Annotated in this window: 101 protein-coding genes (1 of these 101 only partly in view); 70 read left to right on the top strand and 31 right to left on the bottom strand. The window is 40.1% G+C overall.

The features are described from left to right. On the top strand, positions 1–327 hold the end of the coding sequence (locus tag V7783_RS05785) for a universal stress protein (RefSeq protein ID WP_335677906.1). 525 nt of this gene lie to the left of the window's left edge; the window shows 327 of its 852 coding nt (coding positions 526–852); the start codon falls outside the window, past its left edge; its stop codon occupies positions 325–327. A gap of 36 nt (positions 328–363) precedes the next feature. Here V7783_RS05785 and V7783_RS05780 read toward each other — a convergent pair whose 3' ends face one another. Next, entirely contained in the window at positions 364–1,248 is an 885-nt protein-coding gene (locus tag V7783_RS05780; RefSeq protein WP_335677905.1) for a LysR family transcriptional regulator, read from the bottom strand. A gap of 129 nt (positions 1,249–1,377) precedes the next feature. Here V7783_RS05780 and V7783_RS05775 point away from each other — a divergent pair, with 129 nt between their 5' ends. The 3 genes from V7783_RS05775 to V7783_RS05765 all read left to right on the top strand — a co-directional run bounded on the left by V7783_RS05775 (position 1,378) and on the right by V7783_RS05765 (position 4,063). After that, on the top strand, positions 1,378–2,007 hold the full coding sequence (locus tag V7783_RS05775; RefSeq protein WP_283708933.1) for an NAD(P)-dependent oxidoreductase: 630 nt from the start codon (positions 1,378–1,380) through the stop codon (positions 2,005–2,007). Positions 2,008–2,326: 319 nt separating this feature from the next. Next, positions 2,327–3,334, top strand: a complete 1,008-nt coding sequence (locus V7783_RS05770; RefSeq protein WP_335677904.1) for a GGDEF domain-containing protein — start codon at positions 2,327–2,329, stop codon at positions 3,332–3,334. A gap of 9 nt (positions 3,335–3,343) precedes the next feature. Then, complete coding sequence (locus tag V7783_RS05765; protein ID WP_335677903.1) at positions 3,344–4,063, top strand: SIR2 family NAD-dependent protein deacylase; 720 nt, start codon at positions 3,344–3,346, stop codon at positions 4,061–4,063. Here the strand turns inward: V7783_RS05765 and V7783_RS05760 are convergent, their stop codons facing one another. Further along, complete coding sequence (locus tag V7783_RS05760) at positions 4,064–5,653, bottom strand: carboxylesterase/lipase family protein (RefSeq protein WP_335677902.1); 1,590 nt, start codon at positions 5,651–5,653, stop codon at positions 4,064–4,066. A 477-nt stretch (positions 5,654–6,130) separates the two neighbouring features. Then, positions 6,131–9,070 (bottom strand): TonB-dependent receptor, encoded by a 2,940-nt coding sequence (locus V7783_RS05755; RefSeq protein ID WP_335677901.1) that lies wholly within the window; start codon positions 9,068–9,070, stop codon positions 6,131–6,133. 201 nt (positions 9,071–9,271) lie between these two features. On the opposite strand from V7783_RS05755, the gene V7783_RS05750 reads away from it, so the two are divergent. From V7783_RS05750 to V7783_RS05720, 7 genes are all read left to right on the top strand, one after another. Beyond that, the gene (locus V7783_RS05750; RefSeq protein WP_335677900.1) at positions 9,272–10,519 is read left to right on the top strand and encodes an amino acid deaminase; all 1,248 of its coding nucleotides are present in this window, start codon (positions 9,272–9,274) and stop codon (positions 10,517–10,519) included. A gap of 12 nt (positions 10,520–10,531) precedes the next feature. Beyond that, positions 10,532–11,383: a MurR/RpiR family transcriptional regulator gene (locus V7783_RS05745; RefSeq protein WP_335677899.1), complete on the top strand. Its 852-nt coding sequence runs from the start codon at positions 10,532–10,534 to the stop codon at positions 11,381–11,383. 2 nt (positions 11,384–11,385) lie between these two features. Continuing rightward, the gene (locus V7783_RS05740; protein ID WP_335677898.1) at positions 11,386–12,855 is read left to right on the top strand and encodes an N-acyl-D-amino-acid deacylase family protein; all 1,470 of its coding nucleotides are present in this window, start codon (positions 11,386–11,388) and stop codon (positions 12,853–12,855) included. After that, complete coding sequence (locus V7783_RS05735; protein WP_064664639.1) at positions 12,848–13,231, top strand: RidA family protein; 384 nt, start codon at positions 12,848–12,850, stop codon at positions 13,229–13,231. Before V7783_RS05740 ends, V7783_RS05735 begins: the two co-directional genes overlap by 8 nt. A gap of 165 nt (positions 13,232–13,396) precedes the next feature. Continuing rightward, on the top strand, positions 13,397–14,845 hold the full coding sequence (locus V7783_RS05730; protein WP_335677897.1) for a sodium:solute symporter family protein: 1,449 nt from the start codon (positions 13,397–13,399) through the stop codon (positions 14,843–14,845). Then, positions 14,838–15,791 (top strand): sugar kinase, encoded by a 954-nt coding sequence (locus V7783_RS05725; RefSeq protein WP_335677896.1) that lies wholly within the window; start codon positions 14,838–14,840, stop codon positions 15,789–15,791. Before V7783_RS05730 ends, V7783_RS05725 begins: the two co-directional genes overlap by 8 nt. Beyond that, positions 15,784–18,096 (top strand): family 20 glycosylhydrolase, encoded by a 2,313-nt coding sequence (locus tag V7783_RS05720; protein WP_335677895.1) that lies wholly within the window; start codon positions 15,784–15,786, stop codon positions 18,094–18,096. The genes V7783_RS05725 and V7783_RS05720 overlap by 8 nt, the downstream gene beginning before the upstream one ends. Positions 18,097–18,152: 56 nt before the next feature. Here V7783_RS05720 and V7783_RS05715 read toward each other — a convergent pair whose 3' ends face one another. After that, a complete protein-coding gene (locus V7783_RS05715) occupies positions 18,153–18,833 on the bottom strand; it encodes an SDR family oxidoreductase (protein ID WP_335677894.1) in 681 nt (226 codons plus the stop codon). A 364-nt stretch (positions 18,834–19,197) separates the two neighbouring features. Here V7783_RS05715 and V7783_RS05710 point away from each other — a divergent pair, with 364 nt between their 5' ends. Continuing rightward, positions 19,198–20,052 carry a mechanosensitive ion channel family protein gene (locus tag V7783_RS05710; RefSeq protein WP_335677893.1) on the top strand — a complete coding sequence of 285 codons (855 nt, stop codon included), beginning with the start codon at positions 19,198–19,200 and terminating at the stop codon, positions 20,050–20,052. A gap of 65 nt (positions 20,053–20,117) precedes the next feature. Here the strand turns inward: V7783_RS05710 and V7783_RS05705 are convergent, their stop codons facing one another. After that, positions 20,118–21,113, bottom strand: coding sequence for a DUF4382 domain-containing protein (locus V7783_RS05705; RefSeq protein WP_335677892.1), 996 nt, complete (start codon positions 21,111–21,113; stop codon positions 20,118–20,120). Between the two features lie 263 nt (positions 21,114–21,376). Here V7783_RS05705 and V7783_RS05700 point away from each other — a divergent pair, with 263 nt between their 5' ends. Further along, positions 21,377–21,817 (top strand): hypothetical protein, encoded by a 441-nt coding sequence (locus tag V7783_RS05700; RefSeq protein WP_335677891.1) that lies wholly within the window; start codon positions 21,377–21,379, stop codon positions 21,815–21,817. A gap of 85 nt (positions 21,818–21,902) precedes the next feature. Here the strand turns inward: V7783_RS05700 and astB are convergent, their stop codons facing one another. After that, entirely contained in the window at positions 21,903–23,243 is a 1,341-nt protein-coding gene (gene astB / locus V7783_RS05695) for an N-succinylarginine dihydrolase (RefSeq protein WP_335677890.1), read from the bottom strand. A 62-nt stretch (positions 23,244–23,305) separates the two neighbouring features. Beyond that, positions 23,306–23,536 carry a helix-turn-helix domain-containing protein gene (locus V7783_RS05690; protein WP_335677889.1) on the bottom strand — a complete coding sequence of 77 codons (231 nt, stop codon included), beginning with the start codon at positions 23,534–23,536 and terminating at the stop codon, positions 23,306–23,308. Positions 23,537–24,025: 489 nt separating this feature from the next. Between V7783_RS05690 and V7783_RS05685 the strand changes: the two genes are divergently transcribed. Continuing rightward, positions 24,026–24,691 (top strand): alpha/beta hydrolase, encoded by a 666-nt coding sequence (locus V7783_RS05685; protein ID WP_335677888.1) that lies wholly within the window; start codon positions 24,026–24,028, stop codon positions 24,689–24,691. 41 nt (positions 24,692–24,732) lie between these two features. Continuing rightward, positions 24,733–25,770 carry an acyltransferase family protein gene (locus tag V7783_RS05680; RefSeq protein ID WP_335677887.1) on the top strand — a complete coding sequence of 346 codons (1,038 nt, stop codon included), beginning with the start codon at positions 24,733–24,735 and terminating at the stop codon, positions 25,768–25,770. Between the two features lie 68 nt (positions 25,771–25,838). Here V7783_RS05680 and V7783_RS05675 read toward each other — a convergent pair whose 3' ends face one another. After that, a complete protein-coding gene (locus V7783_RS05675) occupies positions 25,839–26,849 on the bottom strand; it encodes a zinc-binding alcohol dehydrogenase family protein (protein ID WP_335677886.1) in 1,011 nt (336 codons plus the stop codon). A gap of 120 nt (positions 26,850–26,969) precedes the next feature. Beyond that, the gene (locus V7783_RS05670; protein WP_335677885.1) at positions 26,970–27,401 is read right to left on the bottom strand and encodes a MarR family winged helix-turn-helix transcriptional regulator; all 432 of its coding nucleotides are present in this window, start codon (positions 27,399–27,401) and stop codon (positions 26,970–26,972) included. A gap of 124 nt (positions 27,402–27,525) precedes the next feature. Between V7783_RS05670 and V7783_RS05665 the strand changes: the two genes are divergently transcribed. Further along, a complete protein-coding gene (locus tag V7783_RS05665) occupies positions 27,526–27,954 on the top strand; it encodes an organic hydroperoxide resistance protein (RefSeq protein WP_335677884.1) in 429 nt (142 codons plus the stop codon). 177 nt (positions 27,955–28,131) lie between these two features. Then, positions 28,132–30,255, top strand: coding sequence for a methyl-accepting chemotaxis protein (locus tag V7783_RS05660; protein ID WP_335677883.1), 2,124 nt, complete (start codon positions 28,132–28,134; stop codon positions 30,253–30,255). Positions 30,256–30,437: 182 nt separating this feature from the next. Here the strand turns inward: V7783_RS05660 and V7783_RS05655 are convergent, their stop codons facing one another. Both V7783_RS05655 and V7783_RS05650 read right to left on the bottom strand, forming a co-directional pair. Beyond that, on the bottom strand, positions 30,438–30,782 hold the full coding sequence (locus tag V7783_RS05655) for a PEGA domain-containing protein (RefSeq protein ID WP_335677882.1): 345 nt from the start codon (positions 30,780–30,782) through the stop codon (positions 30,438–30,440). Positions 30,783–31,024: 242 nt separating this feature from the next. Then, complete coding sequence (locus V7783_RS05650) at positions 31,025–32,995, bottom strand: serine/threonine protein kinase (RefSeq protein WP_335677881.1); 1,971 nt, start codon at positions 32,993–32,995, stop codon at positions 31,025–31,027. A gap of 417 nt (positions 32,996–33,412) precedes the next feature. Here V7783_RS05650 and tagH point away from each other — a divergent pair, with 417 nt between their 5' ends. From tagH to V7783_RS05480, 34 genes are all read left to right on the top strand, one after another. Continuing rightward, positions 33,413–34,732, top strand: a complete 1,320-nt coding sequence (tagH, locus tag V7783_RS05645) for a type VI secretion system-associated FHA domain protein TagH (RefSeq protein WP_442961344.1) — start codon at positions 33,413–33,415, stop codon at positions 34,730–34,732. A gap of 17 nt (positions 34,733–34,749) precedes the next feature. Beyond that, the gene (gene tssJ / locus V7783_RS05640; RefSeq protein ID WP_335677879.1) at positions 34,750–35,214 is read left to right on the top strand and encodes a type VI secretion system lipoprotein TssJ; all 465 of its coding nucleotides are present in this window, start codon (positions 34,750–34,752) and stop codon (positions 35,212–35,214) included. Between the two features lie 12 nt (positions 35,215–35,226). After that, on the top strand, positions 35,227–36,555 hold the full coding sequence (gene tssK, locus V7783_RS05635) for a type VI secretion system baseplate subunit TssK (protein WP_064664620.1): 1,329 nt from the start codon (positions 35,227–35,229) through the stop codon (positions 36,553–36,555). A gap of 21 nt (positions 36,556–36,576) precedes the next feature. Beyond that, on the top strand, positions 36,577–37,857 hold the full coding sequence (gene tssL / locus V7783_RS05630) for a type VI secretion system protein TssL, long form (protein ID WP_064664619.1): 1,281 nt from the start codon (positions 36,577–36,579) through the stop codon (positions 37,855–37,857). A gap of 10 nt (positions 37,858–37,867) precedes the next feature. Then, positions 37,868–41,368, top strand: a complete 3,501-nt coding sequence (gene tssM / locus V7783_RS05625; RefSeq protein WP_335677878.1) for a type VI secretion system membrane subunit TssM — start codon at positions 37,868–37,870, stop codon at positions 41,366–41,368. Continuing rightward, the gene (tagF, locus tag V7783_RS05620; protein WP_335677877.1) at positions 41,350–42,081 is read left to right on the top strand and encodes a type VI secretion system-associated protein TagF; all 732 of its coding nucleotides are present in this window, start codon (positions 41,350–41,352) and stop codon (positions 42,079–42,081) included. The genes tssM and tagF overlap by 19 nt, the downstream gene beginning before the upstream one ends. Further along, complete coding sequence (locus V7783_RS05615; RefSeq protein ID WP_335677976.1) at positions 42,071–42,868, top strand: PP2C family protein-serine/threonine phosphatase; 798 nt, start codon at positions 42,071–42,073, stop codon at positions 42,866–42,868. Before tagF ends, V7783_RS05615 begins: the two co-directional genes overlap by 11 nt. Before the next feature lie 197 nt (positions 42,869–43,065). Next, complete coding sequence (gene tssA / locus V7783_RS05610) at positions 43,066–44,175, top strand: type VI secretion system protein TssA (RefSeq protein ID WP_335677876.1); 1,110 nt, start codon at positions 43,066–43,068, stop codon at positions 44,173–44,175. A 16-nt stretch (positions 44,176–44,191) separates the two neighbouring features. After that, on the top strand, positions 44,192–44,695 hold the full coding sequence (tssB, locus tag V7783_RS05605) for a type VI secretion system contractile sheath small subunit (RefSeq protein ID WP_335677875.1): 504 nt from the start codon (positions 44,192–44,194) through the stop codon (positions 44,693–44,695). Continuing rightward, positions 44,692–46,182, top strand: a complete 1,491-nt coding sequence (tssC, locus tag V7783_RS05600; RefSeq protein ID WP_335677874.1) for a type VI secretion system contractile sheath large subunit — start codon at positions 44,692–44,694, stop codon at positions 46,180–46,182. The genes tssB and tssC (V7783_RS05600) overlap by 4 nt, the downstream gene beginning before the upstream one ends. A gap of 36 nt (positions 46,183–46,218) precedes the next feature. After that, positions 46,219–47,745 (top strand): type VI secretion system contractile sheath large subunit, encoded by a 1,527-nt coding sequence (gene tssC / locus V7783_RS05595; protein WP_335677873.1) that lies wholly within the window; start codon positions 46,219–46,221, stop codon positions 47,743–47,745. 2 nt (positions 47,746–47,747) lie between these two features. Beyond that, positions 47,748–48,518, top strand: a complete 771-nt coding sequence (locus V7783_RS05590; protein WP_335677872.1) for a type VI secretion system accessory protein TagJ — start codon at positions 47,748–47,750, stop codon at positions 48,516–48,518. Between the two features lie 15 nt (positions 48,519–48,533). Continuing rightward, the gene (gene tssE, locus V7783_RS05585) at positions 48,534–49,019 is read left to right on the top strand and encodes a type VI secretion system baseplate subunit TssE (protein ID WP_064664610.1); all 486 of its coding nucleotides are present in this window, start codon (positions 48,534–48,536) and stop codon (positions 49,017–49,019) included. Beyond that, entirely contained in the window at positions 49,016–50,842 is a 1,827-nt protein-coding gene (tssF, locus tag V7783_RS05580) for a type VI secretion system baseplate subunit TssF (protein ID WP_335677871.1), read from the top strand. The genes tssE and tssF overlap by 4 nt, the downstream gene beginning before the upstream one ends. Beyond that, positions 50,839–51,828, top strand: a complete 990-nt coding sequence (gene tssG, locus V7783_RS05575) for a type VI secretion system baseplate subunit TssG (RefSeq protein WP_335677870.1) — start codon at positions 50,839–50,841, stop codon at positions 51,826–51,828. The genes tssF and tssG overlap by 4 nt, the downstream gene beginning before the upstream one ends. 22 nt (positions 51,829–51,850) lie before the next feature. Then, a complete protein-coding gene (gene tssH / locus V7783_RS05570) occupies positions 51,851–54,457 on the top strand; it encodes a type VI secretion system ATPase TssH (RefSeq protein ID WP_335677869.1) in 2,607 nt (868 codons plus the stop codon). A 237-nt stretch (positions 54,458–54,694) separates the two neighbouring features. Beyond that, entirely contained in the window at positions 54,695–55,174 is a 480-nt protein-coding gene (locus V7783_RS05565) for an Hcp family type VI secretion system effector (RefSeq protein WP_024032870.1), read from the top strand. 73 nt (positions 55,175–55,247) lie between these two features. Beyond that, entirely contained in the window at positions 55,248–57,149 is a 1,902-nt protein-coding gene (locus V7783_RS05560) for a type VI secretion system Vgr family protein (protein ID WP_335677868.1), read from the top strand. A gap of 7 nt (positions 57,150–57,156) precedes the next feature. After that, positions 57,157–57,513, top strand: a complete 357-nt coding sequence (locus tag V7783_RS05555; protein WP_064664605.1) for a hypothetical protein — start codon at positions 57,157–57,159, stop codon at positions 57,511–57,513. A 60-nt stretch (positions 57,514–57,573) separates the two neighbouring features. After that, positions 57,574–57,864, top strand: coding sequence for a PAAR domain-containing protein (locus V7783_RS05550; protein ID WP_064664604.1), 291 nt, complete (start codon positions 57,574–57,576; stop codon positions 57,862–57,864). 2 nt (positions 57,865–57,866) lie between these two features. After that, positions 57,867–58,895, top strand: coding sequence for a hypothetical protein (locus V7783_RS05545; protein ID WP_335677867.1), 1,029 nt, complete (start codon positions 57,867–57,869; stop codon positions 58,893–58,895). Then, positions 58,892–59,752, top strand: a complete 861-nt coding sequence (locus V7783_RS05540; RefSeq protein WP_335677866.1) for a hypothetical protein — start codon at positions 58,892–58,894, stop codon at positions 59,750–59,752. The genes V7783_RS05545 and V7783_RS05540 overlap by 4 nt, the downstream gene beginning before the upstream one ends. Continuing rightward, positions 59,742–64,565 (top strand): RHS repeat-associated core domain-containing protein, encoded by a 4,824-nt coding sequence (locus V7783_RS05535; protein WP_335677865.1) that lies wholly within the window; start codon positions 59,742–59,744, stop codon positions 64,563–64,565. The genes V7783_RS05540 and V7783_RS05535 overlap by 11 nt, the downstream gene beginning before the upstream one ends. Positions 64,566–64,578: 13 nt before the next feature. Further along, positions 64,579–65,049 carry a hypothetical protein gene (locus tag V7783_RS05530; RefSeq protein WP_076918752.1) on the top strand — a complete coding sequence of 157 codons (471 nt, stop codon included), beginning with the start codon at positions 64,579–64,581 and terminating at the stop codon, positions 65,047–65,049. A 204-nt stretch (positions 65,050–65,253) separates the two neighbouring features. Next, complete coding sequence (locus V7783_RS05525) at positions 65,254–66,144, top strand: N-acetylmuramidase domain-containing protein (RefSeq protein ID WP_335677864.1); 891 nt, start codon at positions 65,254–65,256, stop codon at positions 66,142–66,144. Then, on the top strand, positions 66,131–66,565 hold the full coding sequence (locus V7783_RS05520) for a hypothetical protein (protein ID WP_335677863.1): 435 nt from the start codon (positions 66,131–66,133) through the stop codon (positions 66,563–66,565). Before V7783_RS05525 ends, V7783_RS05520 begins: the two co-directional genes overlap by 14 nt. After that, positions 66,552–67,010, top strand: a complete 459-nt coding sequence (locus tag V7783_RS05515) for a hypothetical protein (protein WP_335677862.1) — start codon at positions 66,552–66,554, stop codon at positions 67,008–67,010. The genes V7783_RS05520 and V7783_RS05515 overlap by 14 nt, the downstream gene beginning before the upstream one ends. A gap of 47 nt (positions 67,011–67,057) precedes the next feature. Then, positions 67,058–67,831: a ChaN family lipoprotein gene (locus V7783_RS05510; RefSeq protein WP_335677861.1), complete on the top strand. Its 774-nt coding sequence runs from the start codon at positions 67,058–67,060 to the stop codon at positions 67,829–67,831. Further along, entirely contained in the window at positions 67,825–68,412 is a 588-nt protein-coding gene (locus V7783_RS05505; protein ID WP_335677860.1) for a hypothetical protein, read from the top strand. The genes V7783_RS05510 and V7783_RS05505 overlap by 7 nt, the downstream gene beginning before the upstream one ends. A 38-nt stretch (positions 68,413–68,450) precedes the next feature. Continuing rightward, complete coding sequence (locus V7783_RS05500; protein WP_335677859.1) at positions 68,451–69,071, top strand: hypothetical protein; 621 nt, start codon at positions 68,451–68,453, stop codon at positions 69,069–69,071. Positions 69,072–69,102: 31 nt separating this feature from the next. Then, on the top strand, positions 69,103–69,369 hold the full coding sequence (locus V7783_RS05495) for a hypothetical protein (RefSeq protein ID WP_335677858.1): 267 nt from the start codon (positions 69,103–69,105) through the stop codon (positions 69,367–69,369). A 65-nt stretch (positions 69,370–69,434) separates the two neighbouring features. Continuing rightward, entirely contained in the window at positions 69,435–70,181 is a 747-nt protein-coding gene (locus V7783_RS05490) for a hypothetical protein (protein ID WP_335677857.1), read from the top strand. Positions 70,182–70,368: 187 nt separating this feature from the next. Then, positions 70,369–70,884 carry a DUF6795 domain-containing protein gene (locus V7783_RS05485; RefSeq protein WP_335677856.1) on the top strand — a complete coding sequence of 172 codons (516 nt, stop codon included), beginning with the start codon at positions 70,369–70,371 and terminating at the stop codon, positions 70,882–70,884. A 29-nt stretch (positions 70,885–70,913) separates the two neighbouring features. Then, a complete protein-coding gene (locus V7783_RS05480; RefSeq protein ID WP_301562876.1) occupies positions 70,914–72,080 on the top strand; it encodes a lipase family protein in 1,167 nt (388 codons plus the stop codon). Between the two features lie 96 nt (positions 72,081–72,176). On the opposite strand, the gene V7783_RS05475 is transcribed toward V7783_RS05480, so the two are convergent. Next, entirely contained in the window at positions 72,177–72,704 is a 528-nt protein-coding gene (locus V7783_RS05475; RefSeq protein ID WP_335677855.1) for a hypothetical protein, read from the bottom strand. 51 nt (positions 72,705–72,755) lie between these two features. Between V7783_RS05475 and V7783_RS05470 the strand changes: the two genes are divergently transcribed. Together V7783_RS05470 and V7783_RS05465 are read left to right on the top strand one after the other, a co-directional pair. After that, entirely contained in the window at positions 72,756–73,115 is a 360-nt protein-coding gene (locus tag V7783_RS05470) for a DUF1294 domain-containing protein (RefSeq protein WP_335677854.1), read from the top strand. A gap of 44 nt (positions 73,116–73,159) precedes the next feature. Then, on the top strand, positions 73,160–74,356 hold the full coding sequence (locus V7783_RS05465) for an iron-containing alcohol dehydrogenase (protein ID WP_335677853.1): 1,197 nt from the start codon (positions 73,160–73,162) through the stop codon (positions 74,354–74,356). A 40-nt stretch (positions 74,357–74,396) separates the two neighbouring features. Here the strand turns inward: V7783_RS05465 and V7783_RS05460 are convergent, their stop codons facing one another. From V7783_RS05460 to soxR, 3 genes are all read right to left on the bottom strand, one after another. Beyond that, entirely contained in the window at positions 74,397–75,482 is a 1,086-nt protein-coding gene (locus V7783_RS05460; protein ID WP_335677852.1) for a rhomboid family intramembrane serine protease, read from the bottom strand. After that, on the bottom strand, positions 75,472–76,107 hold the full coding sequence (locus V7783_RS05455) for a hypothetical protein (protein WP_335677851.1): 636 nt from the start codon (positions 76,105–76,107) through the stop codon (positions 75,472–75,474). Before V7783_RS05455 ends, V7783_RS05460 begins: the two co-directional genes overlap by 11 nt. Before the next feature lie 90 nt (positions 76,108–76,197). Beyond that, positions 76,198–76,656 carry a redox-sensitive transcriptional activator SoxR gene (soxR, locus tag V7783_RS05450; protein ID WP_335677850.1) on the bottom strand — a complete coding sequence of 153 codons (459 nt, stop codon included), beginning with the start codon at positions 76,654–76,656 and terminating at the stop codon, positions 76,198–76,200. Positions 76,657–76,753: 97 nt separating this feature from the next. On the opposite strand from soxR, the gene V7783_RS05445 reads away from it, so the two are divergent. Genes V7783_RS05445 through V7783_RS05435 form a run of 3 tightly spaced genes read left to right on the top strand, consistent with a single transcriptional unit; the run spans position 76,754 to position 78,389 of the window. Further along, positions 76,754–77,218, top strand: a complete 465-nt coding sequence (locus V7783_RS05445; protein ID WP_335677849.1) for a flavodoxin family protein — start codon at positions 76,754–76,756, stop codon at positions 77,216–77,218. 47 nt (positions 77,219–77,265) lie between these two features. Continuing rightward, on the top strand, positions 77,266–77,790 hold the full coding sequence (locus V7783_RS05440) for a DsrE family protein (RefSeq protein ID WP_335677848.1): 525 nt from the start codon (positions 77,266–77,268) through the stop codon (positions 77,788–77,790). Beyond that, a complete protein-coding gene (locus V7783_RS05435) occupies positions 77,790–78,389 on the top strand; it encodes an SGNH/GDSL hydrolase family protein (RefSeq protein ID WP_335677847.1) in 600 nt (199 codons plus the stop codon). The genes V7783_RS05440 and V7783_RS05435 overlap by 1 nt, the downstream gene beginning before the upstream one ends. Here the strand turns inward: V7783_RS05435 and V7783_RS05430 are convergent. Together V7783_RS05430 and V7783_RS05425 are read right to left on the bottom strand one after the other, a co-directional pair. Next, on the bottom strand, positions 78,386–79,057 hold the full coding sequence (locus V7783_RS05430) for a LytR/AlgR family response regulator transcription factor (protein ID WP_335677846.1): 672 nt from the start codon (positions 79,055–79,057) through the stop codon (positions 78,386–78,388). The genes V7783_RS05435 and V7783_RS05430 overlap by 4 nt on opposite strands. Positions 79,058–79,059: 2 nt before the next feature. After that, positions 79,060–80,538, bottom strand: a complete 1,479-nt coding sequence (locus tag V7783_RS05425; RefSeq protein ID WP_335677845.1) for a sensor histidine kinase — start codon at positions 80,536–80,538, stop codon at positions 79,060–79,062. Between the two features lie 247 nt (positions 80,539–80,785). Between V7783_RS05425 and V7783_RS05420 the strand changes: the two genes are divergently transcribed. The 3 genes from V7783_RS05420 to V7783_RS05410 all read left to right on the top strand — a co-directional run bounded on the left by V7783_RS05420 (position 80,786) and on the right by V7783_RS05410 (position 86,189). Continuing rightward, entirely contained in the window at positions 80,786–81,658 is an 873-nt protein-coding gene (locus tag V7783_RS05420) for an ABC transporter ATP-binding protein (protein WP_335677844.1), read from the top strand. Next, a complete protein-coding gene (locus V7783_RS05415) occupies positions 81,649–84,807 on the top strand; it encodes a M1 family aminopeptidase (protein ID WP_335677843.1) in 3,159 nt (1,052 codons plus the stop codon). Before V7783_RS05420 ends, V7783_RS05415 begins: the two co-directional genes overlap by 10 nt. Positions 84,808–84,983: 176 nt before the next feature. Continuing rightward, positions 84,984–86,189 carry a sugar efflux transporter gene (locus tag V7783_RS05410; protein ID WP_335677842.1) on the top strand — a complete coding sequence of 402 codons (1,206 nt, stop codon included), beginning with the start codon at positions 84,984–84,986 and terminating at the stop codon, positions 86,187–86,189. Positions 86,190–86,244: 55 nt separating this feature from the next. Here the strand turns inward: V7783_RS05410 and V7783_RS05405 are convergent, their stop codons facing one another. Continuing rightward, positions 86,245–88,512, bottom strand: a complete 2,268-nt coding sequence (locus V7783_RS05405) for a TonB-dependent receptor (protein ID WP_335677841.1) — start codon at positions 88,510–88,512, stop codon at positions 86,245–86,247. A gap of 256 nt (positions 88,513–88,768) precedes the next feature. Here V7783_RS05405 and V7783_RS05400 point away from each other — a divergent pair, with 256 nt between their 5' ends. From V7783_RS05400 to V7783_RS05375, 6 genes are all read left to right on the top strand, one after another. Further along, a complete protein-coding gene (locus tag V7783_RS05400) occupies positions 88,769–89,776 on the top strand; it encodes a substrate-binding domain-containing protein (protein WP_335677840.1) in 1,008 nt (335 codons plus the stop codon). A gap of 111 nt (positions 89,777–89,887) precedes the next feature. Next, a complete protein-coding gene (locus V7783_RS05395) occupies positions 89,888–91,138 on the top strand; it encodes an MFS transporter (protein WP_335677839.1) in 1,251 nt (416 codons plus the stop codon). Next, positions 91,135–92,634 (top strand): trehalase family glycosidase, encoded by a 1,500-nt coding sequence (locus tag V7783_RS05390; protein ID WP_335677838.1) that lies wholly within the window; start codon positions 91,135–91,137, stop codon positions 92,632–92,634. The genes V7783_RS05395 and V7783_RS05390 overlap by 4 nt, the downstream gene beginning before the upstream one ends. 197 nt (positions 92,635–92,831) lie before the next feature. Continuing rightward, positions 92,832–93,524, top strand: coding sequence for a response regulator transcription factor (locus V7783_RS05385; protein ID WP_335677837.1), 693 nt, complete (start codon positions 92,832–92,834; stop codon positions 93,522–93,524). 139 nt (positions 93,525–93,663) lie between these two features. Further along, positions 93,664–94,125 (top strand): HIT family protein, encoded by a 462-nt coding sequence (locus V7783_RS05380; RefSeq protein WP_335677836.1) that lies wholly within the window; start codon positions 93,664–93,666, stop codon positions 94,123–94,125. 44 nt (positions 94,126–94,169) lie between these two features. Next, positions 94,170–94,541 carry a hypothetical protein gene (locus tag V7783_RS05375; protein WP_064664572.1) on the top strand — a complete coding sequence of 124 codons (372 nt, stop codon included), beginning with the start codon at positions 94,170–94,172 and terminating at the stop codon, positions 94,539–94,541. An 18-nt stretch (positions 94,542–94,559) separates the two neighbouring features. On the opposite strand, the gene V7783_RS05370 is transcribed toward V7783_RS05375, so the two are convergent. The 5 genes from V7783_RS05370 to V7783_RS05350 form a co-directional block, all read right to left on the bottom strand. Next, positions 94,560–94,937 carry a DoxX-like family protein gene (locus tag V7783_RS05370; RefSeq protein ID WP_335677835.1) on the bottom strand — a complete coding sequence of 126 codons (378 nt, stop codon included), beginning with the start codon at positions 94,935–94,937 and terminating at the stop codon, positions 94,560–94,562. 137 nt (positions 94,938–95,074) lie between these two features. Further along, complete coding sequence (locus tag V7783_RS05365; protein ID WP_192540370.1) at positions 95,075–95,848, bottom strand: CsgG/HfaB family protein; 774 nt, start codon at positions 95,846–95,848, stop codon at positions 95,075–95,077. Beyond that, positions 95,849–96,289: a curli assembly protein CsgF gene (locus V7783_RS05360; protein ID WP_016707079.1), complete on the bottom strand. Its 441-nt coding sequence runs from the start codon at positions 96,287–96,289 to the stop codon at positions 95,849–95,851. Then, the gene (locus V7783_RS05355; RefSeq protein ID WP_016707078.1) at positions 96,279–96,677 is read right to left on the bottom strand and encodes a curli production assembly/transport protein CsgE; all 399 of its coding nucleotides are present in this window, start codon (positions 96,675–96,677) and stop codon (positions 96,279–96,281) included. The genes V7783_RS05360 and V7783_RS05355 overlap by 11 nt, the downstream gene beginning before the upstream one ends. 39 nt (positions 96,678–96,716) lie before the next feature. Further along, complete coding sequence (locus V7783_RS05350) at positions 96,717–98,231, bottom strand: curlin (RefSeq protein ID WP_335677834.1); 1,515 nt, start codon at positions 98,229–98,231, stop codon at positions 96,717–96,719. A gap of 598 nt (positions 98,232–98,829) precedes the next feature. Here V7783_RS05350 and V7783_RS05345 point away from each other — a divergent pair. Further along, positions 98,830–101,331, top strand: coding sequence for a S8 family serine peptidase (locus V7783_RS05345; protein ID WP_335677833.1), 2,502 nt, complete (start codon positions 98,830–98,832; stop codon positions 101,329–101,331). Positions 101,332–101,384: 53 nt separating this feature from the next. On the opposite strand, the gene puuE is transcribed toward V7783_RS05345, so the two are convergent. The 8 genes from puuE to xdhA are packed head-to-tail and all read right to left on the bottom strand — an operon-like array spanning position 101,385 to position 110,424. Further along, the gene (puuE, locus tag V7783_RS05340) at positions 101,385–102,314 is read right to left on the bottom strand and encodes an allantoinase PuuE (RefSeq protein ID WP_335677832.1); all 930 of its coding nucleotides are present in this window, start codon (positions 102,312–102,314) and stop codon (positions 101,385–101,387) included. Continuing rightward, on the bottom strand, positions 102,298–103,515 hold the full coding sequence (locus V7783_RS05335; RefSeq protein WP_335677831.1) for a urate hydroxylase PuuD: 1,218 nt from the start codon (positions 103,513–103,515) through the stop codon (positions 102,298–102,300). Before V7783_RS05335 ends, puuE begins: the two co-directional genes overlap by 17 nt. A gap of 4 nt (positions 103,516–103,519) precedes the next feature. Then, positions 103,520–104,884, bottom strand: coding sequence for a guanine deaminase (gene guaD / locus V7783_RS05330; protein WP_335677830.1), 1,365 nt, complete (start codon positions 104,882–104,884; stop codon positions 103,520–103,522). Continuing rightward, a complete protein-coding gene (uraH, locus tag V7783_RS05325) occupies positions 104,884–105,222 on the bottom strand; it encodes a hydroxyisourate hydrolase (RefSeq protein WP_335677829.1) in 339 nt (112 codons plus the stop codon). The genes guaD and uraH overlap by 1 nt, the downstream gene beginning before the upstream one ends. After that, positions 105,219–105,719 (bottom strand): 2-oxo-4-hydroxy-4-carboxy-5-ureidoimidazoline decarboxylase, encoded by a 501-nt coding sequence (gene uraD / locus V7783_RS05320; protein WP_335677828.1) that lies wholly within the window; start codon positions 105,717–105,719, stop codon positions 105,219–105,221. Before uraD ends, uraH begins: the two co-directional genes overlap by 4 nt. Continuing rightward, a complete protein-coding gene (xdhC, locus tag V7783_RS05315) occupies positions 105,716–106,606 on the bottom strand; it encodes a xanthine dehydrogenase accessory protein XdhC (protein WP_335677827.1) in 891 nt (296 codons plus the stop codon). Before xdhC ends, uraD begins: the two co-directional genes overlap by 4 nt. After that, positions 106,599–108,938 (bottom strand): xanthine dehydrogenase molybdopterin binding subunit, encoded by a 2,340-nt coding sequence (gene xdhB / locus V7783_RS05310; RefSeq protein WP_335677826.1) that lies wholly within the window; start codon positions 108,936–108,938, stop codon positions 106,599–106,601. The genes xdhC and xdhB overlap by 8 nt, the downstream gene beginning before the upstream one ends. Further along, positions 108,925–110,424, bottom strand: coding sequence for a xanthine dehydrogenase small subunit (gene xdhA, locus V7783_RS05305; RefSeq protein WP_335677825.1), 1,500 nt, complete (start codon positions 110,422–110,424; stop codon positions 108,925–108,927). Before xdhA ends, xdhB begins: the two co-directional genes overlap by 14 nt. A 197-nt stretch (positions 110,425–110,621) precedes the next feature. Here xdhA and V7783_RS05300 point away from each other — a divergent pair, with 197 nt between their 5' ends. The 4 genes from V7783_RS05300 (at position 110,622) to V7783_RS05285 (ending at position 115,331) form a co-directional block, all read left to right on the top strand. Continuing rightward, the gene (locus V7783_RS05300; RefSeq protein ID WP_335677824.1) at positions 110,622–112,160 is read left to right on the top strand and encodes an ABC transporter ATP-binding protein; all 1,539 of its coding nucleotides are present in this window, start codon (positions 110,622–110,624) and stop codon (positions 112,158–112,160) included. After that, on the top strand, positions 112,157–113,260 hold the full coding sequence (locus V7783_RS05295; protein ID WP_335677823.1) for an ABC transporter permease: 1,104 nt from the start codon (positions 112,157–112,159) through the stop codon (positions 113,258–113,260). The genes V7783_RS05300 and V7783_RS05295 overlap by 4 nt, the downstream gene beginning before the upstream one ends. Before the next feature lie 3 nt (positions 113,261–113,263). Next, positions 113,264–114,190 (top strand): ABC transporter permease, encoded by a 927-nt coding sequence (locus tag V7783_RS05290; protein WP_335677822.1) that lies wholly within the window; start codon positions 113,264–113,266, stop codon positions 114,188–114,190. A gap of 73 nt (positions 114,191–114,263) precedes the next feature. Further along, positions 114,264–115,331, top strand: a complete 1,068-nt coding sequence (locus tag V7783_RS05285; protein WP_335677821.1) for a BMP family ABC transporter substrate-binding protein — start codon at positions 114,264–114,266, stop codon at positions 115,329–115,331. Positions 115,332–115,343: the final 12 nt, after the last annotated feature.

The raw sequence follows: 115,343 nt of genomic DNA, 5'->3' as shown, positions 1-115,343 counted from the left end.
GCCGATAAGGCGTTGCAGCGCATCGTTGAAGGGGGCTTATTAAAAGGTTTGAAATGCCATTTAGTGACGGTAAAAAATAACCAGGACGATCAGTACAGCAAGTTTAAAGCCGCAGAAACATTGTTGCTTGAACATGGTTTTGATGTGGAAGCCAGTTATTTAACGGGTGATATATTTGAAATACTGATTACTTATAAACAAAGTTATGCCGTTGATATGGTGGTGATTGGCGCTTTTTCGCACTCTAAATTTAGGCAAGTACTGCTTGGTAGTAATACCATGAAAATGATTGAGAATAGCCAACTTCCGTTACTCGTTTTGCGCTAAGGTTAACCTCTCCAGCAGCTTATGGCTGCTGGAGGTTTATAGTATATCGTGTTGCCAACGCTGGGCTAAAAAATCAATAAACGCTCTGACCAAATTTTGTTGATAGTTACGCGATAAATAAACGGCCCATAAATGGCTACCTGGGGTTGAGTAGTTAGGCAGTACTTTAACCAATTGTTTTGTTGCTAAATATTCTTGTGCTAAATCACAAGGTAAATTGGCAATCCCCATTCCTCTGATTGCAGCCTTGCGTACTACCGACATGTCATTAGCGCTTATATTGCCTTTAACGCTGATTTTTTCATCCGAATTCTCGCCTAAAATATGCCATGTTGCACTCCCTGTGTGTAGCAAACAGTTATGCTGCAATAAATCTTGCGGAGTTGTGATGTCACCTTTGCTATTTAAATACTCAGGGGATGCGCACATAACTGTATTTATAAACAACAATTTACGGGCAATGAGCTGTTCATTGGGTTGATGAGTGTAACGTAAGGCAATGTCTACACGCTCATCGACCAATTGCGACAAGCTATCAGAGAGCACCAGTTGAAACTGCGTACTTGGGTGCATTGCAACAAATTCTTCGATTGCATCAAATAGCATGTTTTGCCCAAGGCCGATAGGCGCTGCCACCCTAATTGTGCCAACGAGCTCGTTATTATGGCTATGGGCTCTACTTTGTAAATCAGATACGCTGCTGAGTATTTGATTACAGTAGGCAAGTGCTTCTTCGCCTTGATTGGTTAAACTCACTTTACGGGTGGTACGGTGAAACAGCCGCAAGCTCAGCCACTGCTCAATGTCTTGTACGTGGCGGGTGACTTGTAAGCGGCTCAGCTCTAAGTTGTCAGCAGCTTTTGTAAAGCTGCCACAGCGGGCAACTTCAACAAAGCTTTGGATTGCAGTTATTTTGTCCATTAGTATCCTAAAGTGAACTAATGTGTATCTATAAGGGTTATTTATCATCAATTAGTAAGCAAGTAAACTGATTATCAACAGCTGAGGTGCTACTCAGTCAGATGATAAATACTTTTTAAGGATACAGATATGAACATTACTATTTTAGGCGCAACTGGTTGGATTGGTGGTCACATTATGACGCAGGCGAAAGCAAACGGTCACAATGTAACGGCGGTTGTTCGAGATGCAGGTAAAGTAACGGATGGTACAGCGATAAAAGAGTTTGATTTGCAATCTGAACATGACATTTTAGAGGTATTAACTGGCGCCGATGTAGTAATTGCCTCTATTGGTGGCCGTGCTGCTGGTGATCATGATCTCGTTGCCCGCACTGCAGAGCGCTTATTAGCGGCACTTTCAGGAAGTAACACGCGACTATTGTGGGTTGGTGGTGCGGGAAGCTTAGAAGTTTCTCCTGGCGTAACTTTAGTATCATCACCCGATTTTCCTGCCGAATATAAAGCTGAAGCATTAGCACAGGGTGAGGCGTTAAAGGTATTCAGATCAACAAGCACATCAACCCAATGGACGTTTGTAAGTCCTGCTGCGGTTATTTACCCTGGCACGAGTGAAGGTGCGTATCGTATTGGTGGCGATGCTTTTTTCACTAATGAGCAAGGTGAAAGTAAAATTTCGGTCACCGATTATGCTATTGCGATGCTGGATGAAGCACAAAATGCTGCGCATATTAATCAGCGCATTAGTGTGGCTTATTAAGCTATTTGTCGGGCTTTTAAAGCATTACTGTCAATCAGACATGACTGGTGGATAATGATTAAAAGCCTAATTTTTGCATCTGTGGTCCGATAAACGTGGGCTAAAATGCCCATTGGCTCAGCTCAGTGATACGAACATATTATTCGTATGTAAGCTAATCTTTAGCAATTATTTCTTCCTTCGCTTTTACAATGCTCTTAAGTTTAGACTATATTTTTACAGGTAACTGATTAATTATTTATAATTTTAGTGCAATCTTATAATCAGTTTATTCATGCAAAGATTGCCTTCACTACTTAAGAAGTGATGCACTGTATTGATGATTAGCTACTCCGATTTGGCCGAACGAAAACTCACCATTAGGTTCTTCTCCGTAATTGGCTCGGTGACAACGCTTTGTATGGCGATAATCGCTTTATATAATAATCAATTTATTTTGGCTTGCTCGTTATTAGGCTCATCGGCTTTATTTGCTTCTCCTTTTTGTCTTGGTGATAGAGTCGCTGTTTCCTCCTTAATCGTTTTATACACCTTATATACCCTAATGATTTATTTAGTGCTTACAGGTGGAAGCCATGGTACAGGGCCTATTTGGATTTTCATTGTATCCCCAGTTACTTTTTTTGTTCGCGGTTTTAGACGTGGCATTATTGATTTAATTATTTTTGTAACTTGTGTTACCGGTGCTTTTTACTTATCGAATTACTTGGAACTTTATAGTGGTTACTCGGTTTATTTTCCAACTCGGATTATTGCTTCTTTTATCATTGTTGCTTTATTGAGTGGCTTTTATGAATATTTTCGGCAAATTTACAGCCAACGTTTGATTGAGCTAATACACAAAAATGAATATTTAGCGACTCGCGACCCTTTAACTAACCTACCTAACCGTCGTTATGCTATGGCGGAACTTGAGCAATTTGCAAAGCAGCAGCAAACGGCGAGTATCATTATTGCGGATGTAGATAATTTTAAAAAGATTAACGATCAATATGGTCACTTAGTTGGCGATGAAGTACTAAAACATCTGGCTGATTTATTTGTTGCTCAGTTAGGTGAAAATGATATGGTGGCGCGCTGGGGAGGAGAAGAGTTTTTATTTTTTCTACGCCATAAAAATAAACAGCAAGCGACACAATTTGCCAATGAGATCCATCTTGCTTTATCACACAATCGTTTAGATATAGGTGCAAACCAACTGGCTGTTACAGTGAGTATGGGTATCAGTACATTAACAACGACTGTGTCTATTGATAAAGCGATGCACAAAGCTGATGAACTGCTTTATCAAGCTAAGGAGCAAGGCAAAAATCAAACGTGTGTTTAAGGGAACGCAATGAATACTTTATATATTACAGGTGCTGGTGTGAGTGCAGCCAGCGGTATACCGACTTTCCGTGGTGAAGATGGTTATTGGACTATCGGTAGTCAAAATTATACGCCGATGGAAATGGCTACACGTGGCATGTATGAAAATAACCCACGAGAATTTTTAGCTTGGTATTATCACCGCTTTGCCACTTATCGACATCATGGCCCTAATGAAGTGCATCATTGGTTGAGTGATAAAAACTTAATCACGCAAAATATTGATGGCTTAGACGGCAAAGCAGGGAATACTAACTACATTGCAATTCACGGCCGTCTTGATCAAATGACCTTGTTTCACCATCAAGGTGATGACGTAATACCACACACCACCCCTTGGGATAACGTAGATGAAAGCCGTTTGCATGATTCGTTACTTGAATTGTTCAATATTGAAAACCAACAACCTGTGCTCAACCAATCGTTAAAGCCCTTTGTACTGTTATTTGATGAATATTACACCGAGCTTTATCGGATCAGTGAAGCGCAACAACGCATGATCGCTGCCGATAAAATCGTATTTATGGGCACTTCGTTTAGTGTAAATATTACCCAAATGGCATTGGAGATAGCCCGCAGTTACGATATTCCAATTGAAGTAATTGATCCTGAGCCTGCGCACATAATGCACCCTAATGTCAGTTATAAAAAAATGACTGCATTAGAGTACATTCAAGCTGAAGGTTAGCTACTGTGCTTTGGTTTGCGTTGCATTAAGTCGCAGACCGAGTGGATCAGTAACAAACTCAGCAACGCCTGAACTATTTAATTCTAAAATTGACTCAGGCGCTTGTTGAAAGCTTTGCCAATTGATTAAACCAGGACCATTTGGATTACCTGATTTTATAAAATTAGTCACATAGCGGTGCATGGTTTTGCCCGCTTGTTTATCTTGCTCAGTAGTAACATGGCCGTATTTGGTTGCCACGGTATTAAAAAAGTAAGGGATTTCGGTTGCGTGTGCAGCTCCTTTCGCATCTAAGGTTTGTGCTACGTAAGCGAATCGATAAAGGTATGCATCTTGACCATTTTTGCTAAAGCGCTGGGCAGTAAAACGAGCAGGTTCTTGCATTAGTTTGTCTTGGCCAACTTGGTAGTTTAATAATGCCAGTGGCTTGTTATTTTCAGGATCATAGGCAAGCTGAGCTTGTATGGCATTATCGCCAAAGCTGTTAAATAAAGCCTGCTTAGAGTCATAATTTGCATAGCCGATATCATGATTAGTGGTACCAACCATCAACGGCACTTTACTAAATTGACCACTAAGTAGGTTTTCGCTGGTGCTGCCAGTTATGAGTGTACCGTCTAAAATTGGCCCGCCAGAGTAAGTGGCAACAGCATTATTCACTTGGCCTAAGTTACTGAGGTTTAAATTATCAACAATAGCTTGGGCGGGGAGTTTACGCAGTGCTGTTAGGCTACTTTTATCACTGCCGGTGATGTGATGTTGGGCGGCAAAGTTAACGCCTACTTGCTCGGCTGATAATGTGCCTGGATCATCACTGTGAAGTGGTAATTGATTAAATAACTCGCGGCCACCGCCAGACATAATAATCGCTTTGTGAAACAACCCTTGCGCACTGGGAGTTTGCAACATGGCATGTACTGACTTACCACCAGCGGATTCACCCATAATGGTTACTTGGCTTGGATCACCACCAAACTCAGAGATGTTATCTTTAACCCACTTTAAAGCAGCGACTTGGTCCATTATTGCGTAATTGCCAAGCGCGTCGTTCTCAAGGGTACTCAGTGCTGGGTGGGCAAAGAAACCAAATCGACCTAAACGATAATTAAAACTAACAAATACCGCACCTTGTTTAGCAAAGCTTGCGCCTGAATAAACTTCAGGAGATGCACCGCCATTTACAAAACCTCCGCCGTAAAACCACACTACCACAGGGTAGCCAGCATCGCTTTGTTTAGCAGGCCTGATGACATTTAAATACAAGCAATCTTCCGCCGGTGGAGTACCTAGTGGTGCGGCATCGCCTGCAAATGGTTTTTGCATGCAGTCAGACGCATAGTGGTCAACACGCTTAACACCTTGCCACTTAGACACAGGTTGTGGCGCTCGCCAACGATAATCACCTACAGGAGGTGCAGCATAAGGAATGCCTTTAAAGGATATTATTTTGCCAGACTCGGTGCCTTGCACTGTCCCGCCAGTTACATCCGCGGTGGTGTTTGATGTGGCTTTTGAGCAGCCTTGTAATGTAATTGCTGTAAGCGTCAAGCAAGTCAAAAAAGCAAGTGTTTGTGGTGAGCGCAATAGCATGGTTAACCTCTATAAAAATCAATGCGTCGAATTTGAAAACTAATATACCCAAACCACCTCAAGATACGAGTTTCAGTTGGAATTAAAAGCGATTTAGGCAAGGCATTGATTGCAAGTAATAGTGGTTCTATTGTTAAAATCAATAACGCAGTATAAACCGCTTTTAAACCAACCCGTTGGGCGTTTCACAGGTACTTACTCCCATCGTTGTTACTTCTTAAAAGGGACGGCCATTGTTGCAAAGTAACGCCTTGATATTAAGCCCCTGTGCAACGCTGAATTCTGCATCTTGAGGTGGCTTGGGTATAGATACTAGCATAAAAAATGATGGGATAGATAAAGGCGTAAATAAACCAAGGTGATTATATAGGGGGTATAACCACCTTGGTTAAGTATTTGGCAAAAGGCTAATTTAAAACCTTTAATCTCCTGGGCAGAAGTGTGCCAAATTTGTTGCTCTAGCAATGATAGAAAAGCTTAAAAACGGGTTCGAATACCAAAGGTAATACGACGCTCAAAGATATTTTGAGTGATCACATGATCTGACCATTGTGCGTAAATATCTTCTTTTTCCTCAGTTAAGTTGCTTACCGAGGTATAAATGCTCATATCTTCGGCAAATTCATAGCCTGCATACATATCAAAGTATAGTGTGCTGTCGGTCCAAAATGGCACTACGCCTTCGCCCATTGGCGAGCTTAAGCTGTCTAAGCGATCGCTACGGTAGTTAGCTGCAAGACGCAGTTGTAATGGGCCTTTTTCGTACCAAAGTACGGCATTGGCTGACTTTTCTGAGTTATCTTGAATTGGTAAGCTTTTGCCATAAACATCAACGTTAGCGCTGTCACTTGGCGCATAGGTAAAGTTAACTGATGTGCCTAAACCATCAAATGGTGCCGGTAAAAAGTCAAACGCTTGTTGATAAACCACTTCAAAACCTTTTATGTCACCACCTTGGCCATTTATTTCTGTGGTTACAGGCACTTCACGACGAATAACGCCATCAATGTCTGGTAAGCCTTGCATGACAATACCGTTTTCAACAAAGGATTCTATGTCCATCAAAAAGGCGGAAATACTTAGTAAGCCGCTGTCATTAAAATACCACTCAGCAGATAAGTTATAGTTAGTAGCGCGCCATGGCTCTAGATCAGGATTACCATTTTGACGACCCTGCACGGCAACTAATAAATCAGGGCTCACACCAAGCTCAGCGGCAAGTACATCACCTGCGCGGGTACGACCAACGCTTACCCCTCCGGCGAGCTTGCCAATATCGAGGGTGGTCATGGTTTTACCGTAACCTGCACGTAAAATAACATTTTCGGTGAGGTTTAAATTAAAGTTCATTGATGGTAAAAAGTCGGAGTAATCGCGATTTAGCCATTTTTCACCGGTTTTTTCACTCGCCGTACATAATGAACAAGGACGCTCTGAACCGAGTTGGTTTTGCAGCATATCGAGTTCGGTTTTAATGTATTGCGCACCAATATTAGCGGTATAACTCAAATCACCTAATTCGCCAGCAAAGTTAGCTTTAAAGTAGGCGGTTTGGGTTTGCTCTTTCACTTGATAAGTACGAGACGGGTTAGCCAAGCGTTTATTACCCGGGTAAATAGCATTTTGGAATGCCATTGGGTCGTCCATCACTTTCGGATCGATTAAGTAAAAACTATGTCCAGCGCCGCCAGGGCCTAAACCATCGACTTGGTTAACCCAACCTGCGGGCATATCACTAAAAAAGTTGGTTTTACCTATGGTTAAATCACCACCTGCTACGCTATTTTCACCGTCGCCATTGGTGTCCCCCAGTGATGCACCAGAATCTTTCCACATTACATCGGCACTAATATCACCGGTGGTAAATGGTGCTACGAGAATATAGGTTTCACGCTCTACGTCACGTTTTGATGCCCGCAGACCAAAATCAAAATTCTGTAGGTGATCTGTCTCAAAGGCGTAATGACCATCAATACGGGCAACATCAAGTGTGGCTTCTTCTTCAAAGTTATTTTCAGAGTAGGTTGATACGAGATTATATTGGCTTATATCATTGCCAAACCCTTCTGCAAAACCAAGGGTGAGGTATTCGCCACTGCGAGAAAAGCTCACATCAACGTCTTCTGGACCGTAACCGTTAGGGTTAACAGGGGTAATGCCATCACCATGATTTTTTAATAAGCCATGTTGTGCACCAGAGGTTAAAAAGCCGTGGGCGACATTTTCAGTATGACTGCGCTCAGCCTCGCCATGAATATATCTAAACTCCCCTGAAAGTGGGCCATCACCTTGGTATTCGAATAAAAAGCTGGCGTTGGTTGATTCGCGATCGTTCGTTAAACTTTCAGAGTAGGCACTAACACGGCGAACTTTTAAATCAGCTTCATTGACTGTGTATATTTGCCCGCCATTTTCATTATCTAAACGGGGAATAAAGTTATCAGAATACGCCCATATAGAACCACGGGCATTATCAACCATCACCCCTTGTTTACGATCGGCGTCATCCATTTTGGTGTAAAACAAGTCACCGGTAAATGTTAGCGAATCAGCAATTTGATATTGAATAGTCGTGTTTAAACCAAGACGATCACGCTCGGTTTCACGGTCCATCACGCCATAAAAGCGTTGGCTATAAAAGCTGTCGTTAAAATCACCGTCACCATTAAAATCGCGGTCGGTTTCATTTTGTATTTCTGAAGAGGTTAAAATTGTGCCATTACGATAGTTTGCTAAGGTACTTTCGTCATAGGCGGCTGTGACAATAATACCAAATTTGTCATTGTTGTAGCCGGCAAACGCCACCAATTTAGGATCTGTTTGCTCAGATAAGCTGCCGCGGGTGGCTTCCCCTGTCAGTGAGAAGGTAGTGCCTTGGTCAAGATCAAAGGGTCTGCGTGTTTTTAAATCGAGAGTACCAGAAATACCACCGGCTAGCGTGTCTGCTTGAGGTGATTTAAGCACATCAATGCCTGAGAGTAATGCGGCAGGCACATCAGTAAAATCTGGTTGTAGAGTTGTAATTGACCCCGCACTTAGAAATTGTTCACCATTTAAAAGAGTGGTTACTTGCGGCATACCCCTTACGTTAATGGTAGAGCCTTCGCCGGCGGAGCGACGGATTTGTATACCAGGGATACGTTGCAGCGTATCAGCAATGGTTACATCAGGGAGTTTACCTATGTCTTCTGCGGTAATAGAGTCCATTACCCCAGTGCTAAAACGTTTATTGTTAATATCTTGTTTGTTACTGGCTGCAATACCACGTACTTCGATGGTTTCTATTTCATCATTTGCAACGGGGGTCTCGTCAGCGGCATAAACCCCTAGACTTGAATAACCACAGATAATAGCAGCCACAGTTTTTGCTATTGCGCTCCTGTTTAGTGTGGCTTGGCGACGGTTTTTAATGTTCATGTTGATGTACCTCATCCTGTATTTTTAGACGTTGATTATTATTTTCTGTTAATTTGTAACACTTGTTGACTATTCTTCTGTTATTAATTAACATCACTTTTAAGCAAAATGCAATAACAATTACATTAACATTTGATAATTTTTTGCTTCTTAATGTAATGTTGCTATCTAAGGTAATGATTTAAAATAAGAGTTTTATTTATGGAAAAGTTAGCCACAACAAGTGCTGAAAATATCGCAAGTGTGAATAAAGGCTTAGGTAATGATGAGGCACTCATACATGAGGATTGCAATGTTGCTTTGCAGCAAGTCAGCTTGCCTTGTGCATGTATTTACCAAACTCGGTTAGATAATAACATTGCGTGGATGGCAAAGTTTGCACAGCAAAGTAAGGTGGAGTTTTCACCCCATGGTAAAACCACTATGGCACCGGGTATTTTTAAAAAGCAGTTAAATGCAGGTGCTTACGCGATCACCATTGCAACGGTACAACAGGCTGTGGTGGCTGCTCGCGCTGGTGCAAAGCGTATTATTATGGCGAATCAATTAGTTGGCAAAGCCAACATGCAGCAGCTTAGCTATTTATTAAAACAGTATAAGATTGATTTTTATTGTTTAGTGGATGATGTTAGTAATGTAACAAGCCTTGGTGAGTTTTTTAGCGAACAAGGTTTACAGCTTAAATTACTGATTGAGTTAGGAGTGCCTGGCGGACGTTGCGGTGTTGTTGATAATCAAACTCTTCAGCAATTGGCTGCGCATATTCAACAGTTTGCTTCATTACAGCTTGCGGGTATTGAAGTGTATGAAGGTGTATTGAGTACACAAAGTGAAGTGACTGCATTTTTAGCAGATGCGGTAGCAAAATGTAAAGCTTTGATAGCTCAACAGTCTTTTGCTACAGAGCAAGTGATCATTACCGCTGGTGGCTCTGCTTGGTATGACTTAGTGTGTGATGCATTTGCCCCGCACAATTTGCTAGACAATATGATTCCCGTGATCCGCCCAGGTTGCTACGTTGCCCATGATCAAGGGATTTATGAGCACGCACAGCAGCAAGTATTAGCGCGCAATCCGCTGGCATGCAATATTGGTAGTGACTTACAGTCGTGCCTAGAGATTTGGGCGTATGTGCAATCATTGCCAGAGCCCGGTCGTGCCATTATAGGTATGGGTAAGCGAGATGTTGCCTTTGATGCCGGTTTACCAATTCCCAATTTACATGTGGATCAATCAGGCACCGTAAAACCTGCGGGGGCAGATTGGAAAGTAGAAAAAATAATGGATCAGCACGCGATGCTGACTTATACCGGCACTGAACAACTAAAAGTGGGCGATATTATAGCATTTGCAACTTCGCACCCGTGCCTTACATTCGATAAATGGCGTTATATTAACGTCATAGATGATGATTATAACGTTATTGAGATCTTTGATACGTATTTTTAGGAGAGTAAATAATTGGATATTGTTTCGCGAATTAAAGAGCGCTTAGGCCATTTACGTCAATCAGAGCAACTCGTTGCACAATTAATTTTAACCGATCTGCAATATGCAGCTTCAGCAAGTATTAGCGACTTAGCTTTGCGCGCTAAAGTGAGTCATGCGTCAATTACGCGCTTAGCTAAAGCATTAGGCTGCGATAATGTACGAGACATGAAACTACAACTTGCGCAATCACTGGCAGTTGGTGAGCGTTTTATTAGTGAAAACGCCTCAGTGCGTGAAGATATTCCGGCAATTTACCAAGCAATTCACGATATTCTCGATATCAATGCTGGGCTTATTGAACAATCTTTAGTAGAAGAAGCGGCACGTTGTATTGCTGGTAGTCGTCATACACTCATTTTTGGTGTCGGTGGGGGCAGCTCAGTAGTCGCCCAAGAGTGTCACAATCGTTTGTTTCGACTCGATGTACTCAGTAATGCCTATAGCGATCCGGTGATGATGCGTATGACCGCAGCCAGTGTTGATGTCAGCGATGTGGTGGTCGTGTTATCGCTAACTGGTTTACCTAGTGATTTAATTGATGCCGCAAGTATTGCCAAAGACTACGGCGCAAAAGTGATTGCCATTTGCCCAGACAGTGCCCTTGCAGATATAGCGACAATTCATTTACCAATCAAAACCAATGAATCCGATTATATTTTCACACCAAGTACCGCTCGTTACGCCATGCTTGCTGCAGTAGATATTTTGGCCAGCGAAGTGGCGATATTAACGCAGAAAAAATCCCGTGAAAAACTGCGACGTATTAAACATGAGTTAGATGAGTACCGTCAAGGACCTGACCGCGCACCGCTTGGAGATTAACAATGCAGTACGATATCTCGCAACCCGTAGATACAATCATCTATCAAGCAAAGGTATTTGATGGCTTAGGTAATGCGCCAGTGCACATGGACGTTGCAATTAAAGGACAGCAGATTGTCGCGCTGGGGGAGTTATCAGCATACCAAGCAACAGAGAAAGTGAATGCCGATGGATTGTGTTTAGCGCCAGGCTTTATTGATGTACATACTCACGATGATTTAGAAGTACTCAGAAACCCTGAAATGGCGGCTAAAATAAGCCAAGGAGTGACTACCGTTATTACAGGAAATTGTGGCATTAGTGCAGCACCTGCCGAGTTAGCCACGGATGCGCCAGATCCAATGAACCTCTTAGGTGAAAAAGCTGAATTTAAGTTTGCCCAGCTGCGCGATTATATCGACGCTTACAATGTGCAAAAAGCGAATGTCAATGTAGCTGCTTTGGTAGGACATACAACACTTAGAAACAATGTAATGGACGATTTATTACGTGCTGCGACAACACCAGAAATAGCTTTAATGCAGCAGCAACTTGACCTTGCACTGAGTCAAGGCGCATTAGGCTTGAGTACTGGCCTTGCCTATAAAAATGCTAATCAGGCGCCATCCTCTGAAGTGCACGCGTTTGGTGAAGTGTTGAAAAAACACGATGCGCTGTATACCACACATTTACGCACCGAGTTTGACGCAGTACTGGATGCGATGGACGAAGCCTTTGCGATGGAGCAAACATTCGATATTAAGGTGATTATTTCGCACCTTAAATGCGCAGGTAAAAATAACTGGGGGCGAGCTCCTGAATTATTGGCCAAATTTTCCGAGCAAGGTGAGCATTCAAAATGCAGTTGTGACGCTTATCCTTATGCCGCAAGTTCTAGCACCTTAGATTTAAACCAAGTGACTGATGACTTTGATATTTTTATAACCTGGTCAGATTCTCATCCTGAAATGGCGGAACAGTTACTGGCCGATATTGCTAAGCAATGGGGTATTAGTTTGCTTGATGCAGCCAAACAACTACAACCCGCAGGGGCGGTTTACCATGGCCTTAATGAAGACGATGTAAAAACCATTCTCGCGTTTGATAAAACCATGATTGGCTCCGACGGCTTACCGTGCGACCCGCATCCTCACCCGCGATTATGGGGCTCATTCCCACGAGTTTTAGGTCATTACAGCCGTGAGCAAGGCATTTTTTCATTGGCAACGGCGATTCATAAAATGACCGGTTTAAGCGCTGCCAATTACCGGTTAGCAAACCGTGGGGTGATCAAGGTGGGTCATTTTGCTGATTTAGTATTATTTGATGCCGATGAAATTATTGATAACGCGACTTTTGTTGAATCTGCCTTACCGGCATCGGGTATTCATCAGGTTTGGACTAATGGCCAAACCACATTTAAAGATAAACGAGTTTTACCCGCGCATTCGGGTAAATTTTTAACATCCTTAGGAGCAAGTAAACATGATTAGACGAATTGGTATTGAGGGCGGTAAAGGCACCGGTGGTCAACACTTACCTTTTGCCCGTGCAGTAGAAGCGGGAGGCTGGTTAATGGTCTCTGGGCAAACCCCAATGAAAGACGGCGAAGTGGTTGAAGGCGGTATTATTGAGCAATCCACATTGGCGATTGAAAACTGCCTCGACATTATGAAAGAAGCCGGTTACGGCCTCGAAGATGTGGTGCATGTGACGGTTATTTTAACTGACTCGCGTTATTTCCAGTCGTTCAATAAGGTATTTAAAGCGTATTTTGGGGCTAATCCACCAGCACGCATTTGTGCGGTCGCGGATTTAGTTGTCGACTGCAAAGTTGAGGTAGATGTTACTTGTTATAAGGCACCTTAACTTTTTCAGCGGTTTAATGACAGCGCTGGCATTTATACCTAAGGGCAAACAAAATAATAACTGCTCTTAGGTCATCAACAGAATAATAATTATCATCAACCGCGTAATTAATAATTATAAGCGCCAAAACAAGGCGCGACGTGGATTGGTGCAGCAGGGTGTCTTATGAAGTGGCAATTATTAATGGCCTTTTTAGGCTACTTAGGATTTATGATTTGGTTTGGCTGGTGGGTGAGCCGCAATGCCAAAGGTGGTGATAATTTTTTACTGGGCGGACGTAACCTGCCTTTTTTACTCACCCTTGGTACAACCGTTGCCACTATGGTGGGCACGGGCTCATCGATGGGGGCGGTTGGTTTTGCCTATTTAAATGGCTGGGCCGGGATGATTTATGGCTTAGGTGGTGCGTGCGGCATTTTACTACTGGCAAAACTGTTTGCGCCCGTGCGTGATCACGAATTTATGACCATGAGTGAAGAGATATCCTACTATGTTGGCGCTCATCCGGTGGTTAAAAACACCATCGCGGTATTTATTTTTGTTGCCAGTATTGGCTGGTTAGGTGCGCACATTCTTGGTGGTGGCATGTACTTAGCGTGGCTGACAGGACTGTCGCCATTTTCAGCAAAGTTACTTATTGCGTTAGGCTTTAGTGTTTATGTGGTGATTGGTGGCTATGTTGCTGTGGTTTGGACCGACTCAATACAAGCATTAGTGTTATTTGTTGGGTTTTTCTTAATGGCAGGTGTCGCCTTGTATGAAGTGGGTGGTATGGCTGAGATTGCCAATGCTCAACCAGCACTTAACCGCAGCTTTTTATCGCTGGATAAAATAGGTGTTGTACATGGTTTATCGCTGTTTTTTGCGGTGTTAATTGGTGTGTTGGTCGCACCTTCGTTTCGCCAGCGCATTTATTCCGGCAAGCATGTTAAAAGTATTCGCCAATCATTTTATCTCTCTGGGGGCTTATATTTAGTGTTTGCCATTGTGCCTGCCATTATCGGGATGGCTGCCTATGCGCTTAATCCTGCCTTAGAAAACAGTGCATTTTCGTTCCCCTATATGGCATTTGAACTCTTGCCGTTTGGCTTAGCCGCGTTGGTGATTATAGCGGGGCTGTCTGCCACTATTTCCAGTGCCAGCTCAGATGCCATCGCTGCGGTAAGCGTGTTAATTCGTGATATCTACAGTTTAGTGTTCAAGCGTATGCCACATGCTAAGGATGTCGTGATCCTCTCGCGTATTGGTTTGGTAATGACCATCGGCATTGCTTTATTACTGGCGCTATTAACTAACGATGTGATTGGGTACATCACTAATATGATTGCCACGTTAATGTCAGGTTTGTGTGTGTGCGTGTTGTTTGGCCATTTTTGGCCGCGCTTTAATTGGCAAGGCGCGATAACCGCGCTGGTGGTGTCTTTATTAGTTTCATTGGCGATTATTGTCACCCCAAATTGGTTAGCATTTTGGAGTAACCCAATTATGCCCGCGACCTTAGCTTCTGCATTATGCGCTGCAATCGTGACTTTAATTACGCCAATGCAAAAGCACACATCAACACAGGCTTTAGCTATTTTACAAGCCCAGCGTGAGGAGATGCAGCATGATTAAAGTGGCATTTTTTGGCGAAGCGATGCATGAGTTGTCGCTAAACAATGAGCTGTGTTTTGGTGGCGATATTTATAACAGCGCTGTGTATCTTAAGCGGTTATTAATGAATAACGCTGAGGTTTATTTTGTATCGGCAATCGGCAGTGATGAATTAAGCACACAGGCTTACACTCGCTTTAAAAAACAAGAGCTTAATTTACAGTATTTATTACGCAGTAAAGGTCGAACGTTAGGCGCTTATGGCATTGTTGTTGATGACACAGGCGAGCGTACTTTTCATTATGACCGTAGAGATAGCGCCGCCAGAGCATATTTTAAATTGGCGCCACAACAGCATTTTTTAGCAGCCCTTGAGCGCAAGCAATTTGATTACTTATATTTTTCGGCTATTAGTCTCGCTATTTTAGATGAGCAAAGCAGGGAGTTATTTATGGCTGCGGTTGCTGCTTATAAAGGCGCTGGTGGCAAGGTTATTTTTGATAGCAACTATCGCGCGGTACTTTGGCAAAATAAAGCCACTGCGCAAAAGTGTTATAAGCAAGCTTACGCCTTCGCGGATATTCTATTGGTCACCGATGATGATCACTTTGGTGTTTTTGGGTCTGCGTCGCCGCAATTAGTGAGTTTTTACCAAGCATACGCGCACAGTTTAGTGATCATCAAACAAGGCGTTAACGACACCTTAGTGTTGCAACAGCAGCTTTTAAACCGTTACCCAGTCGAGCCTGCAAAGCGTGTTGTTGATACTACTGGCGCAGGAGATGCATTTGCTGCCGGCTTTTTGGCTGAATATTTAATAACGCAACAGTGCGAGCAGGCAGTTAATACCGCGCAACAACTTGCCGCACAGGTTATTGCTGCAACCGGCGCCATTGTTGCCACAACACTTACAATAACGACGAGCAATCAATTAAGCCCAAGCGAACAGGACACTGACTATGAATAAGTTTATTTATTTGATTTGCATGATTGTGGCTATTGGTACATTACCCAGTACCGCAGGTGCTCAACCTGCACTTATGCCAATGCCTGCAAAGATACAAATGCTCAAAGGTAAAACCCAATTAACTACTGAGCTGGGGGTGCATATGAGTCAACAGCAGCAAGCGTTATTAATGCCATTACTTTTAAATTCAACGTTTGCCCAACAGTTTACAGGGCTTGATTTACGTGAGGCAAAAAATGCACAGTTACAAATCAGCATCAATCAAAGTGCTACAACTTTGCCTTTTTTAGGGATGGATGAAAGCTATGAAATTGTGATTGCTGATGACACCATTAAACTCAGCAGCAGTAATCAATATGGCATGTTACGCGGTCTTGCGAGTTTATCGCAGTTATTATTTAGTGCCGAGCAGCCTCGCGAACTGGCGAACCTAACAATAACTGATGAGCCTACTTACCCGTGGCGAGGGCTATTGTTTGATGGTGTGCGCCACTTTTTACCCATTACCGATGTAAAACGTACGCTACGTGGTTTAGCGTCAGCTAAGTTTAATGTGTTTCACTGGCATCTAACCGACGATCAGGGCTGGCGAATTGAATTACAGAGCTACCCTAAATTACATCAACAGGCCTCTGATGGTTTGTATTACACCCAAGCAGAAATTAAAGAGGTGGTTAGCTATGCCGCTAAATTAGGTATTCGTGTGGTGCCTGAATTTGATGTACCAGGCCATGCAAGTGCTATTGTACTTGCTTATCCTGAGCTAGGTAGTGGTACAACGCGCACAGAAATTGAAAGGCGTTGGGGGGTGTTCGAACCGTTACTTGACCCAAGTAACCCGAAGGTTTATCAGTTCATTGATGAGGTGGTTGCTGAGCTTTCGGGGTTATTTCCTGATCCGTACTTACACATTGGCGGCGATGAAGTCGATGATAGCGATTGGCAAAAAAATACTAAAATACAGGCCTATATGGCCGATAAAAAATTAGCTGATAGCCATGCTTTACATGCCTATTTTAATCAACGGGTCGCTAAAATTTTAGCAAAATACAATAAGCAAATGATTGGCTGGGATGAAGTGCTGCACCCTAGTTTACCAAAAAATACCTTAGTACAGTCATGGCGCGGCCATCACTCGCTGAGTGACATTACCAGTGCTGGTCATGATGGATTACTCTCAAGTGGTTTTTATATTGATCAACCACAATGGACTAGCTATCACTACCGTAATCATCCTATTCAACCCACACCAGCCGCTGTAAGGGCAAAAAATATTTTAGGCACGGTGGAATTTACCCTGACTCGCTTAAAAGGTAGCGCTGTCGTTGGCAAGGCCACTATCTTTACCAATCAGCAGGATAAGCTATATGGCAAAGTAAGTATTAAAGGCAAAGGCAGTTTTATTACAGCAAATGTGGATAAGCTCGCTGAACATTACCAGTTGCAGATTGATACTTGGATGGGGCCAACAAAACTGGCTGTGAGTGTTGATAAAGCATCAAATGAAGCGGCGTTGGTCGGTAATACACCTTATAAATTTACAGCGGCGGTTATTACTAGCCCCTCAGTTAAACAATTAAACCAAGCGTTAACGCAGCAACAACAACGTAAAAAAACAGGCAATGTGCTTGGCGGAGAAGCCACCGCTTGGGCAGAACTAATCACCAGTGATAACTTAGACTCGCGTATTTGGCCAAGGCTTTATGCGATAGGGGAACGTTTTTGGTCGTCTGCAAGTGTAACCGACGAGCGAGATATGTATAAACGCCTAGCAGTAATGGACAACTTTGCAGATCAACAACTTGGTTTATTACACCAACAACAGTTTATTAAACGACTAAAACAGCAACCAGCAGTAACAAACGCCGATGTGAATGCTTTACTTACTTTTAGTCAGTTAATTGAGCCTGTGCATTATTATACTTTGCACCATTTAGCGTTTTTACGGGGTGACTACCATCAACAAGCGCCACTAAACAAATTAGTGGATGTATTACCGGTAGAGAGTTTAGCTCTTAAACAGTTTGATTATGCGGTTGCTGATTACCAACAGCAGTGCGACAGTCAACAGCTTGCAACACTGCAAAAGCAATTACTTAGATGGCAGCAAGTACTTACCGATAATCGCCAGTTGTTTTTAACAATTAATGAATGGCAAGCCAGTTATTTGGCAATCATGACTGCGCTGAAAAATAAGGATCAGCTAAATAAACCACAGAGCATAGAAATAAATAATGGCATCATTGCGCAAGTTATCCAATCAATTAACCGTATAAAGCAAGCGCAGCTAAGTTGCAGTCACTAACTGATTATTGATGCTCAAATTAAATGCCCTATTTAGGGCATTTAAAAGACTTATTTTTACTTACTTGGCATTAAAAAGAGCTCTCGAACATTACAGCGTTTGTCTGCTTCGATTGCGAATAGCACGGCATCAGCTACATCTGTTGGATCGAGTTTGTCGGGTTTGGCTTGATCAAAAAATGGCGTATTGACCATGCCTGGGGCAATTGTAGTACAGCGGCCTTGCCACTCTTTCATTTCTTCTGCGAGGTTTTGTCCAAAGCCGTAAGCAAACCATTTTGTTGCACCATACACAGAGCCTTTTAGCGCTATACGCCCTGCGGCGGAGCTGGTTAAAATAAAGTGCCCAGTGGTTTTTCTAAGGTGTGGTAGAGTAAGTTTTGCAGTGTAAAGCAGTGCGTTGATGTTGATATCAATCATTGTTTGCCATTGCTTTGGCTCGCCTTCTTCAACTCCTGGGGTTTGTACACCCATACCGGCATTGGCAAATGCTACATCTAGTCGGCCAAAGTGTATTACACCTGCATTAACTACTTTTTCAAGCGATGAAAAATCAGTGGCATCTGCGCAAACGGCTAATGCATTATCAGCCCCTAATTCTTCAACCAGCGCATTGAGTTTATCTTCACTGCGCGCGGTCAAAATTACTTTATGACCGTTGTTTACTAAGGTTTTTGCTGTTGCTTCACCAATACCACTGGAAGCACCTGTAATTAGTACGACTTTTTCTTTGCTCATGACTTTCTCCTAGATTAGAGAGCGGATAATGAGTTTGATCACCTCTGGTTATGACTCTAACAGGTGCGGATTAACCTCTATTGAATGTATGTTATATAAACATATTTCAATTGTTTTTTACTTTGTTATTAACTTAAATTACTGATTTTTAATTGTTTTTAAATAATAAAATAAAAAGTTAGGTTTATATTTATTATGCTATATAATCGCGCGGTTTCGCTTTGAGGCAGGCTTATTTTTTAGCAGGCTACAAATCGCAACGGGTTATATCGGCTCAAACCTTTTGGCTTATAACAGTGGTTATATCTTGTGTAAGCTATGTTTAACCTTGCTTAATTACAGCAATTATTATCGGAAATAAAACGTGAAAGATAAGCTTTTAGTATTTTGGCAAAACCATTCAGAAACCATAATGACTTTAGGTTATAACCTGATTTTAGCGTTGGCTATTGTTATTGCCAGTGCACTTATTGCGCGCTCTGTTAAAAAAGCGATTAAAAACACTAAGTCACCACTTAGGAATGTGGATAAAACCTTACTGCCGATCCTATCGAGTGTGGCAGGCTACTTGGTGTATATCATTGCTGGATTGTTTATTTTAGATATTTTTGGGGTTAACACGGCAAGTTTAATAGCGCTGATGGGAGCTGCCGGTTTAGCTATAGGTTTAGCGCTTAAAAATACCTTAAGTAACATAGCTGCGGGTATCATGTTACTGATACTTAGACCATTTAAAGTAGGTGATTTTGTTGACGCCAGTGGCACTGTCGGTTCAGTTAGTGAAATAAACCTCTTTACCACCATTTTTAAAACTAATGATGGCCTGTATATCGCCTCACCCAATGGTAAAGTGTGGGGGGGGAATATTAAAAACTTCACTCGCAATGGCAAAAGACGTATGGATATTGTAGTGGGTATTTCGTTTGCAAACTCAATAGACGATGGCTTAAATGTACTTAAAGAAATCGCCGCGTCAGAAAGCCGATTATTACCAGAGCCCGCACCAAAAGTAATGGTGGCATCAATTGGCGAAAGCGCAGTAAATATTCAATTGCGTGCATGGACGGTGAACGGCGATTATTGGCAAACTGTGTGGGATCTTAATAAACGGGTGAAAGAGTCTATTGAGCAAGCAGGCCTAACAATTCCATTTCCGCAGCGCACTTTGCATATCGCTGAGTCTATGGCATCGGCGGTAACCGTTAATAAAGATGTATAAAACGTAGCTTGTAAATGTATCTAAATAAAGCCAGTCAGCTAACACTGAGTGGCTTTATACTTAACCTATTGGCTAATAGTGAAAGTCACGTCAACATCATCACCAGCGGTTACGGTAATAGGTTTAACTTGATAAAGCGTAAATGCTTCGTCTTGTATTTCAGCGTCATCAATGTGTGCTGCACAAGTATAAGCTAGTTGATAATCACCAGCAGTGATGAAGGCAAGCTCAAACTCATATTGATTGTCTTCGCTATCAAATACCACATTTGCTGTTGCCAGCGGGGCATCAGCAGGTGTTTCATTTTCGTTTACTTCGTAAATATCCAATGGCTCTGCTACATCACTGTTATAAAGATACACAGCATGGCCAAATGAGCCATCTTCAGCGGCTATTGCGATATTATCTGTTTCGCAATTGGCAATAAGCGCATCACTTACTGTGCCTTCAATGTCTTCTGACTCAGCTAAATTTTCTAAACGCACGCCGCGGGGTTTTAAAAATATTTCATCACCGTTTTGTGGATCAACCAGTGATTTTTTCAAATCAAACTCAAGTACAAAATCATTATCTGCTTGATTAAGGGTGAAGCCGTCAAGTTGGATTTCACCTATACCGTCATTACCTTTACGTTTAACAATCAATGGTGCAATACTACCATCTTCATAAACAACGTGCGAAGTCATGGTGAGATTGTTTTCATCGCCATTAATAACATCGGCACGGATCCATGAATATTCGCCTGCAGGCACGTCTTCATCATCTAATAATGAGAAAATATCATCGCCAGTGTAATCAAGCAGGTTTACCATTTCAGGTTTAGTTTCGTCATCTGCTTCACGTGTTTCAAAGGTAATATCTTCTTCGCCATTAGCTTGTCTTAGGGTGATAGAGTTAAATACGACATTAACTTCGCGTAAGCCGCTAACGGGTGCATCAGAGACGCCTAAACTAAATTTTGCAGATTGCGGTGGTGTAGGTGAGTCATTGTTGTCTGAGCCACCACATGCAGTGAGTGCAACTAAAATAGCGCTGCTTAATAGTGTTGTTTTGATATTCATAATTTAACCTTTTTTCTCAGTGTTGGCGTAAGTATAGAGGGTCATACTTAACGTAACTTGAATTGGAGTTAATGAATTGTTGCGGAAGTTGGAAAGTTTAACTGGACATTTTGATGCGGTGACTTTATGAAATAAATGCATGACAGATGAAAATAGCTCACCTGATAATTTACTAACTTAATGAAGTTTCTCCATTTTTGTTCCACATTTGCTTGGTAACTTGGCAATGAAACGCTATGCAACAATAAAGTCAGGAACCAAGCATGCAAGTTTTAGATTTAGAAAAACAAAGTGAAGTAAACACATTAATAATGTTACTTTTTATCGATTCGTTATTGTTACTGGGATACCTAGTTAGCCCTGAAAGTGGGTTAAATATATTAGCCGGTACTTTAGCTTTGGCCTTTACGACGCTGATTATCACGCTGCTTTTTAATGGTAAAAAAACACTCACCGTATGTAAGTATGGTGTGCACACGCTTTCTATTTATAATCGAGCGAGTTACTTTGCTGCTCAGCAAATTCGGTTTATTCGTCCTTATTCAATATGTGGCATAAGAGGTGTGATTATTATGGGCGATAAGTTTATTTGTGTGGCACCTTTCTATGCGCTGACTGCTAAGCACCAACAACGTTTAAAACGTTATGAAAATGGCTTATTTGAATGGCTTAAGACATTACAAACTCGTAATGACTACTGCTAAAAACGCTTCTTATATTGCTGTTAGTTACTTATAACTAACAGCAATAGTGCTAGATAGGGGATTAAAAATTGACACTCAGTACCAGTTAGCGCTGGAATGGATATACAGAGCCTAAGTTTAAAATCTGAGTTAACTCGTCGAGCGCTTGCCAGCTTTCGGTCAATAAATTAGCATCGGCAAAGTCGTCATTACTGAGCTTGTCACGATAGTGTTTATTTGCCCAAGAACATAATTGTTGGTACTTACTATCATTTAAAGTCACAGCTGGGTTTACCGCTGCCAACTCTTGTTGATTTAATGCCACTCTTAAACGTAAACATGCGGGGCCTCCACCGTTTTGCATGCTCTGTTTAAGATCAAAAAACTGCACTTGATTAATTGGGTTATCAGCACTAATAAGCTCATTGATGTAGGCATTAACTGCACTGTTATTATGGCACTCTTGAGGTGCTACCAGCAGCATTTTACCGTTGCTTAAACTCACCAATTGACTGTTAAATAAGTAACTGGTGACAGCATCTTCAATGCTTACTTTTGCACTGGGCACTTCAATAATATGTAGCGTTTCGTCACCTTGGTAGGCGTTTCTAACTTGTTGAAGGGCATCTTTTTGATTCAAAAATGCTTGTTCGTGGCACAGTAGAACATTAGCGTTACCTACGGCAATAACGTCATTATGGAACACACCTTGGTCAATTACTGCAGGGTTTTGTTGCAGTAATAATTGGCTTTCTGATTTTAATTGATGCAATCGACAAATAGCTTGCGATGCTTCAAGTGTTTGCCGTGCTGGGAACTTAGTAGGCTTGGGTAATGCACTGTTAAAACTACTCGCACCAAATACAAATAACTCTAAACCTTGCTTGCCATGCGCATCGGTGAGGCGAGTATGATTAGCTGCACCTTCATCACCAAAGAAGCCCTGTTCGTATAAATGCTCATGATGACTAAAATAGTCATCATTATTAAACATAGCTTTGAGTAAGCGAGTCGTGGTTACAGGCTCTAACGAACGATGAAATTTGTTATTTAAGTTCGCAGCAGTAAAGTGAACTTTGCCGTCGAGTGTATCGGCAGAAGGAGAAACGGTTGCTGCATTTGCAGTCCACATGGCAGAAGCTGAATAACAGGCACGTAAAAGTACCGGATCTGTTTTGAATGCTTTGCTGATCACTTCATTATCTTTACCTGTAAAACCTAAACGTCGTAATACGTTGATGTCAGGTCGCGCATGTGGAGCAAAAACACCTTGGGTCAGCCCTAAATCATGCATTGCTTTCATTTTTGCAAGGCCTTGCAACACCGCCTCTTTTGGATTTGAGTAACTGGCTGCATTACTTAATGATGCAACGTTACCATATGATAATCCCGCGTAGTTATGAGTCGGGCCAACAAGGCCATCAAAATTTACTTCTACTGCTGTCATGATCATCCTGTAGTTTTCTTATAGTAAGTGATTAAACTATACAGAAAATAACCTACGATGGTTTAATTAAAATTAGCTAACTCTAGCTCCACTGTTTGCAAGTTGTGTTGCAAACGTTTTTGCGCCGCGAGTAAATACGTTTTTTGTTGCGATATTCTTGCTTGCTGTTGACGCAGTGCTTTATAAATAACGCGTTTCGGTAAATCATAATGCTCAGATGCTTCGCTGATTGTTAATTGATGCACCGATAGCTTTTTTAGCGCTTCGTCTAAGAGCGAATAGTTATTTAACATATCTACGCTCCTTTTCCGATGTAGTGTGTGGATCGTTAGCATGATGTACATGCCAAACACTAATGTCTAAGCGCCATAATAAATACAACATGTGATAAAAGTTAGCCATAGCTCGCTCCCTGTAAACGAGGTAAATGAAATTAAAACTCACCATTAATGAGTTACCTTTATCTATAAGGAAGATCTGTGCCAGCCTGCATAATTATTTTTAGTTAATTAAGATCAACAGCTTGAGTTTCTGCTGCTGAATGTCGAATGAGTATAAGCACTAAAGTAGTGAAAAATAATGATGGTTTTGCACTTTGCTGGAGCAAAAGGAGTGTATTAACAGTAAATATACATTATTATAAATTAAACCTTACAGTTGTTAGTTAACGCATTGTATAAAAATGAGTTTTTAATGATTATTGCTTTAGTGGTGATGTTTTTCTCTGGATTTGGCGCTTTATGTACAGCCATTTTTTAAATAACTAATAAATATGTCCTATTATGTTTAAATTATTATTCTTATTACTGTTTTCTAGCGCATCTTTTGCTGGGGAGGTTTTTACTGCATTCCCATCAACTATTGAAGCTCAGCAAAAATATGTGTTTTATTCTCACGGGTTGATTGTCGAAGGGACTAATCCAAGGCCAGTTAATTCGCGTTGGGGAACTTATGAATTTCCAGAAATAAAAGCAGCGCTTGCCGATGCTGATTATAATCTGATTGCATATCACAGGGCTAAAAACACTCAGCCTAAAGCTTTTGCTGAAAAACTAGCAAACGATGTACGTTTACTTATCGCAAAGGGTGTTCCAGCCGGCAATATTTCATTGATAGGTTTTTCCCGAGGTGGTGCTATTACTATTTTGACATCTAATTTACTGGCGAATAAGGATGTAACTTATATTATTTTGGCTGGTTGCGGTCGTTACTTACAAAATAATCCAGAGTTAGAGGCGTATGGAAATATTTATTCGATATTTGAAACTTCGGATGAGGTGGGTTCTTGTCAGTTGCTAATAGATCGTAGTAAAGATGTAAAGCGTTTTACTGAAATATCAATCAGCACCGATAAAGAGCATGGCGCTTTTTATAAACCATTAGCGCAATGGGTGGTACCAGTCAAAACATGGCTGAAACAATCAACCCATCATCGTGCTGGAAACTAGATGCACAAGTCTATTTAAATTAACACAGACAAGGAACCGTTTTGGAAATTAGGAAGTTAAATGCCTTACGCGGCATAGCTGCAATGATTGTTTTTATAACCCATTTTAGTGATATAACTAACTGGTTTGATGGTGCGTTGGGTGGTGGTTCCGGCGCGTATGGGGTGATGTTATTTTTTATGTTAAGTGGTTTTTTAATGTCTTACCTCTATTTAGAAAAAGCGTTTAATAAAGAGCATGTTAAACATTATTTTTTAGCCCGAGCTAGCAGAGTGCTACCACTTTATTTAGCTGTTGTATTGGGCTCATATTTATTCACTCAGTTTGACCAAAACCTGTTGTATGACATACCTAACGTTAACATTCTATTGGGTCACTTATTGTTTTTAGATGGCGCAAGCGTGCTCTGGTCTATCCCGCCAGAGGTGCAGTTTTATCTGATTTTTATCATTTTTTGGATTTTTGCTAAAAATCGAGTTGGATATATTTATGTATCAATAATCACAGTGATGATTGTCTTGTTTTTGACAAATTTTCCAAGGATAAGTGGTGATTTAAATGGTATTCCCTACAACGTGTTCAATTCAATCCGCAGCCTTCCTTTCTTTTTTATAGGGGTTATTTTTGGTTTACATTACAAGTCATTAGTAATACCAAGCTACCTTAAAAAGCATTGCTTTGTATTTTCGCTTTGTCTGATACCGTTATTGTATCCAGAGTTTACGCCAGTAACATCCGACGCTAAACGTAAGATGTGGTTAAGTTATGAAGTACTGCTGGTAATGAGTTGTGTGTTTTTTGCAGTTGTGTTTTTGGTTCCTGATAATAACGTTTTGTTAGCTAATAAGATCACTGATTTATTAGGTAAAGTCTCATATTCTTTGTATTTACTGCATATGCCGATTATCGTGCAAGTGAACAAACTTAATTTATCTATAGAAATTAAATTGTTAGTTTCAATGTTTGCTAGTGTCTTGGTGGCCTATCTGTCGTATAGCTACTTTGAAAAACCTATAGCAAATTTAATACGTAGTACTAAATCGAGAAACATAAAAAACGCGACTAAAGCTTTGAGATAAAAGCTTTGGTCTGAAGTAATGAGTAGTGTGCAAATATTATGACAGCACTACTACGGTAATTGGATTAGTTAAAACCCTTCAAGTACCAACTTACCGCGTGATTGATGAGACTCTAATATAGCGTGCGCTTTAAGTAGATTTTCTATATTAATTTTTCCTAAATGTTGGCCTAAGGTGGTTTTAATGGTGCCGTTATCAACCAATTCTGCTAATTCAGTCAGTAACTGATGTTGGGCTATCATATCGTCTGTTTGAAACATTGAACGGGTGTACATAAACTCCCAATGCAGCGAGATACTTTTGCGTTTGAGTTTTAAAATATCAAAGCTGGCAGGATCATCAATGAGTGCCAGTTTACCTTGTGGTTTGATCACTTTGATTATTTCATCAAGATGTTGATCGGTATGAGTTAGGCTAATAACGTAGTCAAATTCCCCAAGGTTATGCTCAGTTCGTTGTGCATCTAAACCTTTTGAGTGGTCAAGTACATGTTCAACACCTAATTCGTTTAGCCATTTCACACTATCAGCTCTTGATGCAGTGCCGACAACCGTTAAGTTAGTAAGCTGCTTTGCCAATTGCACTAAAATCGAGCCAACACCACCTGCAGCACCTATTACTAATAACGAGGCCGGTTTTGCATCTTTGGTGCGTGATACTTGCAAGCGGTCAAATAATAATTCCCAAGCGGTAATGCTGGTTAATGGCAGTGCTGCAGCTTCTGCGTCACTCAACGATACCGGTGCTTTACCGACAATACGCTCGTCCACAAGTTGAAATTCAGCATTACTGCCAGCGCGAGTTAAATCTCCGGCGTAATAAACGCGATCGCCTACATTAAATAAACTAACTTTTTCACCAACGGCTTTAACAATACCCACCGCATCCCAACCAATGATTTTATGGCCTTGTTCTGGGCTGACATTAGCGCGAATTTTAGCATCAACAGGGTTTACTGAAATAGCATTTACCGCCACCAATAAATCACGGCCTTGTGCCGTTGGTGTAGGTAATTCAATAACGGCAAAAGAATCTTCGTTAAGTATTTTTGTTGCAGTTTGGTAACCAATGGCTTTCATGAATTGCTCCGTTGAATCAAATTTCTATATGCACACTATAGCGCAGCTTTATAATAGAAAAAGGGCGTTATAACTGAATCACTATCAAATATTGTTTGATAATAAATTAATTACCACTCGCTAGCTTAAATCTGTATTGAGTTTATCGAGCAGAGAAATTAACTGCATTGCTTCTTGTTCATTGATTGACGGGAACTGGCAGCGTATTTGCTGCGGAATTGCAGCCGCTTGAAACTGCATTTTCACCCCATGCGATTGCAGTTTTACAAGTTTCTTGCGCTTGTCATTATCATCTTTAATAACCATTAATAATTGCTTATCGGTCATTTTTTTTAAAATTTGGGTCATTGCCCCACCATCTATGGCGGTTTTTTGCAGTAATTGGGCTATGGTTACTTCATCTTCTTCCCACAGCGCCATCATCACCACGTATTGAGGGTAGGTCAGTTCAAGTGCGTTGAGCGCATCTCGATAGGCGCGCACAACGGAGTTGGATGCCATATACAAGCGATGACAAAGTTGATTATCTAATTTTAGTTGTGGGTATTTCATAGCGACTCTCAAATAGTGAATGTGTATTTTAGTTTGTATGCAAAGTATTTGCAATGTTCAATAAATTGGTCTATTGTTTTGCACGCAAAGTAAATTTAATTCTCACTTAAACAAGGAAAATACCATGAAAGAATTACTACAAGTCGCATATACAGCTAACGCAACTGCAACAGGTGGCCGTGAAGGCACTGCAAAATCTGACGATGGCCGTTTAGATGTTGCACTTTCAACACCTAAAGGTTTAGGTGGCGATGATGGCCAAGGTACAAACCCTGAGCAATTATTTGCAGCGGGTTACGCTGCCTGTTTTATTGGTGCATTAAAATTAGTTGCAGGCCAAGAAAAAGTAAAACTACCAGCAGATACCCGTATTGACTCTGAGGTATCAATTGGTCCAATCGAGGGCGGTTTTGGTATTGCGGTAAAACTAGCTGTGTTTGTTGGTGATGTTGATAAAGCCACTGCTGAGCAGTTGGTTGCTAAAGCACATGAAGTTTGCCCATATTCAAATGCAACCCGTGGCAATATTGCGGTTGAGTTATCAGTAATTTAATTTCTATATACCAACTTAGCCTGTGCTAAGTTGGTATACCACGGTGATCTCATTTAAACATTCAGCCAAGATGGAGGGATTTGGAGCAGTCAGTTAATCAAGTTTTTTCAATAATCTACTGTATCATTTCATAATTAGACTAAACTCTTTATGTAGTTTAATTAGAGGAAAACAGGAATGCGGCAGTTAGCGTTAGCAAAAAAATTACTTTGGCTCACTTTAGGCAGTATATTTTTAACAGTATTGGTATTGTCAAGTGTGCTGTGGTGGCAACTTTCAAGTAGTAATAAAGTACTCTCAGTACAGGCTGAAAAGCTGATTGTTGCAGAAGTTGAAGATAAACTACTCACTAATGCTGCAGCCTACGGTGAAAAAATTGCTGGTTTTATTAATGAAGCTTATCGCGTGCCTTTTTCTCTGGCAGCAACATTAGGTAGCCAAAGTGCCGCAGATACTCTAACCCGCGAATCTGTGGAGCAGATCAATCGTTCAATCATTGCTGGTAACTCATTACTCTCGTCAATTTACTCTCAATTTGAAGTCAATGGCTTTGATGGTAACGATCAACAATATATGAATGGGTATGACCATTCAGTGGCAGGTCAAGGCACCTTAGAAATTTACTTTACGCGCAGTCGTGAGGGAGTGATTGAACAACAAGTGGTCGAAGATGCCAAAGAAAAGTATGTCACAACGTTAAATGAATTTGGCCAACGTGAAGCCGAATGGTATTTATGCGCCAAGGAAAATCAACAACCCTGCATTATGGAACCCTACCTGTACGAAATATCACCTGGTTACTCAGAAATGATGACCTCGTTGACTGTACCAATATTGCGTTCAGGGAAGTTTATTGGCTTAAGTGGTGTTGATATTACCTTGCCTGTATTTCAAACCATGACAGAGCAGTTATCAAAAGAGCTATATAACGGTCAAGCCCGTGTGACATTACTAAGCTCACTCGATTTAATTGTCGGCAGTAGTCACTATAAAGAAAAATTAGGTCGGCCACTTAAAGAAGCTGTGCCAGCAGCAATTTTTGATCATTATAGAAATTTGGACAAACAGGCGAGTGTGCAAGAGGTTAGTAGTGAATATTTAGTTAATTACCCAATTGACATTAAATTGGCAGGAAAAAAATGGACACTGTTAGTGGAAGTTCCCGCCGCGCTTGCACTGCAAGGGCCACAACAACTAAGCGACAGTATGCAAGACAACGCCAATACCCTCGGAGGGCTAATTTTAATTTCAGGTTTAGTGATTGCCGGCGCTGCATTTATCATCATGACCTTAGTGGTAAAAAGTATTGTGGCACCACTGCAACAAATTCAGCAGAGGGTTGATAACTTAGCCAGTAGTGAAGGGGACTTAACCCAAACATTAAGTGTTGATAGTCATGCTGAGTTAATTGCACTTGCTATCGGCTTTAATGCGTTTTTAGAAAAATTACGTGACTTGATTGCGCAATTAAAAGATGTTTCAGGGCAAACTAAAGAACAAGCTCAAATTGCCGCCCATGTTGCGGTTGACACAAAACAGAATGTACAAGCGCAATTTCAAGAAATAGAAAGTGTAGTAACGGCAATGAATGAAATGAGTGCGACCGCACTCGAGGTTGCCCGCGCTTCTGAGCAGTCTGCGCAACAAGCCGATGAGATCAATACCTTAGTGGTGCGAAGTGAGGCAAGTTTATCGTCTGCAGTCTCGCAGGTTAAAACTATGTCTGAAGAAATAAAAGAAGCTAATCAAGCGGTTGAAAAAGTAGCCGCACGCAGTAACGACATCACACAGATTTTAGATGTGATCCGAACTATTTCAGAGCAAACTAATTTACTCGCACTCAATGCTGCTATCGAGGCCGCCCGTGCTGGTGAGCAGGGTCGTGGCTTTGCTGTCGTTGCTGATGAAGTCAGAGCGCTTGCTTCAAAAACACGTGCCTCAACAGACGATATCAGTGGCTTAATTGATAATTTACAGCTAGAAGTTGGCAATGCCTCTAAAGTGATTGAGCAAGGCGTCGTGAGGGCACAAACTGCGGTGGATGAGACAACCGTAGCCTTTGATGCCTTACATAGCGTGGTGGTGAAAGTGGAAGAAATTACTAACCAGATCACCCAAATAGCAACCGCGGCTGAGGAGCAAAGCTCAGTTACTGAGGAGATAAATCGTAATTTAACGCTGATCTCAGATGCTGCATCACAACTAGCTGAATTATCAACCCAAGCGGGTGATGGTAGCCAAATGCTTAATCAATTAGTTGCTCAGCAAGATGACGAGTTAAATAAGTTAAAAACTGAGTAAATAATTGCGACTAGTCATTGCACTGAATAGCTGCAATTGCGCAGACTACTATGCAATTTATGACTTACAAAGATAGGGTGTTTAATTAATTTATTAATGTGCAAACAATTGTAGAACTATTTTATAGCCTTTAAACATGTACGGTTACATGTTTAAAGGCATGTTTTATATCGCTTTGCTTACTAAATTTCTTCAGCTTTATTTAACTCAACGGTTAAAATTGTTCTCTTATCAACCACGACCCATTCACGGTAAGTACTATAACCAGGCTTACTTACTTCTACATCGTACTTGCCTTCTTTTAGCTCAATACCACTTTCATATTTTGGTTTGATATTCATAATGCGTACGCGCGCATCAGCAGGTTGAGTTGCCACAGTTAAAGAAATTACATCAACTACGTCTTCAACAGGTGGTTGAATTTCTGTCGTGGTATCCTCAGTTACTTGAGCTGTTTCGTCTACTGTAGCGGTAGTCGAGCAACCACTTAGGATTAATATTGCAGCTAAGGTGCTTATCTTTTTCATAAAAACTCCATATAAATTTAAAATGCTGAAAGCCCTTAAGGAGTAAGTGGAAGTTAGATAGCCTCCAAGTCATCCTTGACTCTCGTTATACTAATTACATCGAATTAGTGGTCTATTAGTAAGTTATTTTATTCGCGAGAATAATCATATTTTTTAAGCTAGTAGAGCTATACAGCCTTGGCTAGCTTAAGATATTAATATCAGTAAGTGGCTGCAATTAGTGAGTGTCAGCCTGTGTACTTTTATAGCAAACTATCAAGCAAGCGAGTTATCTCTTCACTTCGCTCAACTAATTTTTCAGCTGTTTTATACATCTTTTGCTTTAATAAGCCATTTGCCATTGTGATGTAACGCTTAGAAAGCTCTTCTTTAAAAGCGACTAACAAAGTAAAGTCATTCGGTAAATCAGTTGACTCTGAATTAACTAATTCTTCAAAGGCTAATAACTCTTGATAATTTTCAATTGCTGCTAACTTTTCAAAGTAACGGTCAAAGCGAGGTTGATAGAAAATTATTGCATCTTTAGTTGGAAAAGTTGCTTGCTCGCCTAAGTTTATTTTCTGTTGATAAAGGCTTAGGACTTCTATCGCAGATTCCCTTTTTAATAATTCATTAAATTGTAATTCAGACTTCTGCCCGGCTGTGAAGATAGCTTTCCCTACATCTAATAACACTTTTTGAGCAACAACATTGTCATCTTCAATTGATTGCTCTAAGGCTGTTTTGAAGTTGTTGATGTGTATTTCTTTTGGTTGGTACACATAACCACTATCAACAACTTTTAAGTCCTCAATCAATTTAATTATGTTGTTATTATCAAGTTCATCATAACGTGATTGCTCTAACAGCAAGTCAATTCTTGATGTTATGTCAAAGACTATTGATTGACGCTCTCTTAAAATACTTTCTAATTGAACGGTTAGTTTTTCAGAATCAGGGTAGTACTCCAATGCGTTAGAGTATAGGCTGATCGTGCCATCAAAATCCTTAAATTTACCAGACTGATTATTTAACTGATTAGCTTTAACATTGAAATCTTGCAAGATACTTGCTTGATTGACTCTTAATAACCCTTGTTTAAGCACGTCATATTGAGGAGGGATCTCAGCTAGTTTAGTTAGGACCTCAGAGCCATGCCAGGACATCCATGTTTCAACTTGCTGGTTAATTGCATTGGCATTTTCAAGCTTTGCTTCTAACTGCTTTATTTGTGTCGAATTTGAGGCATAAAACTGGCTAATAAAAACGGTAATGGCGACTACACAGACACTTGCAACGATAGCTGGTTTGAAATTGCTTGTAAGTTTAGTTGATACAGCCTGTAATGAGCCTAACCTTTTTGTGGCATCCAATGACATCGCTTTTTGTAAACGACCCCAAAGCCATAGTGGACAATTACTAGGGCGTTTTGCTGTTGTCTCTTTGGCAAGCTTATCTGCGGCAACTCGATCAAATGGGTGCTTACTGCTCAATAGCTCATAGGCAATACATGCATACGAAAATATATCATCTTTTACAGATGCGTCAGCCCCTTGAAGTTGCTCAGGGCTTGCATAGGTTGGCGTATAACCACCAACTGCTGCGACATTTTTACTATTATTAAACGCATATGCATCTTCAATTGTTTTATGTTTAGCAATGCCAAAGTCGAGAACTTTCAAGCGTCCATTTGAATCAAAAATAATGTTAGAAGGTTTTAAATCATTATGAATAACGTTTCGTGAGTGAGCATAAATCAGTGCATCTGCAAGTTGTTGCAGGATAATATGCGCTTTTTTAAAAGGCATACCTGAAGGTTTATTGCGTTTTATTATTTGCTCTAATGTTTCACCTTCAACAAGTTCCATTGTAACGTAGTGCAGATCGCTGTCAGAGCTAGCTGAAAATACTTTAACAATATTAGGATGTGAAAGTTGTTGAGTTTTAGTCGTTTCATCTTTAAGTAATGTTATTGCCTCTTCAGATTGACTAAATTCCTCTAGTAACACTTTGAGTGCAACATGTACTTCTGGACTGGTAGGACTTTCTAAAAACAAATCCCTAGCTCTATAAATGTAGCACATGCCACCTTGCCCAATGAGTTCCTCAACTAAATATCGTCCAGATATTTTTTTTCCAACTAAATTGAGTTTACTTTGTGGTTGGGAAGATCTAACGCTAGACTCCAGCGAAGCGATTTGAGTTTTATCATTTGAGTTATTGATACCGCTCATTATAAATCCTTTTATTGTAGATAGTTAAATAATTGCAAAGGTGCTTTTTGTAATTTTTATCAATATTCCCTTTGATTAGCCCGCTATTTTTACAAAATTTAACACTATAAGCAATGTTTCTATTGTAGTACTTCTGCTAATTATATATTTATTTTATTCATTAGATATAATTTTTGATGTTATTTGTATGTAAAACAGTGTTGTAAAGTGATTCTTTTGGTTTCAAATAGGAACATACAGGCTTAATTTTATTGATTTTAATAATTTAAATAAACAGAAAATAAGACTATATTATTAATCTCTATTTGTCGTTTTAAATGACCCTCTAATATCCCCAAGTATTAATTTCAATGTTGACAATAGTTTCTCTTCTAATTTATTCTAATAGGAATGTAGAATATGGGATTAACACATCAAATGGAACTGATACTAAACATTACTAGTTATCATCGACTCTCGCCTGAAATAGAAGCATCTAAAACTGTAAAAGATTCACTTATCTTTGGCCGCTCACAAGCATGTGACTGGCATTTACCTGATCCTGAAAAAATTATCTCAAGTAAGCATGGTCGTATCGAGAAGGAAGGTGACTCGTTTGTTGTGATTGATACTTCTACAAATGGTATCTATTCAAATTATAGTGTCTCAGCCATTGGCCAAGGTAATAAGCAAAAATTAGCTGATAGTGATATTTTAACGGTAGGTGATTTTCAAATAGAAGTTAAAATCGCAGCAGCAAACTCCGTTACAGCTCCTATCGATGAGTTTAGCTCTGTGACAATGGCAAAAAATAATAACGCCGCTACTCAATCGCAACATTTTGATTCTGCTAATCGTGATTCAAACTCTGAGCACTTTTATAATGATTCAATTATGAATGAACCAATGCCAAAAGTTGCTATGGCGCATGCTGAACATTCACAATCACAGAGCCAGATCCCGGAAAATTGGGATGAGATCGCACATTTATTGAATCCTGAAATGGCTAATTCTAGCAATCACAGTGGAATAGCCAGTCATACAACCGCGAGCACAACAGAGCCTAAAATCGAAGCTCCTGCAGCTGTTGATATAAAGCCAGAAGTCGCGAAGGAAGTTCAAGTATCGACTCCTGCAGCTCAACCCACTCTCGAAACAAAGCCAATCGCAAACAGCGCAGAACTAACAAGTGCTTTTTTAAAAGGGCTTGGCGTCAAACCTGAACTGCAAAATGCTATAACGACTGAAAAATTATGGTTTGAAATGGGCCAAGGGTTAAATCTTCTTTTAACCGAATTGATGGAATCGTTACGCCAAAGAGCATTGGTGAAAAATCAATTACGTGTTAATCAAACTCTGTTTCAAACCCAGCAAAATAACCCAATCAAATTTTCGGCCAATATAGACGATGTTATTCAGAACTTATTCATAATTAATAGTGCAAGCTTCCTATCTTCTCGAGAATCGATTAAAGAAAGTTTCATCGATACTCGTAGGCATGAACATGCTTTATTAGCAGGAGCTGATGGTGTATTAAAGGGAATATTAGAGCAAGTTTCACCTTCTCACATAAATCAACAAGTGAATGATAACTCTAATATTTTGAAAATAATTCCTGGCCAATCAGAATCGAAAAGCTGGAAGTTGTATCAAAACCTGCATGACGAGTTATCACGTGACGTTAATGCTAAAGGTGCAATGGCATTATCAGATGATTTCCTCAAAGCATACAATGATAAAATTCAAGAAACTTTTTAAAAAAAGGAAAGTAAATAATGCGTAACATTAAGCTCTACTTACTGAGTTTTAGTTTACTATTTTTGATAATGGGCTGTTCGACAATGAATAAGTTTGTTCCGCCATCAACAGAATTAATTATTAATGTATCAGAAAATGTAAACCCTGATACTTCTGAGCGACCTTCTCCAGTTGTGATGAAAATTTTTGAGCTAAGCTCAAGAACTATATTTGATACACAAGACTTTTTTAGTTTGTATGAGGCGCCAGAGAAGTTACTAGGCCCTGATTTACTTAAGAAAGATGAATTAGAATTACAACCTGGTTCAGTGCAAAACTATGAGATGAGCCTTAATCGTAATACTCGCTATGTAGGAGTAGTGGTAGCGTATAGGAACATAGATCAAGCCCGATGGAGAGCGGTAATAGAAGTTGATCCTACCGGTTATGACGATATCGATGTAAATGTTGAATCAATTGCAACATACATGAGAGAGCATTAATAAGGATATAAAATGAGTGATACCACTCGTGTTGCTTGGACTGAAGGGATGTTCTTAAGACCGCAACACTTTCAACAATCAGATAAACATTTTTCACATTTAATTAAGCAAGTGTGTAATGGTAATTTAGCTGATCCGTGGGGAATTCTAGAGTTAGATATTGACACTGAGTTGTTAAATACAGGGCAGTTTGCAATCGACTCGTTGTCGGCAATTACTCCTGATTTATTACCTGTTGATATGCCAAGGTCAACGTCATTACCTGAGCCTTTGGTTGTCAACAAAGACACCTATAATGAAATTGTTTATTTGGCAATCCCAGCACTGAAAGCCAGTGGTATTAACATCTCAGCTGCGGACGAAAATTTAGTTACGCGTTATAAGCTCACCGATTTAGCGGTAAATGATGATTCATTGGGTCCGCAATCACAAGAGACTATTCAAGTTGCAAAAATTTATAGCAAACTGGTATTAGGTTCAGATGATCACGCTGGATTCATACTTTTACCTTTAGCTAAAATTACTGAAGTAAGTACTGAAGGTCGGATCAAGCTTGATAGTAAGTTTATTCCTGCTTCGCTAAAAGTTGCACAGTGTAAGCCTCTGCTAGGATTAGTAAGAGAAATTGGTGCAATGATCAAACAGCGTTCAGAAAGTATTGCTGTACGTTTATGTCAAGGCTATGCGGGCAGTACTTCAGTTGCTGATTTTATTATGCTGCAAACACTAAATAAGTATGATGCGGTATTTGATAGTTTGTTAATGGTCAATAATTTACATCCAAATATTCTTTATACGCGTTTAATTGAACTATCAGGTGAACTGGCAACATTCAGTACTGCAAATAAACGCGTTCCAAAACTCCCTAAATATGAACATGATAATTTAGGAGCTGTATTTGGTGAAATAGTGAATTTCCTATATCAATCTTTAAGTCATGTGATTGAGCAAACAGCAACAGAAATTAAGCTGGAGCAAAGTAAATTTGGTATTTCATTTGGTGCTTTAAAAGATAAGTCGATTCTTGATTCTGGTCAGTTTATTCTCGCTATTAAAGCGAGTGTACCCCATGAAGAGTTGCGTAAAGTTTTACCTTCCCAGGTTAAAATCGGTAGCGTTGAAACTATTCGTGACCTAGTTAATAACCAGATCCCAGGTATAACAATCAGCAGTTTACCTACAGCACCAAGGCAAATTCCGTATCATGCAGGTTTTCATTATTTTGAGTTGAACAAGCATGGTCAGCATTGGGAAAAGCTTCGCACAAGTGGTGGGATCGCCATTCACTTATCTGGTAGTTACCCAGAGTTACAATTAAGCCTTTGGGCTATACGAACTTAACTGTTAAAAGGAAGAGTTTCAATGGATGAAACCATTATCAAACCACGCCCTGGCAGACTTGGGCGTGACACTTCAAATAACTCAAAAACAGCAACTGATCCTGAAAAGACAGTTATGTCTATTGAGCCAATAGCAAATGCTGTTGCTAGTAATACGAAAGTTTCTATTTTCAAAAACCCATTATTAGAAGCTGCTACCGATTGTTTTTCACTGGTTATATCGATCAACCAAGCTAAAGAAATGACAAATTTAGCTGCTTTGAAGCATCGTTGTGTTGAAGCGATTAAACGTTTTGAAGTTGAAGTCAGAAACCAAGTGCTGCCCAAAGAAGTAATTGAAAATTCGCGCTATTGTTTATGTGCAATTCTGGATGAATCAGTTCTAAACTCTAAGTGGAGTTCGATGGAATGGGCTGATGAAAGTTTGTTGTCAACGTTTCATAAAGAAACCTTTGGTGGCGAGTATTTCTATACCTTATTGGATAATGCTCTTGGGCAACCAGAGCAACATAAAGCGTTTTTAGAATTACAATATCACTGCTTAAATTTAGGTTTTAAGGGCAAGTATCGAGTTGATAGTGTCGGCGATAATAAAGTTGAAGAATACCGCTCTCGCATTTATCACCTACTAAACCAACTAGATGGACCTATTAACAACAAGTTATCGCCTAACTGGAAAGAACGGGTTGCAGCAGGTGTTGAGCTTAGAAACCAAGTACCTCTATGGGTTATTTTTTCAGTTTTAGGTTTAGCATTATTAATTGTTTACCTATTTATCAATATGAAACTTAATGATCAAGTTGTGTTGGTAAATGAAAAGTTGGCGGTGATCCATCCATTAGCCCAAACGCACAGTATTGATAAAAAAGATCAGCAACTGCAAGTGTTAGAACAACTTTTACAAACCGAGATTCAGATGGGGATTGTCTCTGTAGAAAAGAGTAACGATCGCATTCGGATCACTATCAATAGTGAAAGCTTGTTTAACCAAGGTGACTCAAAACTATTACCTTCATTTCAGCCAATACTTGAAAAACTAGCACTGAGTTTAGAAGGTACAAAGGGGCGGATTTTAATAACAGGCCATACAGATGACACGCCTATTCGCACCGATAAGTATCCCTCTAACTGGCATCTTTCTTTAGCTAGAGCAACTCAAGTTGCTAATTCTATGGCTAAAAGTACTAACCTTAGCGGCCGCTTGTGGCCTGAAGGAAAAGGTGCTGCCGAACCAATCGCTAGCAATTCAGATTCAGCTTCTCGGTCATTAAACCGACGAATTGAAATTGATTTATTATTTTAATGGGGCTGGAATGAACTTTTTACAGAAAATCACATACCTACTTACATCGCGTACAGCAATCCTAATTATTGGTTTTAGCGCACTGTCATTACTAATTTGGTTTGGCGGCCCATTAATTGCCATTGCTGGTAATGTGCCATTGGCGAGTGTTGCCTCGAGATTACTTACTATTTTAGTGGTTATTCTTATTTTTGCGATCACGAAAATATACCGTTTGACTCGTCAAAGTAAACGTGATGAAAAAATGGCAAATGAGTTAATTGACAGTGATGACTCAAACAGTAATGAAGTTAATGAAGAGATTACGACCCTAAAAACAAGAATGGGTGAAGCTATTGATTTACTTAAAGATGTAAAACTCTTTAAGGGAAAGAATATCTATCAATTACCTTGGTATATCATGATAGGACCACCGGGTGCAGGAAAAACAACGGTGATCAACAATTCCGGCTTAGATTATCCATTAAAAGATAAGCTTGGGGTTGATTTAATTCATGGTGTCGGTGGCACGCGAAATTGTGATTGGTGGTTTACTAACAAAGCTGTACTCATTGATACGGCAGGGCGTTACACCACACAAAGTAGTCATGCAAAACATGACTCACGTGCTTGGGAAGGCTTTTTAGGTTTACTGCGTAAATACCGTCCATTACGACCAATCAATGGCGTAATGATCAGTATGGGTATCTCTGAGTTAATGAGCCAAACTAAAACAGAGCGAAACCTACATGCGCGTGCAATTAAGCAACGTCTGCAAGAGTTACAAAATCAGCTCGGAATGACTTTTCCTGTTTATGTTATTTTCTCAAAAGTTGACTTAATAGAAGGTTTTAGAGAGTTTTTTGCTGAATTAAGCGAAGAAGAGTGTGAACAAGTATGGGGGGTTACATTTGAACTTGATTTAGATAAAAACACCCAAGTTGATGCATTTAATAAAGAGTTTCATACACTTATAGCTAAGTTAACAGAGCTGTTAAATCGGCGTTTGATTAATGAACGCAATGAAGAAATAAGAGCAAAAATTTTTGAATTTCCAAGACAACTTCGCGTATTACAAGGTGTAGGCGACGCATTTTTGAAAGAAATTTTCACCCCTAATGCATATGAAGAACTCCCTATGTTTAGGGGAGTATATTTAACCAGCGCGACTCAAGAAGGGACTCCGGCCAGTCTTTTAAGTGAAGGAAATAACACAAGCGGCAGCTATATAAATCAATCGAAGAGTTTTTTCATAAAAAATGTACTAGAAAGAGTCATTTTCCCTGAGCAAAACTTAGCAAGTACTAACAAACATCATGATAAGCAAAACAAATGGTTGCGCATAGCAAGTATCTCTTTGGCGTGTGCTTGTGTGCTTGGTTTTTCGGCATCATGGTATTTTAGCTATGCATGGAATAATAACCTTATCACGGTCACTGAAGAGGCAATTGAGTCATATCAAGAAATAGATGCGGCATCTTTTGATCGCAGCAATGTACTGGTACTTAATGACAGGCTCAATTCATTACGAGCACTTCCTGCGCGTAGTAATGCGTTTAATAATGAGCAAGACTCGTCATCGGTTGGGTTTAATAAATTAACTGAAATTAAACAATCGTCGAATGATGCTTACGACAGAGCGTTACAAACTTTCTTGGCGCCTTTTGTTCTCAATACCTTGACGAAGGAAATGGAAACTCACCCTGAGCACTTAAGCTATTTGTACGAGACACTGAAGTGTTATTTAATGTTGTTTCAACCTGAGTATTTTGAGCGTGATGACATAGTCGTCTGGTTTGATGCATACTTAGAACGTAGCTTTCCTGGTGAGAAAAATACACAAACTCGTCTCGATTTAATGGATCATATTGCAGCATTACTTGAAAAAGGTGTTGCTTATGAAGAAGTTGATAATCAAGCCGTTAAAATTGCTCGTGCTGAGCTGACAAAATTACCAATTGCTGAGAGAGCATATCAAAGGCTTCAAGCAGACTTTCTCGACAGTAGTATTCCACCATTTAGATTGACAGATATCATTAGTTTTGAAAGCGCCCAAAAGTTTTCATTTCGCAATAACAGTGAGTTAACTCGAAGCATCCCTGGCTTATATACGTTCAATGGTTTCCATGGCATTTTTAATATCGAAAAAAGTAAGATGCTAGGAAACCTAATGGCGAGCAGTTGGGTGTACGGAGAAGAAGCATCTGGAACTTATGATATCTCCAAAGATGAGATAGAAAAGAAATTAGAACAGCGTTATTTTCAGGACTATATCTACTATTGGCAGTCATTTCTTGATGATCTAAATTTAAACCAATATAGCTCTCCTGCTGAAGGGGTTAATATCACTGATGTGTTAGCTGGTTCAGAAACTCCAATTAAAAACATCATTCTAGCAGTGCAGAAAAATGTGCAGTTAACTCAATTGCCAGTCTCTGAAAATCAAAAAGCAGCCGGTAAAGTTGCAGCCAATGCTGCTGAAGTTGCGATGCAAACAAAGGCGAATCGCATCAAACGGTTCTTACCTGACGAAACGCCAAAATTTGATATCAAGTTACCAGGGTATCAAGTGGAAGAAGCATTTGAGGATGTGCTTAAAATTGACGCTCAGCAGTTAGATAATATGCAAAAGAACCTTAGGGAGCTGAATGTTTATTTAACTAAACTTGACCGTGGCGATCAGTTGAAGTCATCCATTAAAGATCAAATCAGCGGTAAAAGTAAGCCTAGTTTTATCCGCCAACTAGAATTCCAAAGTCGTGACTTACCGTACCCTTTTAATAGCTGGCTGTTAGATATTAGTCGAGATACCAGTAATATCACTAAAAATAGTGCCAATAGACACTTAAATGAGATTTGGAAAAGTAAAGTTTTGCGAGAATACAATGCCGCCATTGTTGGTCGTTACCCATTCTCACCTTATGCAGATAAAGAAGTGAATTTAAAAGACTTTACTCGATTCTTTGGACCAAGCGGTACGATCGATAGCTTCTTCAATAGCTACGTTGCACCGAGTGTTGATATGAGTTCACGACCATGGAAGTTTGAAAAAGATATCGGTGTTAGCCGAGAAACTTTGGCAATGTTTGAACTTGCAAATCAAATACAGCTCGCATTTTTTGATGGTGGTAGCAGCACACCAAGGATTGAGTTCGGCTTGAAACCTTTAGAATTAGATCAAACAATCTCGAGTTTTATGCTTGAGATTGATGGTCAATCAATGACCTATAGACACGGGCCATTAAAAGTGAGTAATTTTGTTTGGCCTGGATCCACAGGACAAAGTAAAACACGCGTTGTATTTACTCCACCTAATGGCGGACGCTCTATTAATACCACTTACCAAGGTGAATGGTCGTTATATCGTATGCTTGATGAACTAAGTGCTAAACGAAGTAAAACACGGGAAGATCTAACGTTGCATTTTGCTCTCATGGGCAATAACGCAAAAGTAGAACTATTACCGAATTCAATTAGGCATCCATTTTGGAATAAGAGTATAGAGAAGTTTTCATGTCCGACCCGATTATAAATATTGGCTATTTGGGTAAAGTCCCTAGTTTAGGTGATTTTGTACAAGATAGTGTATCTAAAGAGTTCGCTGAACATTGGGAAAAGTGGCTGCAAGCTGCGATTGCTGTAAGCAAAGAGCAGCTTGGCGAAGTGTGGCAAAATAATTATTTAACAGGCCCTGTATGGCACTTTGCTTTGTCCGCGAATATTGTTGGAGATAAAGGAGTAATGGGGACTTTAATGCCAAGCATGGATGCGGTAGGACGGCATTATCCATTTACCGTAGCAAGTACATTAGAGTACGCACCTATTGATGTTCTTAACTCTGGCGTTTTTTCATTAGCTTACGAAGATGTTGTGTTGAAGGTACTTGATAACTCAGTTGATCTTTTTGCTTGGCGCAAAGAAGTTGCGAAAACCTTAGGTGCTGTTCAAGGCACCCAAAAAGCGGTGACTTACTTTAATACGGCAGATAAGAATAAAACTGGCGAGGCATTTGAGTTTTCAGGTGATGAACTTACAGAGACAGCTTTACAAGATCTAATGCATGCTGTCTTAAGTAAAAAATATGGCGATTACAGCGTTTGGTGGACTCATGGTTCATGCAATATAAAGCCTATGGTACTTATCACCGCAGGACTTCCTGCCATTAATCAAGTTGCAGCAATGTTAGATGGTCGATGGAAGCAATGGGAATGGAATTATACACAGGTAAAAAGTACTGATGAGTAAGTTGAGCACTAGTTATGCGATTACCCATCGCGGTGTTGTTAGGCAGCTAAATGAAGATGCTCATGTCGAAATAAATAGCCATAGTCTCTGGGTTGTTGCTGATGGTATGGGCGGCCATGAAGCTGGTGAAGTGGCAAGTCAACTCGTTGTCGATACTATCAGGGCAACCGTTGAAGAACTGACATTTGAAGAGCTTACTGTGTCGCATATTGTCGTTGCGATTGAAAATGCAAACCGCCAACTAAATGAATACAGTGCGCAATATTTAGGGAGTAAAACAGCGGGTAGCACAGTGACCGTTTTGTTCATCAAAAATGAGCAATACTATGTGCTCTGGGCGGGAGATAGTCGAGCGTATTTACTGCGTAATGGTCAGTTGCAGCAAGTTTCAAAGGATCATAGCCAAATCAACGATCTAATCGATGAAGGAGTTATCTCTGTTGAGGAAGCCAAAGATCATCCATTATCCAATGTCATAACCCGTGCAGTGGGAGTTACACAGGATGTTAACGTTGATGTGGTACAAAATGAAGTAAAATCAGGCGATATATTTTTATTGTGCTCAGATGGATTAACTGGCGAATTATCCGATAATGATATTCGCCGCTCATTAGAGCCTACAAGTATAATCGATTCTGGTATGGCACTTATGCATTCATCTCTTGTTAGAGGTGCAAAAGATAATGTCACGTGTATTTTGATTAAATACGATAAAGAGCTTAGTAATTACAAAACTCATTCATTTAATGTTCAGGATGAGGCTACAATCCCATTATTCACAAAGTAAATATTTAAATTTATTTTTAATGGTTATATATTAAAAAAATAAATAAGTTTATGGACTTATATATAATATACCGGTTTATTGTTCAGTAAACCGGTATAAACTACAATGTAACTGGGCTTGTAATTTAAAATAAAAAATGTAATATGAAAACCGCTTAAATTTGTTTTGGTTTTATGGACAGTTATTAGGACAATGGAATGTTTGTTTTTGAAGAGTATGTTTCCCCTATTTCAGACACTGAGATTGCAGGTATTGACCCGCGCTCAGATGTCACTCCTGCGTCTACCTATTACGCGTTAAAAGATTTACGAAACCAATTACGTGCGGCAGAAAGAAATGCGCTTGTTGATGAAGAAGGCATTGCCACTCTAGCCAGAGATTGGTTGCCGTTGCTAGAGCTATCCAGTAAAGCGTTAAAAACAGAAAGTAAAGATATTGATTACTTAGCCTGGTTCATTGAAGCACTTTGCCGCGTACATGGCTTTAAAGGATTAGCATTTGGTTTTCAAGTTGCCCACACCTTACTCGATAATTATTTTGATGATTTATATCCAGCCCTAGATGCTGATGATGAAATCTCTGACAAAGTCTCAGCGTTAGTTGGCTTAAATGGTGTGGCTGGCGAAGGCACCTTAATCATACCGATCAAAAGTATAGCGCTGACAGAAAGTGTTAGTCTTGATTCATTTTCCTTTTGGGAATATCAGCAAGGTTATGACATATCTAGATTAAGCGAAGAGAAAAGAGACAAGAAGCTAACACAAGGTGCTGTCGACTTTGAGCTAATTGAAAAAAGTGCTACAGAAACAAGTACGGAATTTTTTGTAAATCTAAGAGACGATATAGCGGCTGCAATTGAACAATTTGCGATATTAAGTGATGTACTCGATCGCGTTACCGCGCAGTCACAACCGACTTCTAATATCAAACAAGCGTTGGAAGAGAGTCTAGCCGCTGTGAACCATATAGCAGCCGATAAACTCGCCGCCGCCCAAAAAGCGCAAGATTTAGCGCAAGTAGAACAAGAGGTGGTGTTAGATGATGGTGAGGTTACTCATAAACAAGTGGCCAAAGCACATAATTTAGAAATTAATTCTAGAGAAAATGCCATTGAAAAACTAAAAGAAATTGCCTCTTATTTTCGAAAAACAGAACCACACTCACCTATGTCATACACCATAGAGCAGGTAATTCGATGGAGCGAATTGTCGCTACCTGAATTATTAAATGAATTAATTACAGATAGTGATGCTAGGACTGGATACTTTAAGTTGTCTGGCATTAAGATCAGCGAAACTGAAACATAAGTAAAAGGAGTTCTCAATGAGTATCCACGATAAACTAAAACGAGTTCGTAAACCACGTGTGCACATCACCTACGATGTTGAAACCGAAGGTCTTGCGGTAAAGAAAGAATTACCGTTTGTAGTTGGCGTTATGGGTGATTTTTCAGGTGATAATACTGATGCACTTAAGCCACTAAAAGATAGACGATTTATTCAAATAGATCGTGAAAACTTTAATGATGTTTTAAAGCGCATGAGCCCGTCTTTAAAATTAAACGTAGATAATACGCTTAATGATGATGGTACTCAATTTGAAGTTAACTTGAACTTTAAATCGATCGATGACTTTGAGCCTGCAGCCGTAGTTAACCAAGTTGAACCACTGCGCAAGTTAATGGAAACGCGCAATAAATTACGCGATCTCATGACTAAAATTGACCGCTCAGAAGAACTTGAAAATGTGCTTGAAGAAGTTTTAAGTAACACTGCAAGTTTAGATTCAATTGCTAAGGAACTAAAATTAGAGGAGACTGAAAAATGAGTACAGAACAACTAAGTACTGAATTAGAGTCAACTTCAGAAGTAACTTCTTCGTTATTAGAGCAAGCAATTGGTGCTACCAAACAAACAGATGCGAGCCGTGCACAAGAGTTACTAAGAACATTAACTGAAGAAGCAATGAAAGGGACAGTCCAGTGGAATAAAAACATGACTGTGACATTCAATGAAGCGATTCAGTTAATCGATCAAAAAATATCAAAGCAGCTAAGTGTTGTAATGCACAGTGATGAATTTCAAAAGCTTGAAGGTTCATGGCGTGGTCTACATCACTTGGTAATGAATTCAGATACAAGTGCAACACTAAAAATTCGTGTACTTAACATGAAGAAAAAAGAGCTTCATAAAGATTTAAGTAAAGCAGTTGAATTTGATCAAAGCCAAACGTTTAAGAAAATTTATGAAGCTGAGTTTGGTACGCCTGGTGGCGAACCATATGGCACAATTGTTGGTGATTTTGAATTTACAAACCACCCAGAAGATGTTGAAACACTAAGCTTAATGTCTAATGTTGCAGCTGCTGGTTTCTGCCCATTTATTGCGGCATCATCGCCTTCTTTATTCGGTTTTGATAACTGGGAAGAGCTAACCAAACCACGCGATTTAGAAAAAGTATTTGAATCGTTAGAGTACACTAAATGGCGTTCATTCCGTGATAGTGATGACTCTCGTTTTGTATCGCTTACCATGCCGCGCTTCTTATCTCGCTTACCTTATGGTGCAGCTTCTAAGCCAGTTGAAGAATTTAATTACGAAGAGTTTGTAGTTGAGTCTTCAGATGGTCGTTCTACCAGCGCTGATAACAGCGAGTACTGTTGGAGTAATGCAGCATATGCAATGGCGACCAATATGGCTAAAGCATTCTCTCAATACGGTTTTTGTACAGCTATCCGTGGTGCGGAAGGCGGTGGTAAAGTTGAAGGTTTACCTACTCATATTTTCACTAGTGACGACGGCGACCCGGATCTTAAATGTCCTACAGAAATCGGTATCACAGATAGACGTGAAGCTGAATTAAGTAAGCTTGGTTTCTTACCGCTTTGTCACTATAAAAATACTGATTACGCCGTATTCTTTGGTGGCCAAAGTTGTCAAAAACCACAACTTTATTCAACGCCAGATGCGACTGCTAACGCTGCTATTTCTGCACGTTTACCATACCTTATGGCAACATCACGTTTTGCGCATTACTTAAAAGTTATGGCGCGCGATAAAATTGGTAGCTTCATGGAAGCGGAAGATGTTGAGTCTTGGTTAAACCGTTGGATCCTATCGTATGTCAATGCGACAGAGGGCGGTGGTCAAGATATTAGAGCACGTTATCCATTAGCGGATGCCAAAGTATCTGTTAAAGAAATACCGGGTCAACCAGGTGCATACAATGCAGTTGCGTGGTTACGACCTTGGCTACAAATGGAAGAGCTCACCTCTTCTTTACGTTTAGTAGCTAAAATACCTGAGATCGGTTAATCATCCGATCTTTAGCGTTAAGGATAATGCTGTAAAATGAATCACGAAGAGTTTTCATTTATAAATCAAGATGTTACTTTTTTTCAAAAGTCGCATTCTCGTATAAGTGATAATGATGCTTTGCTTGACCGTTTTTTGAATGAAAAAAACTTAGACAAGGCTTTGTTGTTATGGCTTGAAGGCTCTTCTGATTCACCTATTACATGGAGTAAGGAATCACTTAGTCCTTATTTACAAAAAGTTATCGTTGAACTCGATCAGCTAATATCAAATCAGTTAAATTTAATTATTCATCAACCGCGCTTTCAAAAATTAGAAGCAAGTTGGCGTAACTTATGGTGGTTGCTGTTACAAACAGAGCAATACGACAAAGAAAATAAAGTAAAAATAAAAGTATTGAACTGTGATTGGGCAACGCTTTCAAAAGATGTCAATAAAGCAATCGATTTTGACCAAAGCTTATTTTTTCAATTGTTGTACCAAAGTGAATTTGATAGTGCCGGTGGTGAACCTTTTGGAGTCGTCATAGGTGATTACGAAATCAGTAATATGTTTTCGCAAGGATCTATTTACAACGATATCGACACAATTAAAGAAATATCACGCACAGCCGCAGCGGCTTTTGCACCGTTTATTTGCTCGGCTTCTGCAAGTTTATTTGGTGCTGATAATTTTTCCGATTTAGGTTATCACTCAGATTTGTTTAATCAATTTGATCAACCTGAATATATTAAGTGGCAAAGCTTTAGAAGCATGGAAGAAGCTCGGTTTGTAGGGCTTACTTTGCCTCATGTTTTAGTGCGCCCGCCATATAAGAATGACGGTAAACGGCATCAAGATTTTTATTTTAAAGAGCAAATTAATGACCCTGAAACAGATATGTTGTGGGGAAATGCAGCTTATCAATTTGTTTCAACGATTATTCGTGCTTACTGTGATAGTGGTTGGTTTGGGCATATTCGTGGCATGGAACCCGGGAAAGTATCCAAGGGATTAGTGACTGGGTTAGCCCAAGATAATTTTGCCAATGATATTTATCAAAAGGAATCAAAGCCGCCACTTGATTTATTGGTAACGAGTAAGTTTGAAAAACAGTTTTCGGAACTTGGGTTTATCCCCACTTCATCTGTTACTAACACAGAGCATATTGTTTTTTATAGTAATGCATCAGTTCAAAAAACAAAAAACTATGAATCAAGTGCAGCAAACATCAATGCTCGTTTGTCATCTATGTTGCAATACATTTTGTGTGTCTCTCGGTTTGCTCATTATTTAAAGCTGTTAGCAAGAGACCGAGTTGGTTCATACAACACAGCACAAGCATGTGAGCGTGATTTACAGGCGTGGATCAACAATTATACAACCGCGTCAGACTCAGCGTCTGAGTATGTGAGAAGTAAGTATCCGCTGAGTAATGCAAAAATTAAAGTAAGCGAGAATAAGGCAAATCCCGGTCATTATTTTTCAGTTTTGCAGTTACAGCCTCATTTTCAATTAGATCAAATGGTCTCCAGTATTAAATTAATAACAGAGCTCAGTCCTCATCACAAAATAAAGGAATAGTCATGAAAAAAATAACCAGCCTCATTCGAGAGGGAAAACTTGCAGAAGCTTTAGCTTCTTGTGCAACTGAGCTGCAAGATGAACCATTAAATTATGATGTAAGAAGTCTTTATTCAGAACTTCTTTGCATAAATGGTGAGCTTGAAAAAGCCGATAAGCAGATTGATTTTATGGTGCAAAAGAACCCTGAGTTTGCCGTTGGTGCAATTAATTTAAGGCATTTAATTCGCGCTCAACAATCAAGAATTGATTTCTATCAAGGAAAGGGCATCCCTAAACTGTTTCATGACGCAGATGCACTCGATACCCTGTTTTTAAAAATGCATGTTGCTTTGCAAGAAGGCGAGATTGAGCAAGCGGCTGGACTTGCACAAGAAATGGAAGAATTTAGAAGCTCACAAGGTGACGGCACTGCAACGCGTGACTTGGATGATACGCTAGGACCGTATTTAGAGGTACTGGGTACTAATGGTGAATTTTATCTAGCTAACTTTAATGAAATTGATTCCTTAAAAATAGAGCCAGTAGAATCTTTACTTGAAACCATTTGGTTAAGAGTTGAAATCACAATTAAAGAGGGTCCATCTGGTACTGCCCACATACCACTTATTTATGCTAACTCTGAATCTGATCTCGAAAAACTTGGTCAAGTATCAGACTGGCAAGAACTTAATACTGATTTTATGGTAGGGAAAGGAATGAAAATGGTTTTTGCTAATGATGAAGCAATCACCATCCCTGACTTACAAATAAGCTCGTTAGAAACAGCGTAACAAAGTTAAATTCTCATGATAGAGCATAAGCAACAGCTACAAGCATCCATCCTCGATCGATTGATTGACGATGAGCCGAATTTTCAAGATGCACCCTCTCGTACTGAAGGGATCACAATTAGTGAGCTTCGTAAAAATGTGCGCAGAGACATTGAAGCTTTGCTAAATGCTCGTATTCAATGGCACACCTGGCCTGCTCAGTATAATGAATTGTCTACGTCATGCTTATCCTATGGTTTGCCTGATTTTTCAAGTATGTCAGTGAGCTCCCATGAAGGACGTGCACTGTTATGCGAGACGGTTAGAAATACAATTTTAAAGTTTGAACCACGCTTTCTAGAAGTCGAAGTATTTACAGATGAAGATGTGCCAATAAACCGGGTGCTTAATTTAAGGATCAATGCCCTTTTATACGCGGATCCTGAGCCGGAATTTATTAGTTTTGATTCAGAAGTAGAGCCCGTGAACCTTGGCATGAAGATTATTGAGGCGTCATTATGAACGATGAACTATTAAAATATTACAATCGTGAATTAGCATTTGTGCGTCACTTAGGTAAAGATTTCTCTGAAAAATACCCAAAAGTAGCAGGTCGTTTAAAGCTGAGTGAGGATCATATTGAAGATCCACACGTATCGCGATTAATCGAGTCTTTTGCTTTTTTAACGGCCAACATTCGCCAAAAATTAGATGATAGTTTCCCTGAGTTGACGGATGCTTTACTAGGGCAAATGTTGCCTAATTACCAAGCGCCCATTCCGTCGATGTCAGTTGTTAAGTTAGAAGCTGAAAATTTATCTACGGCGGGCGTGGTTATTCCAAGAGCCAGTGAAGTTGAAACCAATGTTGAGTCTATGAAGCAGTGTAAGTTTCAGACATGCTATGAAACTTACTTATGGCCGGTAGAAATTACCCATGCTCAGTTTGATAACAGCCCATTTGTTGCGCCTAAACCTCGTTGGCACGAACGTGCTAAATCAATATTCAAGCTTGAACTAACGGGTGAATACAAAGGTGTATCACTGGCTGAAACAGGTCTTGAAAAACTGAGAGTGTTTATTAATGGGCAATGGCATCACACATTAAAAGTGTACGAATTACTTTTTAAGCACGCTATTGGTATAGCCATAGATAATGGTGAAGAAGGGATTAAATATTTATCAAAAAACCAGCTTAAAGCGGTTGGTTTTGACCCGCATGAAGCCGTTGTTCCTTATTCGCAACGTTCATCCGGTGGTTATCGTTTACTTGTTGAGAACTTTACGTTTCCTGAGAAATTTCGCTTTTTTGAAATTGACGGTATCGCAGCTTCGTTACCTAAGTTATCAAACCGATGCGAAATTTATATTTACCTTGATACCGAGTCAAATGAGCTTGAAAAGCAAGTCGATAAGAACATGTTTTTGCTCGGCTGCACTCCAATCATTAACTTGTTTGAGCAAGAATTAGAGCCAATCCGGCCACAAATAAGTGAATATGAATACCAATTAACACCGCGTTATATGGACTCTGAGATCTCTGAAGTGATTGCCATTTCTGAAGTGATTGCGTTTGATCATAAAGGCAATAAACAAGTGGTATCGCCTTTTTATGGTCAAACTCATCCAAAGTATCAAGGCCATAATGATTTATTTTGGCATATTCGTCGAGAAACAGCCTCATGGGCTGGAGGCTATGTAGAGTCGGGTACTGAGACTTTTATGTCACTTGTTGATGCTACATTTGAAAACAGTGCATTAGAATATGGTGAAGGTAACTCTGTTTTAACGGTAAGAGCGAAATGCAGTAACAGGAACTTGCCTGCCAGTATGCCGTTTGGCGATGATGAATTGGGTTTATTAATGCCTGAGCGCGGGGACGTAATAAAAAAAATCCGTTGCCTCACTCCCTTTACCCATGCTGTTCGGCCAATTCTAGCCGATGCAACAAGATGGCAGTTAGTGAATCATTTAACGTTAGATACCTTCACTGGTGATGATGCTTGTAATCGATTAAAAGAAATTTTAAGGCTTTATGACTTTAGAGCGACGCCTCAAAGTAAAGGTATGATTGATAATATTTATCGATTAAAAATAGCCCCTTCAACAGCACGAGTTGTACAACAGGGGCGGGTAAGTTTTGCTACAGGTAGTGAAATTGAAATCACATTTGCCAATGATGATTTCTCTGGTAGTGGTATGTTTTTCTTTGCTGCGATTTTAGATCATTTCTTTGCACAATTTGCTGCAATTAATAGTTACACACGCCTAAGTCTTAGATTGAAAGAGCAGGAACAAGTTTATTATCAATGGCCTGCGCGAGTGGGAGATAATCCACTTTTATGATCAAGCATCTAATTTCTCAAGCCTCACAAATTGATTTTTATAAAGCTGTTTTTATCGTTGAAAAGCAACTTAAAAAGCGTGGTTTAGAATATCGCCATGTCGGTTACGATAGTAGCCCAAAGTTAGAGTTGATTAAATTTACGGCAACTCAAAAATTTGGTTATCCAGGTAATGCAATTACCAAGCTTGAAGAAATTGGCTTTGAAGACGGCCTACATAAAGTGCAAATGCAAGTTTCGTTTATGGGCTTAACGGGATGCTCAGGCGCATTACCGCAGTTTTATAGTGAATTAGTAATGCAGCGCCTACGCTATAAAGACACCACTATGCGTGACTTTTACGACATGTTTAACCACCGTTTAGTCTCTTTATATTACCGTGCATGGAAAAAATATAAGCCCTCGCTTAATCATACCAACAGCGCTCGAAATAAAGATCCCTACACACAAATTTTAGGTTTGTTAAGTGGTGGTTATAACGAACATCAACTGTATTTTTCTGGTTTATATAGCCGAAAAATCAGAAACGCAGCTGATTTACAAAACATTCTATCATCGTATTTAGATTGCCAGGTCACCATTAAGCAAATGGTTGGTCAATGGCATACTTTAGATGCACAAGAGCAAACTTGTTTAGCGAGCCAAGCGTTATATGAGGGCCAACATGCTCGCTTAGGTATAGATACAATGTTAGGTAAAAAAGTGTGGGATACCTCCTCGAACATTGAAGTAAATATTGCTACAGATGATCCGAAAAAGGCCAAATTATTGCTACCAAATGGAACGCTATTCAAGTTAGCTAACACGATCACCAAGGATTATGTGGGCAATGCCATCAATTTTCGTTTAGTTATTGAATCGCACTTTGAAAGTTTAGGTTCTGCAACGCTAGCGCAGAGTAATTGTCAGCTGGGAGCGAATAGTTTCTTAGCGGTTCAGCATGACAAATTAAAATCAAACCCTACTAAGTTATCGTTTAAAGGATAATTAAAATTAAAAGGAACAGAGTATGTCTTCGATGACACTGAATAAATTAGTTGAAAAACTGAGTCCCGATTGCAGAAAAAGCCTTGAAGCGGCTGTCGCAATTTGTAATAGCCGCAGCCATTTTACGGTTGAACTTGAGCATTGGTTATTAGCGATGGTAGAGCAGCAGCTTGATGATGTTAGGCTTATTTTTGGTTCATTTGATATCGATATTGAGCAAGTGAAACAGGATTTAAATCAGTCGCTGGAATCTTTCAAAACTGGGAGTGAGTCTTCGCCTAGTTTATCTGTGCACGTAACTAGTTTATTAAGACAATCATGGTTAAGCACCAGCATCGAGTTTACCGATCAGCAAATTCGCAGCGCATACGTTATTTATACATTAACGAAAGATGACACCTTATCTAGTTTGGTTACCCGCTGTAGTAAGTTATTTAATAAAATTGATCCGGGTCAGCTGTTACATGCTTGGCCTGAAATAGTGGCGCAATCACAAGAGCGAAATCACGCAACGCAAAATGCGACAGCAGCACAAGCAAGCATGAATTCTAAAACGCCAAACCTTGAACAATTTACGGTAGATCTCACAGCACAAGCACGCTCAGGTAAAATTGATCCTATTTTAGGACGAGATTTTGAAATTAGACAAATGATCGACATTTTAACCCGACGACGTCAAAACAACCCGATTTTAACAGGTGAAGCTGGGGTTGGTAAAACAGCGGTTGTCGAAGGTTTAGCACTTAGAATTGCGCAAAAAGATGTTCCCGCTGTGCTGCAAAATGTAAAAATTCATAGCTTAGATTTAGCGCTTCTACAAGCCGGTGCTGGAATGAAAGGTGAGTTTGAGAATCGCTTAAAATCATTAATTAATGAAGTTAAGAACTCTGCTGACCCTGTTATCTTATTTATCGACGAAGCACACACAATGATCGGCAGTGGTGGTCAAGCAGGTCAAAACGACGCGGCTAATTTACTAAAACCAGCATTGGCACGTGGTGAATTACGTACAATTGCTGCAACCACCTGGGCAGAGTATAAAAAGTTTTTTGAAAAAGACGCCGCACTGACCCGCCGTTTTCAGGTTGTTAAAGTCGAAGAGCCAACACCAGAAAAAGCAGTTGCGATGTTACGTGGTTTAGTTCCTGTGATGGAGCGCCACCATAAAGTATTTATTTCTGAGCAGGCGCTAGAAAGTGCTGTTCATCTTTCGCATCGATACATCACAGCCAGACAATTACCAGATAAGGCCGTTGCACTTTTGGATACGGCCTGTGCCCGCGTTGCAATGAGCCAAGCGTCTACACCTAACACGATAGAACAACTCGTAAATCGTCTGAGTGTGATTGAAACGCAAGTTAAAATGTTAAATCGTGAGCAAAAAACGGGCTTAGATCATTCTCTGCAGTTAGATACACTAAAAGCTGAGCTTATTAGTATTGACCAGCAATTACAGCCGCTCAATGAACAATTTAAACTTGAGAAAGAAATCGTCTCAGAGTTAAATCAGGCGCTGGAACTTGTTAATACGCAAGAGCAAGAAGCGTCTCAAGAAATGCTTGAATCACTTAAACTCAGTAAAGAAAAACTCGCCACGTTTGAGCAAAATATGGTGCACTGGCAGGTCAGTGAAGAGCTTATAGCACAAGTTATCTCAGACTGGACGGGTATTCCTGTTGGTAAAATGCATGAAGATGAAATTCATGGCATTTTGAACTTAGCAACGCATATGAAGCAACGTGTTGTTGGCCAAGATCATGCACTGGATTTGATTGCTAAAGTTGTGCAAACCTCTCGGGCGCAGCTTGCCGATGAAAGTCGCCCTAACGGTATATTTATGCTCGCAGGTCCAAGTGGGGTAGGTAAAACTGAGACCGCTTTAGCACTGGCACAGGAAGTATATGGCAGTGAAGAAAATGTCACTGTGATCAACATGTCTGAATTTAAAGAAGAGCATAAAGTCTCACTATTATTAGGCTCACCTCCTGGTTATGTTGGTTATGGTGAGGGGGGAATTCTAACTGAAGCGGTTAGAAGAAAACCTTATAGTGTGGTGCTGTTAGACGAAATGGAAAAAGCGCATCCTGGTGTACAAGATATCTTCTATCAAGTATTTGATAAAGGTACCATCAAAGATGGTGAAGGGCGCGATATTGACTTTAAAAACACCATTATCATTATGACTTCAAATGTGGGTACAGATACCACTATGAGCCTATTTGAAGATGAAGAAAGTAAGCCAAGTATCAAAGGATTATCAAAAGCTCTGCAAGATGATTTACTGGCTGCTTTCAAACCTGCATTTTTAGGTCGTATTAATGTAATTCCTTATATCCCATTAAGTGACGATATTCTTACAGAGATCGCAGCGATACAATTGGCTAAAATAATCAAGCGTGTAGAAAAAAATTATAATGCAGTATTGACTTATAATAATGACGTTATTGATTATATAGTTGCAAATTGCCAAAACGCTGGCTCAGGCGCTAGGAATATTCATACAATATTGCAAAATAAAGTTTTACCAATGCTGTCTGAAATCTTGCTTTTCAGTATGATTGAAAATAACGAAATTAATAATATATTGTTGAAAGTTAAAGATAATGAATTTGAGCTTAATATAGATTAAAATAAATTTATAAATAACTATAGAATAAGGTTGTTTATTAGGTTTTACGGTATTATAATTTTGGTGCCTTAAATCACTACATGGAATTTTGAGATATTGTCTTCATCTAAGGAAAGGATTTTTAGGGCCTTTTCATCGCAGTATTAGAGATAATGATTTCAAAGGAATTTTGGGAAACCAAAGAAAAGAATCCAGGCTAAATGGATAACATTGTTTAATAAAAAGGAGCATTATCAAATGCAAGCAAATACATATTTAAAGTACGGTTCAATCAAAGGCGAAACTACAGCTGAGTCTTTTAAAGATTTAATCACAGTATTATCTTTAGATTGGAACGTAAGCCGTGAAATTAGCGCTGCGACTGGTACAGCAATGGACCGTGAGTCTAGCTCTACTCGTCTAGGTGACGTAACAATTACTAAACTTCAAGATAAAGCATCTCCGGATCTTTTCAAAGAAGCAACAATTGGTAAAGGTCTTCCAGCTATTTTCCATATCACTAAGCAAGGTGATAAAGTTGAAGAAATCATGAAAATCGAACTTACCGATGCAATGATTTCTAGCTATTCAGTATCAGTACAAAACGATCGTCCGATCGAAACAATCACAATCAGCTACACTGAAATGATGATGACTGTTACACCTACAGACGACAAAAATAACATTACTGCTCCACTTGTATATGGATACAGCGGTGTTAAAGGTCAACAAATGTAATATTTGTTGTCTAATAATGGCTCTGAGCATTGCTCAGAGCTTTTTTTGATCTCTAGGATGGGAAAAGCAAGGAATGCAAAAAGCTACACAAGATAAGAACGTAATTCAAATTAGCACCCCTGCTGGTAAAGACGCCCTTTATTTAACTCGCTTTGTTGCCCAAGAAGCAATGTCTGACCTATTTGTAATGTCTGCTAACATGTACACAGTTGGCAAGCAGATAGCTCACGAAGACTTAGTGGGTAAACCTGTATCTATTAAAGTAAGAAATGCTGAGGGTGGGGGTGAGCGTTATTACCACGGGATTGTTAGTCATCTTGTGTCGAACGGCAGCCGTACAGCCGACATTGACGAACAAAAAAACTATATCGATTATCAGGCTACGATTGTTCCATTTGCTGCGTCAATGCGAAATCGTAAGAATAGTCGTATATATCAAAAGAAAACAGTTAAAGATATTTTTGCTGATTTATTTGGTCAGCATAATGTCGCCTTTTCAGATAAAACCAGCAAAACTTATCCAAAATATGAATACTGTGTTCAGTATCAAGAGTCTGATTTTGATTTTATTCAGCGCTTGCTGCAGCAAGAAGGTATTTTTTATTTTTTCGAGCATAGTAATAGTGCCCATACTCTTGTATTAGCTGATGATATTACCGCTTATGAAGTGTGCGATGAAAGTAAAGTTGAGTATTCAACAGGCCACCTAAGTACGTCACATATTTCGCGTTGGCAAGGTGGTTTGAGTTTAGCACCTGGCAGCTTTAAGCGTGTTGGTTATGATTTTAAACAACCATCACGATACCCTGATGGTGAGCAAGCTAATCCTGAGTTACCAACACAATCAGTCTCTGAAGTATTCGAATATACAGGTGAAGCAGAGTGTCATCCGAGAGCTGCAAATTTAGCCTCAGTACAATTAGAGTCGCTACAACGCGACATGAAGTTATCAAGTGGCCGAAGTGATTGTCGCTCTTTTACTGTTGGTAAATTATTTAGTTTTAAAAAGCACGAAGATCCGAGATTAGAAGGTAAAACATTTGTTATTACCTCGATGATGACATCGATCACTGTGCCTAATCAGTCCGGCGCACAGCAAGCTGGTGCAGAAGAAGTATATTCAAACCACTTTGAATGTGTACCAAAAGAAATTCCATACAGAGCACAAATTAATAAGAAAAAGCCTGTAATTAATGGGGTGCAAACAGCAATTGTCACCGGCGACAGCGCTGATGAAATCATGATTGACCAGTATGGTCGTGTAAAAGTGCAATTTGATTGGGACCGTGAAGGTAAAAAAGACTCTAAAAGTTCATGCTGGATCCGTGTTGCCCAAAACTGGGCAGGCAAAAAATGGGGCGCATTTTTCTTCCCTCGAGTAGGGCAAGAAGTTTTAGTTGATTTTATAAATGGCGACCCTGATCAGCCAATTATAAGTGGTGCCATTTATAATGCTGATTTAATGCCTCCTTATGCGCTGCCAGCTGAAAAAACACAAAGTGGTATTAAAACACGTTCGACCAAAGAGGGTGGAGCAGATAACTTTAACGAACTGCGTTTTGAAGACAAAAAGGGCAGTGAGCTAGTTTATATCCAGGCGGAAAAAGATAAACAGCTATATGTTAAAAATGACCAAAATGATAAAACTGATAACGACCATAATGTCGAAATCGGTAATGATAATAAAGTCCTAATCGGCAATGACCGTACCGTCGACGTTGGCAATAACGATACTCTAAATGTAAAAACTAATCGTGTTAGTGAGATTGGCGATAACGATACGGTTAAAGTTGGTAAAACATTAAATATTGAAGCGGGTGATGAAATTGTAATAAAAACGGGCTCTGCGCAAATAAAAATGAGCAGCAGCGGAAATATTACAATTGAAGGTACTAATATCGATATTAAAGGCAGCAATATTAAAGTTGATGGTAGTGCAATTACATTGTCTGCTGGCATGATTAAGTTGAATTAGTGCAGATATGGAAATTATAAACGGCTTTAAATCTGGGGTTAGAAGCGGGATAAACAATAATGGATATGTTGTATATTGCCGTTATGGCCTTCCTCATTTAATTTGTTTACCGATAAATAGGCCAGATGATCCACTACTTAATCCTGCGTTAAGCCATTTGAAAGCATTGAATGGTTATTATGCTAAGCAGTTTTTTATTAATTTACACCCAGCTTTAAATAGCGCAGATATAGTGTCTGTTCTTTATCAGTATGTGATGCAAAGTTCAGTTTCACTTAATGATTATAGTCAAGCTGAATTAATCGAGCTGTTATCTTTTTTAACTGCACAAAGTAAGCTGCTAATTATTCCTCTATATGAATAATACAGTCCTGTAAATGTGAATAATGCTGTTGCATAAATATTAATAAGACAAGGAGTCATAATGGGTAAGCCCGCCGCTACAATTGGTCACATGCATGTTTGCCCAAAAACCACGGGAACCGTTCCTCATGTTGGAGGCCCAGTGGTTGCAGGCTCTGGTAACGTATTAATTGGTGGTATGCCGGCTGCGCGTAAAGGCGATATGTTGGTATGTATTGGCCCTCCGGATAGTATTAAATCTGGATCAGGAAGCGTTAAAATTAATGGTAAGCCAGCGGCTAGAATGGGCGATGATAGTTCACATGGTGGAAAAATTGTTATTGGTAACCCTACTGTATTGATCGGTGGCTGATTTTGTTATCTATCTATTTAAGTGATCATCAAGCGCAGCTTATAAAAATTAGTAATGCCCAGCGCTGCCCGTTTACTTCTGTAGGTTATGTTAAAACACTGCAAAATAGGCTATTAGAGTCATGTTGGCTTACGGCTAAGAAAAAGCAAGTCGAGCAACAATTCATTCAGCCAAAATTAGAGCAACTAGTCTCGTTATTGAATGACGATATAAGCCCAGATACAATTTCACAAGCATGTATCGAGATCATGGCTAACTTGCCGCAAAATATTAATCTTATTTTTATTAATAATTTGCTTAAGGAGACTAGCTTACAAAGTGTTGCCAAGCTGATTATCCGTAAAGTGTTATTACAGCAGCATAGTTCTAATTTAATCACGTTAATTGACTTACAAACCTTATATTTTGCTTTTTCGACAAGTAAAAATCCAGCAATTCAAGCCCTTGTCGAAAGTGAATTGACAGTCTTTGTCGATGCTCAAACGGATTTAAACGACGTTGTCACTGGTTTTAATTTTTTGTGCCAAAGTGAGCTCGTTAACTCCCCGTTAATGTCACTTTTTTTATTGTCGTTATCCTGGGATCAGGTTAATGCGATCGGCAACCATGCCAGTCGAAACTTACCGACAGTGGATGTATTGCAGGTATTGTTACAAAGTGGCTTTGTTAAATTGCTGCCACTGGTCAATACATCGCTCAGTAAAGTAGAAAATCCGAGTAGCTTAATTGCCCTAATGAGAAGAATGTTAGGCGATAAGCTTGATTTGCTCGTTGATTTTGAAACGCAAATAAGCGCTTGGCAAGGAGAGCAACAAGCATGTGCGGATTTTAAACAGCAGCTACAGCTCAACTGGCCAAAGCATGAGGAGCAGCTAGCCTCATTGCGATTAGTTGCAGGGAATACTGTAACCGCCAAGCTTAATGCAATAGAAATCTCAGCAATGGATTGCTATAGCCAAGCGGTGTTTAATTTATACCGCTACTATCAGCATCTGACTGCTAAAAAGTTAAATGCAGGAGTATCGGCATGAAAGCTTTTAACATTGCGATAGAATCGTTTTCGAGTTTGCATGAACATGATATCGATGAGTTATTATACGGTGAAACTAGGTCTGTTAATGAGCACTCCCGTTGGCAATCTTGGGATGCGTGTTTGTATGATTGCATAATAAAATCCAAAGAATTATTTGCAAAGCTTAAAGACCCACAAGCGCCATTAGTCTGGTTATTACCTGCGCTTGCTTATCAAGATGAACTTAAGCAACTTTTAACAAATAGTTTGAAACAGCTTTATCCTGAACATGTAAGCCACACATTATTTTATGGTGCAGCTGGCGCGACTGCATTATTAGCATTAGCGCGAAAAAATGCTTGGCAAAAAGTAAACGTAATAGCACTAGATGCAACGTTTAAAGTAAATAAGCAGGGAGAGTATAGCTATCAAGGTGTGGCCGGAATTCTCGCTGTGGTTAAAGCTAAAAACACAGGGTGGATGCAAACAAGTCATCATTTAGCGCCTTCAATTGATTTTGCTAAACATGATCAGTTACCAAGCATACTTGAAAAAATAGCACAAACTGCGCAACCCACGATAGAGCTTATTTTTGCCCCAGGAAATGGCATTGAGCCTGAAAGTGACGTGTGGTTAAACAGTTTACAGTTACTTGACCAAGTAATAAATGAACATACACATTATGAATTACCTAACTATAAATTAGGAAAAATGGGTGCCTTAGAAGGAATTGTCAATTTATATCAATTGACCACAAGCCCCGCAATTGTTGAACGCTATACGCATGCGTTGGTGATTTCGCAAGAGCAAGCAAAATATCAAGCCGCGGCATCATACTTATGGATAAGTGAGGAAGTACACAACAATGCAAAGTAATATCGTTGTTTTACAAGGAGCAAGTTACCCTGTTTGTTTTGTTGCTGGGAAAGGATCAGCACCACCGGGTTACTTTAGTGTTGTTGCTAATACCCAAGATAGTGCAAAAGCGCAAATAGCCCAAATTGGCGGTACATTAAGTGCTGATGTAGCAAAGCGACTGGATCTTATAAACTTGTTAAATAGTGTGGGCGTTCACTGTCCACGCAGTGCATCTGCACGAGAGTCTGCCAGTGTACTTAGCCAGGCATTAATTGCTGGCAGTGTGAACTGTTATCATCAAAAAGCAAAATCAGCGCTTCAGGTTAGCGATAATACAAACAGTGGTAGCGCAAACGGCTCTGGTAAGGCAAATAAAAAGTCAGGCAAAAATGGGGCTACTAAAGCGTCAGGTAAAAGTGCTACACAGGCCCCTGTAAACAAAACCGGTGCTGCCAGCAGCACAGCTGCCAGTGAAACGCCCATCGATCAACAAGAATGCCGCTCAGATCCTGTATCAATGTTATCTGGAGAAGAAATTCTTCCGTTAATCGATTTTACACTTGCAGGCAGTAAACAATTAATTTGGCGACGTTTATATCGCTCATCGCACGCTGATATATGCAGCACTATGGGTAATGGTTGGCGCCATGACTTTATGGTCAATTTAACGGAGCATTATTTACCGCCACCGATCGTTGGGCCAAAACAAAAAGGCACCTACTGGTTAGAGTACCAAGATGAGCACGGCGCTAAGCACCGCTTTGAAAAAGTAAAACCTGGACAATCCAGCTACCAACTAAGCAGTAACCTTGCGTTGCATTACCAAACCAATGGTAAGCAAGTGTTGGTTACACCTGATGATCAGCATTTAACCTTTAAAGCAGGTGAGAATTCTTGGTTGCTGGAAAAGATAATCAACGAAAAAGGTCAAAGCATTCAGTTTTACTATGATTCGAAAGAGCGCCTTTATCGTATTGAAGTAAACAAAGCGCGTGGTTGTATACTTAGTTATAACCAGCAAGGCTTGTTAAGCAAAATAGCGCCTTACCACACAAATGAAAACAACAAACAGCAATTGCTATCACCACTACTAGCAAGTTATGAATATGATGAAAACAACAACCTTATACACGCTACAAATCAACAAAATGAGGTTGAACGTTACACTTATAACGCCGCTAATTTATTAACGAAACGGACTCGAGCCAGTGGGTTTAGTCATCATTTTGAATGGGATAGTTATTCTCCAAGCGCTAAATGCATAAAACAGTGGGGTGATAACAACACCTACACCTATGAGTTTGAATATAACCCTGAGATAGGTGAAACAACCTGTATAGATTCTCATGGGAATAAAGAGCATTTTGTCCATAATGCACAAGGTAAATTAGTTAAACGCACCGACCCGAATGGCAATGTATGGCAGTACTCATACAATGCTCAAGGGCAAAAAATAGCGGAAATAAAGCCTGATAACAGCCAAGTAAAATTCAGTTATACGGCTTATGGCCAATTGGAATCAATAACTCAGCCTGATGGCAGCCAAACTCATTTTGCGTATAACCAATTAGGCCAACGAGTATTAACCACGTTACCTGACGGCCAAACAATAGCACGCAAGTACAGCGTTGCAGGCTTGCTGCAAAGCGAAACCTTTGGTGACGGCCGCACTGCACTTTATAGCCACGACAAATTAGGGCAATTAACTCAGCACGTAGATGTAACAGGGCAAATAACCAAGTTTGTGTGGAATGAGCAAGGAGAATTACTTGCCAAACATCACAATGATGAACTTGTTCGCTACAGCTATGATAAGTTGGGCCGTGTAAATGCGACAATAAATAACGCCGGGCTGCTTACTCAGTATAAATACAACGACCACGGGCAACTAACGCAAACCATCGCCTTTGACGAAAAAGACCCTGAACACAAGCAGCATCAGCATTTTAGTTATGATGAAGCTGGGCGGTTGATTAGCTCGCAAGACAGTAACGGTGACACCACCGAGCAACACTTTGAAGGGCTGAGCCAGCCCCATTGTGTTATTCAGCCCGATGGCAGTGCGCTGCATTTAACCTATGATAAAGAGCGTAACTTAACTGCCATTGAGCGCAGCGACGGTCATGTATATCGTATTAGTTACGACGCCAACGAAAACCCAACGCAAGTTATTGGATTTGATGGCACATTGCAGCGTTATAAATACGATGCCTGTAACCGCTTAACGTCGGTAACACAAAGTGATAAACGCCATGTAAAAATAGAGCGTGATAAATTAGGCCGCGTGACTGCACAGCATGCAAGTTTGGCAACCGATACGCACATCGTTAATAACGCCAATTACTACAGTTATAACCTGCAAGGTAAAATTACCCGTGCGCATAATGCACAATCAACATTAAAGCAGCAGTTTGATAAAGGCGGGCGGTTACTGCGTGCTGAGCAAGTACATAATCAGCAACAAGCGCATACCCTAAAATACAGTTACGATGAATACGGCAGAAGGCAATCATTGACCTTGCCAGATTCAAGTACGCTTAAATACAGCTACAATAAATTTGGTCAGCTAAGTGCTATTCACTTACTCCAAGCCAACAGCACGGCTGTTGAACTTGCACAGCTTAGCTACGACAGCCAAGGCAATATTCAAACGCAAAAGTTTGGTAATGATGTAACTCTTACCCACCAATTTGACGTATTTAACCGCTTAACACAGCAACAGTTAACCCATCCTGCACAAGCGCTATTTGATACCTGCACGTACAATTACGACAGCGTAAATCAGTTGATTGCGCGTAAAGAGGGAGGTGTTAGTAGCCATAATATCAATTTTGAGTACAACAGCCTTGGCCAGTTAATTCAGCAAAATCTAGCAAGTTCTGAGGTTGATACGACCACGCAATACCAGTGGGATAGTTTTGGTAACCCAGTTTGCCAGTCGACGGTTCAAAATAACGAACTGGCCGAGCAGCAAACTACTCAGCCAAATGATGATAGCGATGCCATCAATAAGGTTGAAAGCAGTCAGTCAGAAAGCAAAATTAATGTAAGCCATAGTGAGTATAGCGATTCAAGTGTAGCAACTGCTGCAAGTGACCTAAATGAAGGCAATGGGGTGATAAGCAGTGCCACAGAAGCTGACCGTTTAACCCACTTTGGCGACAGCGACTTTTACTACGACGAATTTGGTAACCAAATACGCGAAACTGGCAAAGGCATAAAAACCCGCCGTGAATACAACGCATTTAACCAGTTAAGTTGCTTTAACAACAACGGCACGCTTACTCAATACGACTACGACCCACTCGGTCGTCGTATCGCCAAGCACACCGAGCAGGGTAAAATTGACTACATTTGGGATAACGACCATTTAATTGGTGAATACCAACACGGTGAATATACTTGGTATATTAACCTGCCAAATCAATTTCAGCCAGTCGCACTGATTAAACAAGGTGAGGTGTACTACTACCACTTAGACCAACTGAATACTCCACGTTTTGTCACCAACAACAAAGCAGAAGTGGTATGGGAAAACCAAGCCGATGTGTATGGTTATGAAGAATCAGAGATAAGCAATACAAACACCTTTACTCAGCCAATTCGTTTTCAAGGGCAATATTTAGACGAGGAAAGTGGCTTACACTACAACCGCTACCGCTACTACAGCCCCAAACAACAACGCTTCATAAACCAAGATCCAATAGGGCTAGTGGGTGGCATAAATCATTATCAATATGCGCCTAATCCAGTTAATTGGGTAGATCCGTTTGGGTTGATGTGTAAAGAAGGTGAAGTCTCACTGAAAGAGGCGTTGAATAACAGTACTCAATTAGGGGGTATTACACCTGAACTTTCAGAGCAGTTATTACAAGCTGCTTATGACGGGCAATTAACTCCAAAAGAAATTAAAAATAGTTTAATAGAAGATAGCTCTCATAAGCTTATTAAAAAAGTAAATGATGCCAAGCCTGAGTATTCTATAGAGGGTCCTAGTTCTTTAGCAGATGTTCTTGATAAGTTAGAGCTGGCGAAACAGAGAATTGATGATAATGGCGGTTATGTTCCTAAATACTCAGATGATGAATTGCGTTCAATGGCATCATCGGGGCAACCTCCAACGGATAGGTTCGTTGTTAGGTTTTCCACAGCTCCTAAAAATAATGAAACTAAGGAAGTAATTATACCTGAATTGAATGAAGGGCCTGTTGGTCATTTACGAGAGTCTTCAGGCCGCCATCCTCTCTGGATGAGTACTTTTGATCAAATAGAATATGCTGATAGTGATCCTAAAATAATTGCTGATGTGTTTGGCACCAATTATGATCCCAACCAAGATTATGTTTTATATGTTATAGACAGAGGAGAAGATCACGAACAGAATGGTTCTGATGTTTTTGTACCTACTTTTTCAAATATAAAAGAAAAGTTAAAAATTGAGTTCGCAGGTGAACTAGATCCACATCTAGTTGATAAAGTTATGACGCCGGAATATTCTGAGAAATTTAGAAAGCATTGGTCTGACTTCAATACACATCTTTCCGATAGGGGATTACATTGGACTGAAAGTTTTAAAGAGGATAGAGCTCAAGCCTTTGCTGTTGAGCACTTCTCAGATTCTGGTCAAGCAGATGAGTTTTTAACTAGGCAGGTGATCTTATCTGAGATCGGTGCTTGGGAAGTCTTCACAGGGGATGGTTTAACTGAAATGAAGTCGAAACAAGGTAAACCTGGTGCACTTGAAACTCTTGAGATTCAGCATAGCCCAGTGTCAGTGAAAGAGTTGATAGCACAGAAAAAAATATTAGAAATACCATTAAAACATAGCTAGTTACCGGATTAATATGAAACAGTTTAGTTTAGTAAACACAGAAAAAGAAAGACTTAAATATAAGCATGTGAAGTTGATACCACAAAATAAAAGTGGCAATGACTTTTTTGATCTGTATTTAAGTAAAGAGCATATAATTATCTATATTTACTCGATAAATAAGCTTGATATATTAGAAAATCAAATTGAAATTCCAATCGATGCTGTTGAATGGCTTGAAAATACTATTGTCAACGGCTTCTGGAAAAAACCAACAGATGGTGGTTTACCAAAAAATCAACACGCGGTTTCCAAAGTCTTTAAAAATGAAGAAATTCTAATTAGTCGTAGCTCAAATGCAGGCACCTATGAAAAAGGAGGCTTTAATATTAGAAATAAAGCCAGAAGCTCATATATCCTCTCATCTAGGCCACAATCTATCCAGATAACTGATGATGTAGTTAAATTACATCTTTTAAAATTTTTTAGAGAGATTTTATTGTAGGTCATTAATTTTAAAGTGATTTAAAATGCAATAATTGGAGTGAATGTTTTTGTAAATTAGTTAAATCTGAACTTGTAATTTTAAGCCAAAAGAAAACTAGTGGAGTCAGGCCTTGTCTTATCAATAAAATATGAAATGGCTTTGATGAGTGGATGCTAGAGATACTCAATCACGTAAAAAAATAATATTAAAAAGGATTTAAAAATGTCATCAATAAGAATAACTCAATCTGTTGGATTGGGTGGTACTAACAGTTTAACTGATGTAAAAACTGTACAAACCGCGTTGAATAAATTACTAAAACTTATCCCGCCTACACAGGCTTTAATTGTGGATGGCCGCTTAAACCCTCGCCCTGAAAACTCTAAAACCGTAGCCGCTATAAAGTTATTTCAAAGCAAAGTATTAAACATGGTACGCCCCGATGGGAAAATAGATCCAAATGGCCGCACTCATAAAAAAATTAATGAAAAGCTTATAGCCATGGTAGTTAAAAATAACTTTAAGCTACCAATTGCCTGTACAGATGTTCAAAAGTTATCAGAGTCGGATTATCAAGATATTGCCAAGGAGCTTGGTTGTAAAGTTGCAGCTATAAAAGCAGTCGCTGAAGTTGAGTCATCAGGTGACGCATTTTTCTCAAATGGCAAGTCGAAGATTCTGTTTGAAGCTCATATTTTCTCTCGTCTGACAAATCATATTTATGATACAAGTCATCCATCTATCTCTAGTAGAAGCTGGAACCGTAGTTTATATACTGGAGGAGCTCAGGAATATGCAAGGCTCGAAAAAGCAATGGAATTGAACGTTGTTGAGGCCTTAAAAGCAGCTTCTTGGGGGCGTTTTCAAATCATGGGATTTAACTACAGTGCGTCTGGTTTTGCAAGTGTTGAACAGTTTGTGAAAGCAATGTTTAACTCTGAAAGAAAGCAGCTTGATGCGTTTGTTAGTTTTGTAAAGAGTAAAGGGTTAGATAAGTATTTATTGACATTAAATTGGGCTGCATTCGCTAAAGGTTATAATGGCGCGCAGTATGCACAAAATAAGTATGATATTAAACTACAGAAGGCATTTGAAAAGTATGATAAAAAGTAACGTCGCAAAGTTTATTTTGGCTATTCCCTTGTGCTTTATTGCGTCATGCAATGCAGCTCAAAGTAGTTCGCAAGTTATATTTAAATGTAATACTGATGAGCCTACACCCATTGAGCTGGTTGTTAGTAAAGTAGGTAATAAACTTCACTTAGATAAATTCACTATAAATGCGACCACAGCTATTGATTTAATGGACCTTAAAACTGTAAAAAAATCGAGCTATCATCGCTCTTTAGTTACTGAGCATAGCTTGACTTTTAGTGATGATGGAATTGAAGTTATAGTGAGTGATTACTATAGCGAGGAGTTTGATGCAGTAACAAAGGAAAAAACAGTCACACTACAAAAGAAAGACACAAAAAAATACTGGGTTTGTGACAGTACCGCTATGAGTAAATTAGCTTCTATTGAAGATTTTTAGCCAATTCAAAACGCTGATTACGTTTATTGTTTTATTGAGCCTTAGTCTTTGTACAAAGGCTCAACATATTGACTTATTAGAGCTAAGGGTTTTTAAAAAAGTAGTTAGTAGTGCTGATTATTTGGCTAAAGTCAAAATCACAAATGTTGAAATTTTTCGTGAGGAGGATGAATCTGAAAAGCACGTTTACTCAGCTGAAGTGCTAGCAACATACAAAGGTAAATCTCATAAAAGGCTAAGCTATGAGATGTTTGTGGAGCAAGGTGAAGATATTGTTTTTAACTCTGCATCAATTTATGTAGCACTTTGTTTAGATGAAAATGGAACATATTATTGGCCAGGCACTGGCTCTGAATTTAAACCTTCGTTAGTTATTGATGCATGGCTAACTGAAAATAAAAGTAATGTGGAAAAAGTAAGTACTAACGTAGGTTGGTGCGAATAGCACTGTGCAGTAATTATTAAATTTAAATAAACTAATATGGAAATGTAATGAATAAAATAAACATGGATGTTAATTATAGAACAATGGCGGGCAATGCGCGTTTAGTCATGTTAGGCGAATCGAGCCATAGTGCTGCTGGCTATAAATATGAGGCTATAAAAGCTATTAGGCAGTTGAAGGCTGCGGGTTTTACACATTTTGCCATGGAAATGCTGCCGCGCTCGATGCAGGAAAAAATAGAGTTTTATCAACGAACAGGCAAAGGTTTTAACGTTATACAGCAATATTTTGATAAATATTGGACACATGGTCATTTGACTCCTCAAGCTTATGGTGAGCTGGTAAAGGCGGCACGCGATGTAGGAATGAAGATTGTTGCATTGGATGTTTCTGTCGAAACGATGGAAATAATGGATAGTGTATGCCCATCGACAAAAGCTGTGACTGGGGAATGTTTTGATGCGCATACGTTTAGAAACGATCTTTGGGCTTACAATTTAGCTACAATCCTCAAGAGATCTAAGCAGAATAAAATTGTTGCTTTTATGAGTCGATGGCACGCAGTTAAGAATTTAAAGTATCAAATAGGTATTGATTCTTTAATTAAAGAGCACGGTATTCAAAATGTTCGTTTTATTGATTTTATTGGTGGCTTATCTTGTTACAGCGACAGGCCGTGCAAGGGTATGTCTAGCCAACAAGAGGCCTTGAAAGAACAATACTTCTACAAAGAAGGCTTTCCGTATGAAAGTACGGTTAAATCATTTCAAGTTCACCTCCCAGAAAAACGTATTAATAATGATGGATCATTCCAATGGTAAAAGTACTAGTGATAGTTGCGTTAGCAATTAGTTTTTTTACCTCTATGGATACTAAAGCATCCATGTTTCCGAATATCGATATTAATGATCCGAACTTAACCGTTGAAATTGCAGCTAAGCAATGCGAAAAAAGCTTTATGCATGCACCTAACAAATTAGAAGAATGGTGTGAAAAAGCTTACGAAATGGGTTACTTAGAGTCCTTGTATTATATTGGTATGTATACTGGGGATGGTTCTCGTTATTTGAATGAATTAAATACTCGAATTGAACAAGGTGAAGCTAATGCTATTAACACATTAGCTTGGTTATACCAAAGCGGCCGTTTAGTTAAAAAGGATTTAAGTGAAGCTACACGCTTATACAAGCTTTATTTAGCTCAAGAAAATAATCAAGCAATTACACTTAAAACGTCTACACATTTTGAGTTAGCCACAATTTATAGAAAACTGGGTATGTGGGATGAAGTAATAACTCATACTCAATATGTAATTAATAATGCAAAAAGAGAGGGTCTTAGGGAGCTTGGACAGAGGTGGCGAGATGAGGCCGAAACATCTTTGAAAGAAAGTAATTTGTGAGTTTTTCACGCGTATATAGCTTTTCACTTGGAAGTCATGTGACAAAGTATTTATTAATTAGTGCACTGTTTACTTTTAGCTTAATTAGTAATGCCGCTGGCCCTCGATGGGATAATTCAATAGATATAAATGCTCCAGATTTGACTGTATTAGCTGCCGCAGAGCAGTGCCATAAAAGCTTAATTAACGCGCCTGAGTATCTCGAAGAGTGGTGTGAAAAAGCTTATGAAATGGGATACTGGAAGGCACTGGTTACACTAAGCCTTCACACTGGCGATGGAACTCGATTATTAAAGGAAGCCAAAAAGCGGGTTGCGGCAAAAGAGCCAAAAGCTTATTCAACTTTAGCTTGGTTATATGGCAGTGGTATGTTTGTGGAGCAAGATATTAATTATGCTATTTCCCTTTACAAAGAATTTTTAGCATTAGATGCAGAATTGCCAAATTCGTTAGTTGCTGCTGCGCACTTTAAGTTGGCAAACTTATATAAATCGCAGCAGAATTGGCTTGCAGTAAATGAGCATGCACAATATGTTATTGACCACAGCCCTTTAGCTTATGATAAAGAACGAGCTGTTGATTTGTTAGAGTTAGCTAAAAAAGAAATTTTGATTGAAAATAAATCATTGAATAAAAACAAATACAAAAAGGAGCTATAAACGCCAAACTTAAGGCGCTATAGAAATAACTATGGAACAACAACACCAACAAACACTGACCAACCTTGTATACGATATTTACGAGGATCCAGCCTTAATTGAGGAACATCAACCGCTTATACAGCCCTTACTAAGCGATTTAGTCGCAAGTGCCCCTGCTGGCTTTGAGGGCATGGCGACGATGATTAATACTCACATTTCAAATGGCTTTAAGTTTAAAAATCCTAAAATACAAAAGTTTGAGCTTGAGTCTGGGTTATTAAAGCTTAAAACCTACTTTCAAAAGATAAATTGTTAACCGTTTTTATTATTTAAACTCTGAGATTGGCAGAGAGCACTGAAACAACTAATCAAGGATGATTAATGACCCTTATAAATACCTGTATTTTAATGCTGTTTTTACAGCCGTTATTTGTTTATGTTGCTTTATTTACAGATGAAATAGACTTAAATGAAAACACCTGCAATCCAAATAGTGACCTGTTTAACCTCGCATTTTTAGTTATGACCCCTAGCTTTGCTTATTTTTATATGGAGCAATTTTGGTACGCGTTTGGGTTGTTAGCATGTGTGAGTTTTTTTGGGCTTATATTAGCAAAAATTGTAGAGCCTAAAGCTAAACGTCGTTTAGAAGTGCAACGCATTGGGATGTTTGTTTTTGTTTGGTTATTTATGTTTGGTATAGGGTATTGGCTTATAGGTTTATTTTTTGACTCCCCTATTCAAGGCGCTAATGGTGTAGAGGCTCCTGAATCTGCGGTTTCTTATTATGAAAAATTTTGGCCTTCCTTGTATTTTTTAGCATTAATGGTAGTGACCTTAGTACTAAAAATTGTCGAATATAAGTTCTCATTAAAAGAAGCACTATCGGGTATCCTCATCATAATCAGCGCTGTATTAGTGGGTATTTCACCACTATTTGGAGAAGCTTATATTTTGGGGTTAATTGCTAACTTTTTTATCTTTTTCATATTTTGCTCTGCGTGTATTGAAATAGATAAAATTGGCGATGCTTCGGGCGGCGCTATTGCTATTTTATATGGCTATTTATTGATGATGGGGCTTGGGTTTAGCATTATTTGTAAACTTGTTTATGAAGTTTTATTTTAGTAATTAGCTTTATTTTTGATTGTTTTTTGCTCTTTATGCTTGCAGTTAATACTGTCCCTAATTAGACTGTATTTTAGTTAAGCGGCAACACTATTAAGTTTAATTGTTATCGATTTAGAGCCTAAAGCGGGATTTAAGAGCAATATAAAAAGTGTACATATAGGTATTTATTTAGGAGGGATATACTTTGTTATCTCGTTTAAAAGTTTATTCATTAGTGATTGTATCTATTACAGTTATTTTATTTACTTCAACACAGGCTTTGGCAGATATGTTTGGTTTCTTTAATAAACAAGAATTTGTTTTATCAGCTCCTGTAAAAGGGCGGTTATTGAATGGTGGGCAGGGCGTTGCTAATACTAAAGTTGTTCGTTCACTCACTTATGGTGATGAATATGTAGATGAAGCAACTACGGATGAGAATGGTTATTTTGCTTTTACTCAAAAGACCATTAAAACAGCTAAACCTTCCAATATGTTTGATAATGAATCGTTGATTCAGCACATCTATTTAGAAAATGGCACTCCAGAAGGCATTGTACTTTGGTATGTAACAGTATCTATGCATGAAGGTAGCGATACCTTAACCAACTTACTTGCAGATCTCACGTGTGATATTGCAGATAAGCCGCAAACATCTGATATACCAATTGCCGAAGCGAAAGAGCACTTTTTTACTATCTATGGCGCATGTAAAATTTAACTTTTACCAACTCATTTAAAGGGAATTTTATGAATACTTTAACACCTACTCAAGCTGTACAAATGGCATTACTTGCCTACAAAGCAAAAAGTATTAAAAGTACAACCTTGCTAAACAACTCTTTGCATCCAGCTTTACGTGGAAATTTTAATTTTGGGGTCAATCCTGAAGCTGTGCAGGGGATCTCGGGTGGGTTTTTCTCTCACTTGTTTGGTTTAAGTACAGGCTTTGGTTTATTAGGTCATGGTCAAGGAGCCTATCAAGGGGATTCAGTGATCACCATACGTGGTACAGCTTCGCTTCGAGATGGTTTGACCGATGGTAACTTTGGTTTAAGCGGTGGCAGTAATGGCAGTATGGTTCATGCTGGATTTAATAAAACCTTTTACAGTATGAAGCCTGCACTACAAGAGTTCGTTGCTGCAAATATAAGAGATAAAATGACCGGCTGTGTACACATTGTTGGTCACAGTTTAGGTGGTGCGCTGGCGACTCTTTCAGCGGACTGGATCAAAGCGGAATACTCTTTACCGGTAAAACTTTACACATTTGGTTCGCCAAGAGTCGGTCTTGATAATTTCTCTCGAGCTGCCACTTCAAGAATTGATAAAATATACCGTTGTACACATGGAGCTGATCCAGTTACAAAAGTACCGTTATGGCCATTTTCACATGCGCCATATAATGGCCAAGAAATTCGGCTTGATAGTGGTCAGGGGCTTAAAGGAGCTGCGCACAAGCTAAGTGGCACACCTGGCTACGTTAATACCGCCAACAGTAATGATTGGGGAAATTTAACCGTTCGTGCTAATCATTTTTTAAGTACCCCAGTACGGTTAAATTTTGAAGACAGAAACCAAGCTTCATTCAATTCGCATTGGGCTGATAAGTTAGGTGCTGCGCTAGTAACGTTATTAAAAGATGCCGGATATTATAGTGCTGTAGCAGCGCAGGCTGCAATTGGTACCGGTTTAACGTTTTACGATATGTTAGCGCGAACGCTTGATAAAATAGCCAAAGCCTCAGCGTCTTTTGCATCGCAAACATTAGGGCTATTGGGCCATATGTTAGTGTTTGCTGGTAAAGTTATTAGCAAGGCAGTAGAGTTAACTTTCAGCTTTATTAAATCGGTATTCGATTCAACATTAGGTGCTTTATACAATGCGGCAAAAGCAGGTTTAAATGGCCTAGATTGATTCTTCAAAAGGGCTGTTTAGTTAAAAGCAGCCCTTGTTAACACGCCTAACAGTTAATCCAAGTTATAGCGCTCTGCATATCTTAACTGCTGATTTTTATTTAAAAATAACCTGTTTGTTACTGCGAGTGTAAATGCGTTTTTCAGGTTTTGTCCATTCACCTTTTTTTAAATAAGAAGTCGATACTACAAATTGGCCATCTTTAAAATCACTGGTTGATTTTACTTTTGTGATCCCTTCTTTAGAACCTGTTACTGTTTCGTACGCTACAAACTGAGTCGGACTCAATACGTTCATGGTGCCCTGCGTATAAAAACCTGCCGTGGTGAAGTAATAAAATACCAATGATTGCTTTTTGCTGTCCCAAAAAATCATTGATTCACCGCCGTATTCTCCTTCATTGATAGAGTGAGCAGTTCGAATCGCTTTACCATTGAGCGCGCGTTCCCAGCGGCCTACATCTTGAATCTTTGGTTTGTTATCACCCACATCAAAGTCAGCTTGCCATGTGCCAAGGTAAGGTTTAAATACTTCCAGCTCTGGCGCCAAATCAGTCGATTGGGCGTGGATAACGCCTGCGCAGAACAAGCAAAAGGTTAGTAAAAGTGTTTTTAGATATGACATAATTGCAGCCTATTTTTGGTGTTGTTTTATTGTAGTATAGGCGAGAGTTCATTGATTAAAAAAACATTGTTGTTATTTTCTGGTAGTTTTTTAGCTGTCTTACTGAGTGGCGGGCTGCTTGGCTATTGGCCTTATTTTGTAGCGAGTATTTACGGCATTATGAGTAGTATTACTTTTTTGGTGTATAAATGGGATAAACGTTTAGCGATAGAATCAACAGACCAGCCGATCAGAGTACCGCAGCGTAGCTTGCATATTTTAGCCTTATTATGTGGTTGGCCAGGAGCGCTTATTGCCCAGCAATGGCTAAGACATAAATCACAAAAACGGTCATTTATTGCTGTGCTTTGGTTAACCATTTTGATTAATTGCAGCGTGTTAGCTTGTATCTATTATTGGCAATTTATCTAGTTTCGTGCATTATCAACTGACATAGAAATCATACCCTTTGGCTTATGCGTATTCTCTATCGTGGTTATCATTTTATTTTAAAGTGCATCGTTATCTTTATTGGTATTCCAAATCCAGTTTTATATCAAGGCATTGCGGGGTTTAAACAATGGCTGCTATTGCTTAAACCCGTTAGGCCTATTTTTGTTGTAACCGATAACACGTTAAAAAATTTAAAGGTGATTGAGCCTATTCTTATTCACCTCGATGAACAGCAAATCCCTTGGCAGTTATTTAGTGATGTAAATGCGAACCCTACAGTCAGCAATGTTGAAGACGGGTTATTACTTTATCGAGAGTATCAATGTGACTGCATTATCGCGATAGGTGGAGGCTCAGTGCTTGATTGCGCTAAGTTAATTGCTGCTCGGTCAGTTCAACCAAATAAGTCAGTGGCTCAACTTAAGGGCTTGTTTAAAGTTATTAAAAAACTTCCAACTTTGTGCGCTATCCCAACAACCGCAGGAACTGGTTCAGAGACAACGGTAGCAGCAGTAGTGAATGACTCTAATGCGCAGCAAAAATATGCAGCAACCGATTTTACTTTAGTACCAAGTGATGCAGTATTGATCCCTGAGCTTACTCAATCAGTGCCCGCACATATAACTGCAGCTACAGGTATTGATGCGCTTACGCATGCAATTGAAGCCTATGTGGGTATCAATGGTTTGGCATTTAGTGATGAGCGCTCATTGATGGCTATTGATCTTATTTTAAAAAATTTACTCATCGCATATAAAAATGGTGATGATTTAACCGCGCGTGAAAACATGCTATTGGCTTCATTTTATGCGGGTCAAGCATTCACTCGTGCATCGGTTGGTTATGTTCATGCCATTGCCCATCAGTTTGGCGCATATTATGGCACGCCACATGGCTTAGCTAATAGCGTGGTCTTAATGTCTGTTTTGCGCTTTTATGGTAGTACGATAGATAATAAATTAGCGGAGATTGCTGATTATTGTCAGTTAACCTGCTTAGAGCAATCACCCGCCGAGAAAGCTGCTATGTTTTTAGCTACACTCGAGCAGTTACTCACTGACTTGGCTATTCCACGTAATTTAGAAGAAGTTAAACGTACTGATATTCCTTTATTAGCAAAGTCAGCTATAGCTGAAGCGAACTGGAATTACCCTGTACCAAAGTTTATGAACGAAGCGCAGTGCCAAGAGATTATTAGCAAAGTCACCACTGATAAATAAAGCAACCTACCAATCATCGATTGGAAGGTTATCACTATAATTAGCGTTTTATTTGTGCTTCGGGCTGGTTTAGTAATTTAAGAATAGGGTTATGGTCAGTTATTTTTGATTTAAGTACGAAGCCAATTAACAAACCTGCGATAAAACCTCCAATATGAGCCCCATAATCAACACCGTCGGGCGCTGCAAACATGCCAAAAATGTTGATTGCTAACCAAATAACAAAGAACCACACTGCTGATAGTTTCTTTTGATAAATTATAAACATAAAGGTAAGGCTCGCATGCCTAAACCACATTAAGTACATGCCAAACAACCCAGCTATCGCGCCACTGGCACCAACGCTTGGGATAGTGGAGCTTGGGTGAACAATAAAACTTGCAAAAGAGGCAGCTAATCCACATACCAGGTACCAAAACAAAAATAGTTTATGACCAAGCACATCCTCAAGGTTGTCGCCGATAATATATAAAAAGTACATATTGCCAACTAAATGCATTATCGAACCATGTAAAAATACACACGTTACAACCGTCCAAAGGTGTTCGCCTTGCGATAATTTACTTGGATTCATGGCAAATAAATCAAGTGTCATTGCGAACGTACCTGCGTTAAAAAAGTACAGTGCAAAAATAATTACGTTTAAAGCGATTAAACTACGCGTGATCCAAGGTGTTTGTTTTGGCTTTAGATTATATTCAACGGGCATTTGCGTTAAAAACTGAAATAAATAAGTTTTCCAACTAATGCTTTTATTTAGTTTATCGAGACTCGCTTTGAGCGAAGGGCTATTCTCTACACTTTCTAACTGGTCTTTTTCAATCCAACTACCATCGCAGTGGCGGCATACATCAATCTCAGTATGAAAATCTTCTAACAGATGGTAGCGCTCAAGATTCTTACTACAATCAGGGCAGTCAAGCTTTGAAATACCTAATGCTTCACCAAAATGAGTTTCGTATTTTTCACCAATTGGCCCTTCGTTGATCTCAGCAATCATGCGGTTTACTTCATTTTTTTCAAACCATAAACCACCACACTCACGGCAGATATCTATTTCCTCCCCCTGATATTGAGTAACATCCAAAGGGTGATTTTTGCAGTGCGGGCAGCGTTTAGTGGGCATTATCAGCCTCCTTTAATGAGCCGATAATAATATCGTTTTGTTTTAATTCTTGTTGTAAATTTAAAGCACTAGATTTTAATTGTGGTAGTGTTTGTTGTTCAATAATATCGACAATTTTATTTAATTCTATTGATGCTTGGCGCGCAGACATTTTACGCTCTAACGCTGCTTCAATTACAAACTCAGCACGGCTATAAAACCGGCGAGTTTGTGTTAAAAACATACTTGGCGTCTCAAGAGTGGTTGGCGAGTACTGCATCGTTTGCCAAATATACTTTTCAAGAGTGGGTTTGTGATACTCCATTTCTGAGCTCGGTGGGCTTTTTGCTAATCGAGCTGCGTATATTCTTACATTAGCTGCATTGTCCTTTACTTCATCATATAAAGAAGTGCGTAAATAGAAGTTGTCTTCCATTTTATTGTAGGTATCAAATTTAAGGGCCTGTTCAAGACCACTTTGTGCAGCTAAATAAACCCCAAAGATTGTTGAAAGTACTAAAAACACTTGGTTCAGCCAAAAGCTAGTGCTTTTTAGTTCTTTATTATCAACGGTTTTTAATGCTTGGGTTAAGTTTGGTTTTGCTGTTTTACTTGTCGTTTGATGCGCTGGTTGGATCGGTTCCAATTGATATCTCCTTTATCACTTCGCTTCCTTTTTGAGCGCAGTAGACTACTGTAATTTAGCGCGATAAACAATCAATTGTTGCATTTTTGGTTACTTATTCAATAACACAGCGCCGCTTTGTTCTTCACCTAAGTAATCGTCTTTATTATAAATAGGGCATTTATCCATTGATAAACAGCCGCAGCCTATACAGCCGTCGACACGCTCCCGTAAACGCTGCATAAAGGCAATGCGTTCATCAAGTTGGGTTTGCCACTGCTTAGAAAGTGCCGACCAGTCTTTTTTAGTGGGGGTGCGCTCATCGGGTAAGGTGGCGAGGGTTTGTTTTACTTCTTCTAAGGTTATACCCATTGCTTGCGCCGCTTTTATTACCGCTACACGACGCAGTACATCTGGTTTATAGCGTCGTTGGTTGCCGTTGTTTCGCCAGCTACGGATCAAGCCTTTGGTTTCGTAAAAGTGCAGTGTTGATACTTTTACACCGCTGCGTTTAGCAACAAAGCCCACGGTTAAGTTGGCTTCGACGAGTTTTTTTTGTTGAACGGTCATAGTTTTCTTCTTTTTAAAAATTTCCAGATTGCTTGTTGACCTTAAGTTAGCTTGAGGTTTTAAGCTTTGCTCCATCATAAAAAAAGGAGCTAACCCAATGCAAGAAAAATCAACACACAATATCGCAATCATTTATTCAAGTGGTCGTAAAAATGGCAATACTACCGCGCAAGTAAATGCGTACAGTAAGCAGCAAAGCGGCATTGTTTTTTGTTTAGATGATTATGTTATTTCACCTTATCGTTATGATAAGCAGTATAAAAATGATGATTTTTATAATTTGTTTGAAGTGCTATTACGTTATGAACATTGGGTGTTTGCATCTCCTGTGTATTGGTATAATACGACGCCGCAAATGAAGGCGTTTATGGATCGAATTACTGATTACATGGATGATGAGGCACTTAAGCCTAAGCTTAGAACATTACGACAAAAGCAGTTTTCACTGCTGTCTAATGCTGCATCTCCTACTGCACCTGATGCATTTTTGGATATGTTTAAACATACATTCAATTATTTAGGGATGACTTTTAAAGCACATTCACATGTTCAGGCTAGTTAATCAGGTTAAATAGCGTTAGGCTAAACAAAAAGTAAACAGGATGATGTATGAAAACGTTACTTACTGGTTTTAGCCTTCTTTTAACTAGCTTTGTTAATTTGGCGGCAGAGCCTGCGCCTGTGATTAAAGACTATGGTTATTTTTATAATGTGCCAAGCCATGTGTCAGATTTGAGCCAAGCGCAGTTCAAAATTGCCTTTGATGTAGGAGATGGCGCTGAAAAAGGCGCGCAAAATAATCATATTAATTCTTTAGCACGCTTTATTAATATGCATGTTGCCCATGGGGTAAAGCCGGAGAATATTCAGCTTGCTCTAGTGGTGCACGGTGGCGCGAGTGTTGATGTACTTCAAAACAGCTTTTACAAAGCGCGTTTTGACAAAGATAACAAAACCCAATCTTTGATCAAACAACTGCTTGCTAATAATACCCAGGTATATGTGTGCGGGCAGTCGGCAACCCATATGAAAGTGGAGGCTGATCAACTAATACCTGGAGTGCAAATGGCGCTTTCAGCGATGACCGCCCACGCCCAGTTACAGCAACAAGGCTATACTCTGAATCCGTTTTAATGAATATTCTATGTTTTGGCGATTCCAACACCTATGGTATTTCCCCGGTTGATGGTAAGCGGTTGGGCGATGGTGAGCGCTGGCCGAGTATACTTGCAGAGTTATTGGGTTCAGAGCACCTCGTTATTGAAGCGGGACTGCCTAATCGAACATTAGTGAATAACCCGCCATTTAGCGGCGATAAATCAGGCATAAAGTATTTAAAGCCTTACCTTGAGGCGCAGCCATTGGATGTCATTATCATTGCGCTTGGCACCAATGATTTAAAAGCACGCTTTACACTTTCTGCTATCGATATTAGCAAAGCGCTTGAGGGATTAATTTTAGCCATTAAAGCGTTTTATCACGCTAAAGCACAGCCAAAAATAATCATCTTGAGCCCACCAAAGGTGTATGAAGTGGGTAGCTATAAAAATATTTATAAAGGTGCTGGTAAAAAAGCAGAGCAATTATCTATTGAATTTAAAGCCGTCGCTGATCGTCACGCGTGTGTGTTTATCGATGGCTTTTCACTTATTGCCGCTTGTGAAAGTGAGGGGGTACATTGGCCGTATAAGGAGCATGTTTGCCTTGCAAAGCAGTTACTACCTATAGTTTAAAGTAGGGTGCGAGAGAGTTCTTTATATGATTTGCCAATTTTAACAACAGCCCCAGTAGTTAGTTCAACATACTCATGATTAACCGCAGTCACTTTGTTTTTGTTAATTAAATACGACTTATGAATTTGTATAAATGTACCTGCTAGCTGTTCATTCAGTTGCTTAAGTGTTGTTGTGGCAAGGGTAAAAGAGTCAGCTTGATGTAACTTTACATAATTACCGTAAGCTTCAATATACTCAATTGTGTCTAACGCGAATTTTCGCTTTTCTCTGTCTACTTTAAGCGTTATATCTTTGGACTGGTGCTCTAGAGGTAGTGCACGTTGACACACTTTGTTGAGAGCTTGGTTTAGCCTTGGCGCTGAAACGGGTTTGAGTAAGTAGTCTGTGACATTTAAATCAAAGCCGGCTAAGGCATATTCTTGATAAGCACTATTGATAATTACTTGCGGCGGGTTCGCGAGTGCTTTTAATAGCTCAAGCCCTGTTAATTCTGGCATATTAATGTCAAGAAACACCAAATCAATGCCAGGTTTGGCAAGCACACATAAGGCATCCTTAGCGTTATAGTATTGACCTACTACATCTATATTGGTGTGTGCAGTTAAATGATGCAGTAATACTTGGTGCGCTAATGGCTCGTCATCAACGATGATGGCTTTTATCATTTTTACAGTTCCAAGGTCAGTGTTGTTTGCCACATTGCATCCTGCTTATGGTTTATAAGTGAATGTTTACTAGGGTATAAAAGTTGCAGTCGTTTTTGTAAATTAGCAAGTCCCATCCCCTGATCATTGTTTGCTACTTGATTGCTTATTGGATTTTTGCAATAAAGCGTTAAAGTATTGTTATTTATTGTCACTTCAATAGATATTTCTACTTCACCGGTTGCAGGTTCAACACCGTGTTTTATGGCATTTTCAACAATAATAATCAACAGCAGTGGCGTGATACTCAAGGCGTTAAAATTGTTTGGCCAAACAAGGTTAAATTTGCACTTATTTGCACTTCTTATCTTCTGTAATTCAATAAAGTTCTTAAGGTAGTCTAGCTCTTTAGCTAATGGAACTGATGACTTTTGCCCTTCATACACTGTGTAGCGTAGTAAGTCTGCCAAATGTAGCACTAACTGTGGGGCTTGTTCTGATTTTGTCAGCGTAAGTGCATATAAATTATTTAATGTATTAAATAAAAAATGAGGGTTAACTTGTTGTTGGAGTAATTTTAGTTCGGTTTGAGTTTGCTGTTTAGCGACTTCATTTAACTTGCTGTGTTGCTGTTGACGCTCAAACGCCAAAATAATCGGGGTACTTATAACAAGAAAAAGCAGCATAAACTGATAATTAAACTTACTAAAAATATTTTGATCCCCACTTGGTGTGAGGTTAGCAACGCCGTGGGGTAAGTCATTAATGGGTAACGATAGAACGGCAGCTATCAACAAAGGTGTTAATACTAGCATTACAATAACGCAAACGGCTACAAACAAAAATACGCCGTGAACAGCAAGCAAGTGGCGAATGAGAAAGTATCGGTTAAATAAATATAACCCGTAAACAATTGCAGTATAAACGCCTAGTTGCCAAAAATAAGTGATAAATTGACCAAACTGCGAGACGACTTTACTTGGGTCAAAAATTAAATCAAATGGTTGATTTAATAGTGGGTCTTCATGTGTATTAAGTACCCCAGCCATTAGAAAACACCAGCCCAAAAGAGTGAGTAATACTACATTATCCAATGATATTAATGAACTTAGCCGCTTGCTATTGAGTGAAGGCTGAGTGACAACACGTTGAGATATCAGCCATGTTAGGCTTACTGCCGTACATAAGGCCCAGCCTTGTGGTGCTAAATAGTGCCAATGGGCAAATTGTGGAAGCAGCATACCGAGCGCGTATATCAAGATAGGGTAAGCAATAAAACCTAACAGCCAGCTCATTAAGGCTAGTCTTAATGGCTGTGTAAATGCAATTGCATGGGCGATTAAAAAAGGCAGGCATACTAAAAGAAGTTGCAGGTTTATTTGTAAGTAAAGCGGTGTTGAGCTGAGTCTTAACGATAGAAAGCGTACATGGGCTTCAAGTAAAATGGCAGCCAATAACGGCAATAAGGCAATGACATATTTTACCTTAATCCGTTGTGACAAAAAGGAAATAACCGCCTGCACATTTCACCTATATATAATTTTAACTTCACACTACTTTACCCTTTAAACATTATTAACACATCTTTACGTTGCTAAAAAACCACAAATAATGATGAAAATAAGGTTTTTAATGATGAGCAGCCAATCGTTACTCTTATCCCTTAGTTATAGGCTTTGATCATTACTCGCTAGCTGATCTGGAAGGTGTTGCTTAATGTGACTATTCGTCAATTAAGGAACGCAATAAATGCTGACACTTACAAATATAAATAAAAAATACCCAGATGGCACGCACGCTTTAAATGATGTGTCGGTTCATTTGCCTGCTGGCATGGTTGGTTTACTTGGACCAAATGGGGCGGGTAAATCAAGTTTAATGCGCACCCTAGCGTGTTTGCAAAGTGTGGATAGTGGTCAGGTAAGTTTTGATGGCTTAAATGTGCTGCAACATCCCGAACAGATGCGCAAACAATTGGGCTATTTACCACAACAATTTGGCGTTTATCCAAATATGAGTTGTGTTGCATTACTGGAACATATTGCAACCTTAAAGGGACTTAATAAAAAAGATCGAAAGCAGCAAATAGATGAGCTTTTGACACTGTTAAATTTATCTTCGTTTGCAAACAAAAAGGTGAGCCACTTTTCTGGTGGGATGAAACAACGCTTTGGTATTGCTCAAGCGTTGTTAGGCTCTCCTAAACTGATTATTTTAGACGAACCAACCGCTGGGCTAGACCCTGCAGAGCGTGAAAGTCTCAATAATTTACTAGTAACTATTAGTAAGCAGCGTCTGGTGCTGTTATCTACCCATATTGTGGAAGATATAGAAAATCAGTGCCATTTTGTCGCGATGATCAATCAAGGTCGGTTAATTCAAAGTGGCGAAGTAGCCGCCCTTATCAAGCCATTGCATGGATGTGTATGGCTGCTAGACACCCTGCCTAGTGAACTACCGCAAGAGAGTTTGGTACTAAGCAAAAGTTATCGATATGGCAAACCTTCATTTCGTGTTTATGCCAGAGTGGCGCCCGCTGAATATGCAATACCTGCAGAAGCGACACTGCAAGATAGCTATTTTTATGAATTGAAAGCAAGAGGGTGCCACGCATGTTATTGATCAATGAACTGCGTTACATCACTCGCCAGCCTCTGCTTTGGTTGTGCTTTTTAGTAGCACCTTTGTTTGCGTATACATTGTCAGCAGGGTTAGCTGTTGAAGGAAGCGATGCAATAAACCAGTTAAAGCTGCACCTAGTTGCCCTACAAATGATGCAACTAGCTTTACTGACAGGCGCGCTTGCACCGACATTTTTTTTACGTGATCAAATACACAATATGCACGAGCTTGTGGCAGCAACTCCTATGACTTTTAGAAAGCGAGCTTGGTTACGTTTGAGCGCTTTGGTGATGTGTGCGTTTGCGATTGCGTTTATTAGTATGTTGGTGGTGGTTGTAACACAGTTACTCAGTAACGGGTTTGACTGGCATATTATTAATCTACTGTTTGTTAATGGCCTTTTTATGTTGTTTCCTAATGCGTGTTTGCTCAGTGTCATTGCCCTGTGGTTTTGTCAAAAGTTCAGCAGTGCTTTGGTGAGTTATGTTGTATTTGCAGTTTTATGGGTTGGCTACTTACTACTTGCAAGTGTTACTGGTAACCCAATACTGGCGGGCAGTAGTATTATCAGTGAAACTAGCTATCAACTGTTTATATGGCTAGACCCTTTCGCATACACCGCGATTATATCTAGCTTTAGTGAACCACAAGGCTGGATCATAGCTGTTAATCGGGTGCTGATATTATTACTCACAAGTCTTATTTATTTTAGCGCTGTAGCAAGTAATCAGTCTAATTCGTTTAATAAGCCAGTAAAAAATGCAGTGAGCAAGCTACAACCCGTTACAGTAGCAGATGCCTCGTACCGACCTGCAGCTGCAAAAAGTCATGGTCTAGCGATATTTATCACATTTTATAAAGTAGCGTTTTTCAATGTGTTAAAGCATCCAATAACATGGATAGTTTTATTAGCTTGGCCAGTCATAGTGTTTAATAGCGTAGCCTCTTCTGCTGCTTATGCTGAGCCATTGAGTGTAATCAATGCAACAACCAGTATCGATGCAATTAGTCACTATGCATTTGATATGCAAATACTGTTTGGGTGCTTGCTGATGGTGCTTTGGAGCTGGCAAGTCAGTTGCTATGCACGGCGTTTTAATATGGCTGAGTTAATCGCTGTAACGCCAGTTAAAACGACCACTATTTTATCTAGTCAATTACTGATACTGACTACATTAGTTATTATTTTTTCAACTATGAGCTTTGTTGGTGCTTCTTTGGCGCAGTGGTTTAATGGTAGTCAATATCAAGCGTATGATCATGTATATGTGCTATGTTTAACGGCACTGCCGCTGATGCTAATTGCATGGGTAACGGTGTGTGTGTTTAATCTTTGTCGTTCAATACTGATTGCAGCACTGGTTGTTTTTGTAATGTTATTACTCAAATTTACACCGGTTATGACTTACTTAGGACTCACTCATACATTTTGGAGTCTAGCTTGGACCCCCTTACAACCACCTAATGAATTTTGGCAATATCGTGCAAGTTTGAATAGTTATTGGCCATATATATCGGTGTGGTTGGTGGCCTGCATAAGCTTTATATTGCTAAGTTGCGCATTTAATCATCGCGGTGCAGGGCTTGGCAGGCGTGCTGTTAAGCGAAAAGATGCATGGTTAATTATGCCTGTACTTCTCTCAATCGGTCTATTTGTGCAATTACATATGCGTTTGGTTGACGAAAAACCGTTAACTAATTCACATAAACGTGAAGCCTTTAAAGCCAATTATGAAAAAACCTTTGCAGATTGGCAGCATAAATTGCAACCTCAGGTTAGCCATATTGATGCAAAAATTGACTTTTATCCACATCAGCAGTTTGCCAAGTTTGATCTTACGTACACCTTAAATAATCCGCATGCAAGGGCAATTAAGCAAATTTTAGTCGGCAGAGCGGGATTTTATAAGTGGGCGAAGGTGAAGATTGCAGGTGCGACCCAAATCGCTTTTTATTCTGACTTAAATCAAGCTGTGTATGAGTTTGCAGTAGCAATAAAACCGCATGAAACACGGCAATTAACAACACAATTTGAAGTACATCAAGCGAAATTGTGGCCTGCTGGTGGGCATCAAATAATTACCCCAGAGTTTAGCTATATTCGAGCAGTTCCCGTGCTGCCAGCCATTGGCTATCAAATCAACTATGAGTTAACAGATACAAGCTTACGAGCTCAATATGGTTTGCAGCCAAAGGTTCGCCCTTTAGCTTCAGCGTTACTTACTAAAGGGCAAAATAGACCAGAGCACTATGAGCGCATAACGATGTCGAGCACAGTATCAACAGCAGCAGGATATCAAATAGTGACACAGGGAAAGCAACTTACACATCAACTTGAACAGGGCCGTGAAATTTTTAAGTTTAAAACATTGTCTGCCATTAATAACTTACCAGCTTGGCTGTCAGTGCCTTTTACTGCTGAAATTAAAAAATATGACGGTGTTAACTTACAAGTATTCGCAAAAAATCAAGATGTGCTTGAGCGTGCCGATGCAATCGCCGTTAATTTACAAGCGATCAGCGACACACTTGATTGGTTTAAAAATAATATTGTTGCGTATAAAGCCAAGCAATTGAGCTTAGTTGCTGCTGCGCCGTTTGGGAGTACTGGCTATGCCTTACCGCAAATTATACTAATTGAAGATAAAGTGGGTTTTAGGGCTCGACCAAGCGATGATGCTGGCTTTGATCAGCGTTATCGCCGTGCAGTGCATGAAACTGCGCATCAGTGGTTTGGTCATGATATTGGTAATAGTGTGCCTGCAGACAGTGCTTTTTTAGTTGAGTCGATGGCCAAATATATCGAACTAGTGATCATAGAAAAGCGCTACGGTAAAGCCGCTATGAACGCATTAGTTGATTATGAAACAAAGCGCTACAAGCAAGAATCGCGTATGGATATTACCGCTAAAATGGCGTTGATTGATTCAACAAAAAGCTATGATCAATACTCAAAAGCAACGATCGTATTTGCTAAGTTAAGAGCTGAAATAGGCGATGAAGCTATAATTAGCGCACTTAAATCAGTATGGCAAGAGTATGCGTATCCAAACCGACCTGCAACGGCAATGGATTTTATTCAGGCGTTAAAACAACAAGTTGAAGCACAGCATATTGCACTTATCAATACGCTGTTTTTAGATGTTTGAACGAACTAAAAACCACAGTTTACAAGCTGTGGCTGTGTTTTTATGCGTAGTTTAATGGCTGGTAAAATGTGCTTAATGTAAATTGTACTGATTATTAAATAACCCACTTTGTATTTTAATATTACTTAAAGCCGCGTATAATGCGCGGCTTATTTTTAGTGTCTGTGTGGTGTTTTTTGAAGTCGATATGCAAACAATATGGTGTGGTTTTTATCTTATTAAGCTTATTAACGGGCTTAATTGGCGCATTTGTTAATCCACTGATGAGTTTGTTTATTGTTGAAGGTTTACAAAGCCCACCCATTTATTTGGGCGTATACACCACAGGTGTCACTTTGATGGGCATTCTCTTTAGTCAATGGCTAGGTGGATTGGCTGATAAGGGCGTAAGCGCTAAAAAAATGTTTATGATTGCGGTCTCTGGCATGGGGATGGCATTAGTTGTGTTTGCCAACGCAAGCTCTTTTTGGCAAGTGTTTGCAGCCGGAGTTTTATTACTCTCGATGGGAAATGCTGCGATACCGCAAGTTATGACCATTGCTCGTCAGTGGGCTGATCAGCAAGCGCATATTGATATCACCCAGTTTAATACTCGACTTAGAGCAGCCATTTCATTTGCGTGGGTCGCAGGCCCGCCACTTGGTTACCTTCTTGCGTCAGGCGTTGCTTTTAGCCGCTCATTTTATACCGCAGCGACGTTTGCATTACTGGCATTAATTTTTGCAATGAAGTTTTTGCCAAGTATTGATGCTAACAACAAAGCTAAAAAAGCTGAGCCAAATCAGCCTATCAATCAATCGTTTTGGGCTTTAGGTGCTGCTATAACCTTTGGCTCAATTGGCAATATTATGTACGCCAGTGCTTTACCGCTTTATACAATTAATGAACTGGGCTTTGCCAATAATATGCCTGGGATATTTATGGGCATGGTGGCATTAATTGAAATACCCGTAATGCTGTATACCGCAAAGCTCAGCAAACGCATTACTAAAACAACCTTACTAGGTTTTGCTTTTAGCTGTGCTATTTTATTTTATCTTGGTGTATTTTTTGCCAACCAAGTATGGCAATTCTTTATACTGCAAGGTGTTAATGCTATTTTTTATGGCATCTTTGCGGGTATCGGCCTGACTATTTTACAAGAGCAGCTGCCGTCACGGATTGGTTTTACCTCCGCTTTTTATGGTAATGCAATTAAAGTAGGGGTTATGCTTGGTACAGCAAGTACGGGTTTAATTGCGCAGTGGTTTAGTTTTCGTTTTGCTACACTTGGCTCGCTTATCGCGGCAAGTCTTGCGCTGAGTTGTTTATTATTATTTAGTTATTTAAAACGCCAAGAGAGCGAGTCGCAAGGACAGCTATTAGCTCAAAATGTGATTTAAAAAAGCCGCTAGTTCACACACAGCGGCTTTGGGTATTGATCTAAGGGTGTTAATTTTAGAACTCGTAACTTACGCTAAAACGCGTGGTGCGTGGCATAATGTAACGGCCATTTGGTGCATCTGCGTTACGTGGATCGCCTTCGGTGATACCTTGTTCATCGGTCAGGTTATCAATAGCTAACTGTAGTTTTATCCCTTCCATTGGCTCAAGAATAAAACCTAAATCAACTTTCTCGTAACCATCAAGTGTTACTGTATTTTCGTTATTACCAAAGCGATCATCTACAGCTGAAACCGTACCGTATAACGTGGCGTACATACCATCTAACTCAAAATCATAGCTTGGCGTAACACGCACTTGCCATTTAGGCTGACGCTGGCTTTTATTGCCCTGATTAGATGGGCTTTCTGTGATTTCAGTCTCTTGAATGGTCGAGTTTAAGTTTACTGAAAAGCCAGATTCATGATTATAGTTATAATCAAGCTCCACACCGTACGCCTCATTGGTGAGGATTTCAGCGGGTACTCCTGGGCGGCGTACAAACGTATCGCCTTTGACTTCATTGGTAAATAAGGTCGCGAAGAAATCAGTACTCTGGGTTATTAGCTTATAGCCAAGTTCGGCTTGAGTAACTTCTTTAATAAGCTTTTCGCCACCTTGGTAAGCACCGTAGTTATCTCTAAAATCATCAAAGTAAGGCATTTTGTAGCCGCGGTTTACGCGTGCAAATACACCCATGTCATCGTTAATGGAGTAGTTTAAACCTGTGGTCCATGAGGTTTTACTTTCATCATATTGCACCGTTTTATTGATAGCACCATCAAGCCCTTCGTCTACGCTGTACTCTACATCATGGCTTTCATAACGTAGGCCACCATCAAGCGTAAGATCTTGGCTTAGCTTATACTGTGCTGTGGTGTAAAAAGCATTAGTACGTGCATCACCGGATGAATTAATATCGTAATTAAAATCACAGCCTTCGCTGCTCTCATTACAGGCAATATCATTGAGCATTTCACCACCGGCTTCAAGCACATGGTAGGCCGTATTGCCTAAGCTCCACCAATCGTTGGCTGAGGTACTTGCAGTGTAATAGCCTAGCGCAATAGATAAATCATCAAATTGTTTTGAAAATGCTAAGTCATTAGTAAATGAGCTTATTTCTTTGAGTACCACCCAGCGGCCAACTTGTTGTACAGGGGTATCGCTCTCATAAGTTTTGCCAGTAGCAGCACCAGTGGCAGATTGGCCATTATCAGCCACTTCACCCAGTGTAGTGGCTGAGCCTGCGGGAACTAAACCAAATGTATTGGCGTCGCCTTTGGTGATATTAAACCTGTCTGAAAAACTCCAACCATTGTCAAACTCAAGCTGGATGTTACCGCCAGATACATGACCTTTCCAGCCACGGCCATCGCCAATATCGACCTGTTGCGCAGTGTTATTAGGCCCGGTATAGATTGTTGCTTGGCGGTTTAATGCTCCCAGCTGGGTATATTTAGCGTCAATACCATCCACATTCAGCGGTGTTGGTAAGTACCACGCACCATGATCGTCGGTCTGGCGGGTATAGAAATTCATTTCACCGTTATCAAGCACTTTAGTAATATTAAGGGTGAATTGATTGCCTTTTTCAGAGGTAAAACCTGCATCACGAATACCTGGTGAGCTTTTTACATAGCCGCCAACCATAAAGTAGAGATCATCTGAGATTTCACCACTGATTACGGCATCAACACGTTGTAAATTGTAATCTGAGGTAGTGTATTTAAACAAACCTTGGGTGTCTTCACTGCCACGCTTTAAACGAAAGTTAGTGGTTAAACCGGGTTGGCCATTTGAAACTACCGGGTTTGGGCCGCCACGTAGCGCTTCCATGGTTTCGATGGTTTCATCGATTCTAAAGAGTGACGAGTTTTCTAAAAACGAGAGTGTTGGGGCAGGGTAAATTGGTGAGCCTTCAAGGCTAAGTGTTAGAAATGGGGCGTCGCCACCACCTGGAAACCCTCGCACAAACACATTAGCACCGGATTCACCCCCAGAGCTTTCAACCCATACACCAGGCACGGCTTTAAATAAGTCGGCGGTGCTTTTTGGTGAAAGCTTAATTATTTGTTCGGCATCAATATTGGTAACCGCGTAACTGGCATCAATTTTACGAACGCCCATACCGGCAGGAGTACCTGAGACCACAATACGTTCGACTTTTTTATTGGTTGTAGTTTGCTCGCTATTTGCGTCTTGCTCAGCAGATGCAGCTTGGCTGCTGAGCGCTAATACAATGGCGCCAGCCAGTATGCTTGGTGTGTGTGTTGTTGTCATGTTGCTTTCCCATTTTTTGTTAGTTATTTAAAAACTATAAATAACAAAGCACTAACTGATTATTAAGGCATGTTAATGCTGTGTTCTTTTAAACCTTAGAACTTTATGCAAACGTTTGCAATTATTTTTTGCAACTTTCTGTATTATTTTTATACACACTGATGTTTATTATGAAATTTAAGTCTTGGCACAGCCTAATTTTAATAATGGTGGTATATTACCACTTCACGATTTAAGGAAGGCGTCGTTTTTAGCAATGAATAATAAACAACTAAAGTTAGCGGATCTTGCCAAGCTTGCGGGTGTATCAACCTCGACTGTATCGCGTGCGTTAAATGATAATCCATTGATAAAGCAAGAAACGCGAGATAAATTAAAGCAATTAGCTAAACAACATAACTTTAGTTTAAACACGGCTGCGAGCCGCCTTCGCTCGCAAAAAACCAATGTGGTCGCTGTGATCATTAATTTTGATAGTGGCACAGAGCAATCTATTAATGACCCGTTTTTACTTAAAGTAGTAGGAGAAATAAATCTCGCTTTGAATAAACAAGGGTTAGAGCTGTTGCTGTCAAACTCTTTTATGGCCGGCGATGATTGGGCTAATTACTTTATCAATAGCCGTCGGGCCGATGGCATTATCGTGGTTGGGCAAGGTAAAGATCCTACAAATATTGAAGCTGCGGCTGCTGCAGGCGTGCCTTTAGTGGTGTGGGGGGATCCAAAAACGCCCAGTAATTACCCTATAGTCGGCAGTGATAATTTCGTGGGTGGACGCTTAGCAACAGAGCATTTATTGGCAACAGGCGCAAAAAATATACTGTTTTTAGGCGACCCCGGGCATGCTGAAATTGGTGAACGCTATCGAGGTTATCTTGCTGCAATAAACTCAGCGAAGGCTATACCACATGTAGTCTCTATCGATATTACCAGTGGTGCAGCGTACCAAGGGATCAACCAACTATTAGTTGCAAAAGGCTTGTGCTTTGATGGCATTATGGCTTGCAGTGATATGGTGGCACTTGGTGCGATGAAAGCCTTAAAAGAGCGCTATATCAGCATTCCAAATGATGTTGCTTTGGTTGGTTTTGATGATATTGCGATGGCAGATATTAGCCATCCTTCACTGTCGAGTATTAAGCAAAACACTCAGCAGGCGTCTGTGATCTTAGTTGAAAAATTATTAGCACAGTTACAAGGCCACTTTGCTGAATCTCAAGTCATTGAAATAGAATTAGTTAATCGTCAATCTAGTAAACGTTAATAAACTAAATAGCCAGTTAATATAGATTCGTTTTAAAAGTAAAAATGCAAACGTTTGCATTTTTCTGTGCGCTACACTATGCTAAAAGAAATCAACATCAGGTTAACGTGCATGAACCCAATAAGAATAACCATAGCGTTGGCATGTAGCTATTTCGTATTTGCTATTTTGCTCAATAGTGTTGGCACTGTCATCTTACAAGCCATCAATAGTTTTGATATATCTAAAACTCAAGCCTCTGTTTTAGAAGGCTATAAAGACTTAACCATCGCCATTGTATCATTTGTTGTCGCCTCTTTTATTCCGCGCGTAGGGTATAAGTTAGCGATGTTAGTTGCACTGGGAGCGGTAACGCTGATGTGCTTGATAGTGCCATCAATTGCGCAGTTTTATGTATTTAAGCTGCTGTTTGCGGTGATTGGTTGTAGCTTTGCGATTATGAAAATCTCTGTTTACTCGGTCATAGGTCAAGTGACGGATAGCGCAAATAAGCACTCAGCACTGCTTAACACCATTGAAGGTATATTTATGCTTGGGGTGTTATTGGGTTACTGGGTGTTTTCAGGGTTTATTGACCCAAGTAACGCACAAAGTGCCTCGTGGTTGAAGGTCTATTACTTACTAGCAGTGTTAGTTGGTGTTGCTTTTGTTAGTGTGTTATTGGCACCAATAAAAGCGCCGCAAGCAACAACACTACAAAGTAGTCAATGGCGTGCTTTTATCGACATGCTCAGGCTTGCTTATAAGCCATTAGTGATCATTTTTATTATCAGTGCATTTTTATATGTGCTGATAGAGCAAGGGGTCGGTACTTGGTTGCCTACCTTTAATAATCAAGTGCTGAAATTACCGGTTGATGTCAGCATCCAATTGGCAAGTTTATTTGCCGCTGCTTTAGCGTTTGGACGTTTAGTGGCAGGACAGTTACTTCGCGTTGTGGGCTGGTATAGCTTGTTGTTAACTTGCTTAATAGCAATGGCGGCGCTGGTGCTGTTAATTTTGCCACTAACCCATGATGTTGATGGCAGCCAAATAACCAGTGTTTTTGAGGTGCCCTTTGCAGCGTATATGTTACCGCTGATTGGCTTTTTTATGGCACCACTTTATCCATTACTTAATTCTGTAATGCTCAGCTCACTTGCTAAATATCAACATGCGCCAATGACCGGATTAATTGTGGTTTTTTCCGCGCTAGGTGGGACGACAGGTTCGGTTATCACAGGTTTCATATTTGATAAGTTTAGCGGTCAGCATGCATTTTATCTCACCCTAATACCGATCTGCTTATTATTGATAAGCGTGACTGTATTTAAAAAAATGACAGTGAATTTAGGCGCAACGCCAGAAAAAGGAACGATATGAGTTTTGTTACTAGCCAATTATTTTTAGATGTGCAACTGGCGGCTATATTTAGTGATAGTAAGACGTTTGCAGATGCAATTGCTAACGATAGCTGGCAAACAGCATCGCAGCTTTACTTACAAGTCAAGCCATTAACTAAGCAGCAACTTGCAGAGTTTGTAGCACAGCACTTTACTTTAGAGTCTACTGAACTACCGACAACGCAGTTAAACGTTAGTGATGCACAAAGTTATATCGCCAGTTTATGGCCATACTTAAAGCGTAATGCTGATATAGCCAAAAGTAGCTCTTTAATGCCGCTTAAGCACGACTACATAGTACCAGGTGGGCGTTTCCAAGAAATATATTACTGGGATAGTTATTTCACTGCGCTCGGTTTACAAGATATTGGTGATATTGACAGTATTGACGCTATGCTTGCCAACTTTATTGACTTACAAAATCGTAATGGCTGTATTCCAAACGGCAATCGTAGTTACTACAGCTCGCGCTCGCAGCCACCTATTTTAGCACTGATGGTGGACTTACTTTGGCAGGCTAAATACCATGATGAACATGATTTAAACTGGTTAACTAATTGTATTGCCGCGTTGCAGCACGAGTATGAGTTTTGGATGCAAGGTAGCGAATTGCTTTCAGCACAAATGCCTGCCCATCGTCGTGTGGTTAAAATGCCTTGTGGCGCTTTGTTAAATCGCTATTGGGATGACGAAGCAACCCCAAGGCAAGAATCGCTACGTGAAGATTTACACGATGCAGCGCTATTGCCTGAGCAGCAACGAGCTAGTTATTATCGTAATATTCGTGCCGCTTGTGAATCAGGCTGGGATTTTAGCAGCCGTTGGCTTGCAAACAGCAATGAACTAACGAGTATTCAAACCACCGATATTATCCCTATCGATTTAAACAGCTTACTTTATCATCTTGAGAAACAACTGAGTGTTTACTATCAAATAATAAAAGAGAGCACTAAACAGGCATACTTTGAGCTACAAGCCACACGTCGAAAAGCTGCCATTAATAAGTATTTATTTAGTACTGAGCAGGCTTTTTTTGTCGACTATAACTTTAAGCAAAGTGCGCAATCAAGCGTCTTATCGCTAGCGGGTGTAGTGCCATTATTTATCAATTGTGCGAACAAGCAACAAGCTATGCAAGTGAGCACTAAAGTAATGCAAAATTTTTTAAAACCAGGTGGTTTAGTGACTACTCTAAACGAAACATCGCAACAGTGGGACAGTCCCAATGGTTGGGCACCATTACAATGGTTTGCAGTGCAGGGGTTAAGGCAATATGGCTTTGCTGCTGATGCCAATATTATTATCTCTCATTGGCTAAAAATGATTGAAATACGCTTTAAGGTCGATGGCTGTCTGTTAGAAAAGTACAATGTTTGCGAGTTAGCAAACCAAGCTGGTGGTGGTGAATATAAAGTACAGCAAGGTTTTGGTTGGACTAATGGTATTACGTCACGATTTTATAATTTAGTTAAATAACTTATTAATAACAAAGTGTTGTGTTTTCTTTCTGGCTTAATGGAAAAGGGTTATTGCAAGGGATTCTTAATAGTTAGGTGTCTAGACGTTTAGCTATTTTTATTTCTTTATAAATCAATGGATTTGAATAAAAAAACTGGTTGAATGTTGTAGTTGATTTAGGTATTGTAAACAAAATGTTTCAAGGACGAGATGCAATGATTCAACCAACTTCTGTATTTATTAAAACTGTTTTAAAAATGCCTGTGCGCTCGCAGTGCTATCCCTACTTAATTAAAATTTTAGATGCTTTTTTTAGCAAAGTGAAGATGGACGATAGTCTACCTCACTGTAACAATCGCAATGAGTTTGACCTTTTTTTAATTGATAGCAATGGCTGTAATTGGCAAAACTTAATTCCAGCAGATTTATTGGCATTGGCTAAAGTGAAACCGGTTATTGTGTTTAATGCGCAGTCAGATGCTATTTGTGAAAAAAACCTGTTACTTAATAATTTTAAAGGTGTTTTTTATAATAATGATTTACCCGAAGATGTATTCACAGGATTAATGCGAATAATTAATGATGAGCTTTGGTTTAGTCGCAAGATAATATCAGCGACATTTAATGAAGTGCTGGCCATGGTAAGTCGTTTTGAGCCGCAATCTAATCACGATGCAGATAGTGAACCTGAAGCATTATCAAATCTAACTAAACGTGAAAAATCAGTGATCTATTTACTCGCACAAGGGGCGAATAATCATAGTATCGCCGAGCGTTTGAATATTAGTGACCACACAGTAAAAACCCATCTTTATAGCGCGTTTAAAAAAACTAATTCACGCAATCGCATCGAATTATCTAATTGGGCACAGCGCTATATGGCGATTAGGTTGCCATTACAGAACTAACTGAACAACGTAAAGCAAAAATATGAATGTAGTTGAAATCGGTATATTTGCTGTTTAATATACTGTTTTTAACTTAACGGGTTATAGCTATTTTAATGATTGAGTAGCTATAAAAATCTAGAAAGCTCAAGGATGAATTATGACGCAATGTATTTTCTGCGATATTGTTTCGGGTAAAGAACCTTGCCATAAAGTGTGGGAAGACGATGAACATTTGGCTTTTTTAACTATCTACCCAAATACCAAAGGGGCGACGGTGGTTATTCCTAAACAGCACCTTTCAAGCTATGCCTTTGCGCAATCTGATCACGTACTTGAAAAACTGATAGTAGCGACTAAAAAAGTGGCCCTTATTTTAGACTCTGCACTGGATGGTGTGGGGCGAACTGGGATGTTTTTAGAAGGGTACGAAATTGATCATCTGCATAGCAAACTATCGCCAATGCATGGTACCGGTAGTGGATCTGATTTTCACCATATAGAGCCGACATTCGGGCCATTTATAGAAAAGTACCAAGGGTATTTATCATCCCACGATTGTGAAAGAGCAGATGACAGTGAGCTTGCCGCGATAGCTCAGTTACTTCGAGCGCATGCGTAACGCTTTAACGGTTAGGTTATTTTGAAACGGACATAAGGGTCACTATGTTAGAAGCTGCAGCACTTTTATTGCTATTTTGCGGAATTGTTCACTCATACTTGGGTGAGAAGTATATTTTGATCCGCTTATTTAAACGCGACAATTTACCAAAATTATTAGGCAGTGATTGGTTTACAAAGCGGGTGTTGCGATTTGCTTGGCACTTAACCACCATTGCGTGGTGGGGCTTTGCGGCGATCATCTGCTGTATATTGCACCCAAGCGGCAATTACAGCATTGATATTCTACATATTATTGCTGTGGTGTTTATTTTAAGTGGCATTATGTCGCTGGCGTTTACTCGAGGTAAGCACTTGTCGTGGTTATTCTTTTTCTGTATTGCAGGATTATGCATTGCCGTTGGCAATAACTACTAGCAGGGGGGATTTACCAAGTTAGTTATTGGGCTGAGCCTTTAGGTTATTTAATAGCACTAAGCTTAGGCCAATAATTGGCAAGTTTGTTGTTACTGGATTAAATGCTTCAATTAAAAGCTGCGGTTGTAGCGCCACAACAAAGAGTAATAAGCCAATCAATGCCATGATATTTAAAACAATGATTACTTTTGATTGGTAATATACAAATAACAGCATGGCAAATATAACCTCACCCACACCCGCCGATTTAGTGATTAGGTAAGACATTGATTCTGAAAAACCAATGCTTGCCGTCATCAGTTTTTCATGTGGGGCAATATGAACTAACTTTGGAAATATGCCGTGATATAACCAGCTAAAACTAATGATATATCGGGCAATTTGGACTGATGGCATATACTTTCCTTTGTAAAGGCAGTTGATGTGAGCCAAGAGTATACAGCCTTAGCAACAGATTTAATCTTTAATCTGAACTCCCTGATTAAGGGGAGAATTAGAAAGCTCAGGTTATTGCTAAGGCTGTCGTTGGGGGATCAACTACGCTTGGTTGCCCATATGCCTTTGTCGATGCCTTTGATAACCAAGTCACTGAGGGCTTTTTCAATTGCTTGGGTGACGCAAATACTCATCGGTTCGTTATCACTAAAACCTGCTTCGGCTTCTGCTAGGCGTTTGTAACTTACATAACGGAAAAATCCTGCGCGCATTTCTTGGCTAAGCACTTTTTTACTAGTGGCAACCGAGAGCAATACTTGTCCTGTACGTACATCCACCGCGCGTAAGTAAATTGATATGGCATCTTCTCGGTACAGTTCTGATGCGCCAATACCAAAATATTCCATCCCAAAACCCCCGGTTTTTACATTGGTGTCGTAGCTAATAATACCGCCTTCTAAAATTATTTTGGCGGTGGTTAAGGGTGGTAGTTCTATCGCATTGGGTTGCTCTGCTTGCGCGGCACGAATAATTTTTCTCTCAGTCAGGATATTTTGTAAGCCTTCACGTTCCACGGGTATAAACCAGTCTGATTCATGCAGCGCTTGCATTAAAATTGAGTTAGCGCCTTGAGTGACTGCGGTTGAAAAAGAGCTGACATTACCTTGTGGTTTATATTGCCCAGTTTGATCGCGAAAGGAGTAAACTGAAACCGCAATACTGCCTGCTGGGGTAGGCAATTTTTGTAATGCTTGGAAAGTTTGCGTTGGCTCCAAACTGGTTGCTTGTTGTTGTGATGGTGGGATCAAATTACCCATGCTACTGCATGCGGATAAAGTAAGGCTGAGTACTGCAATGAATAGCGATTTCATTTAGCTAAACCTCGGCACTTCAATCACCACAACACTGTTGTCGGTGGTGTTGGTGATTCGCACAGTTATTGAATCTACGGTACTGGTGATCACTTGAATTTCATAATCGCCGCTTAAAAAAATTGAGTCTTGGTTAAAAATACTTTCGTCTATATCTTCACCAAAGGCAATATCGGTGATCTCTCTTACCATACGATTTAAGTAAGTTCGCTCCAGTGAGTCTTGAAATTTCTCCGCGTAGCTTTGCTCAATGATTGGCGCTTTATGTTTGTTCTGTGCTTGTGCTTTGTTGAGCAACATACTGGCATTGAGCGGGCTACCACCAAAACTCGGGTTAATAGGCGTATACACAAGCTCTGTGGCAGAGATTGATAAGGGAAATAACAGGGCTATTATTGTTGTGATATTTTTTATTGAGTAGGGGGTCATTTTACCATCCATTTTTTGCCATATCAGGCGACGCTTTATGTAAATTAGAGCGCGCCATTGCATCCATTACACTGTATAAAGCGTGTTCCACACGCTCATCTATTGGCTCTAAACGACGGCCTAAATAGGTGATATATACAATTTGATTATTCATTACTAAGGTCAGTTGCGTGCCCGCACGAGGAAGTACTGTTTCTTTTATTTCGATATTAAAACCAGCAGTTGAAGGTAGGTCGCGCCAAAGATTTGAAAATTCAAAATAAAATTGGTGACCAAAACGGCTAATGCTGCGATCAAGCACTAGGCCATCTATCTCTAATTCCTCAGCACCTTGAGATAAGGCTGTGAATGTGGTTAAAAACAGTAAGCTTAGGGCTGTAATAAAGGTTTTCACTAACATCTGTTTCAATATGGGGGGGGGCATGCCCCCCCAATATTCCTATTCTTGGGTCACAGTAGCTGTGTTGTAATCACCTACTTGGGTGATGATCACAGAGCTATTAGAATTGGTAATGTAGCCTTCGACCAAGTTACCGTTACCTACTTGTGATACTTCAAAGTTGATATTGTCACCACCAACAACAAATGCACCGCCGTCAATGCCAGCAACCATATTCATATCGCCTTGTTGGGCAATATCAATTGAGTGGTTGCTACCTTCCATGACTAAATCTATCGCATTTAGGTCGCCACTTTGTACAAAATCGACCGTGTTATTATTGCTGTCGATTACACTTGCAAAGGTGATAACTGCTTCGTTAGTGCTACCCAGTTGATTGATATTAATATCATTATCGTTTGATGTAAGTGATGTGTCAGGGTATGAAGATTGGATCAATGCGGTGTTCATATCACCAGCTTGCGCTAAATCAACATCATTGCCGTCACCATTAAAGTTAGCAATATGGGCGCTGTTTTCGTTACCAATTTGTGTGCTTGAAAACTCATTATCAGCACCCAGTGTACCTAGGTAAGTTTCGTTCATTGCACCATTTTGCATTACCGTTAGTTCGTTGTTATCACCGAGTACATCAACACCAACTTGATTATTATCTTGTTGCTGATCAACAGAAACCTGGTTGTCATTCCCGGCAAATAACTCTGAAGTGAACGTATTGCTGTTGCCTTCTTGATCGATTGCTAGGTCGTTATCGTTACCTTCAACAGCCGCGAATGATGCTGTATTTGAGTCACCCGCTTGCTCAACCTCTAAGCTGCTATCATCGCCACGCATAGATAAAGCGGTAACAGCATTGAAATTACCATCTTGATCGATCACAACTTCATTAGCATTACCAACGAGTTCATTGAGTGTAAAAGCGTTAAACAAGCCGTTTTGAGTCACTTCAATGGTGTTTTCGTCACCGCTGATGAGCGACAGCGTCGCTTCATTTAAAAGGCCCGCTTGTGATGCGCTAATTTGGTTACCACTGCCTTGCAAATCAAAGTTATAGAACCAATGGCCGCCATCTTGTTGGGTTACTTCAATATCGTTGCTGTCACCTTGAACTACGTTAATCGCTTCGTTATTAATACCAAAAAATCCAGTACCGTATTGCGCAACTGTTACGGTGTTATCGTTGCCCGTAATATCAGATAATGCGCCATTAACCTCACCATCTTGAGTGTGACTTAATGTGTTGTTATCGCCAGTGGTGTAGGTTAACGACAAGTTTTGAAGTTGTTTTTGATCAACGCTAATGCTGTTGTTATCGCCTAAACTTGTTACGTTTGCTTCAAGGCCATCACCTTGCTGCGTGACCATTACATCGTTACCAATACCTTGCAATGAGGTTTGTTCAATGGTGAGTACATTACCCACCGCAGTACTAGAGACTTGGCTTGCTAATACGGAGCTTGATTGATTTTTATCATCAATATTTGCGTGTGCAACAAAGCTTGAACTTAATGCAATTGCGATTGCACATGTTAATAATGATTTCTTTAACTTCATGATTTTTCCTTAACTTATAATTATTAAAGCGACTATTTCAGTGCTATTGAGCACCCAAACTAGCTGCGTTGTTGTATTTCAGCATGCCTTGCTGATTAAGTTTTGTGATATCAAGAGCAAAAAAGCTCACTCTTGCAAAAGAGAGTGAAGAGTGATGTTGATAACAGTAGCGCTGTGGTGGCAGTTGACTGCTCGCACTCGTTAGTACCGTTATCAACGAATGATCACTGTATGGTGAATTGAAAAAGACTTAAATCATCTCTTTTTAGGGTTTTTTATTTTCTTTATTTTCAGTTGGTTATGGTTTTTATTGAGTGTACTTACCGATTTTAGATAAAAAGTGGTAATAAATGATGGGATCAAGTAAACGCAGTATTTACTACTTTAACTCATAAAAATGAATGTGTTGTTAACAACTAAAGCTGTAAAAATAGTGTTAATGACTGATTTTTTAGTGATCATGCGAATTTTTCTTGTGTGTTATGGCTTTTCTGTTCATTTATAAAGCTTGCCATGTGATATTTCAAAAGTAGTGAAGTTAGCAAATCTTAGTTGCATTTATGCGACAGGTTGATATTTCTAACTATGGATACAAAATATGAAAACTAAATTATCTATTTTAAGTTTGGCACTTTTGCCATGTTTAGCTGCAGCGCAAGTGACGACCATGACCGCAGAGCCAACCGTGCGCGCTGCTGAAAATTCGTTACTCGTAATGTATAAAAAAGGCACTTCGCAGGCCATGCGCAGTCAAGCTCGTAGTTTAGTAAAAGCGAAAGTGAGTGATTTAAATAAAGATGGGATTGACGACAACTATGCGTCGATTCTATCGGGCCGCTTAGCTAAATTTGAAGTTGCAGGAATGAGCACTAAGCAGGCGATTAAATTACTGCAAACTCATGCTGCGATAGAGTACGTTGAGCCTGATTATCGCGTGAGTATTGCCAATGCGCCTAACGATCCTGATTTTTCAAAGCTGTGGGGATTACATAATGAAGGCCAATCTAGTGGCACAGCAGATGCGGATATCGATGCGCTAGAGGCTTGGTCAATCACCACAGGCAGTAAAGATGTTGTTATTGGGGTTATTGATACCGGTGTTGATCACAGCCATAGCGACTTAATGGCTAATATGTGGATAAACCCGAATGAAATAGCGGGCGATGGCATCGATAATGACGGCAATGGTTATATAGATGATGTGCATGGTATTAATGCCATCACTAATGTCGGCGATCCAATGGATGATCAAGGTCATGGTACCCATGTATCAGGAACTATTGGCGCCACAGGCAATAATAATAACGGTATCGTGGGTGTTAACCATGAAGCGGCGATCGTTGGTTGTAAATTCTTAGATGCGTCAGGCTCAGGCTCTACATCCGATGCAATTAAATGTATTGATTACATGGTGAGCTTAAAAAATGATGGTGTGAATGTTCGCGTACTGAATAATAGTTGGGGCGGTGGTGGCTTTAGCCAAGCACTTGCTGATGCGATCACAGCCAGTGAGCAAGCGGACATTTTATTTGTTGCTGCTGCAGGTAATGACGCCGTTGATAATGATCAAAACCCACATTATCCATCAAATTATGAGCATGAAAGCGTGTTGTCAGTGGCCAGTACTGATCGTAACGATAATATGTCTGATTTTTCTCAGTGGGGTTTAACCAGTGTTGATCTTGGCGCACCAGGCAGCGCTATCTATTCAACTGTACCAGGTAATGGTTATGCTACTTATTCTGGCACATCAATGGCCACGCCGCATGTTGCGGGTGTTGCGGCTTTGGTATTGTCACTAAATCCTGATTTATCAACAAGTGAGCTTAAACAGTTGCTAATGAGCAGTGGTGATGACAACACCCAGTTACAAGGTAAAACAGTATCAGGTAAACGCCTTAATGCAAATAGAGCGCTTGAAGAAGCCGATCCAACACCAAGCTTTAAATTATCTGTAACACCAACTACTCAGCAGATCACTGCCGGTGAAACGGCAACCTATACATTCGAAATTGGCTCGATTGCAGATTGGAGTGGCGTTGTTGATCTAGAGTTAGTGAGTGATTTGGCGCAGGCGAGTTTATCTGCAACAACCGCAATGCCGGGCGATACCGTAACATTAACGGTACCCACGTTAGAATCTACCCAATGGGGAAGCTATAACTTTACTGTAAATGGCAGTTCAGGTGAGCTTGCTAAGCAAAAGTCAGTACGTTTATTGGTTGACCCTGTGGGCTTAAATGATTTCACTTACACAAATGAAACCCCAGTTGATATTCCCGATAACGATGTGGCTGGTATCAGTTCAGTGATCACAGTAAATGATCCGCTGACTGTTTTTGCGACTCAAGCAGATATTAATATTTCACATAGTTATATTGGTGATTTAATTGTTACGTTAACTTCACCAACAGGCACAACGTCAACCTTGCATAGTCAATCAGGCGGGAGTGCTGATGATTTAGTACAAAGTTATGCACTGGCTGATTTTAATGGCGAAGTGGCAACGGGTGATTGGACATTATATGTCGAAGATACCTTTGCAGCTGACACGGGTACTTTAAACAATTGGTCATTGACCTTTAGTGCTATTGGCGAAGTTAGCCCGCAACCACCAGAGGCCGGTTTTGAGTTTGACACACAAGGCCTTGCAGTAAGCTTTACAGACACTAGCCGTGATGCAAATAACGATATCACGCAGTGGAGCTGGGACTTTGGTGATGGTGCTACGTCAACAGATGCAAGCCCAGCCCATACTTATGCGCAGGCAGGCAATTATGAAGTAATCCTGACGGTCACTGATAGCGAAGGCAATACAGATACATCAATGCAAACAGTGGTTGTGAGTGATGTTGAAATTGAGTTGAGCTTGGTACGTGCGAACAAAACACGCCTTAATACTATGCGCGTAGAGTTAAGTTGGCCACAAGTTGGCGAGCAAACACTAAGTGTATATAGAAATGGCGAGTTGGTTGGTACAACCGCAGATAATGGCCGTTACCGTGACTTTGCTCGTAATGCCACGTTACCTGCATATGACTACCAACTATGTGTCACAGAAAATGTATGTTCGAACATTGTGACTGTGTCGTTTAACTAATTTTTAATACTGCAGACAAAGCCCAGTTAAGCTGGGCTTTTTTATAGTAATTTTTACTGATAAGGATGTGTTTTATGCCAATGCTTTGCAATGTCGATACGCTTTGCAAACCATACATCTTCAAACGAACGAGCATATTCAAAAAACTTTGCCAAGGCTTTGATCCTTCCTGGTCGGCCGATTAAACGACAATGTAATCCAATAGACATCATCTTTGGCGTGTTTTCACCTTGTGGGTCGCCTTCTTCATAGAGTGTATCGAATGCATCTTTTAAATAATTAAAAAATTGGTCTCCAGCATTAAAACCTTGCACTGCAGCAAAGCGCATATCGTTTACGTCAAGCGTGTAGGGCACGATAAGTTGTGGTTTACCCTCTTTTATACTGTAAAAGGGCAGATCATCGCTGTAGTCGTCAGCATCATATAAAAAACTCCCGTTTTCGACCACTAGCGCTGCGGTATTGGGGCTCGTTCTGCCAGTATACCAGCCTTGTGGTTTTTTGCCTGTGAGCTTTTTAATAATGTCGATGGCTTGCTGCATATGCTCGCGTTCAAGCTGTTTATCAATATGTTGGTAGTTGATCCAGCGAAGACCATGGCAGGCTACCTCAAACCCTGCGGCTACAAAGGCTCTTGCTACCTCAGGGTGACGTTCAAGCGCCATGGCAACCGCGAATACAGTCACGGGTATATCGTACTTTTTGAATAACCTCAGCAGTCGCCATACACCAGCTCGCGAGCCATACTCATATATAGACTCCATACTTATGTGGCGATCTTCAACATGAGGGGCGCTGACGATTTCAGATAAAAATGTTTCGGCGGCAGGATCGCCGTGCAATACGCAATTCTCGCCACCTTCTTCATAATTAAGCACAACCTGCACAGCAATACGGGCTTTATTAGGCCATTTAGCATGAGGTACATCTGGGCCGTAGCCAACTAAATCACGAGGATACTCGCTTTTAATGTGCTGAGTCATGTTCCTGCTCCTCCTTTAATTGCATTAACCATTTACCTAATGTTTCTCGCTCTGCATCCCTCATTTTAGTCATGTTAGCAAGTGGCATATCTTTTGTGATAACTGCGCGGGTATGAATCAAAGTATGAGCTTGCTTAACTTGGTCAAGTGAGTCGAGCTTAAAGCCAAGTGGCGCTGTTTGAAAAAGTGTTGAAGTGGGGGATTCACTGTGACAACCAGTGCAATGTTTACTAATAATATCCCACGCTTGCAGATCACTTATCTTTGCCGTACCCGTTGTAGTTCCTGTACTCGTAGGCCAAGGTGCAATAGCGAGCATAAGTGTAAAAAATGCGACAATACCACTAATTAATACTGATGGTTTGTTGATGCCTTGATGCTTTAAATTAAAAAAGTGCCGTATCCACATACCAATAATAAATAGTGCTATTAAAATTAGCCAACCAAAATCATGGCTATAGGTATAAGGAAAGTGATTACTTAGCATGATAAACACCACAGGCAGTGTGGCGTAGTTATTGTGAATAGAGCAGAGTTTTGCTTTGAGTCCTGGTGCTGAATCAGGAATTCGCCCTGCTTCGACTTCACGAACCATGTAACGTTGACCGGGCATTATAATGTGATAAACATTACCCACCATGCAAGTACCAATAAGTGCGCCAACATGAATGTACACAGCACGATCGCTAAATAGCTGATCTACTGCGAAGGTCCACGCAGCAAGAAGCGCAATAATAACCAAAATAAAAGCAGTGCTATGTTTTACCAGTTGGCTTTTACATAATAAACGGTATATGGCATAACCCAAGCCAATAAAACCAAGTGATGCCCCAATTGCTGCAAATTTACCAAGTTCCGTTTTGCTATTATCAATCAGGTAAACATCGGCACCTACATAATAAAGTAAGCTAAACAGCAATACACCGGTGATCCATGTCGTATATGCTTCCCACTTAAACCAATGCAGAGTATGTGGCATTTGCTCTGGACCGTTTTGATATTTCGCGACCTCGTAAAATCCACCTCCGTGAACAGCCCACAAATCGCCTTTTATACCTTTGTCTAACTTCCATTGCGGCGGGGTTTGTAAATTGTTATCAAGCCAAGCAAAATAAAATGAGGCACCGATCCATGCGATGCCCGCAATGACATGAAAAAAGCGGAATACTAAATGAGCTAGCTCAAAAAAATAATTTTCCATAGATTTAAGCCTCTGCTAATGCGGGTTCTTTGGTTGATAAAAACGGCTGTTTCGCGTCTCGTTTATAAACGCTTTTACCCATAATGTAGGTTTGTTCAATACAGCGATCGTCACCTAGCATCATCATGGCAAACAGCTTTTCATGAAGGGTTTTTGCATGGCTAATTCTAAACTTTAAAAATGAGGTTGCTGTAAAGTCCATTACGATAAAATCAGCTTCACAGCCGATAGCAAAATTGCCGATTGTGCCTTCCAAATCAAGCGCGCGTGCTCCTCCAAGAGTTGCTAAATAAAGACCCTTAAATGCAGAGAATTTTTGGCCTTGCAGCTGTTGAATTTTATAGGCTTCATTGCCCGTTTGTAACATTGAAAAACTAGTACCTGCACCCACATCGGTGCCCATGCCGACATTGATGCCGTGATCTTCGCAGGCCTTTAAATTCAAAAGCCCTGAACCTAAAAATAGGTTTGAGGTAGGACAGTGAGAAATAGCCGCATTATTATCTGCTAAGCAACTTAGCTCACGTTCAGATAAGTGAATACCATGAGCAAATACAGAGCGCTTACGAACCATTTCGGCCTGTTCATAAACATTTAAGTAGTCAGTTGCTTCTGGAAATAAACTTTTTACCCAGTTACATTCATCTTTGTTTTCAGATAGGTGAGTATGCAAATACGTGTCAGGGTATTCTTTAAGTAGTTGAGTGCACTTTTGCAATTGCTCTGGGGTTGATGTTGGTGCAAAACGTGGTGTGACTGCATAGCTTAATCTATCTGTGTTATGCCACTTCTGGATTAATGCCTTTGATTGCTCGTAGCTGGTTTGTGCGCAATCGGATAAGTCATCTGGGCAGTTTCTGTCCATCATGACTTTACCAGCGATCATACGTAAATTACGCTTTTGTGATTCACTAAAAAAAGCATTAACTGATTGCGGGTGAACTGTTCCAAATACTAGGGCGGTGGTGGTGCCGTTGCGTAATAACTCATCTAAAAATTGATTAGAAACCTGTGTTGCATAGGCTTCATTAGCAAACTTTTTTTCGGTCGGAAAAGCATATTCCGTAAGCCAAGTTAGTAGCTGTTCACCATAAGCCCCAACCATTTCTGTTTGTGGTAAGTGAATATGGGTGTCTATCATACCCGGCATGACGAGTTTGCCATCGTGGCGAATAATCTTTGCTGTTTTATCGAGGCTTGGCAGTATGTCTTGTTCAAAGCCAAGTTTAATTACCTTACCATGTTGTATTACTAAGGCGCCTTTTGCAAAGAACCGATGTGCATCTTCACCCGCTTTAGCAGGATCGTCAATAAAGTCTAGTATGTCGGCGCAGATCACGGTTAAGCTTTTGTTTGTGTTGCTCATCATTAGCTACCTCTATATGTTGAGTAGCCAAATGGGCTAAGTAATAATGGAATATGGTGGTGCTTAGAATCTTGTAATCTAAAGCTAATTTGCGCTTGCGGATAAAAAGCCGGTGTTGGCTGATCTTTATAATAACTATCTAAATCAAAAACGAGCTTGTAAGTACCAAATTCAACATGGTGTTTGAGCCAATCAGTAATACGGCCATCAGTATCGGTTTGACCTTGCGTTAATAAAACCCATTCGTTATTCGCATGTTTAAATAGCTTTACGTCAACGTTAGCTGCGGGTTTTCCTGTGCTGGTATCTAAAATATGGGTGGTAATAGGGCTTTTATTCACAGTAGTGCCTCCAATCTTATTTTTGTTATTTTGGCTTGCTCGTCAGCCGCGATGTGTAGTTCAGTCATGCGAGTGTTGTTTATCCGTTGCTCTATAAGCGAAAGCATTTGCTCGGCAGTTTTACCGCTCGCACAGACAATAAAAATAAAACCAAACTTAGTTAGGTATTGTTTATTTAGGGCAATCATTGTTTGCAAAGTCTGTTCATTTGCTTGGCTCATGCCTGCTTGTTCATGGCTTGCTTTTTGTGCTGTTGCTGCGTACTTTTTTCCCAGTGTTGATAAATCACCTATTTGAGGATGACCTTCAAATGCAGCTAGGTAGTCAGGCTCACTTAGGTTTTCCCAGACGTTTTGTGCACATTCAAACATTTGCTGCTTATTCTTAAATGGCAGTGCTTTTAGCATGCCAGCAACCCAATTTGGGGCGGCGCAGCAGTGCGTTAATGCTTGTTTAGCTTGTGTCTCGGTTAAGGTATTTAGTTTTATGCTATTCACGCGTCGATATCCTCTTGCGATGCATTAATAAGGGCATTCTTCAATGTGCGCCATTGCAGTCCTTGGCGCTTAGGTATAGGTTTATGCGTTGTTTGGTACAGACCAATAAGTTGCCCACTAATCGAAATAGCGACTTCCATCGGCAGCTTGCCAGTGACATTTTCAAGCCCTACAGGGCAGGTCATTAGACTGATTTGAGCCGGTGTAAAATCTCGATGTGATAAACGTTGTTTAAAGCGTTGTGCTTTAGTATCTGAACCAATAACCCCTAGCCAGTTAGCGTCGTTGCGTTTTAAAATGGCTTGAGTGAGGGCAAAATCGAGCTGGTGGTTATGAGTAAGAATTAAGTAATTATTAGCTACTGGCGCATGTTTAACTTGTGAGGTGGGTTCTTCATCGACAACTTTAATGACATTGTTTGGAATAAACTCAGGGAAAACGTCTGCGCGGCTGTCGATCCAACGGATCCGTATAGGTAATTGGGCCAGCACGGTTATTAAGGCTTGTGCTACATGGCCTGCACCAAAGATATCAAGGGTAAAACGCTCGCATTGCATGCATTCTAATATAACGGTTGCTGCGCCACCGCAACATTGACCTAAGTTTGCGCCTAAATTAAATTGTTCAATGACTTGAGCAGCTTCATTTTTTGCTAGTAGTTCTCGGGCTTTTTCGATAACAGCATACTCTAAATGCCCTCCGCCTAATGTGTCGTAAATATGCTCACCGCTAATCACCATTTTTGAGCCAGTACCGCGTGGAGTAGAGCCGTTTGTACCAAGCACAGTTGCAATGACATAATTAGTGCCGCTTTGTTCATGTTCGCTAATCGCTTGAGCCCAGTTTTGGGTATGAAAGCCATGAAAGGATTCATTTAAATTAGCCATGTTGATGCTCCTTAACCCAGCGTTGTGTTTGTTCTACCGCGTTCAGTACACGTTCTGGTGTTGCTGGCGTATCAAGGACTGGGGCGTATTTATGTTCTGCAATGCTGCCAATCGCGTTTCGTATTGCGCTCCAAACACTAAAGCTCAACATAAAAGGAGGTTCGCCCACTGCTTTTGACCTAAAAACAGTGGTCTCAGGGTTGGCTGAGTTATATAGTTTTACGTTAAACTCTGCAGGGGTATCGCCAATAGCTGGAATTTTGTAGTTGGCAGGTCCAAAACTTGCCAATTGCCCTTTATCATTCCATTGTAAATCTTCGGTTGTGAGCCACCCCATCCCCTGAATAAAAGCGCCTTCAATTTGACCTACATCGAGCGCAGGGTTAATTGAGCTTCCTACATCATGCAAAATATCGACCCGGGTAACAGTATTCTCACCAGTAAGCGTGTCTACTTCTACTTCGCTCATCGCAACTCCGTGGGCATAGTAGAAAAATGGTCGGCCTTCACCTTTAGATCTATCGTAATGAATTTTAGGTGTGGCGTAATAACCGGTTGACGACAGTGATATACGGTTCATATAAGCTAAATTAGCAAGCTCATTAAAGCTGATTTCACCTTGACTAAAAGTAATTAAATTATTTTTAAATACAACGCTCTCACTAGGGGAATTAAAATGAGAACTGATAAAGCCAATCAACCGCTCTTTAATCGTGTTTACGGCATCAAGTGCGGCCATACCATTTAAGTCGGTGCCACTCGATGCCGCAGTAGGGGAGGTGTTAGGGACCTTATCGGTTCTGGTGGCACTTATACTTACGGCATCAAAATCAACACCAAATCCATGGGCCACTATTTGGGCTATTTTTGTGTTTAAGCCTTGGCCCATCTCGGTGCCACCATGATTTAAATGAATAGACCCATCACTGTAAACATGAACCAGTGCCCCAGCTTGGTTTAAGTGTTGTACTGTAAACGAAATACCATATTTAACAGGGGTCATCGCGAGGCCTTTTTTAATAATGGGCGATGCGGCATTAAATGCTTTTATTGTTTCCTTGCGTGCCCAGTATTGTGCTGTTTGTTCAAGCTCTGCGATCATATCTTTTAAAATATGCTGCTCTACTTTTTGATGATAAGGAGTCGTATCACGGTCTTTTGCGTATAAATTTAGCTTTCTGATCTCAAGTGGATCTTTACCTAATTTAGCTGCTATATCATCCATAATGAGCTCAGCCATGATCATACCTTGTGGGCCACCAAATCCTCTAAAAGCGGTGTGACTTACGGTGTTTACTTTACAGCGATTCCCGGTAATGGTGGCTGCGGGGTAGTAGTAAGCGTTATCGGTATGAAACATCGCGCGATCGACAATTGCATCTGATAAATCGGGCGAATAACCGCAGAAACCGTTTACCGTTATATCAGCGCCAGAAATTAAGCCCTGCTCATCAAAACCGACATGGTAATGATTATAAAATGGGTGACGTTTACCGGTTAATTTAAAGTCATCACTACGTGCCAAACGCATCTTAACTGCACAGCCTAAGTGATAAACAGCAAGTGCGGCTAGGCAAGCCCAAGGTGCACCTTGGGTTTCTTTACCACCAAATGCTCCACCCATACGGCGGGTTTCTACATTTACAAAGTTAAATGGCTTTTTTAAAATTTTAGCAACTAAGTGCTGAACTTCAGTAGGGTGCTGGGTTGAGCATTGCACATGGATGCCACCATCATTGTCTGGCTGAGCAAGGGCAATTTGACCTTCTAAATAAAAATGTTCTTGACCTCCAATGTGTATTTCGCCTTTAAGCTGATTAACCGAATTGTGAATCGCTTGCTCACTGTTTCCACGCTTTAGTGAGTGCGGTGGTCTAACCCAATGTTGTTTGTTAATCGCTTCTTTTATATCGAGTATTGGCGTGCTTTGTTCGCATTCGATAACGACCAAACGAGCAGCACGTCGAGCAATTTCGTAACTATCGGCCACTACAATCATGACCGGTTGACCATGATATTGAATTTCATTACTGCTAAGCAGTACATCACCCGGAAATACCGGGCCAATGTCTAATTTACCCGGTACGTCTTCTGCGGATAAAATGCGTTTAACTCCTTCAACTTGCAGTGCTTTACTGGTATCGATTGATTTAATAAAACCACTGGTAATTGGGGCGAGTACTGGATAAGCATGCAAACAACCGTAGGGCTCAGGATTGTCGTCGGCGTAGTTCGCATTTCCACATACTTGTTTAATGGCGCTTTCATGGTATTTAGATTGACCTACGCTGCCGCCTTGCGCTTTAAGTTTATCCATTTCAAAGTGACGCATGGGAGATCCTCGTAATAGCAATGTTACTGCTGTTGATTGATGATGCTGGTTGGCAAAACTCAATGCCGATTCGTTGCATTAAGTTCTTGCTCACCGTAAGACGATAATTAGCGCTACTACGTACATCACTCATAGGTGAGAAATCATCACTGATAGCCCTTGCTGCATCTATGAAATAACTCACTTGCAGTGGCTGAGATAGGAGTTGTTGTTCCACATGGTTTGCGCGTTTTGGAATTGCGGCCATTCCGCCCATAGCGCATCGCGCTGATGTGATAATGTTTTGCTCATGCTCGAGTGCAACCACTAAGCAAACTGTAGAAATATCATCTTCAAATCGTTTAGAAATTTTATGACAAGCAAGTTTTAATGATTTAGGACGTTTTGGGATTGTCACCTTAGTGATCACTTCATCATTTCTTATCAGCGTTTTTTTGTAATCAACAAAATAGTCTGCCACGTCAATGGTGCGAGAGCCTGTGCTACTGAGTAACTCGATCGTTGCATTAAGTGCGATTAGAAGTGGTGCAGGGTCGCCAATTGGTGAGGCGTTACCAATGCTGCCACCTAAGGTGCCACTATTTCTTACTTGGCTTGAACCTAATCGTTCAAACAACTCTTTCGACTCAGGATAATAACTGTAAAAGAGGTGAGTAAATTGGCTATAGGGTAGGGCTGCACCAATTTGTAGCTCACCATGATTATCAGTTAATTGGCTAAGTTCTTTCACTTGGCAAAGTGAGATGATGATGTCGGGCAATAGCATGTTTTGACTCAGCTCTATAGCAAAGTCAGTACCACCTGCAACAAGGTGAGCATGTGAATAAAGTGCCTTTAACTCAACAAGCTGTTGTACTGTTTGTGGTAAGTAAAACTTTCGAGGGCCACTTTTTAAAAAAGGAATGTCATCTAAGTTTGCAAAGAGCTTGGCTTTAAAGTTTGCAGCCATAGCTGAGTACGGTTCATCGCTGCGCTCGTAGCTATAGGCTTTTTCGGCTGCAAGTAATATAGGACTGTAGCCTGTGCAGCGACAAAGGTTACCTCCAAGGGCATGAATAACCGCTTTTTTGCCTGGGTATGTTTGGTGATTAATATACAGAGCGAGCATACTCATTATTATGCCAGGCGTACAAAAACCACATTGTGAACCGTGGCATTCAACTAATGCTCGTTGCACTGGGTGGAGCTCAGTAAGTGTTGGGTAAAGCCCTGTCGTGACCGCTTCTACAGTAACGATATGTTTTGCATTAGCATTCCCTAAAAGCAGTAAACAACTATTCATTGTTTTGTAATGCCAACGTAGTTGTCCATTTGCATCTATATGTTCTTCACCGACTAAAATTGTGCACGCGCCACAGTCACCTGTTGCGCATCCTTCTTTGGTGCCTATTTTCCCTTTTTTGGTGCGAAGCCAGTCCAACATGGTGAGACTTGGCGAACATTCTTGCACTGCAATTGGCGTGTCATTTAATAAAAACTGAATCACACATATCCCCTTAACTTTTATAAGGCCCTGATTTTTAAAGGCTTGGCGTTTACTTTCTGTTGTTGTTATTACGCACATTAGTAAAAAATATTTTCATCTTGGTAAGTTAATTGCAGATACCATGCCATTATTGACCATTTGGTCAGCTTGTTTTTTCAAGCGACTAATAAACTAATAAGTACGAAAAGGTGAAAATAATGAATAAAAAATACCGCCTTACTATGCAGGGGATGACCAAGCGTTATCCCGGCTGTATCGCTAACGATGGCGTAACAATAAAAATAAAACATGGCGAGGTGCATGCATTGCTTGGCGAAAACGGTGCAGGTAAAAGTACATTAATGAAAATGCTCTATGGTGTAGTTAAACCTGACCAAGGGGACATGTTTTTTAATGGCAGAGTTATGAATATCAAACAACCTGCCGATGCTCGCGATTTAGGTATTGGCATGGTGTTTCAGCATTTCTCTTTATTTGAAACCTTAACGGTTGCACAAAATATCGAATTGTCGCTGGGAAAGTTAGCTGGGCGCGGCAGTGCCTTAGCCAGTCGAATTAGCAAAACATCGGCGCGTTACGGTATGCCACTTGACCCACATAGATTGGTATCAACACTGGCAACAGGTGAGCGTCAAAGAGTAGAAATAGTAAGGTGTTTATTACTTGATATACAGTTGCTGATACTAGATGAACCCACATCAGTACTGACCCCACAAGAGGTCGAGGCACTATTTAAAACGTTAAAAAAACTTAAAAAAGAAGGTTGCTCAGTACTTTTTATTAGCCATAAATTACATGAGGTCATTGAGCTTTGCGATAGCGCAACTATTTTGCGAGCAGGAAAAGTAAGCGGACACTGCATTCCTAAAAATGAAACTAGTGAATCAATCGCACGGTTAATGGTTGGCGATGATACACCTATTAGCAATCAAACTCGTCGCGCTAGTGGCATAAGTGACTTTCTAACCGTTGATAGTTTAACCACTAAAGCGCAGGCATTATTTGATACAGCTCTTGAGAATATTAATTTTACCGTTCAACAAGGTGAAATAGTAGGGATTGCAGGGGTTGCTGGTAATGGTCAAGAAGAATTACTTAAAGCACTCTCAGGCGAGCATCAACAAGCTAATAGCAGTGCAATAAAATTTAAAACTACTGCAGTTGATTCATTATGCCCCTTGCAACGTCGTCGCCTTGGAATGGCATGTGTGCCTGAAGATCGGCTCGGACGTGGCGCCGTTCCTGATATGGATTTGGCGCAAAATACCCTGCTTACTAGTTTTGACAGCGGGTTAGTTAAAAATGGTTTTTTAGTGAAGCAGAAAATCAGCGAGCTTGCTGAAAAAATCATAAAAAAATACAAAGTTAAAACACCTAGTAGCGCAACTAATGCGGCCAGCCTATCGGGTGGTAATTTACAAAAGTTTATTATTGGCCGCGAAGTAGAGCAAAACCCTAAGTTGTTAGTCATGTCACACCCAACATGGGGAGTAGACATAGGAGCTCAAGTTGCAATTCATGAAGCTATTTTAAAACTGCGTGATGAAGGATGTGCGGTATTAGTCATTTCTGAAGATTTAGATGAGCTTTATAAAATTTGCGACCGGATTGGTGCCATTTGTGACGGTAAACTTTCCCCTATTTTAAATACAGATAGAGTACCGCTAGTGCAATTGGGCCAATGGATGGCAGGTGATTTTATTGATCAGCACCAAGCACAAGGAGCGATAGCATGATTAAGTTAGAGCCACGAGTTGAACGCTCTAATATGTGGAGTTATCTCTCAGTAGTATTGGCTATTTTCCTCACTTTAATTACCGGTTATGCACTTTTTGCGTTACTGGGCCACGAGCCATTAACGGCTTTACACACTCTACTGATTGCGCCGATTGCTGATTGGTATGGGGTAACAGAGTTACTTGTTATGACCATTCCAATTTTATTATGTGCGTATGGGTTAGCCCTTTGTTATAGAGCAGCCGTTTGGAATATAGGTGCCGAAGGACAATTACTTATTGGCGGGGTATGCGCCAGTGCAGTGGCTGTGCAGTTTGCCGATTCAGCCAGTGTGATGGCTATGCCGCTTACCTTACTCGCAGGGATCACAGGTGGTATGGCGTGGGCGGGACTTGCCGCGTTTATGAAGCTGCGTTTAAACACCAACGAAATATTAGTCACCATTATGCTCAATTATATTGCAGTAAATATATTGCTTTGGGCTGTCCACGGGCCTTTAAAAGACCCCGACGGGTTCAATTTTCCTGAAAGCGCTTTGTTTGGCGATAGTACTTTGCTTCCTGTGCTATTTGATGGAACTCGTTTGCACTTGGGTTTAGCGTTCGCACTTTTAGCATTATGTGCCACTTGGGCCTTTATTAGTAAAACCTTTGTTGGCTTTCAAATCCAAGTACTGGGCCTTGATGCATCGGCGGCAAAAATGGCGGGTTATAAACGCAGTTTTTTAATCGCTGGAGTATTCATTATTAGTGGAGCTTTAGCTGGTCTTGCAGGGGCGGGTGAAGTCGCCGGGCCAATAGGACAGTTAGTGCCACAAATATCCCCAGGTTATGGCTACGCTGCCATTATTGTGGCCTTTTTGGGGCGGTTACATCCAGTAGGAATTACCTTTGCTGGGTTATTAATGGGGCTTATCTATATGGGTGGCGAGCTTGCACAAATAACGATGGGCTTACCCAATGCCATGACCGGTATTTTGCAGGGCCTTATGCTGTTTTACTTACTCTCATGCGATGTACTTATTGGCTATCGCTGCAAATTATCGCTGCCATTTAAACAACAAAAAACACAGCAAATTCATGCCGTAAAGGAGTCTTAAATAATGGATTTAGATGTAATTAGTAATATTCTTTACGCCACTATTCGCACCGGTACACCTTTGTTGCTAGTAGCGCTAGGTGAAATGGTGTGTGAAAAAAGTGGCACTTTAAATTTAGGCCAAGAGGGCATGATGTTACTTGGCGCTGTTGCTGGGTTTATCACTATGTATCAGTGTGACAACTTGTTTATAGGGTTTAGTGTTGCGGCACTTGTTGGCGTCATAGCATCACTTATCTTTGCTTTTGTTGCTCTGCACTTAAATGCAAGCCAAGTTGCCGCAGGATTAGCATTGACTATTTTCGGCACCGGTTTATCGGCTTTTTTAGGTGCTGATTATGAGGGTAAGACTATTAATGCTCTGCCTACGTTAGCAATTAGCGGGTTTGAACAGATCCCAGTATTAGGAAAAGCCATTTTTTCACAAGATGCCATCGTGTATTTAAGTTGGGTATTGGTCATAGCGGCTTATTTGTTTTTTAAATATCACCGCGCAGGCCTTGCTATACGTGCTATAGGCGAAAACCCAAATGTTGGTAATAACTTAGGATTACCGGTAATGCGTACTCGCTATTTAGCTGTGATGTTTGGTGGCGCGTTGGCAGGTATCGCAGGTGCATACCTTTCATTGGCTTACACGCCTCTTTGGACTCAGAACATGACTGCTGGGCGCGGATGGATAGCGCTTGCTTTGGTGGTGTTTGCAAGTTGGCGCATTGAGCGAGTAATGCTAGGCGCTTATTTGTTTGGTTTTGCCTGCATTATGCATTTGGTTGCTCAGGCATTTGGTCTTGCCGTTGAATCTAATTTATTAGCCATGCTGCCATATGGTGCAACGTTAATCGTGTTGATTATGCTCAGCAAAAATAAACAGAAACTAAAAATGTATGAACCAATGTGGCTGGGTAAACCTTGGCATAAAGGTCATTAAGTAAATGAAAAATAGCAAAAAGTAATAAGCAAACAGCTTAACAGGATCAAAAATTACAAAACGGAGAATAATAATGAAAAAACTGATTACAGGAATAGGCATAGCGATAGGTTTAAGTGTCAGCGCTGTAGCGTCTGCAAAAGAGAGTGTAAAGGTTGGCTTTGTATATGTAAGCCCAATTGGTGAAGCTGGTTGGACTTATACCCATGATACAAGTCGTCACTATTTAGAAGAAAAATTTGGTAATAAAATAGAGACTACTTTTGTTGAAAGTGTACCTGAAGGTGCTGATGCCGAACGTGTTATTACACAATTAGCTAAAAGTGGTCATGATTTAATATTTACCACCTCGTTTGGTTATATGAACCCGACCATCAAAGTAGCTAAGCGCTTTCCTCAGGTAAAATTTGAACATGCAACTGGTTATAAACGCGCTAAAAACGTAGCAACTTACTTTGACCGAATATATGAAGGCCGTTACTTAACGGGTGTAATTGCAGGGCATATGAGTAAGTCAGACAGCATTGGTTATATTGCTGCGTTTCCAATCCCTGAAGTCATTCGTGGCATTAATGCATTTACCTTGGGGCTGCGCTCAGTTAAGCCTAATGCAAAAGTGAAAGTTGTTTGGGTGAATAGCTGGTTTGATCCCGGTAAAGAACGTGAAGCCGCAGATAGCCTGATAGATCAAGGCGTTGATGTAATTACTCAACACACTGATTCTCCAGCACCTTTACAAGCTGCAGAGGCGGCAGGTATTTACGCAATCGGTTATCACTCAGATATGAGTAATTATGGCAAAAAAGCCCATTTAACGGCTGCGGTTCACCATTGGGATGAATTTTATGCTGAGCGTGTACAGCAAGTACTTGATGATAAATGGCAATCGCAAGATGTTTGGAAAGGCATTGATGCTGGTATGACTCGCTTAGCACCACTGAGTAAAGATATTCCTGAGAATGTTGTTGCTGAGGTTAATGCTATCTCTGAAAAAATAGCAAAAGGGGAGTTTCATCCGTTTAGTGGACCAATTAAAAACCAACAAGGAGAGTTAATTATTGATGCTGGTAAAACCATAGCGGATAAAATTTTATTAGCTATGGACTTTTACGTGGAAGGTGTCCAAGGGCAGCTGAAATAGCAGGCTATCTTA

Origin of the sequence: Pseudoalteromonas sp., assembly GCF_036960685.1 — a bacterium.
Classification (GTDB): Bacteria; Pseudomonadota; Gammaproteobacteria; order Enterobacterales; family Alteromonadaceae; genus Pseudoalteromonas.
This window is presented reverse-complemented; position numbering and strand designations above follow the sequence as displayed.

Bases quoted from the DNA above. Each gene is read 5' to 3' on its own strand.
- V7783_RS05525 (WP_335677864.1), top strand. From the start codon at position 65,254: ATGTCATCAATAAGAATAACTCAATCTGTTGGATTGGGTGGTACTAAC.
- V7783_RS05385 (WP_335677837.1), top strand. From the start codon at position 92,832: ATGATTCAACCAACTTCTGTATTTATTAAAACTGTTTTAAAAATGCCT.
- V7783_RS05530 (WP_076918752.1), top strand. From the start codon at position 64,579: ATGAAACAGTTTAGTTTAGTAAACACAGAAAAAGAAAGACTTAAATAT.
- V7783_RS05370 (WP_335677835.1), bottom strand. From the start codon at position 94,937: ATGCCATCAGTCCAAATTGCCCGATATATCATTAGTTTTAGCTGGTTA.
- V7783_RS05780 (WP_335677905.1), bottom strand. From the start codon at position 1,248: ATGGACAAAATAACTGCAATCCAAAGCTTTGTTGAAGTTGCCCGCTGT.
- V7783_RS05690 (WP_335677889.1), bottom strand. From the start codon at position 23,536: ATGTTAAATAACTATTCGCTCTTAGACGAAGCGCTAAAAAAGCTATCG.
- V7783_RS05540 (WP_335677866.1), top strand. From the start codon at position 58,892: ATGAAAGCTTTTAACATTGCGATAGAATCGTTTTCGAGTTTGCATGAA.
- tssC (WP_335677873.1), top strand. From the start codon at position 46,219: ATGAATCACGAAGAGTTTTCATTTATAAATCAAGATGTTACTTTTTTT.
- V7783_RS05755 (WP_335677901.1), bottom strand. From the start codon at position 9,070: ATGAACATTAAAAACCGTCGCCAAGCCACACTAAACAGGAGCGCAATA.
- V7783_RS05590 (WP_335677872.1), top strand. From the start codon at position 47,748: ATGAAAAAAATAACCAGCCTCATTCGAGAGGGAAAACTTGCAGAAGCT.
- V7783_RS05435 (WP_335677847.1), top strand. From the start codon at position 77,790: ATGAATATTCTATGTTTTGGCGATTCCAACACCTATGGTATTTCCCCG.
- astB (WP_335677890.1), bottom strand. From the start codon at position 23,243: ATGACAGCAGTAGAAGTAAATTTTGATGGCCTTGTTGGCCCGACTCAT.
- V7783_RS05415 (WP_335677843.1), top strand. From the start codon at position 81,649: ATGTTATTGATCAATGAACTGCGTTACATCACTCGCCAGCCTCTGCTT.
- tssB (WP_335677875.1), top strand. From the start codon at position 44,192: ATGAGTATCCACGATAAACTAAAACGAGTTCGTAAACCACGTGTGCAC.
- V7783_RS05430 (WP_335677846.1), bottom strand. From the start codon at position 79,057: ATGATAAAAGCCATCATCGTTGATGACGAGCCATTAGCGCACCAAGTA.
- V7783_RS05460 (WP_335677852.1), bottom strand. From the start codon at position 75,482: ATGCCCACTAAACGCTGCCCGCACTGCAAAAATCACCCTTTGGATGTT.
- V7783_RS05495 (WP_335677858.1), top strand. From the start codon at position 69,103: ATGGAACAACAACACCAACAAACACTGACCAACCTTGTATACGATATT.
- V7783_RS05345 (WP_335677833.1), top strand. From the start codon at position 98,830: ATGAAAACTAAATTATCTATTTTAAGTTTGGCACTTTTGCCATGTTTA.
- V7783_RS05365 (WP_192540370.1), bottom strand. From the start codon at position 95,848: ATGAAATCGCTATTCATTGCAGTACTCAGCCTTACTTTATCCGCATGC.
- V7783_RS05405 (WP_335677841.1), bottom strand. From the start codon at position 88,512: ATGACAACAACACACACACCAAGCATACTGGCTGGCGCCATTGTATTA.
- tssE (WP_064664610.1), top strand. From the start codon at position 48,534: ATGATAGAGCATAAGCAACAGCTACAAGCATCCATCCTCGATCGATTG.
- V7783_RS05775 (WP_283708933.1), top strand. From the start codon at position 1,378: ATGAACATTACTATTTTAGGCGCAACTGGTTGGATTGGTGGTCACATT.
- V7783_RS05715 (WP_335677894.1), bottom strand. From the start codon at position 18,833: ATGAGCAAAGAAAAAGTCGTACTAATTACAGGTGCTTCCAGTGGTATT.
- V7783_RS05480 (WP_301562876.1), top strand. From the start codon at position 70,914: ATGAATACTTTAACACCTACTCAAGCTGTACAAATGGCATTACTTGCC.
- tssC (WP_335677874.1), top strand. From the start codon at position 44,692: ATGAGTACAGAACAACTAAGTACTGAATTAGAGTCAACTTCAGAAGTA.
- V7783_RS05475 (WP_335677855.1), bottom strand. From the start codon at position 72,704: ATGTCATATCTAAAAACACTTTTACTAACCTTTTGCTTGTTCTGCGCA.
- V7783_RS05395 (WP_335677839.1), top strand. From the start codon at position 89,888: ATGAACCCAATAAGAATAACCATAGCGTTGGCATGTAGCTATTTCGTA.
- tssA (WP_335677876.1), top strand. From the start codon at position 43,066: ATGTTTGTTTTTGAAGAGTATGTTTCCCCTATTTCAGACACTGAGATT.
- V7783_RS05555 (WP_064664605.1), top strand. From the start codon at position 57,157: ATGGAAATTATAAACGGCTTTAAATCTGGGGTTAGAAGCGGGATAAAC.
- V7783_RS05420 (WP_335677844.1), top strand. From the start codon at position 80,786: ATGCTGACACTTACAAATATAAATAAAAAATACCCAGATGGCACGCAC.
- V7783_RS05355 (WP_016707078.1), bottom strand. From the start codon at position 96,677: ATGTTAGTGAAAACCTTTATTACAGCCCTAAGCTTACTGTTTTTAACC.
- V7783_RS05770 (WP_335677904.1), top strand. From the start codon at position 2,327: ATGATTAGCTACTCCGATTTGGCCGAACGAAAACTCACCATTAGGTTC.
- V7783_RS05660 (WP_335677883.1), top strand. From the start codon at position 28,132: ATGCGGCAGTTAGCGTTAGCAAAAAAATTACTTTGGCTCACTTTAGGC.
- V7783_RS05360 (WP_016707079.1), bottom strand. From the start codon at position 96,289: ATGGATGGTAAAATGACCCCCTACTCAATAAAAAATATCACAACAATA.
- puuE (WP_335677832.1), bottom strand. From the start codon at position 102,314: ATGACTCAGCACATTAAAAGCGAGTATCCTCGTGATTTAGTTGGCTAC.
- xdhC (WP_335677827.1), bottom strand. From the start codon at position 106,606: ATGGCTAATTTAAATGAATCCTTTCATGGCTTTCATACCCAAAACTGG.
- V7783_RS05550 (WP_064664604.1), top strand. From the start codon at position 57,574: ATGGGTAAGCCCGCCGCTACAATTGGTCACATGCATGTTTGCCCAAAA.
- V7783_RS05290 (WP_335677822.1), top strand. From the start codon at position 113,264: ATGGATTTAGATGTAATTAGTAATATTCTTTACGCCACTATTCGCACC.
- V7783_RS05490 (WP_335677857.1), top strand. From the start codon at position 69,435: ATGACCCTTATAAATACCTGTATTTTAATGCTGTTTTTACAGCCGTTA.
- tssL (WP_064664619.1), top strand. From the start codon at position 36,577: ATGGATGAAACCATTATCAAACCACGCCCTGGCAGACTTGGGCGTGAC.
- V7783_RS05510 (WP_335677861.1), top strand. From the start codon at position 67,058: ATGAATAAAATAAACATGGATGTTAATTATAGAACAATGGCGGGCAAT.
- tagF (WP_335677877.1), top strand. From the start codon at position 41,350: ATGTCCGACCCGATTATAAATATTGGCTATTTGGGTAAAGTCCCTAGT.
- V7783_RS05705 (WP_335677892.1), bottom strand. From the start codon at position 21,113: ATGAATATCAAAACAACACTATTAAGCAGCGCTATTTTAGTTGCACTC.
- V7783_RS05685 (WP_335677888.1), top strand. From the start codon at position 24,026: ATGTTTAAATTATTATTCTTATTACTGTTTTCTAGCGCATCTTTTGCT.
- tssM (WP_335677878.1), top strand. From the start codon at position 37,868: ATGAACTTTTTACAGAAAATCACATACCTACTTACATCGCGTACAGCA.
- V7783_RS05735 (WP_064664639.1), top strand. From the start codon at position 12,848: ATGATTAGACGAATTGGTATTGAGGGCGGTAAAGGCACCGGTGGTCAA.
- V7783_RS05565 (WP_024032870.1), top strand. From the start codon at position 54,695: ATGCAAGCAAATACATATTTAAAGTACGGTTCAATCAAAGGCGAAACT.
- V7783_RS05400 (WP_335677840.1), top strand. From the start codon at position 88,769: ATGAATAATAAACAACTAAAGTTAGCGGATCTTGCCAAGCTTGCGGGT.
- V7783_RS05465 (WP_335677853.1), top strand. From the start codon at position 73,160: ATGCGTATTCTCTATCGTGGTTATCATTTTATTTTAAAGTGCATCGTT.
- V7783_RS05295 (WP_335677823.1), top strand. From the start codon at position 112,157: ATGATTAAGTTAGAGCCACGAGTTGAACGCTCTAATATGTGGAGTTAT.
- V7783_RS05375 (WP_064664572.1), top strand. From the start codon at position 94,170: ATGTTAGAAGCTGCAGCACTTTTATTGCTATTTTGCGGAATTGTTCAC.
- V7783_RS05445 (WP_335677849.1), top strand. From the start codon at position 76,754: ATGCAAGAAAAATCAACACACAATATCGCAATCATTTATTCAAGTGGT.
- V7783_RS05700 (WP_335677891.1), top strand. From the start codon at position 21,377: ATGCAAGTTTTAGATTTAGAAAAACAAAGTGAAGTAAACACATTAATA.
- V7783_RS05300 (WP_335677824.1), top strand. From the start codon at position 110,622: ATGAATAAAAAATACCGCCTTACTATGCAGGGGATGACCAAGCGTTAT.
- V7783_RS05670 (WP_335677885.1), bottom strand. From the start codon at position 27,401: ATGAAATACCCACAACTAAAATTAGATAATCAACTTTGTCATCGCTTG.
- V7783_RS05390 (WP_335677838.1), top strand. From the start codon at position 91,135: ATGAGTTTTGTTACTAGCCAATTATTTTTAGATGTGCAACTGGCGGCT.
- tagH (WP_442961344.1), top strand. From the start codon at position 33,413: ATGGAACTGATACTAAACATTACTAGTTATCATCGACTCTCGCCTGAA.
- soxR (WP_335677850.1), bottom strand. From the start codon at position 76,656: ATGACCGTTCAACAAAAAAAACTCGTCGAAGCCAACTTAACCGTGGGC.
- V7783_RS05730 (WP_335677897.1), top strand. From the start codon at position 13,397: ATGAAGTGGCAATTATTAATGGCCTTTTTAGGCTACTTAGGATTTATG.
- V7783_RS05350 (WP_335677834.1), bottom strand. From the start codon at position 98,231: ATGAAGTTAAAGAAATCATTATTAACATGTGCAATCGCAATTGCATTA.
- V7783_RS05655 (WP_335677882.1), bottom strand. From the start codon at position 30,782: ATGAAAAAGATAAGCACCTTAGCTGCAATATTAATCCTAAGTGGTTGC.
- V7783_RS05675 (WP_335677886.1), bottom strand. From the start codon at position 26,849: ATGAAAGCCATTGGTTACCAAACTGCAACAAAAATACTTAACGAAGAT.
- V7783_RS05725 (WP_335677896.1), top strand. From the start codon at position 14,838: ATGATTAAAGTGGCATTTTTTGGCGAAGCGATGCATGAGTTGTCGCTA.
- V7783_RS05765 (WP_335677903.1), top strand. From the start codon at position 3,344: ATGAATACTTTATATATTACAGGTGCTGGTGTGAGTGCAGCCAGCGGT.
- tssF (WP_335677871.1), top strand. From the start codon at position 49,016: ATGAACGATGAACTATTAAAATATTACAATCGTGAATTAGCATTTGTG.
- V7783_RS05650 (WP_335677881.1), bottom strand. From the start codon at position 32,995: ATGAGCGGTATCAATAACTCAAATGATAAAACTCAAATCGCTTCGCTG.
- V7783_RS05760 (WP_335677902.1), bottom strand. From the start codon at position 5,653: ATGCTATTGCGCTCACCACAAACACTTGCTTTTTTGACTTGCTTGACG.
- tssG (WP_335677870.1), top strand. From the start codon at position 50,839: ATGATCAAGCATCTAATTTCTCAAGCCTCACAAATTGATTTTTATAAA.
- V7783_RS05720 (WP_335677895.1), top strand. From the start codon at position 15,784: ATGAATAAGTTTATTTATTTGATTTGCATGATTGTGGCTATTGGTACA.
- tssJ (WP_335677879.1), top strand. From the start codon at position 34,750: ATGCGTAACATTAAGCTCTACTTACTGAGTTTTAGTTTACTATTTTTG.
- xdhB (WP_335677826.1), bottom strand. From the start codon at position 108,938: ATGCGTCACTTTGAAATGGATAAACTTAAAGCGCAAGGCGGCAGCGTA.
- V7783_RS05535 (WP_335677865.1), top strand. From the start codon at position 59,742: ATGCAAAGTAATATCGTTGTTTTACAAGGAGCAAGTTACCCTGTTTGT.
- tssK (WP_064664620.1), top strand. From the start codon at position 35,227: ATGAGTGATACCACTCGTGTTGCTTGGACTGAAGGGATGTTCTTAAGA.
- guaD (WP_335677830.1), bottom strand. From the start codon at position 104,884: ATGATGAGCAACACAAACAAAAGCTTAACCGTGATCTGCGCCGACATA.
- V7783_RS05505 (WP_335677860.1), top strand. From the start codon at position 67,825: ATGGTAAAAGTACTAGTGATAGTTGCGTTAGCAATTAGTTTTTTTACC.
- V7783_RS05440 (WP_335677848.1), top strand. From the start codon at position 77,266: ATGAAAACGTTACTTACTGGTTTTAGCCTTCTTTTAACTAGCTTTGTT.
- V7783_RS05750 (WP_335677900.1), top strand. From the start codon at position 9,272: ATGGAAAAGTTAGCCACAACAAGTGCTGAAAATATCGCAAGTGTGAAT.
- V7783_RS05335 (WP_335677831.1), bottom strand. From the start codon at position 103,515: ATGGAAAATTATTTTTTTGAGCTAGCTCATTTAGTATTCCGCTTTTTT.
- V7783_RS05560 (WP_335677868.1), top strand. From the start codon at position 55,248: ATGCAAAAAGCTACACAAGATAAGAACGTAATTCAAATTAGCACCCCT.
- V7783_RS05665 (WP_335677884.1), top strand. From the start codon at position 27,526: ATGAAAGAATTACTACAAGTCGCATATACAGCTAACGCAACTGCAACA.
- V7783_RS05285 (WP_335677821.1), top strand. From the start codon at position 114,264: ATGAAAAAACTGATTACAGGAATAGGCATAGCGATAGGTTTAAGTGTC.
- V7783_RS05740 (WP_335677898.1), top strand. From the start codon at position 11,386: ATGCAGTACGATATCTCGCAACCCGTAGATACAATCATCTATCAAGCA.
- V7783_RS05380 (WP_335677836.1), top strand. From the start codon at position 93,664: ATGACGCAATGTATTTTCTGCGATATTGTTTCGGGTAAAGAACCTTGC.
- V7783_RS05520 (WP_335677863.1), top strand. From the start codon at position 66,131: ATGATAAAAAGTAACGTCGCAAAGTTTATTTTGGCTATTCCCTTGTGC.
- tssH (WP_335677869.1), top strand. From the start codon at position 51,851: ATGTCTTCGATGACACTGAATAAATTAGTTGAAAAACTGAGTCCCGAT.